Origin of the sequence: Methylobacterium phyllostachyos (assembly GCF_900103445.1) — a bacterium.
In the GTDB taxonomy this organism is placed as follows: domain Bacteria; phylum Pseudomonadota; class Alphaproteobacteria; order Rhizobiales; family Beijerinckiaceae; genus Methylobacterium; species Methylobacterium phyllostachyos.
Window position 1 is genome coordinate 169,643 of record NZ_FNHS01000001.1, and the last position, 113,603, is coordinate 283,245.

Below are 113,603 nucleotides of genomic sequence, written 5' to 3' on the forward strand. Positions count from 1 at the left end.
CTCAAGGGGCATTCCGAACAAGATGCAAACTGGCAAGCCCATAACTTTGCCCTCGGCGACGTACGCAGAACCTCGTCCATCAATGTAAGTGAAAACAGCGTCTTCACGTCTCTCCTCGCCCAAACGCCGGAGGCCCAGCGCTACGACACCGCAGCAATAGTTGCACATAAAGAAACCATCAACATCGAACGTCTCGATGATATTTACGAACCTTATTCCGACAGCCGGGTATTTCTTAAAATTGTGACGCAAGGTTATGAACGGCGGGTCCTAGCCGGCGCCCAACGATCGCTCCAGAAAATTGTTGGCGTCGAACTCATACTTCCTTTGGTGCAAATCTACGAAGACAACTGGTCGATTGCCGAAGCATTCTCCCATATGGAGGATCTAGGCTTCACATTGGCGCAAATCGACAGCGAGATCTATGGAAAGTCGGACCCGACTTGTCTTCTTGAAGCTTACTGTATCTTTCGACGGATCGATCAGTGATTGCTGCAGTCATTCGACTGCACATCGATGACGCCGACACTATGAAACTGCCCTGTGGCGAGATGCTTTGCCCCACGGCGATCGCCTGAACCCCAAGGGTCGTCAGATCAAGCACGGAGCAAGGGTTATGACGCGTACCGGCTGGCGGGAGATGCATGCCCTGGCCCGGGTTATTCAGAGCGGTCACCTGATGCGGTACAGCAACGATGCCGGGGGCTTCGCGGCGCGTTTCGAAGCCGCACTTGGTTCTAAAATCGGCGTCAAGCACGTTCTGGCCGTCAACAGCGGGACAAGTGCCCTGATCACCGCACTCGTCGCAGCCGGGATCGGACCGGGCGATGAGGTTCTGATCCCGGCCTACACGTGGGTTGCCACAGCGGCTGCGGTTGTCGCGGTCGGTGCGATCCCGATCTTGGTCAACATCGACGAAAGCATGACAATCGACGCCCGGGAAGCAGAGGCGAAAATTACCAGTCGAACGCGCGCCATCGTAGGCGTGCATATGCTCAATCTCGTTTGCGATCTCGATAGCATCGGCGAGATGGCCCGCAAGAACGGGATCCTTGTCATTGAAGACGCGGCTCAGGCCGTCGGAGTTGAGTACAAGCACGGACGCGTCGGAGCGTTCGGCCATGTGGGTATCTTCAGTTTCAATCAATTCAAGAACATCAGCGCAGGCGAAGGCGGTGCGATTCTAACGAATAACCGCACCGTCTTCACGCGTGCCCGCATCTACCATGATGTGGGCAGTTATACCCGCAACACCGAGCTTGATGTTCAAGAACCGTTCTTCGCAGGAGTGAACTACCGGGTGTCCGAGCTGACCGGCGCTGTGCTTTACGCACAATTGTCTCGACTAGACCGGATTATTCGGCGGCTTAAGGAGCGCCGGAAAATTATGGTACGGCAGCTGCAATCATGTAAAAGTATCCGGATCGCACCGCACCACGACACGGAAAACGCCGCCGGCTTGGTTGTCTCTTTCGAAGATCGGCGCCAAGCAGTCAAATTTTCCGAGCAGCGCGGCGTTGAGCACCTCGCCGCGTCCGGCCGGCACATTTTCTCCAATTGGATCCCGATCATGGAGCAACGGACGCACGATGTGCGGTCCAACCCATACCGATCTGACAGGCGAAACATCGTCTACGATCCTGAGGATTTCAGGATTACCTCCGATATCCTCGACCGAAGCTGTCGAATCTTCCTCGGCGTCAATCATCCGAGAGCCATCGTGTATGCGCAGGCGAAGTGGCTCACGAGAGCCGCGAGTGCCTTGTAACGCTTTGTCGCCAGCGGATACCGCCAGCCTGGTCCGAAAGAGCAGGTTCAAACCCGAGTTAGCGATTTGCCGGTGTTAGGAGAGCCACGTGGCAATGGCTGGGACCTCAGTACGCGTCGCGCCAAAACCATCTCATGAAGTCGCGCCCTGATGCTGAGCTCATAGGAGTTCAACCGGAGCCTCGCGCATGACCCGACGGGCATCGAACTGGCGGACGTCGAGCTACCCTGGATGATGGACATGGGCGGCCGAGGAATAGCGGGTTCCCGTGTCCAGCCGTCGTCAATTACGAGCCGGCTCCTGCTCCGGCGTCCTCGATCCATCGGCCGCGAGCAAACGCGACACCGCCGAACACAAGCCAAGCGTCAGACCACGCGTCCGGACCAAATACCCAACCGCTATCAGGGAACCGTTGGCCAATCCCCTGTACCAGCTGTCCGACACCACGGACTAGGTACTTCGATCCGGGGTAAAACACTAGCGCCGCGCAACAACAGCTTGATTGATCCAGTGCTTCGAATTACTGCGGTATAAATTATCCCGCATAAATCGCCGTGAACGCTGGAGAGTGCCTGCATGACAAGGTCGAGCGGCAACAGTCACTTGATCGACCGTTGGGCCGGCCGCATCTTCGCCCAGCGGTTTCGCTACGCAGTCAAAAAAGACCAACTGCCACTCAGTCCCCGGAGGGTTGGAATCATACAACCCACCGCGATCGGAGATACCCTGATCAGCTCCGCCGCGATCCGGCAAATCGTAGAATTTTATCAAGACGCAGAAATTACGATTCTTCACGGCAGCAACAATTTGGCCGCATTAAAGTTGTTGAATTTTCCAGTAACCCTGGTCGCCTGCAATTTTCGCAACCCGCTTAAGGCAAGACGGCAAATCATTGCGCAGGCGTTCGATCTGATCGTAGATCTGACACCTTGGCCTTACGTTACGGCTATCTGCGCGCGCGCGGCGCCGTTCGCCATTGGTTTCGCACCACCCGATTCATCGAGGCATTATTTATTTGATATCGCAATCAGACACGATGCCAACGATCATGAGCTCGCCAATCTGGAGCGCCTCCGAAGTTTGTTTCCTCGATGCGACAAGCAACCGGTTCACCCAGTATCGCCAAATGCGGTAAGACCCGATTTGTCGAGAAGCAATACCGTTTATCTGCACCCATTCGCTGGCGGCAGGCGTGCGCATGAGAAGTCTTGGCCAGTTGGCCACTGGGTCGAACTAGCATCTATGTTAGCTAGTGAAGGATTCGATCTATGCATCACTGGCGGCAAGGCGGACGTCAATGCCGTGAGCGAAATCATCGACGCCATGACGAATGCCGGGGTCATGGTGACCTCATTGTGCGGGAAGACCTCGCTTGCGGAACTGGCGTCCCTTCTGACGAGCGCGAAACTGCTGGTATCGGTCGACACTGGCGTGGTTCATCTCGGTAGCGCCTGCAATGCTCGTGTGTTGAGCTTGCACGGGCCCACCTCGTCAAAGCGATGGGGCGCCTGGGGAAGCCAAGGCCATAGCGTCGATTCACCACACCCTGACGCGGGGTATATCATTTATGGATTTGAAGATCTTGGCCGCCCGGATGTAACAATGCAGGCAATTACCGCGTCTGAAGTTTTTCAGACGGCGATGACAATCGTGAGCAACGACGGTAAAGATCCGATCGCATTGGCCAATGACTCAACCGAAAAAGGTAAGTAATTCATAAATCACTGCGTTGATAACATCTGTTTTTGTGTATCGATCATTAATCGTCGCACAGGTATCGGCTCATCATGCGCTAGTCCTCGGCGGTGAGGGGGAAGAGAGGGGAGATGCGCGAATGAAGTATAATTTGCAGGCCCTTCGCGCATATGCAGCAGTCTCCGTCGTGATGCACCATATCCTGTTTTCAGTCCAAAACTACCTTGCTGTCGGTTTGATAGCCCGAGATTATATGGTCGGCTCGACAGGTGTACATGTCTTCTTCGTCATCAGTGGATATGTCATTACGCTGACCACCCGAAAAATGGAGTCTATCAGCAGCTTCATTCATCTTCGTTTTTCTCGGGTGGTGCCGGTATACTGGCTCCTGACCGCCCTCACAGCGTTGATGGTATTATGCGGGTTCAAACTCTTCGGGCTTCACGATATCAAGCCCAGCAGTATAGCAGCATCCTTTTTCTTCTTGCCTGACTTTGTGAATGGGCAACTAATAAAACCCATACTTTTTGTAGGCTGGACACTTGAATATGAAATCTTTTTCTATTTTCTTTTTGGTCTTTGCATGGTTTTCAAGCGTAATTTGGACGCCCTGATCGTATCGTCCTTAATCCTAATGCTTTGGATAAGCGCCCACTTTATTCAAAATGAGTACATCGATTTTTACGGCGATGATTTGATCTTATGTTTTGTTTTGGGGATCGCAATATTTTTTGCTGAAAAGCATGTTACATTGCCTGCAACTGCATGTTACTTTGGATTATGCGCTGGTTTCGTAGGGCTGTTTACCATTGATGTTGATCATTTGGCGTTCAAGAACCTGATTGTTGTGGGCGCCTCGGCCTTGTTGGTTTTCTCTGCCCTTCAGCTGGAAACTAATCGCAAGACGGTCGGCCGCGGTTTCATAAGTCGACAAGGCGACGCAAGCTATTCCCTTTATTTGATACACCCGTTCGTCCTTCAATTTATCGGAAAATTGTCAATCGTCTTCGGCCTGAACACCACAGCGTCGGGTTTACTCATTACCGCAATAGCCATGCTCGTGTTTAGTATCGCAGTCGGCTACATTTTCCACCGTACCATCGAACGTAGACTAATCCGTGCTTTCCGACAGCGGACTCCGATCGCTCTGGCAGAAAACCGCGGCTAAGCTGACTCAGCCCCGGGATCGTTAAAGGCTCGCATCAGGAATGAGTCATAACGATTGGTTGCATCTAAATAGCCCACACGATTTTCTGAGTTGCACAACTCTCCTGCTGTCGAATTTATAAACGCACGCCCTTCTTTAATCAAAGTCGACCTAACCACGGAGGTATTGATGCGCCTAAATAATCAGCCCGAAACTAAACAGATTGCGCCGATAGAACCCTTTCGATCCAAGTTTTCAAACCCGTGGCCGTCTCTATCTAATGTGCGCCTGACATAAAATACACAAAACCCGCGTATTCATGCCCTACTATGCGAAAGGACCATTCCATCAAACGAGATCGAGCCGTCGTAAGGCAAGCTTTATTTTTTTTAGCTAGGATCAAGGATATGGACGGAGCGGTAGCTTGTGCCCTGCCGACGAAGCTGTTGATAAAAGGTTCAATAGATGGTTTTTCTGCGGAACTGATTTCACTGGGCAAATCTATGATCTAATTGCGACGGGCATGCGAGAGGTATTGGGGCCGTTTTAAATCAATCATCGCTGAATTCCGGACTTATCTTTCGAAACTACGTTGTCGAGCTACCTGCGAATTAACGTGACTTTGGCTAAATAACACTCTAAGCAGGGGTGCTTGAGGATTTTTCATTGATTCAGAACCGAAATTTCGTCGCCCTTTTGGTTGTCTTCTCGCGAGCATGGGGCCAGCTCTGCGGCGGTGCGCTGCTTTTTGTCGCCGGGAGACTTCTCACACTCGATGAGTTCGGCGCCTTTGCTGTCGCCTCGGCATTGTCGATGATGTTTAGCCAATGGGTGGGTGTTGGTGCTTACGAGAGGATCATCAGCTCACATAACGATGATCGGGCTGTGCAGACCTCATTTATCGTCAGCAGCGCTGGCTCGATCGCGTTGGTGATAATCACAATTATCATCTCACAGCTCGCACGCTTGTCTTTTTCCGAAAGTAATATTCCAACTCTGGTACTGTTACTAGCGTTCTTAGGCTTGCCGAGTTCCTGGAGAAGCACCGGTGAAGCAATTCTCATCGGAGGTCATCGACTTGGCGTTTTGGCTCTCTGCTCCGTCATACTGGATACAACGGCCTTAGTTGTGAGCTGCGTGTTATTGTTGCTGGACAAAGGCGTATATTCCCTGATCATCGGAAGGTATTTCCAATTCGGGTTCGGAGGAATACTGCTTCTAGCAGCCAGCGGCTTTCGCTATAACCAACGCCTAGTCGTTCGAGATGAGATTGCCACCATATACAAGCTCTGGAGATCCATGATTGCGGATCGGATCTTAATCTATTTTCAAAATTATTCCGCCGATCTTCTCCTTGGTTTTATGCTCGGCCCTGCTTCAGCAGGCATCTACCGAATTTCAGTCCGGATGGTTCAACTTCTCAGCTCACTGGTATCGGAGCCGCTGAGACCTTTATGCTGGAAGATGCTATCGCGTAAATTTGAAAAGAAGGAGGATCTCGCCACTTCCTCGGAGGAAATTATTGGTGCCTACTTCATGATCTTAACAGGGCCGCTGTGCGTCCTTGCTTTTTTTGGCGGCGATGTAGCCCAAATCATTTTGGGTCCTGCGTGGTCAGAAGTTGGGACCGTCGTTTTCTTCCTTTCATTAGCATCCGTGGTTACGATCCCAGTTTTGGTCTCGGAGCCGATCCTTGGGGTGACTGGGGCGATATCGAGTTTGCCAGTTATCCGTGGCAAAATCGTCCTCTTAAGTGTTGGCGCGATGGTGGCGTCCGCCTATTACGGTCCCATAGCCGTGGCAGTATCCCAACTTGTCGTAGCTATCATTTCAGTCATAATTTTTCAAAAGGCTCTTTATAAATATGCGCATGTTCGTTTAGGCGCTTACCTATCAAACATCGAATGGGCAGCAGCTTCCGCGGTTTTCGCAGTCGTGCTTGGGCTGGCTATCAATAAGCAATCCCTGGTAGTGAATCGCTATGTTGTTTGTCTCCTCGAGACTGGCCTTTCGGTGATGGCTTATTTTCTGATCCTTTTACTCAAGAAAAACTGTCGCTCAAAGATTTTTAAACTGGCGCAGCTTGCTACCTAGGTTTTGAACCGATCAGCATCAGAAAGCGATGATGGTCGCCGAGGTGACGACTAAGGCGTCGTTGCGAGCAAGCTTGTCGTACTGGATGGCGGTGCGGCGGAGGTCCTCAAGGCGGCTAAACGGCACCGCGATGCGCTAGCGCTCCCGGTAGCGCCGCTTGTCCTAGAGGATCCTACTCTCATGCGGCCGTGCTTGCCCGGGATGATCGGCTTGATGCCGCTTCTGCGTAGGTCAGCGCGGGGTCAATCGGCGTCGTAGCCGTTGTCGGCGCTCAGACGGCGGATACCGCCAGGCGCTTCGGCGAGGACGGCCGGAGCGCCAATGACATCGCTGGCGCTGCCAAGCGTCAGCAGGAGCAGTCGGGCCGGCCGAGGACGTCAGTGAGTGCATGGATCTTGTTAGTCTGGCAGCCGCGCGACGGGCCGATGGCCTGGGCCCCCTTTCCCGCTGCGCGCCAAGCGATGTGCTCGCACCTAGGGGCTATCGATGGCAACCGCCTGGCCCGACCAGCCGGCCTTGGCCAGGACGGCCAACATCGCCCTTCAGAAGCGACGCCGGGGCCAGGCGGTTGAAGCGGTTGTAGACGGTCGTGCGAGGCCCATACGCGGCTGGGGCAGGCACGCTAGCGGCAGCCCGAGGTGAGCTCGCAAGGGCACCGGAGATGATCTGCCGGTCGTACTTCCTCCCCGGTCCGGGCTGATGCTTCAGCCATGAATTGGGCCTTCACCGCCCAATGCTCATCTGAGAGCCAGAACAGTTACGCCACCGCCGCTTCCACGCTATAAGCGGTGGTGCTGTATTGCTCATCCACTGCCTCTGCAACGCGTTGGTTCGGCTCATACCCTGATGAGTTGACGAAACTCTCGTGCGGACATCTACGAAACAATCAACTGGAGACCTGAGTCCAAAAATATACTACCGTCGTCACCGTTATAGGCGGCAGAGAGTGTGTCCTGATCCTCGATACGGATCGTGTTCTGCAGGAAAGCGGGTTTATTTACGCAGTATCAAATCATAATTCGTTCCGATGTCATGTCTTTCTGCGCCGAATCGTTCTTTTAAAGCAGAGATCGTATCCTCAATTGAAAGATCGGATTTTCTATTCAACCCGTCGCCATTGTGAATTTCGCAGCGCGAAAAATTGTTTGCTATAAAATCTAGCACGGCGGTGTAGTCGCCCCCGAGCCTGCTCAATAGGTATGGAGACCATTCTAATATGATCAGCTCAGCTTTCGACAAGACGGAGTGCCCCCCCAGAAAAACAAAGGGCTCAGCGCCTTGGACGTCGATCTTAACAGCTATAGGACCGGCAATCTTTTTCTCGAAAGAATCTAGCGGAACTGCCCGAACAGTAATCTGTGGCCTGAGTTGCTCCTCCTCCTTACCTGGCTTGCTTCCATCAAGCCTTATTCTATGATCTCCCAAGTTCATATTGTTTAACTCAAACTTCAATTCCGACTCTTCGCTGAACAGCGCAAGTTGAAGCAACTCGTTGTTACCCTGAACGCAATTGAGCAAAATATTCCTTGTAAGGTTCGCGAAATTGATCGGTTCAGGTTCAAATGATATGCTCTTAACGTTAGGAAACCTGTTTACAATAGGTATAGTGGTTAAACCGATATTTGCGCCGATGTCGAGAAAAGTTCCACGTCCGTTATTTTCAGTAAAGAAGTCGACAAAAATATCTACAGTCGACTTAGCCCATTGCCCAGTCTCCGCATAGGTTTTGTGTACAATAAAATCATTTGGGGCGCTGATTATAACCCCGCTCTCCCCATTGGCGATAACCCCGGTTATGCCGGAAAATGGCGCGAACGCAGCAACTGCCTTCCGTCCATACTCCTTGGCGAATAACTCATCTTGAGCGACCGCGACAATCAGGCCCTTCCTCAGTTTTTTTGGGACAAGCTTCAGCGCTGCTGCAAATGAGGATATGACAATCTCTTGCATCTGTTTCTTCCAGTCGCACGCGGGGAATAACCGAAGACACTCATCGTAGGTTCTATATTGGTTTACAGTCTAGCGTTTTACTACATGCCACACACGTCTTCCGGCACTTTATACAAAAATTTAATTCAGGTGGTCAATATGGCAGAGGCTACTTAAGTTTCTTCGCCGACCGGCGCGCGTTACATCCATAGTGCGCCTTTTTATTACGCCAATAAAGGGTCACCATCTGGCCGCCAGTGGAAGATATATTATAATAAATTCTGAAAACGGCCAAGACGACTCAGCGTTGCGGCGAAACAAGTCCTCGCATTAGCGCTGATGATTAGCGCTTGTTACCCAAAAAGGACGCTTGCAAGTCCTCGAATGTTGTCAGCGATACTCACGAAAGCTACATTTACTCGACTTCGGCTGTCGTGAGCAACCGTGACGATGTTGGCATGCACGCCGTGCTTCGTCCGGAGGTACACAAGTTATACACGAGAACGCAGGCCAGCCGTCGGAAGTCGTAACAGGGAGTCGAGCTGTGCCTCATTGCGGCAGCGCATGTGATCCTCGCAGCAACTCAGCTACTGGCTGCCGACTCTCAGAGGCGCACCATTGGTCCTGACCCAACGTCCGAGCTGGTCCAGTATGAACGCGACTTGCATCACCGTCAGAGCGCTTGTGCCGTTGTAGTGAGCGGAAGCCCTTTCGCTCCTTGCCGAAGCCGCATTGCTCCGTGGGCTTTCTGGGTCGTTGTGTTGCCTTCGTTGAGAACCTGTTCCACGACGCGCCGGCCCATATGGCAAAAGTCGTACCTCCGCATAGCGGAACCGAAGATCAGCAGAGCCCTGCTCAGCAAACGCTACGAAGCCCCGACGATCAGGTGCGGTCACGCTGCAGTCACGGCTTCCCATCCGCAACCTTCATCGGGTGGAGCATTCTTAATGCCTCAGCAACGCGTCCCATCCATGCAGCGCGTCCGCTCTGCAGGGGCAACCGTCCGGCATCCACGCCCGCCACGAAAGGCCCCATTCATGTTGGAGGCGCATCCGGCGGCCGCATCGCAGCGACCACCTGCATCATTTTTGGTTCCCTCTCGTAGAATTTAGGCAACAATCCGATCTGAAAATCAGAATCGCTGTCACCAACTCACGGATCCGATTCGAGAACGCTTATCCGCGAAAGATTTCGAATTTTTCCGGAACAAAATTTTGATTGATGTTTAAAAACTTTTCCCGAAACACATCGTTCCTTATGAAACACGCATCCGCCTGCCAAAAGGCGCTGTCGTAATAGCAAGGCTCAAAAAAATCGAAGAGTGTGTACCCCATTTCCGCGACTGCCGACATCCTCGGCACCAGTTCAAACCTTGGAACTTCCACAACAATGACCGGGATATCTTGAACATGTCGCCGCGCTCCTGCAAGAACCTGAAGCTCAAAACCGTCGACATCTATCTTAAGTAAATAAGGCCCGGTTTCATCATTCCGGTCGAGAAAATCATCGATCGAGGTCATATCGACTTGACGCTGTGCGCCATGGGAGCCGCTCCCGATGCTGCTATGCGTAATAGAATCCCCACCAACAATCGACGTTGTCTCTAACGCGGTACTTCCTGAAGATTCGGACACCGCCGCGCGAACAAGCCTGTAATTAACGTTCGCGTAATTACGCGCAATCTCGGCCTCAAACTCAGCAACCGGCTCAAAAAGAATATGTCTCTTATCCGGGAAGGCTTCTATGAGTTCCGGTGTTCCGACAAAGACGCCAACATCGAGTATGCTGCTGAAATTGATCTGACGTTCTTTCAGAACTTCCAGACCGTTCGATTTCGTGGGAGCCCGCATTTATCCGTCCTGGCGTTTTGGCAAGCGATTTTGCAGTATGCACCTTATCCGGGGCGGATCGCAAATCCAAGGCCTCGACGGATGGCCGCTGCTCAGCCTTGCTGCTCTGCTTCGCACGGCCGGTTGAGAGAATCGGCTAACCGCTGCAACGATGTCGGTGATGGGTTTGATCGAGACGCGTCGTCGTGCCCTTCGGTTGCGCTTGGTGATCTCGCGTTCGATCGCCGCCGGCAGCGCGTTGAGTGTATCTAGCCGGACGGGAGCGTTTCCAGCCAGTCGCAGTCAAACGTTCTACCTCCGTGGCATTGAGGAGCCGGCAGATTGCCTGTCCCGTTCTACCGCCACACACGCCTCACCATGCGCCAGAAGCCCCAACCAAAGGATTGCCCATAGGAGCGGTATGGTAACCCCCGACATCCACTTCGGGCGAGCTGTCGAGGTTGTTGTTACCAGTCAAAAACGGATCGAGCCCTCACTTGGCAAGAAGGAGCCCATCGCAGCGACCTTGATACGGGCCTGCGCCGGATCAAATAGGGGCTCAGCATTGATAGGTTGATGAGCGGAGCGGCAACGATGCCGCCACGCTTGACAGCCGCCAAGATGCTTCACCGTCCTGAGGCGATAAACCAATACCGTCCACTGAAACATTCAATACGTTGAGTTACGCGCGCAACATATTGACATTCCGCCGCGCTCATGGTGGTTGTTTTCCCGGTTAGCTTAACGATATGTTAGTAAAACGCAGCATGGTTATGACAGTTGTTCGGGCGAGAAGTAGGGCGAATAATCGATGACCCCCGACCCAAAGACTTGGAATGTTGATTTCACGCTCGCGCTCCACAACCGAACCGGAAAATATTTTTACGGTCGAGATATTATAGATGACAATACAAATCTTATAGAACAGGTTTATGCATGGCGGGTTCCATTAAGCGGTGCTTCCAGCTATCTAGCGTCCCGAATAGTCGACCGGCTTTGGTCGATGGAAGTAAAAGCGCAAACGTGGCTCGGGATAGAATTCAGCGCCTTTGGACGGCATAGGCATACGATCCATATGGATCCGCTGACTGTTGTTGCCGCTAAATTGACCGGTGACGATCTGGTTATCTGTCATGATCTTGGGGTGCTGACGCATCCAGATCTTTTCGAGCCAAGGGTCACGGCCCTTTATCGACTGGCCTACGCAAAAATTGGCGAACGTCGCCCTCGGATGGTGTTCGTCAGCAGGGCATCAGAACAGGCTTTCATCAAGACGATAGGAAAGCCTATGCGGTCATCTGTGATATACCCTCCCCTGAGGTCCGACGTTACAGCTGGCCCGGAAAGCCCCGTAGAAGGCATCAATACGCCTTACCTTCTCACTGTGGGCAGTCTTGGACATCGCAAGAACCAAAAGGCTCTCATTGATGCTTTTGCGCAGTCAGGGCTGCACCAGCAGGGTGTTGCCTATGTGCTGTGTGGCGCACATGAGCCAGGCGCGGGTGACGTGCTGAAAGCCGCCGAGGCCACGCCGGGCGTCCATGTCTTGGCCTACGTATCCGATGCTCAGCTGCGCTGGCTTTATCGAAAAGCCACGGCTTTCGTTTTAGTCAGTCGGCTTGAAGGCTTCGGAATTCCGGTCGCGGAAGCGATCAACCACGGTCTCATCCCATTGGTGACGCGAGAAAGTGTACTCGAAGAGGTGGCCGGAGAAGCTGCGTTGACCGCAGATTCTTCGTCGATCGACGAAATGGCTGCCCAAATGCGCAACCTTGTTTCGATGCCCGAAAGCGAGAAACGGCAACGTCAGGCGCTTCTTGGCAAAGCCGTGGAGCGGTTTTCGCGCGCAGAGTTCAAAACGAACTGGCGAAACGAGCTGAGCAGTTAAGTTGTCGATCGGGCCGTGGAGTGGTGCGGCTGATGATCCTGCCGGTGGCGGACGATGGGCTTAAACCGCTGCAAACCAAGAATCCGCCGTCCATACGGCTCGTGGCTAGACCGTTGCGTTGAACGGCACGCGTCGGTTCGGTGCACCGAGACAGCATGGCTAGCAGATGGCTGGTGCTGCAGTTCGCGGGATGACGGGCCCAGCGACGCCCGGTGGCCGTGCGCAGCTCGACCCGGCGAACCAAGTGAGCCGAGCCGTGCCCGGAGACGCGGTCGATCATCGGAATGCTGGTGTTCGGATTGATCGGTCTGCAACACGTCCCGCCGTCGAACGCAAAAAGCCCCCGGGGCAATCCCCGGGGGCCTTCTTGTCACCGTCTCATCAGCTATACGGTCAGTGCGCCACGAAGGTAGCACCATCCTCCTCGGTTCGGGCGGGCTTGGCCACGGGCAGCGGCTCTTCCCACTCGATCGCGACCGGCTGGCGGACCAGCGCCTTCTCTAGCACCTGATCCATCCGCGAGACCGGGATGATCTCCAGCCCGTTCTTCACGCTGTCGGGCACCTCGGCGATATCCTTGGCGTTCTCCTCGGGGATCAGCACCGTCTTGATGCCACCGCGAAGTGCCGCGAGCAGCTTCTCCTTCAGGCCACCGATCGGCAGGACCCGGCCGCGGAGCGTCACCTCGCCGGTCATCGCGACCTCGCGGCGGATCGGGATCCCGGTCAGCGTCGAGATGATCGCGGTGGCCATGGCGATGCCGGCCGATGGCCCGTCCTTTGGGGTTGCGCCCTCCGGAACGTGGACGTGGATGTCGCGCCGGTCGAACAGCGGCGGCTCGATCCCAAAATCGATCGCCCGGGAGCGGACATAGCTCGCTGCCGCCGAGATCGACTCCTTCATCACGTCCTTCAGGTTGCCGGTAACCGTCATCTTGCCCTTGCCGGGCATCATGACGCCTTCGATCGTCAGCAACTCGCCGCCGACCTCGGTCCAGGCCAGCCCCGTGACCACACCAACCTGATCGTCCGCGTCGATCTCGCCGTAGCGGAATTTCGGCGGGCCGAGGAAGACGGGGAGGTTCTCCGGCGTCACCGCGATCGACTTGGTCTTGGTGATGAGGATCTCCTTCACCGCCTTGCGGATCAGGTTGGACAGCTCACGCTCCAGGTTGCGAACGCCGGCCTCCCGCGTGTAGCGGCGGACCAGCATCATCAAGCCATCATCGTCGATCGACCACTCGTGTGTCCCCAAGCCGTGCTTCTTCAGGGCGTTCGGGATCAGGTGCTTGCGCGCGATCTCGACCTTTTCCTCTTCGGTGTAGCCGGCGATGCGGATCACCTCCATCCGGTCCATCAGCGGGCCCGGGATGTTGAGGGTGTTGGCCGTGGTCACGAACATCACGTTCGAGAGGTCGTAATCCACCTCCAGGTAGTGGTCGTTGAAGGTGCTGTTCTGCTCAGGGTCCAGAACCTCCAGGAGCGCCGCCGACGGATCGCCGCGGAAATCCATGCCCATCTTGTCGATCTCGTCGAGCAGGATGAGCGGGTTCGAGGTTTTGGCCTTGCGCATCGACTGCACGATCTTGCCGGGCATCGAGCCGATATAGGTCCGGCGGTGACCGCGGATCTCGGCCTCGTCACGCACGCCGCCGAGCGACATCCGGACGAATTCGCGACCCGTCGCCTTGGCGATGGACTTACCGAGCGAGGTCTTGCCGACGCCGGGGGGACCGACGAGGCACAGGATCGGACCGGTGAGCTTGTTCGCGCGCTGCTGCACCGCGAGGTACTCGACGATCCGCTCCTTGACCTTTTCGAGGCCGAAATGGTCCTCGTCCAGCAGTGCCTGGGCGCCGAGCAGGTCCTTCTTGATCTTCGAGCGCTTGCCCCACGGGATGCCGAGCATCCAGTCAAGGTAGTTGCGCACGACGGTCGCCTCGGCCGACATCGGTGACATCTGGCGCAGCTTCTTCAGCTCGGCCGTCGCCTTGTCGCGGGCTTCCTTGGTGAACTTGGTCTTCTCGATCTTCTCCTCGAGTTCGGCCAGTTCGTCACGGCCATCCTCGGAGTCGCCCAGCTCCTTCTGGATCGCCTTCATCTGCTCGTTCAGGTAGTACTCGCGCTGGGTCTTCTCCATCTGCCGCTTGACGCGGGTCCGGATGCGCTTTTCCACCTGAAGCACGGAGATCTCGCTCTCCATCAGCGACAGCACGCGCTCCAGGCGCTGCGCCACCGTGGGCGTCTCCAGGATGCCCTGCTTGTCGGAGATCTTGACGAGCAGATGCGAGCCGATCGTATCAGCGAGCTTGGACGGCTCGTCGATCTGAGTCACGGCGGAGACGACCTCGGGCGAGATCTTCTTGTTCAGCTTGACGTAGTTCTCGAACTCCGAGAGCACGGAACGCGCGAGCGCCTCGGCCTCCACGCGGTCACCGAGCTCGTCGTGCAGCGCCTCCGCAGTCGCCTCATAGTACTCGTCCGAGCGGGTGAAGCTCGTGACCTTGGCGCGGCCGACACCTTCCACCAGCACCTTCACGGTGCCGTCGGGCAGCTTCAGAAGCTGGAGCACGGAGGCAAGGGTGCCGATCTTATAGATCGCATCGGTCGCCGGATCGTCGTCGCCCGCGTTGATCTGGGTGGCGAGCAGGATGTGGCGGTCCGTACGGACGGCCTCCTCAAGGGCGCGGATCGACTTCTCGCGGCCCACGAACAAGGGCACGATCATGTGCGGGAAAACGACGATGTCGCGCAGGGGGAGGACGGCGTAGGTGCCTGTCGAGCCCGGGACCACCGGCTGGCGCGATTTCGACTGTGACATGCTGACTTCCTCTCAGGGACGCCCGGGTTCGGCGCCCATGCATGGGGCGCGCCTACAGCCAGGGGCCGACCGGGCCGCGAGGGTCGGGGCTTTCTGGGACTTTGCGGCTGGTAACGCGGACCGCGCCTCGAAGGAGCGTGCGGCCACCGCGCTGAGCCTGAGGTGGCTGCGGCGGACATCGTTTTCAAGATGTTCCGCGCAGCGCGCCCGGCCGAAGCCGGGCGCTTAATGCAACCCTACCAAGCGCTTACGCGCTGACGCTGGCGGGTGCGTCCTTGTTGCGGTCGCCGTGGATGTAGAGCGGGCGCGACTTGCCCTCGACCACTTCCGGACCGATCACGACCTGCTCGACGGATTCGAGGCCCGGCAGATCGTACATCGTGTCGAGCAGGATCGTCTCCAGGATGGAGCGCAGGCCGCGGGCGCCGGTCTTCCGCTCGATCGCCTTGCGGGCGACGAGCGACAGGGCATCGTCCTGGAAGGTCAGGTCGACATTCTCCATCTCGAACAGCCGCTGGTACTGCTTGACCAGGGCGTTCTTCGGCTCCTGCAGGATCTTCTTCAGCGCGGCCTCGTCGAGATCCTCCAGCGTCGCCAGGACCGGCAGACGGCCGACGAACTCGGGGATGAGACCGAACTTCAGCAGATCCTCCGGCTCGACCGAGCGGAAGATCTCGCCGGTACGGCGGTCGTCCGGGGCCTGCACGGTCGCGCCGAAGCCGATCGAGGTGCCCTTGCCGCGCTGGGAGATGATCCGCTCCAGCCCCGCGAAGGCGCCGCCGCAGATGAACAGAATGTTGGTGGTGTCGACCTGCAGGAATTCCTGCTGCGGGTGCTTCCGGCCGCCCTGGGGCGGGACGGAAGCGACCGTGCCCTCCATGATCTTCAGGAGCGCCTGCTGCACGCCCTCGCCCGACACGTCGCGGGTGATCGACGGGTTGTCGGACTTGCGCGAGATCTTGTCGATCTCGTCGATGTAGACGATGCCGCGCTGGGCCCGCTCGACGTTGTAGTCCGAGGCCTGGAGCAGCTTGAGGATGATGTTCTCGACGTCCTCACCGACATAGCCGGCCTCGGTGAGGGTCGTGGCGTCCGCCATGGTGAACGGCACGTCGAGGATCCGGGCGAGCGTCTGCGCGAGCAGCGTCTTGCCGGAGCCGGTCGGCCCGATCAGCATGATGTTGGACTTAGCCAGCTCGACGTCGTTGTGCTTCGTCGCGTGCGCCAGCCGCTTGTAGTGGTTGTGCACCGCGACCGAGAGGACCTTCTTGGCGAAATCCTGGCCGATGACGTAATCGTCGAGGACGCGACGGATTTCCTTCGGGGTCGGCACGCCGTCGCGGCTCTTCACCAGCGAGGATTTCGACTCCTCGCGGATGATGTCCATGCACAGCTCGACGCACTCGTCGCAGATGAACACCGTCGGGCCGGCGATCAGCTTGCGGACCTCGTGCTGGCTCTTGCCGCAGAACGAGCAATACAGCGTGCTCTTGGAGTCGTTGCCGCCAGTCTTGCTCATATCGGTCTCCGATTCCTCGCATCCGCGGCCGGCTAGGGGCGAATGCGCATCCTGTCAAAATAAGGGGGCCTGCCTAAAGAAACAGTGTGCTGCGCGTCTTTGACCGTAGGCCCGGTCTCGGATGCAAACACGCTGCCGCGGCGGGATCAAGGCCACGCCGCGGCTGTCCGGGGTCAGGGTCCGATCAGGCGGCCGCCGGCTCCGGACGCTTCTCGATCACCTCGTCGATGAGGCCGAACTCCTTGGCCGCGTCGGCGGTCATGAAGTTGTCGCGCTCGAGCGCCGTGTGGATCGCGTCGTAGTCGCGGCCCGTGTGCTTCACGTAGATCTCGTTGAGGCGCCGCTTCAGCGCCTCGATCTCGCGGGCGTGGATCAGGATGTCGGTCGCCTGCCCCTGGAAGCCACCCGAGGGCTGGTGGACCATGATCCGGGCGTTCGGCAGGGCGAAGCGGTGGCCGGGCTCACCGGCGGTGAGCAGGAGCGAGCCCATCGAGGCGGCCTGGCCGACGCAGAGCGTCGTCACCGGGCAGCGGATGAACTGCATCGTGTCGTAGATCGACAGGCCGGAGGTGACCACGCCGCCGGGGGAGTTGATGTAGAAGGAAATTTCCTTCTTCGGGTTCTCCGCCTCGAGGAACAGCAGCTGCGCCACGATCAGCGATGCGCCGTAATCCTCCACAGGCCCGGTGAGGAAGATGATCCGCTCGCGGAGCAGGCGGGAGTAGATGTCGAAGGCGCGCTCGCCGCGGCTCGACTGCTCGACGACCATCGGCACGAGCGCGTTGTTGTAGACGTCGATCGGATCTCTCATCTCGTCCTGCCCAGAGTGAGGTCCGGGGCTGCCGCGAATCAGGGCAGCCCCGGACATGTCAGCGAACACCGGCGATGCTTAACCATCGCCTAATCCTTGCCCGCCGTCCTCGGGGACAGGGCGGGACTCAGTCGGCCTTGGCGTCTGTCTCGGACTCGCCCTTGGCCTTGTCTGCCGGCTTGTCGCCGGTCGTGTCGTCGTCATCATCGTCTGCGAAAAGCGCCTCTTTCGAGACGGGCTCCTCGACGAGTTTGACCTGCCCGAGGACGTGGTCAACCACCTTTTCCTCGAACAGGGGCGCGCGGAGTTCCGCGAGCGCCTGCGCATTCTTCCGGTAGAAGTCCCAGACCTGCTGCTCCTGGCCCGGGAACTGCCGGACCCGGGCGATGAGGGCCTGGTTCACCTCGTCATCCGAGACCTTGATATCGGCGCTCTCGCCGACCTGTGCAAGCACGAGACCGAGCCGGACCCGGCGCTCGGCGATCTTGCGGTACTCGGCCTGGGCCTTCTCCTCCGTGGTGTCCTCGTCCGCGAAGGTCTTGCCCCGGGCCTTGAGGTCCTGCTCGACCTGGGCCCACACGGCCGCGAATTCCTGCGCCACCAGGGAGGGGGGCAGCTCGAACGCGTACTTGGTGTCGAGGGCGTCGAGGAGGTCCTTCTTGAGGCGGCGGCGCGAGGCCGCCTCGAAGTCCCGGCCGATCGCCTCGGACACGGCCTCGCGGAGCTTTTCCAGCGATTCCATGCCCATGGACTTGGCGAATTCGTCGTCGACCTTGGCCTCGCCCGGAGCCTGGATCTTCGTGACCGTCACGTCGAACTCGGCATCCTTGCCGGCGAGCTGCTCGGCGCCGTACTCGGCCGGGAAGGTCACCTTCACGAGGCGCTTGTCGCCGACCTTGGCGCCGACGAGCTGGTCCTCGAAGCCCGGGATGAACGAGCCGGAGCCGATCTCCAGGTCGATGCCCTCACCCTTGCCGCCCTGGAACTCCTCGCCGTCGATCCGGCCGACGAAGTCGATGGTGACGCGGTCGCCGCTCTGGGCCTCGGCGCCCTCCTCCCGCTCGGCGAACGGACGGCCCTGGCCGGCCATGCGCTCCAGCGCCTCGTCGACCTCCGTGTCGGAGGGCTTGGCGACCTGCTTGGTCAGGCTGACGTCCGAGAGGTCGGCGAGCTCGAAGCTCGGCATCACCTCCAGGGCCACCTTGAAGGCGAGGTCGCCCTTGGCGTCGAGCGCCTTCTCGACCTCGGCCTGATCGGTCGGGAACTCGACCTGCGGCTCCAGGGCCAGCTTGAGGCCGTTATCGGTCACGATCTTGCGGTTGGCCTCGTTGACGGCATTCTGCACCACCTCGGCCATCACGGAGCGGCCGTAGACCTTGCGCAGGTGCGCGACCGGCACCTTGCCGGGGCGGAAGCCCTTCAGCTGCACCTTGTCCTTCATGCCGGACAGCTCGGAGGTCAGGCGCTCCTCGAGTTCCTGGGCGGCCAGAAGAACCTGAAACTCGCGCTTCAGGCCCTGGGCGTTGATCTCGGTCACCTGCATCGTCGTCGTCGCTCTTCAAAAAACCTGTGGTCGCCGGCCAGGCCGGCGTCGTGCTCGTGCAGACCGGGATGCCGAGACGTCGGGAACGGAGCCGGGGCGGTCCGCCTGGGACCGCACCCTCAGAGACGTCCTGGTGCGGGCGGAGGGGCTCGAACCCCCACGTCTTGCGACACTGGAACCTAAATCCAGCGCGTCTACCAGTTCCGCCACGCCCGCGCGCGCCGACATCCGGCGCATCGCCGGCCGCCGGAAGCGGGCCCTATAGCATGGGCCGGCGAGCCCGCAGCAAAAAACTTGTCCTGTGGCGCCGGGGCCGCCACCCCGCTATGGAGCGGGCCCGTCGCGAGAAGCCGCCGAGATCTCATGCCGCCACCCCGCCCCGTGCCGCCGACCGATTCGCAGGCCGGCGCGCCGTCGCGCAGGACCCTGCTGGCGGCAGCCACCGCCTTCGGTCTCGTGCCGCAGATGGGCCGGGCGCAGACACCGCCCCCCGCCGCGCCCGCCCCCGCGCAGGCGGAACCCGCTGCCCTGCCGGCGGCCCCCGGCAAGGCGCGGTTCCGGCCGGCGCCAGCCTCGGAGACGCCGGTCTGGTGCTTCGACGGCAAGGCCCTGCCCCCCACGATCCGGGTGAAGCTCGGGCAGCCGGTGCGGCTGAAGGTCGAGAACCGGACCGACAAGCCCCTGTCGCTGCACTGGCACGGGGTGCGGATCATCAACGCCATGGACGGCGTCGGCGGCGTGACCCAGGCGCCGATCCCCCCGGGTGGCGATTTCCTCTACGCATTCACGCCGCCGGATGCCGGCTCCTACCTCATCCGCCCCCTGGTGGTCGGCGGCGCCAGCGAGCCCTCGGGCCGCGGCCTCGCCGGAATGCTGGTCGTCGAGGAGACGAACCCGCCGGCCGTCGACGCGGATGTCAGCGTAATCCTTCAGGATTGGCGGCTGGACGACGACGGCACGCTCATGCCGTTCGGGCAGGTGCCGCTCGCCGCGGCCCATGGGCGCCTCGGCAATCTCGTCACCGTGAACGGCAAGCCGGTGCCCGATACCTTCGAGGCCCGCCCCGGCTCCCGGGTCCGCCTGCGGCTGGGCAATGCCTGCAACGCCCGGGCGACGCGCATCAAGTTCGAGGGCGTGAAGGTCTACGTGGCGGCGGTGGACGGGCAGCCGACCGACACGTTCGAGCCGCTGCGGGCCACCCTGCCCTTCCCACCCGGCACCCGCTACGACCTGATGGTCGACCTGCCGGAGGAGGAAGGCGCCACCTGCGGGATCCACGCGCTGATCGGCAAGGGCCTGATCCTGGCCAGCGTCACCACCAAGGGTCCCAAGATCACCGAGAAGCGGCCGCCGATCAGCCCGATCGGCGAGAACAAGCGCCTGCCGGCCGAGATCAAGCTTCAGAACGCGATGCGCCGCGACATCGTGATCACCGGCGGGGCGTTCGTACCGAAAGACAAGAAGGACGGCGCCAGCTCCGATCCGGTCTATACCGGCGACCCGAAAAAGATCTGGTCGGTGAACGGCGTCAGCGGCACCACCAGCCTTCAGCCAATCTTCGCCGTGAAGCGGGGCCAAGTGGTGGTACTCGCCCTGCGCAACGAGACCGCCTTTCCGCAGGCGCTCCACCTGCACGGGCACTGCTTCCGCCTGCTCCACCCCCTGGATGACGGTTGGGAGCCCTACTGGCTCGACACGTTCCAGTTGCTCGAAGGCCGGACCGCTCGAATCGGCTTCCTGGCCGACAATCCCGGGCGCTGGCTGATCAGCGCCACGGTTCTGGATCGGTTCGATACCGGCCTCTGGACGATGTTCGAGGTTACCTGAGGGCCGCTTCCGTCAGACCGCCGAGGACCGCAGGCATCAATTCCGGAATGTCCTCGGCGATCAGGCCCGGCCCGTGGCGCAGGCCGGCATCGCCATGGAGCCAGACCCCGGCGGCGGCGGCCTCGAAGGGCGGCATGCCCTGGGCCAGGAGGCCGGCAATCAGGCCGCCCAGGACGTCGCCCGACCCGGCGGTGCCGAGATAGGGGCTGCCGTGGTCATTGATCGCCACCCGCCCGTCCGGTTCGGCGATCACGGTGTCCGACCCCTTATAGACCACGACGGCGCCGGTCAGGGCCGCCGCTGCGCGCGCGCGGGCAACCTTGTCGGCCCCCTCGGCCACGGCCTCCGTGCCGTCGAACAGCCGCGCGAACTCGCCGGCATGCGGCGTCAGTACGGCCCGCGCATCCCCATCCGCCAGATGCGCGGCGAGGAGTCGCGCCTGCCCGGAAAAGCTCGTCAGCGCGTCGGCATCGACGACGAGGCCGCGCCCGGCCGCCGCCGCAACCGCGACGCGTTCCCGAGTCGGCTCGCCGGTGCCGAGACCGGGGCCAGCCAGAACCACGTTGAGGCGTTCGTCGGTGAGCAGATCGTCGAGGTCGTCACCGGTCTCGCAGGGACGCAGCATGATCGCCGTGAGGTGGGCAGCATTCTCAGCTAGGGCGCTTGCCGGCGAGGCGACCGTCACGAGGCCGGCTCCGACCCTGAGGGCACCGCGGGCTGCCAGCCGCGCCGCTCCGGTCTTGGTGGCGGGGCCCGACAGCACCAGAGTGTGGCCGCGGGTATATTTATGACTGGCCCCGGTGAGCCGGGGAAACATCGTCGCCCAGAGGTCCGGCCCGTTCCGGTAGAGCGGCGCACCGCAGGCGGTCAGGCCCTCCTCCAGAGCTGCGGCCCCCGTGCCGATATCCGCCACGCTCAGCTGGCCGCACAGGCTTCGCCCCGGCTCCAGAAGATGGCCGGGCTTCAGCGTGACGAAAGTGACGGTCGCGGTCGCCCGGATCGCCGCGCCCCGGACGGCGCCGGTATCGCCGTCGATGCCGCTCGGGACGTCGACCGCGAGGACGGGACATCTGCTCGCGTTCACGGCCTCCACCAGTGCGCGGGCCTCACCGTCGAGATCACGCGACAGACCCGCCCCGAACAGCGCGTCGATCACGAGATCGCAGGATGGCAGTGCCGTGGACGCGGCGTGTTCAATCGGGCCGGTCCAGGCTTCGGCCGCCCGGGCAGCATCGCCCGTGAGCGCCGCGCGATCGCCGAGCAGCCGTAGATCCACCGCATAGCCGCCCTCTGCCAGGAGGCGCGCGGCCACGAAGCCGTCGCCACCGTTATTGCCGGGTCCGCAGAGCACGAGGGCGCGCCCGCCGGTCGGCAACCGCGCCCGTGCCCGAGCCGCAACCGCGGCCCCAGACGCCTCCATAAGGGTGATGCCCGAAATCCCGCCGGCGATCGCCGCGGCATCGACCGCCCGCATGGCCGCCACCGTCAGCAACCGCATGTTCCCCTCCACCCTTGCTCGCGCGTCGACCAGGTCCGATGAAAAATTCGGCATCTGATCGAAAATTGCCTACAGAATGCGCATCCCTCGCGCTGACATAAGGCATTCTTGCCGGGTAAGCCGAGAAATCGGCATGGCGAACCCGTCACGGGGATGTTAGAAATACGCCACATTTCAGCGCGGGCCCGGGCGGCATGAAGAAGATCGAAGCGATCATCAAGCCTTTCAAGCTCGACGAGGTGAAGGAGGCGCTTCAGGAGGTCGGCCTCCAGGGCATCACCGTCATCGAGGCGAAGGGCTTTGGCCGCCAGAAGGGCCATACGGAGCTCTATCGGGGCGCCGAGTACGTGGTCGACTTCCTGCCGAAGGTGAAGCTCGAGATCGTGCTGTCGGACGCGCTGGTCGAAGGTGCCGTCGAGGCGATCCGCAAGTCGGCCCAGACCGGCCGCATCGGCGACGGCAAGATCTTCGTGTCGACGATCGAAGAAGCGATCCGCATCCGCACCGGCGAGACCGGGACCGACGCGATCTGATCCTTGGGTCTCGGCGGATGGTCGCATCCGCGGTCTCTGCCTAAGTTTTCGCTCTGCACGAATGTCCGGCAACGGCGCTTTCCCCCATGGAGCGCTGCATTCCGCATCCCACATGCTCTGGAACAGTCGATGTAATCGACTGCCTGCACCCGATCATGAGGATATGCGATGGCCGTCATGGACCCGCGCGAAACAGCTAAGATCTATGATCTTTCCGCGTTCCGGCGAACGCGTGCCATGCCCCGGGTGACCGCGGAGCCGAAGCCCGAGTCGGTTTCGAGTTTCGGCGGCGGCGCTTGGTACCACGAGGCCGCCATCCGCGAGGAGGAGCGTCCGCGCCGGTCCTGAACGGCGGGACAGCGCGTTGGAAACTCCCTTCCAACGATCCGGGCGCCGAGTAGAGCGCTTGACCCCCGAAAACGGTGAAACCGGACCCGAGGGCCCGGCTTCGTTGTTTCCGGTTGATCCGCGTCTTACGCGGCTGCAGCGGCCTCGGTCGGCACGGAAGAGATCGTCTTCAGCACCTGCGAGGCGATCTGGTAGGGGTCGCCCTGCGAGTTCGGGCGGCGGTCCTCAAGGTAGCCCTTGTAGCCGTTGTTGACGAAGGAATGCGGTACGCGGATCGAGGCACCGCGGTCGGCCACGCCGTACGAGAACTCGTGGATCGAGGCGGTCTCGTGCTTGCCGGTCAGGCGCATGTGGTTGTCCGGACCGTAGACGGCGATGTGGTCCTCGCGGGCGTTCTTGAACGCCTCCATGAGCTTCTCGAAGTAAGCCTTCCCGCCATGCTCGCGCATGAAGGCGGTCGAGAAGTTGCAGTGCATGCCCGACCCGTTCCAGTCGGTGTCGCCGAGCGGCTTGCAATGGTACTCGACGTCGATGCCGTACTTCTCGCAGAGGCGCTGCAGGAGGTAGCGGGCCATCCACATCTCGTCGGCGGCCTTCTTGGAGCCCTTGCCGAAGATCTGGAATTCCCACTGGCCCTTGGCCACTTCGGCGTTGATGCCCTCGTGGTTGATGCCGGCGTCGAGGCAGAGGTCGAGGTGCTCCTCAACGATCTGGCGCGCGACGTCGCCGACGTTCGAGTAGCCGACGCCGGTGTAGTACGGGCCCTGCGGCGCCGGGTAGCCGGAGGCCGGGAAGCCGAGCGGACGGCCATCCTTGTACAGGAAGTACTCCTGCTCGAAGCCGAACCACGCGCCCGGATCGTCCAGGATGGTCGCGCGCTTGTTGGACTCGTGCGGGGTCACGCCGTCCGGCATCATCACTTCACACATCACCAGCACGCCGTTCTTGCGAGCCGGATCGGGGAAGTGGCGCACGGGCTTCAGCATGCAGTCGGAGCTGCCGCCTTCGGCCTGCTTCGTGGACGAGCCGTCGAAGCCCCACATCGGGAGCTGCTCGAGGGTCGGGAAGCTGTCGAATTCCTTGATCTGCGTCTTACCGCGGAGATTCGGGGTCGGCGTGTACCCGTCGAGCCATATGTACTCGAGCTTATATTTGGTCATTCCGGTTCTCTCGTCCGTATCGATGCGCGACCGGGGTACCCCTGGGCAACGCGAACGGCTCGCCGCCTCTCAGACGGCCGCTGCCGCCTTTGCATGGAGTGTGCCAAGGACGCCGCCAATGCCCCGCTCACGCCCATCCAGCGCCGATTTTGGCGATCACGGATGCGAGAGCCGGCACCATCGGCCGCCAATCGTCCCACCGCCGCACCGATTCCCGCGCTCTGCGGGTGGCAACGCGCGCCCGCGACGGATATCAAGCCCCGCTCGCCGGTGCGGCCCGCCTGAGAGTGGGCGCGCCGCGAGCGCGTTTCCGAGCGATCCCTGGAGGATGCCCACGATGACGACTGCGGCCGAGGTGCTGAAGACGATCCGGGACAACGACGTGCGCTACGTGGACTTCCGGTTCACCGATCCGCGCGGCAAGTGGCAGCATGTCACGTTCGACGTGTCGCTCATCGACGAGGAGATCTTCGACGAGGGCACGATGTTCGACGGCTCCTCGATCGCCGGCTGGAAGGCGATCAACGAGTCCGACATGCTGCTGATGCCGGATCCGGCGACCGCCACCCTGGATCCGTTCTTCTCGGCCGCGACCATGTCGATCGTCTGCGACGTGCTGGAGCCGGCCACCGGCGAGCCCTACGGCCGTGACCCCCGCGGGACCGCCAAGCGCGCCGAGGCCTACCTGCAGCAGACCGGCATCGGCGACACGATCTATGTCGGCCCCGAGGCCGAGTTCTTCGTGTTCGACGACGTGAAGTTCGGCGCCGACCCCTACCGCACCGGCTTCGAGCTCGACTCGACCGAGCTGCCGACCAACGGCTTCACCGATTACGAGGGCGGCAACCTCGGCCACCGGGTGCAGACCAAGGGCGGCTACTTCCCGGTGCCGCCGCAGGATTCGGCGCAGGACATGCGCGGCGAGATGCTCGCGGCCATGCAATCCATGGGCGTGAAGGTCGAGAAGCACCACCACGAGGTGGCCTCGGCCCAGCACGAGCTCGGCATGAAGTTCGACACGCTGACCCTGCTCGCCGACCACATGCAGATCTACAAGTACTGCATCCACAACGTCGCGCAGAGCTACGGCAAGTCGGCGACCTTCATGCCCAAGCCCGTCTACGGCGACAACGGCTCGGGGATGCACGTCCACCAGTCGATCTGGAAGGACGGCCAGCCGGTCTTCGCCGGCGACAAGTACGCCGGCCTCTCTCAGGAATGCCTCTGGTACATCGGCGGCATCATCCGCCACGCCAAGGCGCTGAACGCCTTCACAAACCCGTCGACCAACTCGTACAAGCGTCTGGTGCCGGGCTACGAGGCGCCGGTGCTGCTCGCCTACTCGGCCCGCAACCGCTCGGCCTCCTGCCGCATCCCGTGGACCAAGAGCCCGAAGGCCAAGCGCGTCGAGGTTCGGTTCCCCGACCCGATGGCGAACCCCTACCTCGCCTTCTCGGCCCTGCTGATGGCCGGCCTCGATGGCATCCGGAACAAGATCGATCCCGGCCCGGCCATGGACAAGGACCTCTACGAGCTGCCCCCGCGGGAGCTGAAGAAGATCCCGACCGTGTGTGGCTCCCTGCGCGAGGCGCTGACCAGCCTCGACAAAGACCGGGCCTTCCTCAAGGAGGGCGGCGTGTTCTCGGACGACCAGATCGACTCGTTCATCGAGCTGAAGATGGCCGAGGTGCTGCGCTACGAGATGACCCCGCACCCGATCGAGTTCGTGCAGTACTACTCGCTGTGAGGTGAGAGGGGCCGGGGGCGATGCCCGGCCCCTTCGAACGCGGCACCAACGAACTCCGCAACAGAGCTTCGCCATAGAAACGTAACTGTCTCCACGATTTCAGATTTTCTGGACGATCAGCACGTCCTGATAATTGCCGAAGCTAATTTCTTTGTATCCCAAAATCCGACAGTCGGTTCGAGCCTCAATTCTATTGATGGTCCAAGACGGCGCGGTGTAAGATCCCCCATAGCTTTGGCCGTACATTCTCGACCACAGAGGGCAGGCGAAATACCCGAAGCCGTCGCACATAAAGTTTTTGTTGATCGCTGATTTTTCGTCAAATGTAGTCCTATATTTAAGTCTGAGGAGCGCATTCCTGAGTCGACGCCGCTTTAGATATTCGGCGCGCAGTCTCTGCGCCTGTTCGTACTGCAAGGAAGCTCGACTCGCGCAATTGCGCCCGTGCAGCGTCACGATAGCAGTCCCAGAGGGACTCAATGCTTCTATGAAGTAGTTTAAAGCCCGATCGAACATTGGCTGGTCAAAGTGTGTCAACAGAGACCCGGAGAAGATCAAGTCGAATGCTCGATTAGGGTGCCCGTTGTAATCGTTATGAAAATTAAATTTCTTTGCATCAAATCTATCGATAACAAATTGTTCCTTCTTTTCATCTATATCAGCAACAAATAGCTCACTTTCGGGCAAGAACTTGACTAGATGCCGCGTGACGCGGCCTCCGCCGCAGGGGAGATCGAGCACCGATCCGAATTCGCACCGGCCTGCCAACAGCATAGCCTCGGCAATAATTCTCACTGCAGAGTGGCCAACCCTCAGGTATTCCTCAAAATTCTCGTCTGATGCGAAGTGCATGTCGTCATGCGGTGTCACCACCTCATCGATTGAAGATGAGGAATAACGCTGCCATCGTTCATTGAGGCAACGAAAAGTGTTTCCAATCTCCGGGACGGACACATCAGGAGGATTTTTCCATCTTTTTAATGGTATACGCTTAGCACTTCTGGTAAATGACGCCAGCATTTGACTGCATTCCAAGCACAAGACTCGAATTTAAGCACTTTTCACAGCCCCAGAGATGCTGTTCCGAAATCGTACGCGAGCACTTCGCTTCAGTCGAGACCTCGATCCTTCCTTGGAAGATGCCTTCCGATCAGCTATTTCGAACAGATGCGGACGCTCTTGATTAAATTGAGAGTAACATACAGATTGATTTGCACGAATTCGAGATTTTAGCTGTTTCCGGTACTTGATATACGCATGCTGACCCTCGATCACCTTGTTGTCGTTGCGCCGGATCTTGCCGAAGGCGTGGCGCATGTCCACGACTGCCTCGGCCTCGCCATGCCGGAGGGTGGGCATCACAGGCAGATGGGCACCCGCAACCATCTGCTGCGCCTCGGCGACGCGATCTTCCTGGAAGTGATCGCCGTCGATCCGGAAGCCCCTGCCTCACCCCACGCCCGCTGGTTCGGCTTGAGCGACCCGACGAAGGTGCGGGCGGACTGGGATTCGGGCCGGCGGCTGCGCGGCTTCGTCGTCCGCACGGACGATCTTGACGGCGTGCTCGCCGCTCATCCGGACCTGCTCGGACAGGCCGCCACGATGACCCGCGGCGCCCTGTCGTGGCGCTTCGGCCTACGCCCGGACGGGGCCTGGCTCGCGGACGGCGCCGCGCCCTGCGTGATGGCGTGGGGACAGAGTGGCAATCCCGCCCGGACGATGCCGGATCTCGGGGCTCAGCTCGACGCGCTCGTCCTGACGCATCCGGATCCGGACGCCGCGCGGCAGCTTCACACTGCGCTCGGGCTGGCAGAGCCTCCGGAGATAATACAGGGCGACGGCCCGCGCTGGACCGCTCGGATCACGACGCCGTCCGGGTCCCGGACGCTGACCTGACGGGCCGGCGACCCGCCGTCGGCCCCTCAGCTATGCGCAAAGATGTCCACCTCGGGCCACCCGTCGAGGTCGAGACGGGCGCGGGTCGGCAGGAAGCCGAAGCAGGCGTCCGCGAGGTCGGTGCGTCCCTCGCGGGCCAGCATCGCGTCGAGCCGGTCGCGGGCGGCGTGGAGGTGGAGCACGTCCGAGGCCGCGTAATCGAGCTGCGCCTGCGACAGGCTCTCGGCGCCCCAATCGGAGGATTGCTGCTGCTTCGACAGGTCGACGCCCACGAGTTCGCGGACTACGTCCTTGAGCCCGTGGCGATCCGTGTAGGTGCGGGCGAGCTTCGAGGCGATCTTGGTGCAGTAGACCGGCTGCGGCATCACCCCAAGGGCCTTGTAGAGCACCGCCACATCGAAGCGCGCGAAGTGGAAAATCTTCAGCACGCCCGGGTCCGCCAGGACGCGCTTGAGCACCACCGGCTCCGGGCCCTTCTGCGGGATCTGCACCACGTCGGCCGTGCCGTCGCCGGTCGAGATCTGCACCACGCAGAGCCGGTCACGATGCGGGTTGAGGCCGAGCGTCTCGGTGTCGATGGCCACCGCCCGGCCGGCATCGTAATCGGCGGGCAGGTCGCCGCGGTGGAGGCGTACGGTCGGGCTCGGCATTTTTCTCGGACCTTGCGGGTTTTCGGCCGGTAGCATCGGTGCCAAGTGGCGGCAAGCCGCGGGGTGTCCGCGGTCGCGGGAGATGGACATGACGGCGACCGAGGTGATCGCGACGCTGGGGCTCAAGCCCCATCCCGAGGGCGGGCACTACCGCGAGACCTTTCGCGATCCACGAACCGTGGACGGGCGCTCGGTCGGCACTGCGATCTACTTCCTGCTCGACCTCGGCGAGGTCTCGGCGTGGCACCGGGTCGACGCCACCGAGATCTGGCACTGGCACGCGGGCGCGCCGCTGGTGATCACCACGAGCCCGAACGGGCACGACGCCGAAGCCCGGCATCTCGGGCCGGACCTCGCCGCCGGCCAGCGGCCGCAATGCGTGGTGCCGGCGGGTCACTGGCAGACCGCGACCAGCCTCGGCGCCTGGACGCTCGTCGGCTGCACGGTCTCGCCGGGCTTCGACTTCTCGGGTTTCGAGATGGCACCGCCGGATTGGCGGCCGACGCCGCGCGGTTAACCCCCCTTCGGCGCGGTCCGCGAAGCCCGCACCGCCGTCAGGGCGCCGGCCACAATCAGCAGGCAGGCGAACGCCAAAGCCGGCCCGGGTCTGGCATAGCCCGTCGCCACCAGGATCAGCGTCGATAGGACCGGCGCCGCGTAGGCGGTGACGCCGAGCAATCGGACATCGCCGCGCTTGCAGCCGATGTCCCAGAGGTAGAACGCGGCCCCGACCGGTCCGAGCCCGAGCAGCAGCACCGCGCTCCACTGTGTCGCGTCCGCCGGCCAGACCGTCGTTTCGAAAGCCAGATGACAGAGGAGGCTGAGCGCGGCGGTGGCGAGGCAGAAGCCGGCGACCGCATCGGTCGGCACCTGCCCGACCCGGGCCGAGAGCACCGAATAGCCGGCCCACACGAAGGCCGCGGCGAAGGAGGCCGCGTAGCCCGGCAGCGCCCCCGCCGGAAAGCCGAGATCGCCCCGCCCGACGAACAGGGTCGCGACGCCGGCAAGCCCCAGCAGCGCGCCGACGAGATGGCCCGGGCGCAAGCCCCCCGATCCCGGCAGGCGCGCCGAGAACAGCACGATCAGCAGCGGCCAGAGATAATTGATCAACCCGGCCTCAGCCGGTGGGGCGAGGCGGAGCGCACTGAAGTAGAGCGCGTGGTAGCCGAACAGACCCCCGACCCCGAGCAGCCAGACCGGCCAGGGTTGAATCAGCGCGCGGGCGCGGGCCGGACGGGCGATCCAGACGGTGCAGCCGCACAGGCCACCGATCAGGAATGTCATGGCGGCGAGCTGGAAGGGCGGCACGGATCCGGACGCCGCCGTGAACAGGGCCAGCAGCGACCAGAGCGCGATCGCACCGAAGCCCGCCAGAGTCGCGGCGGAGCGGCTTATCGGACGGGACGACATCGGCGCGGATCCACTCATGACGGGCCGCTACCATGCACGCATCTGAGTCGGCGAGATGCCGGGTCATGTGCCTGTCACCGTCCCACTCTACCGGCGGCGACACAGGGGGGGGGGTCTGCGATGCGCGCAATCATGGCCGGGCTGATGCTGATTCTGGCCGGAGGCCCAGCCCTGGCGGGCGAGGCCGCCCAGCTCGGGCCACGGCCCTTCTACCTCGTCGATCAGCTCAAGCCCGGCCCCCTCAAGGACAAGCTCGCCGCGTGCGGGGTCGACCGGACCTATACGCCAAAGACCTTCTCGATCTCGCACCGGGGGGCGCCGCTGATGTTCCCTGAGCACACCCGCGAGGGGCTGATCGCCGCCGAGCGGATGGGTGCCGGCATCATCGAGTGCGATGTCGCCTTCACCAAGGATCGCCAGCTCGTCTGTCGGCACAGCCAGTGCGACCTGCACACCACCACTGACATCCTAGCCCGGCCCGCGCTCGCGGCGAAGTGCAGCCAGGGATTCGAGCCGGCCGATCCGGCCACGGGCCGCAAGGCCTCGGCCAAGTGCTGCACCAGCGACCTGACGCTGGAAGAGTTCAAGTCGCTGAACGGCAAGATGGACGCGGCCGATCCGGACGCCACCCATGTCGCCGCCTACATGAACGTCACGCCGCGCTGGCGCACCGATCTCTACGCTGGCACCGGCACGCTGCTATCCCACAAGGAGTACATCGCGCTGGTGAAGGGGATGGGACGGAAATTTACCCCCGAGCTCAAGGCGCCGCAGATGCCGATGCCGTTCGAGGGCACCTACACACAGGATATGTACACCCAGCAGCTCATCGACGAGTACAAGCAGGCGGGCATCCCGGCCTCCGACGTCTATCCGCAGAGCTTCCAGCTGCGGGACATTCTGTACTGGCTGGAGAAGGAGCCGGATTTCGGCCGGCAGGCGATCTTCCTCGACAACCGCGACGAGACCGCCAAGGGGTTCGATCCGGAGAACCCCGCCACATGGCAGCCCAGCATGGCCGATCTGGCGCAGAAGGGCGTGAGAATCCTGGCGCCGCCCCTGTGGATGCTGGTCCGGCCGGGGCCTGACGGCACGATCGAGCCCTCGACCTATGCCCGCGCGGCCAAGCGCGCGGGACTCGGGCTGATCGCGTGGTCGCTGGAGCGCTCCGGCCCGCTGAAGGAGGGCGGCGGCTACTATTACCAGTCGATCAAGCCGGTGGTGACCGGCGACGGCGACATCCTCCGGTTGCTTGACGTGCTGCACGGGCAGGTCGGCGTCATGGGCGTGTTCTCCGACTGGCCCGCGACGACGACCTTTTATGCCAACTGCGTCGGGGCGCCGTAAGCGCGGGTCAGTCCGCCCACAGGGCCACGAGGGAGAAGAGGCCGGCCATCAGGAAGTTGACGAGGAGGATGCCGGCAATGATGAGGGCGAGTGTCATGGTGACCTCCCTGCGCTGAAAGGTTTTGGGATGGGGGTCGAGGTTTGCGGCCGCTGATCCGGCAGTCCGCGGCGGGAGGGTGCGCCCGCCGGGCGGTTCAGGTGGGTGACAGCAGGCGAAGGAGCTCGAACAGGTAATCGAAGCTCAGAGGCTTCCAGCCGAGCCAGCGCCGGATCACCGCATAGCCGGTGCAGAGCAGAACGGTGCAGGCGGCGACAGTCAGGAAGAACAGGCGAATATCGCCGGTGCCGATCCCGATGACGGTCGCGATGACGGCGATGGATACGAAGATGAGCCGGCTGGGATGCTCCGGGCCGCGCGCGAGGATGTCGGACATCGTTTGTCTCCCTGATCCGGGTCAGCGGGCGCGGCAGTTGGGGCCGAACCAAGTCATGGTCCGGTGATCCATGCCGCCTTCATAAGATGCGCCGCAGACGGGGAAGCGCGGATCGCCGCTCCGCTGCAGACTCATCACCTTGTAGAGGTCCTGCTGCGCCTCGCGGCGCCGGTTCTGCTCGGCGAGCTGGGCCTGCCAGTACCGGTTGCTGGCAGCCTGTGCGGCGGCACGATCCTGGTGGAGCCCCATCATGCACTGCGCGAAGGCATCGGTGCCGGGCTCGAACCCGAAGGTGTAGCACTGGTTCTGATCCATCGCGTGCCGCTCCTGGGGGGTGACACAGGCCGCGAGGCCCAGGGTGCAGGCCGCTGCCAGGGCAATCTTCGCGGCGACCGGGAGCCGCCGGGCCTGCCGGCCGCCAGCCTTAACGCGGCCCTGCGCAGAAGAGGCACCGTTGTCGCAAACACGCTGAAGGGGGAATTTACCGTAAAATTGGTGGATCATGGTGCTCGCGCTCCCGTTCTACTGTCGGCGCGAACATCCGCGGCGCGACGGAACGAGACCTATACGGGCACGCCCGACTTGTTCGTGCCCCAGAGCACGTGAACAATCGGTTCTCGCTCCACCCGCGATACACACCCGATCGATGAGCGCCTAAAGCGCGGATCGGAGGGCAGAAGGTCTGATTTTATTTGGTTATTGACCAGCTGATACAAACTCGTCAGCGCAACACGTGGCGGCAATAAAATAAATACCAAACACTTCGCGCCGCAATACAATGGTTAACAAGAACCGCTGAGATCCCGCGCAGCCTCATCGATTGACGGGAAGTAGCGCCCGTTGCGCGGACGCCTGCCGACGACAGCGATTGGTCGTCCCGGCGCGCTGCGGCTGCGGAGGGCAAGGCAGTCCGAAGGTCGGGATCGAGCGGGCTCCCAGCCTCGCGGAGGCGCCGGCCTGAGGCCTTTGCAGATCGGGCGCGCCCGCCTGAAGCCGGCGCGCCCTTTAGGGATCAGACGAAGTGCTGGCCGCCGTTGATGGTGAGCGTCGAGCCGTTCACGAAGCCGGCCTCGTCGCTCGCGAGATACTCGACCGCATGGGCGATCTCGTCGGCCTCGCCGAGGCGCCCGGTCGGGATCGTGGAGATGATCTTGTTGCGGATGTCCTCCGGCACCGCCATCACCATCTCGGTGGCGATATAGCCCGGCGCGATCACGTTCACCGTGATGCCCTTCGAGGCGCTTTCCTGCGCGAGCGCCTTGGCGAAGCCGATCACGCCGGCCTTGGCGGCCGAGTAGTTGGTCTGGCCGGCCTGGCCCTTCTGGCCGTTGATCGACGAGATGATGATGATGCGGCCGAAGTTGCGGCTGCGCATGCCCTCGATCAGCGGCCGCGTGCAGGTGAACATCGAGTCGAGGTTGGTCTTGATGACCGCCTGCCACTTCTCGAAGGTCATCTTGTGGAAGGCGCCGTCCCGGGTGATGCCGGCATTGTTGACGAGGATGTCGATCGGCCCGACTTCGGACTCGATCGCCTTGATGCCGGCCTCGCAGCTCGCGAGATCACCCACGTCGAACTTGAAGACCGGGATACCGGTCTCGGCCTTGAAGGCGTTGGCGGCCTCGTCGTTGCCGGCATAATTGGCGGCGACCGTGTAGCCCTTGTCCTTCAGCCGCTTCGAGATCGCCGCGCCGATTCCGCGGCTGCCGCCCGTGACGAGGGCGACGCGTCCTTGAGCCATTGTTTCCTCCTGTTGGCAGCCCGTGATGACGCGTGCGGATGGCGTCCGCACGCGAATTTTTGTGATCTCGGCCTTAAGTCTAAGTTGTCGAGAACCGGGCGTTACAGATCGATCAGGTCCGCTCGATGCACATCGCGACGCCCATGCCGCCGCCGATACACAGGGTCGCGAGGCCTTTCTTGGCGTCGCGCCGCTTCATCTCGTGCAGCAGCGTGACGAGAACGCGGGCGCCCGAGGCGCCGATCGGGTGGCCGATGGCGATGGCGCCGCCATTGACGTTCACCTTCGCGTCGTCCCAACCCATGTCCTTGTTCACCGCGAGCGCCTGGGCCGCGAAGGCCTCGTTGGCCTCGATCAGGTCGAGGTCGGCGGGCTTCCAGCCGGCCTTCTCCAGGGCCTTGCGGGACGCCGGGATCGGGCCCGTTCCCATCACCTTCGGATCGACGCCCGCGGTCGCCCAGGACTTGATCTTGGCGAGCGGGGTGAGGCCGCGGCGCTCGGCCTCGGAGGCCGACATCAGCACCAGCGCGGCGGCGCCGTCGTTGAGGCCCGAGGCGTTGGCAGCGGTGACGGTGCCCTCCTTGGAGAAGGCGGGCTTCAGCTTGGCCATCGCCTCCATGGTCGCGCCGTCGCGGATGTACTCGTCGGTGTCGACGACGGTGTCACCCTTCTTGCCCGGCACGGTGACGGGCACGATCTCGTCCTTGAACCGGCCCTCCTTGCGGGCGGCCTCGGCCTTGTTCTGCGAGCGGGTCGCGAACTGGTCCTGCTGCTCGCGGGTCAGCTGGAAGGCCTGGGCGACGTTCTCGGCGGTCTGGCCCATGTGGTAGCCGTTGAAGGCGTCCCACAGCCCGTCCTTGATCATGGTGTCGACGAGCTTCACGTCGCCCATCTTCTGGCCGCCGCGCAGGTACTGGGCGTGGGGCGAGAGCGACATCGATTCCTGGCCGCCGGCCACGATGATCTTGGCGTCGCCGTTGGCGATCTGCTGCATGCCGATGGCGACCGTGCGCAGGCCCGAGCCGCAGACTTGGTTGAGGCCCCAGGCGGTGGCCTTCTCAGGGATGCCGGCCTTGATGGCGGCCTGACGGGCCGGGTTCTGGCCCGCACCGGCGGTGAGCACCTGGCCGAAGATCACCTCGTCGACCTCGTCGGGCGAGACCTTGGCGCGCTCCAGGGCGGCCTTGATGGCCGTCGCGCCGAGCTCGTGAGCCGGCACCGCCCCGAAGGCGCCGCCGAACGAGCCGACCGGCGTGCGCGCGGCCCCGACGATGACGATCTCTTCGCTGGCTGCCATGTTGCGTTCTCCTCTCGCGAGCCGGCGCGCCTTCCGGGGCGCGCTCTGTGCTGGCCCTGCGATGAAGGGCGTGGCATCGGCGAAGTCAAGATTGCGCATCGAACCCGCAAATGATGCCGATGACGCGCCCGCGACACTGAAATGGTGCCCGATCGCGGCAAGGCCTGCATTATTCTGCGTTGAAGAGATGCAGTTTGCTGTTTTCTGCGCTTGGCGAAGGCTTTAAGGATCGTGCTGCGGGCGCGAAGACGATCCCGCAGGGCCGCATGATGCGGCTCCGCATGTCCCGAGGTTTTGAGTCGAGAAAGGCCGTTCCCGATGGCGGATACCGTGAAGGCCACACAGACCGTCATCAAGAAGTACGCCAACCGGCGCCTCTATCACACCGGTACCTCGACCTACGTGACGCTCGAGGATCTCGCCACGATGGTCCAGAACGGTGAGGACTTCGTGGTGTACGACGCGCGCACGGGCGATGACATCACCCGCTCGGTACTCACGCAGATCATCTTCGAGCAGGAGAACAAGGCCGGTGCCGAGAACCTGCTGCCGGTGGCGTTCCTGCGCCAGCTGATCCGCTTTTACGGCGACAGCATGCGCACCATGGTGCCGAGCTTCCTGGAATTCTCCATGGCGAATTTCGCCAAGGATCAGGACGGCCTGCGCGAAAAGTTCGCCCAGAGCTTCGGTCCAGCCGCATTCCAGAACGCGATCGAGCAGCAGGTGCGCACCAACATGAACTTCTTCGGCGACGCCATGAAGATGTTCACGGGTTTTGCACCGCCCGCCGGGACCCAGCCGACACCGCAGCCCGCCCCCACGGCCTACGGCGGCGGCGAGCTGGACGACCTGAAGCGGCAGATGCTGGAGATGCAGCAGCGCCTGGAAGCGCTGGCCAAGAAATAATCACCCGCCCGCTGCGACCGAATAGAAGTTGACGAACTCTTAATATCGGTATCACCCTTGCGACACCGGCACGGAAATGTGCGGAGCGTGTCGCGATGGTGCGGGTCGAAGCAGGCAATCGTCTCGGCCCGGCACACGTCAGGCCTGTGCGGGCAGCGCCCGACGCCATGGAGGGCGCAGGCCCAGAGGCCGCGCGTCCCGCGGGGCGCTCGCTTGTCGTGATCGATGGGGGACGCCCCGAGGGGCATGAAAGGGCCGTGCCGGCGGAGCGCGCGGCCCCGGGACAATCCCGCGCCGGCTTCATCGCACAGTTGCTGACGGCCGATGACCCGACGTTGCTGCCGTCGCGTCTGGAACGGACCCAAATGGCCGCCGCGTGCTACGCGGAGACCGCGCGGCGCCTCGCCTGAGGCGCCGCGAAAAGCCTTACGCCTCGGCGGACTTCACCTTAAGAACCTGACGGCCGCGGTACATGCCGGTCTTCAGGTCGATGTGGTGCGGGCGGCGCAGCTCGCCGGAATCCTTGTCCTCGACATAGGTCGGCGCCTTGAGCGCATCGGCCGAGCGGCGCATGCCGCGGCGGGAGGGGGAGGTCTTTCGCTTCGGGACGGCCATGGTGTGATCCTTCGTGACGCCGCGGACAAAGCGGCGCCCGGGCGGCTCCCCAATCGAGGATCGCCACGCGCACCGCGGGATACGGATGAGGGCGCGCTTATAGCCGCGGCGCCCGCCCGTGGCTAGAGGCACCGGGCACAACCGTTAAGCGTGGGTTCAAGCGGCGCGGCCCAGAGCTTGGCCGACGGTGCCGCGCGGCGGACCGTGCCTTTCGGGAGAACGCCATGGCTTCCTCCACCAAGACCCTCGCTCTGCTCGCCCTCCTCTCCAGCCTCGTGGGTGCGCCCGCCCTGGCCCAGGCTCCCGCGCCACAGACGCCCGGCACGGCGGCGCCGACTGCTCCCACCCGACCGACCGCGCCGAGCGCCCCGGTCGCCGGCTCGCCAAACGCCGCCAAGACGGCACTGATCGACCTCAACAGCGCCAGCAGCGCGGAACTCGACGCCCTGCCCGGCATCGGCGCAGCCCGCGCGGCCGCGATCATCAAGGGCCGCCCCTACCGCGGCAAGGATGATCTGGTCTCGAAGAAGATCATCCCGAAGAACGTCTACGACGGCATCAAGGACAAGGTCATCGCCAAGCAGAAGTGATTGCTACTCGGCGATCGCCCCTTGAGGCATGGAGAAGCCCGGGGGCGTCTTTTCGGCCGCTGCCTTGGGAGGTGCCCGCCGGGCGGGCACCTTCTTTCGGGCCTCCGTTTTCGTACGGGGAGCCCTCACGGCGGGCGGCGTCTCGCAGGTGCGGAACGCGAGCTGCGCCAGGGGGGCGCCCTCCTCGCTGACGATCGTCATCGAATCGGGCAGGGTCGGCAGGCTCGGCTGCCACTTGATCGGGCCGCCCAGCATGGCTTCGATCGCCGCCGGAGCGCTCCCGCGCCGCAACGCCGTGAAATCCGGGCCATAGGCGGTGGCGACCTTTCCGCCGATCACCACCAGCAGCACCTCGTTCACCTCGGGCGTCAGGGGCCTCAGCGGGTTGGTGGTCTGAACCTGCCCAGCCCGGGTGACCACCATCGTGAAGCTCTTGCCGCTCTCGAAACGCGCCGCGCTGGTACCGCAGGGCTGCTCGGGCGGCGGACCAGCCGACGGTGTCGGTTCGTTCGGTGTTGGGGCAGAGGCGGCCGGGGATTGCTGCGCCTCCGGTGCCGCCGCAGCCACGTGTCCGGTCGATAGGGGGAGCGACACAGCGAGCAGCAGAACGATGCCCCCGTGGGCCAGCGACCTCATCGGCCGGCCTCCGGCGGATCGCGCCGGGCCGGCTCATCGCGCCCCGTCCGGGTCAGGGCTCTGATCGGTTCCAATTCGGACGCCTCCAAGTCGAGCACGTGCGGACCGGGCGGCCTCTGCTCGAGAACCTGCGCCGACCGATCGATCGGACTGCTACGCGGGCCGACCGCGCCGAGGAACAGGTCTTCGTCCTCCGAATCAAGCTCGGATCCCATGCGCAGGGGCTCGCGCCGGCCCCGGGCCGCCATGGTGGCGACGGCTACGAGGGCGATGACGAAGATCAATATCGCCAGGATGATGAGCAGGCGCTCCATGAGGTGTGCAGCTGTAGACCGATGGTCAAACCGTTGCCACCCCGACGCATGCGGAACGCTCCTTGCGTGGGCCGGCGAACCGGCTAGATGCGGGCCGATCGGAGCCGGGACCAATCGATGCAGCACGAGCCGAGCCGCGCGCCCGAGGAGCTGGAACATCACCTCCTCAGCCTGATCGAGGCCGCACGGGATCAGGCGCGGGAGGACCCGTTCCGCAATCCCGTCCTGGCCGTGACCCTGGCGATCACCCGGCGGTTCGACCGGGACGAGATCGCGGCCGACGACCTCGATCCGCTGTTCGCCCGGCTGCGCGCGGAATCCCTGGCGGCGCGGGCGGCACGGCTGCGCAGCTATGTCGGTCTGGCGAGCGAGCCGGTCGACGCCGAGGCTTCGATCCCAGCCCGCCTCGTGGCGGCGGCGGCCAATGGGCCCGACGGCTTCGAGCGCTTCGCGGCCTTCATCCACCGTACGGCCTTCGCGGTGGTGTTCACGGCGCACCCGACCTTCGGCATGCCGCGGGCCGTAGCGAACCTCCTGGCGGAGGCAGCGAGCCTGCCCGACGCGCAGGCCCGCGCCGACCTGATCGGGCGCGCCGCCGCGCAGTCGACACGGCCCGATGCGCCGATCACCCTGGATGTCGAGTTCGAGCAGGCCTGCGCGGCGGCCAATAACGGGCGTCTGGCGCTCGACGCCTTCAACGGCGCGCTGCTCGATGCTGCCCGAGCCCGCTGGCCGGAGCGCTGGACTACGCTGACGCCCCGGCCCTTCGCCATCGCGAGCTGGGTCGGCTGCGACACCGACGGGCGGACCGATATCGGTTGGTGGGACACCCTGCGCTACCGGCTGATCTCGAAGCGCATGCAGTTCGACCGGGTGATGCGCGAGTTGCCCGAGATCGCCGGCTGCCGCCCGGTCCGGGCGCTCGCCGAGGGGGCGCTGGCCGCGGTCAACCGCCAGCTCGCGGTGGCGCCGCGGCTCGGCGATAAGCCCTCCCTCGAGGCGGTGCATCGGTTTGCCCTGGCGCTGATCATCGAGCGCGAGCGCGCCCAAACCGATGCGGGTGCCCTGGTGGCGGGCCTCACCGCGGCGCTGGAAGCCGCCGACGACGCGGCCGACAAGCGCCGGATCGCGATCCTGCGGGCTGGCGTCGCCACGCACGGGCTCTCGAACGCCCTGCCGCACTTCCGGCTCAACGCCAGCCAGATCCACAACGCGGTGCGCCGGGTGATCGACCTCGAGGGCGAACCCACCGATGCGGCCCGCCGCCGCTCGCACCTCGCGACGATCCACGCGCTCCTGAACGACGTGCGGCCGGTGGCGGTGGATTTCGGGGCGCTCGCCGCCGAGCGGGCCTCGGCCGCCCGGCTGATGATGACGATCGCCCAGATCCTCAAGCACGTGGATGGCACCCATCCGGTGCGCTTCCTGATCGCCGAGACCGAGACCGGCTACACCCTGCTCGCCGCCCTCTGGCTCGCGCGCCATTACGGCATTGCCGACAAGCTGGAGATCACGCCGCTGTTCGAGACGGCGAGCGCCCTGGAGCAGGGCATCCGGGTGCTCGACGACGCGCTGCGCAACCCGCACTGGCGCCAGTACCTCAAGCGCATCGGCCGGCTGACCGTGCAGTTCGGCTACTCGGATTCCGGCCGCTATGTCGGCCAGCTCGCCGCCACCTTCTGGATCGAGCGCCTGCGCCTGCGCATCACCGAGATGCTGGTCCAGAACGGGCTGGCCGATATCGAGCTCGCGATCTTCGACACGCATGGCGAATCGATCGGACGCGGCGCCCACCCGACCTCCCTGCGCGACCGCCTCGCCTATCTCGCGCCGGAGGATGCCCGCGACCGCGCCCGCAAGGCCGGCATCAAGGTCCGGCTCGAATCAAGCTTCCAGGGCACCGACGGCTACCTGCTGTTCGGCACCGAAGCCCTGGCCGAGGCCAGCGTCGCGCGCATCAGTGAGCACGTCTACGCCCTCGACATCGTGGAGGACGATACCTTCGCGGATTACGCCCTCAGCGACGCGAATGCGGGTGCTGACCCCAAGGACGACCCGATCTATTCCGAGCCCGACTTCGCCCTCGAATTCTTCACCGCGGCCCGCCAGGACATGGAGGCGCTGGTGGACGATGAGGGCTACGCGGCGCTGCTGGGCACCTTCGGCCCGAGCCTGATCGACCGCACCGGCTCGCGCCCCGTGGCCCGCCAGAGCGACAATGGCGGCCCGGCCCGGATCACCCATCCGCGCCAGATGCGGGCGATCCCCAACAACGCGATCCTGCACCAGCTCGGCTTCCTGGCGAACTCCCTTCACGGGATCGGCCGCGCGGCCCAACGCGGGCCCGACCTGTTCCGCGACATGCGGCGCGATTCGGTGCGCTTCTCCCGGGCCTTCCGGCTGGTGCAACACGCGGCCTCGGTCGGCGACCTCGACGTGCTGCGCGCCTATATCGACACCCTCGACCCGGCCGTGTGGCTGGAGCGGGCGCGGCGCACGCAGAAGGATTTCCGCCGGGACGAACTGGTGGTGATCGCGGGCGCCCTGGAACGGCTCGACCTTGCCTCGGCGCTGCGCAGCCTGTTCGGGCGTCTGACCCGGGACTGGCTGGCCCTGACGGCGGCCGCTCCCGACCTGCCAACCATGTCGACGCGGCTGACGCTGCTGCACGCCCTGCGGCTGGCGCTGATCCACCGGATCTGGTTCCTGGCGGTGCATATCCCCGGCTTCCGGCCACAGGCGGGCGTCTCCCGCGAGCAGTTGCTGGAGCGCTTCCTGCGCCTCGATATCGACGGCTGCCTGAAGCTGCTCGACGAGATCTTTCCGGTCACCCCGGATCCGACGCTGGGCCTGAACTTCGGCGAGCCGGCCGGCCCGCGGGACGTCGGCACCTACGAGGCCGAGCACGCCAACCTGTTCCAGCCGATCCGCCGGATGTTCGAGCAGGTGCGCGAGATCTCCGGGATGATCCAGCACGAGGTCGGGGCGTTCGGGTAAGGTGCGGCGGAGCATTCCGGGGCGCCGGCTGCCCGCATACCGTTTCCGTTTGACGGGATCCGTCCCGTCGTCTTCGCGGGCGGGGCGAAGCAGACCAGAGCGCATCACGCTTGGCGACGGCGCACGATCCTGGATCCGTCGCAGCGCTCGTTGTTCTGAAGGGAACACCGCGACCGAAGCGTCCGATCAAACCGCATGAGGCTGGCCTCCTCGACACGCGTGATCGTCCCCACCCGCCTATGGCGCCGGGGGCATGGCCCAAGAAACACGAGGGACGCGGGACGCCGCGGGAACCCAGGTGTTGTTAGACGCGCGGGATCCGGTCCCCGCGGCGCCCCGCGGCATCGACCGGGCGTGGTCCCCGATCAACGCCGTCTTTCTCGTCGCGGTGTCTGCTCGACGCTCCCGATCCTGCGACGCCCCTGCAGCCGGTCTCGGACGCGGTGACACGCACCGCCGGAACCCGCGAGGATGTCTGTGGCCTTCCAGCCGTTTGCCCGCCTCGTCGTGGACGGGTCCGCAGGTCCCTTGGGGTCGGCCCAGACGGAGGGTCGGCGCGGAGGGCATTTCCTCCCCCCGCCGGGCTCACCCGTTGTCCGCCCGTGATCCGAGACACGCCCCGTATCGGTCACGCCGCCCGGGGCGATGGCGGCTGAGAGCCACCGACGCGGGCACCGCCCTGTCCGGCACGCCCGACCGGTCAGCCACCAGGCGGACCCCCGAAGAGCGCCGCCGGATCACCCCGAAGGATCACCGAGCAGCACCGCGGACAGGTGGCGGCTAATGAGCACAAAATAGGAACATTGTCAAGGGCGGCATCCGCCGACGACCCCTCCCTCCCCCCTCTGCCGGGGAGGGAGAGCCGCGGAGCCAGTTTTCGATCTGCCAAGATCGTAGCCCGCACGGGAGAGGACGCGCGTCGCACTCCGTCATCAGCCGCGTGCCTCAGATCAGGCGACCTCCACCGTTAGCACCGTGCCGTTCATCCCGGCGACACGCACCCGCGCTCCGACCGGAAGGTCCGGCCCCTCGACCCGCCACAGCGTGTCGTCGAATCGGATGCGACCCGTACCCTGCACGATCGGCTCGTCCAGGACACCCACGCGTCCGATCAGCCCGCGGTCTGGCCGGTTCAGATTCTCTCCGCTTCGTCCGGCGCCGCGCCGATGTAGACGCGTCGCACCCGTGACCAGAATGACGGCGAGCCCGGCAAACAGCAGCGTCTGCCCCTGCCACGGCAGCGGAAACGCCGACGCCGCGAGACCGGTGCCAATGGCCGCCAGCCCGAGCCAGATCAGGAACACGCCCGGCACCAGGATCTCGGCCCCCGCCAGCACAAGCCCAGCGATCACCCAGCTCCAGGCAGGCCCGAGAGCTTCGACAAAGGCCGCGAGTGTGGTCACGATCGTCAGGCCCGCGGCGGTGTGACGTTCGGCGGCGTGCCGGCCCGCCGCGGCGGCGTCCCGTCGCCGAACACCGAGCGGGTGAGCTCACCGATGCCCCCGAGGGTGCCGGCGAGCGCCGCCGCCTCGATCGGCACCACCACGACCCGCTGGTTCGGCGCGGTGGCGAGCGCCCGCACGGCGTCGACGTACTTCTCGGCCACCAGGAAGTTCGCCGCCGCGATGTCACCCTCGGCGATCGCCCGGCTGACCAGGCCGGTCGCCTGCGCCTCGGCCTCCGCGGAGCGCTCGCGCGCCTCGGCATCGCGGAACGCGGCCTCCTTGCGGCCCTCCGATTCGAGGATCGCCGATTGCTTGCGCCCCTCCGCCCGCAGGATCTCGGCGGCGCGCTGGCCCTCCGCCTCGAGGATGGAGGCGCGCTTCTCGCGCTCGGCCTTCATCTGGCGAGCCATCGCCCCCGCGAGGTCGGGCGGGAGCAGGATGTCCTTGATCTCGATGCGGTTGATCTTCACGCCCCAGGGCGAGGCGGCCGCATCCATCACCCGCAGCAGGCGCTCGTTGATCTCGTCGCGGTGGGCGAGGAGCTGATCGAGATCCATCCCGCCGACCACCGTACGGATGTTGGTCATGGTCAGGGTCGTGGCCGCGAGGTCGAGATTCGAAACCTCGTAGGAGGCGCGCGCCGCATCGAGCACCTGATAGAAAACCACCGCGTCGATCGTCACCCCGGCATTGTCGCGCGTGAAGGCCTGCTGGCTCGGCACGTCGATCACCTGCTCCATCACGTTGACCCGGCGGCCCACCCGCTCGACGAAGGGGACGATCAGGGCGAGGCCGGCGCCGAGGCTGCGGGCGTAACGCCCGAATCGCTCCACCGTGTAGACGTAGCCCTGCGGCACGATCTTCACCCCGGCCGCGAGCGTCAGGATCACCAGTGCCGCGGCACCGACCGCGAACACGCTCAAGCCGAACGGAAGATTCATCGCCCCCTCCCCGCCCCCTGGAGACCCGACCGCTGTCGGCGCCGCCATTCCGGCTCATGTCCGTAACCGCGGACTGATCCAAATGAACCGGTATCACACCAGCTTGATCATCTTTGGTTCAGGCCGCGGCGCTTAGGAAGTCCGGCAGCGTCGTGCTCGTCGTCGCTCCGGCCCGTCGATGCAACGCTTGGTGAAGAAACCTGCGAGATGATAAACGCCGCCGCGCTACGGAATTAAGTCCTTTCGTATCGTTGCGCGCGGTCGATATCCCTACCCTACGAGAGTTGGTGCGCGCGTGAAGATTGCTGTCCTCGCACATCTCAAATACCCGATCGGCCAGCCCTATGCCGGTGGTCTGGAGATGCACACGCACCTGCTCACCGTCGCCTTGAAACGACGCGGGCACGACGTGACGCTGTTCGCCAGCCGCGGCTCGGATCCGGCGCTCGACCCGGTGATGCTCTGCGATCCGACCGGCGACGCGCTGATGGATCCCGAGCGCGAGGAGGCGATCGACCGCGCCGAGCACGATGCCTACCGGCGGATGATGGACATGGTCGCGGCCGGCGGCTTCGACCTCGTGCACAACAACGCCCTGCATGCCCTGCCTTTGCAGGAGAGCGCCCGGCTCGGCCTGCCCTGGGTGACGGTGCTGCACACGCCGCCCTTCGAGGCTTTGGTGCGCGGCATCGTGAAGGCCGACCCCGACATGGCCTTCCTGGCGGTCTCGCCGTCCCTCGCGCAGGAATGGGCCACGCTCGTGCCCGACGCGCAAGTGGTCGATAACGGCGTCGATCTCTCGAATTTCGCTTACAACGCGGCGGCCGACGCGCCGTCCTACGCCTTCTGGTCCGGCCGGATCGTCCCCGAAAAGGGCCTGCATCTCGCCATCGACGCCGCGCGGGCGGCCGGCCTGCCGCTGGTCTTCGCCGGGCCGAAGCTCAATCCGGCCTATTGGGCGGCCGAGATCGCGCCGCGGCTCGGGCCGGACCTCACGCATCTCGGCCATCTCTCGCACCGGGATCTCGCCCATCATCTCGGCCGCGCCCGGGTGGCGATCGTGTCGCCGCGCTGGGAGGAGCCGTTCGGCCTCGTGGTGGCGGAGGCGTTGGCCTGCGGCACGCCGGTCGCCGCCTTCCGTCGCGGCGCCATGCCCGACATCCTCGACGCGCAATGCGGCCGGCTGGCTGATCCCGACGACGCGCAGGATCTGTCCGTGGCGATCCGGGAGGCCGCTGGCCTGTCGCGCCGCGCCTGCCGCGACCGGGCCGAGGCGCTCTACGACGCCTCCGCGATGACCGCGCGCTATCTCGAAGCCTACGAGGCCGTCATGGCGCGCTGCGCCGAGCGGGCCCGGCCGACCCTGCGGGTCGCGGGCGGGCGCGGCTGACATGAGCGGCCGGCCCGATCTCGCACGCGGCGTCGTCTGCATCCCGGCGCGGAACGAGGCGGAGCGCCTGCCGCTCCTGCTCGCCTCGCTCGCCGGACAGACCGGAGTCCCAACGCCGGTGCGCATCGTCGTGCTGGCCAACAACTGCACGGACGGGACGGTGGCCGCCGTCCGGGCCGGGCAGGAATCGGGGGCCTGGGCGGCGCTGGAGATCCGGCTGATCGAGGCGACGCTTTCCGGTGTGGAAGCCCATGTCGGCACCGCACGGCGCATGGCGCTGGAGGCGGGCGCGGACTGGCTCGCGGTGGACGGCGTTCCGGATGGAGTTCTGCTCACCACCGACGCGGATGCCCGCCTGCCGGCCGATTGGATCGCGGCGAACCTGCGGGCCCTCGAACTGGCCGATGTCGTCGGCGGCCGCCTCGTGATCGACGATGACGGGGATGCCGATCCGCGGCTCGCCGATCTCCATGCTCGGATCGAGCGCTACTGGGCTGGGGTCCGGCGCCTGGAGGATCTCCTCGACCCGCCGCCCTACGATCCGGCCCCGCGCCACGGTGACCATACCGGCGCGAGCCTCGCCGTCCCTGTGTCGCTCTACCGCGCGGTCGGCGGCCTGCCGCCACTGCCCTGCGGCGAGGACAACGCCCTCGTCGGCCTGCTGCGCGCCCACGGTGCCCGCCTGCGCCATTGCCCCGATGTGCGGGTGATGGTCTCGGCCCGTCACCAGGGCCGGGTCTCGGGCGGCATGGCCACCGAGATGGCGCGCCGCGCCCGCGTGCTCGAAGGCGAGGCTTACCTGCTGCCGGAGGCCGGCCATTGGCAAGCGCTGATCCTGCGCCGGGCGGCTCTGCGCCGCGCCTTCCACCTCCAGCCCTCGGACCGCGTCACCGCCTGCGCACGGCTCGGCCTCGGGACCGAAGATCTCGCGGTTCTCGGTCCATGCCCCAACGACATCGCCTTCGTGGAGCGGGCCGACCGGATCCTGGAATCGCGCAGCCTGCCCGCCCGGGAATGCCCCCTCGACCGGGCGCTCGCCGACCTCGACGCTTTAGCCCTGTCGTTGAAGGACGCCGCGTGACCCGCGGCATCGGCTGGTACGTCCACCACCAGGGCGCCGGCCATCTCCAGCGGGCGCGGGCAGTGGCCACCGCCCTGCCACGGCCCTGCACGATCATCGGCACGCTCGCGGGCTTCGACACCGCCGGGCTCGACATCCTCGACCTGCCCGACGACCGTCCCCTCGGCGACGCGGCCTTTGATGGCCGGGACGGCGCGACCGAGCGACCGGAAGCGCTCCACTACGCCCCCCTGAACCATCCCGGCCTCCGCGCCCGCATGGCACGCATCGCCGAATGGGTGGCGCGGACCGATCCGGCGCTGCTCGTGGTCGATGTCTCGGTGGAGGTGGCGCTGTTCGCGCGCCTGCTCTCGGTCCCGACCCTGGTGGTGCGGCTCGCCGGCACCCGGACCGATCAGCCGCATTGCGAAGCTTTTCGGAGTGCGAGCCGCGTGCTCGCGCCGTTTCCCGAAGCGCTGGACGGCGCGGGCGTACCCGAATGGGTTCGGGCCAAGACGGTCTACGCGGGCTTCCTCACCGGACCGGCCTTGACCGCGACCGAGGCGAGCCACGACATCGTGGTGGTGTTCGGCCAGGGCGGCGCGGGCGGCGACAGGCCCGCGCTGGCTGCGGCGGCGCGGGCCGTGCCCGACCGGACATGGCATGTGCTGGGCCCGGTCTCGGGTTCGGGCGCGATCCCCGACAACCTGCACCTGCACGGCTGGGTCCCGGACGTCGCGGCATACGTGGCGCGAGCCGCCCTGTTGGTCGGCGGCGGGGGCGATGGGGTCGTGGCCCTTGCGGCGGCGCAGGCCAAGCGTTTCCTCTGCCTGCCGGAGCCACGGGCCTACGGCGAGCAGACCGAGAAAGCGGCAGCCCTGGCCCGGCTCGGCGCCGCCATCGTGCACGTGGGGTGGCCCGAAGCCTCCGCATGGCCGGGCTTGATCCAGGCGGGGCTCGCCCTCGATCCGGCGGTGATCGGCGGGTTGCACAGCCCGACCGCGGTGATCGACTGCGCCGCGGCGATCGATGCGCTCGCGGGCTCGTTCGAACAAAAATGAAAACGGCGTCTGCCTCATCGGCAGACGCCTGTTCAACGCGGTGCGACGGAACGAAGAGGCTTACGAGATCAGGTTGAGCTCGGCGGCCTCGATCCCGTCGGCCCGGATCGCGTCCGGAATCGCGGAGAAATCCCGGTATCCGGCCTCGCGCGCCATAGCGTCGAGGGCCGTCTGTTCGTCGTTGGCAGCGCCGGTCCAGAGCACCGCGCCGCTCTTCGTCTGCTTGATCTGATAGATGCTCATCGAACCTTCTCCGGTCGTGAGAAGACCATTGCCCAGTTAACGCCGCGGTTCGCAGCCGGTTGCAGGACAAAGCGTGGAAAAGCAGGCCATCTCGCCGACGCGAAGCATGCGGCGCGCGGTCCGGCGACGGCATCCACCGCAGGCGTTATACTCGGTCTCCTTAAGCACCCTGCGCCATGAAATCGCCGACCTACTCGGCAAGGGAGCGGCGTAACCAATCGAGCGCCGACTGCGAGGCCCTGTCGTGAAATTCTTCCGTTGGCGCGCGTCCCGCCTCGGTCTCCTGTGCGGGCTCGCGGTTCTCGCCACGGCGCCGGCTTCGACGCCGCTCTTGGCCGTCGAGAGCGCCGCCGTCCCCGATGCCGCCGCCATCGCCCCCGCCGTGACCGTCGTCCCGGCCGAGAGCCGGGAGATCGTCGAGCGGGCCGTTGTCACCGGCACCCTCGTGCCCCGGGACGAGATCCTGGTCTCCCCGGAGGTCGAGGGGCTGCGCATCACCGAATTGCTCGTCGAGGAGGGCGACCGCGTCACCAAGGGGCAGGTGCTCGCCCGGCTGTCGCTGGAGATGATCGCGACCCAGGAGGCCTCGAACGCGGCGGCGATCGCCCGGGCGCAGGCATCCATCGTCCAGGCGCAGAGCCAGATCGTCCAGGCGGAGGCCGCCAACGTCGAGGCCAAGCAGGCGCTGGAACGCGCGCAGGCGCTCGCCAAGACCGGCAACGCCACGGCGGCCGTGCTGGAACAGCGCGTCTCGGCGGCGCAGGGCGCGGAAGGCCGCCTCGCCGCCGCGAAGGGCGGGCTGCAATCGGCCCAGGCCGACCTCGCCACAGCCAGGGCCGCCGGGGCCGAGATTGCCCTACGGCGCGCCCGCACTGACATCCGGGCGCCCGAGGCCGGGATCGTCAACCGCCGCACCGCCCGGATCGGCGCCACAGCCACCGCAGTCGGGGAGCCCCTGTTCCGGCTGATCGCTCGCGGCGAGATCGAGCTGGAGGGCGAGGTGCCCGAAACCTCGCTGGCGCGGATCCAGGTCGGCAACCCGGCGAGCCTCGATCTCGATGACGGCCGGCACATCAAGGGCAAGGTCCGCCGGGTCTATCCCGAGGTCGACCGAGCGACCCGCCTCGGCAAGGTCCGCATCCGCCTGGGCGACGACCCGGCCCTGCGCATCGGCGCCTTCGCCCGCGGCAATGTGGAGGTGGCCCGCCGGACAGGCGTCGCGGTCCCGGTCTCCAGCCTGCTCTACGCCGCGGACGGCCGCGCCAGCGTGCTCGTCGTGAAGGACGGTCGCGTCGAATCGCGCACCGTCGACACCGGTCTGTCGGCGGACGGCTACACCGAATTGCGCTCCGGCGTCGCCGCCGGCGAGAGCGTCGTAGCCCGAGCCGGTAGCTTCCTGCGCGACGGCGACCGGGTGCGGGCCGTGGCTTCCCCCGGCAGTACCCCCATGGCCGCCCCGATGGCCGACGCGGACCCGCGGTAGGACCGAGCCATGCGCCTCAACGTCTCCGCCTGGGCGATCCGCAAGCCGCTCCCATCGGTGGTGCTGTTCCTCGTCCTGATGATCCTCGGGCTGGTGAGCTTCCGCTCGCTGCCGATTACCCGATTCCCGAACATCGATATTCCGATCGTCTCGGTGACGATCACGCAATCGGGTGCCGCGCCCGCGGAGCTTCAGACCCAGGTCACCAAGTGGGTCGAGGACTCGATCGCCGGTGTGAAAGGCGTCAAGCACATCCTGTCGACGATCACGGAGGGCATCTCCACCACCACGATCGAGTTCCGGCTGGAGGTGAACCAGGATCGGGCGACCAACGACGTCAAGGACGCCATCGCCAAGATCCGCCAGAACCTGCCGCGCACGATCGACGAGCCGATCGTCTCCCGCGTCGAGATCGCCGGCCTGCCCATCATGGTCTACGGCGCCTCCGCGCCCGCCATGACGCCTGAGGACCTGTCATGGTTCGTGGACGACGTGGTCGCCCGCGGCCTCCAGAGCGTGAAGGGCGTGGGCGGCGTCGAGCGCCTGGGCGGCGTCGCCCGCGAGATCCGCGTGACCCTGAAGCCCGACCGGCTGCTGGCGCTCGGGATCACCGCCGCGGACGTGAACCGGCAATTGCGCCTGACCTCCGCCGACATGGCCGGCGGCCGGGCCGAGATCGGCGGCCAAGAGCAGTCGATCCGGGCGCTCGCCGCCTCGGCGAGCCTGGAGACGCTGGCCAAGACCTCGATCGTCGTGCCGGGCAACCGCAAGGTCCGCCTCGACGAGTTGGCGACCCTCTCCGACACCGCCGAGGAGCCCCGCACCTTCGCGCGCTTCAACGGCGAGCCGGTGGTCGCCTTCGCGATTTCCCGGGCCAGCGGCGCCAGCGACGCCGACGTGTCGGTGGGTGTCGCCAAGAAGATCGCGGCGCTTCATGCGGCGAACCCGAACGTCCGGTTCGACCTGATCGACACCAGCGTCGACAACACGATCGGCAACTATCACTCGGCCATGATGGGCCTGATCGAGGGCGCCGCCCTCGCGGTCATCGTCGTGCTGCTGTTCCTGCGCGACTGGCGGGCGACGCTGATCGCCGCGGTGGCGCTGCCGCTCTCGGTGCTGCCGACCTTCTGGGTGATGAGCGCGCTGGGCTTCTCGCTCAACGCCGTGAGCCTCCTGGCGATCACGCTGGTCACCGGCATCCTGGTGGACGACGCGATCGTGGAGATCGAGAACATCGTCCGGCATATGCGGATGGGGAAGTCACCCTACCGCGCCGCCCTGGAGGCCGCCGACGAGATCGGGCTCGCGGTCATCGCCATCACGGCGACCATCATGGCGATCTTCTCGCCCGTGTCGTTCATGGGCGGCATCGCCGGCCAGTACTTCAAGCAATTCGGACTGACGATCGCGGCGGCAGTGTTCATGTCGCTGCTCGTGGCGCGGCTGATCACGCCGCTGCTCGCCGCCTACTTCCTGCGGGACCACGGTCCGGACCATACGCGCGACGGCTTCATCATGCGCGGCTACACCCGCCTCGTGGCGTGGTCGGTGCGCCACAAGTTCATCACGCTGGTGCTCGGCATCGCGTGCTTTGCCGGCTCCATCGCCTCGACGGGGCTGCTGCCCGCGGGCTTCCTGCCGGCGGAGGATCAGGCACGCACCCTGTTCGTCCTCGAACTGCCGCCGGGCGCCCGACTTCAGGACACGGTCCGGGTGAGCGATCGGATTGAGGCGAAGATCCGCGAACTGCCTGAAGTGAAGAGCGTGTTCGTCGATGGCGGCCGGCAATTGCCGGGCAAGAAGGAGGTCCGGCTCGCGAGCCTGACCATCAACCTCACACCGAAGAACACCCGACACCGCACACAGAAGCAGGTCGATGCCGAGGTCGCCGCGATCCTGCGCGAGGAGCCGGATCTCCGCTTCTGGGCGCTGCGTGAGAACGGGCAGCGTGATCTCGCGCTGATCATCGCCGGCCCCGACAAGGCGGTGGTGGCGGACGTCGCCGCCAAATTGCAACGCGAGGCGGCTCAGATCCCGCACCTCGTCAACGTGATGTCGACGGCGCCGCTGGACCGGACCGAGGTTCGGATCCGGCCGAAACCCGCGGTGGCGGCCGATCTCGGCGTCTCCACCGACACGATCGCCGAGACCGTGCGGGTCGGGACGATCGGCGACATCGGCATGAACCTCGCCAAGTTCAACGCCACGGACCGGCAGATCCCGATCCGGGTGCAGCTCCCCGAGAGTCTGCGCGGCCGGCTTTCCGAGTTCGAGACCCTGAAGGTGCCGGTGAAGGGCGGGGCCGCGGTGCCGCTCGCGACCGTCGCCGATATCAGCCTGGGCCAGGGGCCGACCGGCATCGACCGCTACGACCGCGCGGTGCGGGTGGCGCTGGAGGGCGACATGCAGGGCTCGGACGCCCTGGCCGAGCTGATCAGCCAGGTGATGAACCTGCCGACCGCGAAGAACCTGCCGCCTGGGGTGACGATCAGCCAGACCGGCGATGCCGAGGTGATGGGCGAGGTCTTCGAAGGATTCGCGCTCGCCATGGGCGCCGGCCTGATGATGGTGTTCGGCGTGCTGATCCTGCTGTTTGGCAACTTCCTGCAGCCGCTGACCATCCTGTTCTCGCTGCCGCTCTCGATCGGCGGCGCGATCCTGGCCCTGCTGATCTGCCATATGCCGATCTCGATGCCGGTGGTGATCGGTATCCTGATGCTGATGGGCGTGGTCACCAAGAACGCCATCATGCTGGTCGACTTCGCCGTGGAGCAGATCCGCGCGGGGGTCGATCGCAACGAGGCGATCGTCGATGCCGGCCGCAAGCGCGCCCGGCCCATCGTGATGACCACGATCGCCATGGCGGCCGGCATGGTGCCCTCCGCGCTGGCCTACGGGATCGGCGGCGAGTTCCGCTCGCCGATGGCGGTGGCGGTGATCGGCGGCCTGCTCGTCTCCACGGTGCTGTCGCTGGTTTTCGTGCCGGCGATCTTCGTGCTGATGGACGACCTGTCGCGCCTGTTGAAGCGGCTGTTCGGCCGCTTCGTGGGCGAGCGGGACGACCCGGAGGATGAGCCCGCGTTCGACCCGGCGCATCCGGCCAATGACGGGCGCCCGGCGCCACCGCGGATCGCCGCCGAATAGGCGATCCGCATTGCGTACGGCGCCTCGATGCGCTGTGACTCCCGCCGACGAATCGAACGGAGAACGGGCAAGCGATGTCGGGTGGTCATGGGGCGGTCGAGGGTTCGAACAAGCGCGTGGCGCTGCTGATCTCGGTCCTGGCTTTGTTCCTCGCCTTCAGCGAGACCCTGGGCAAGGCGTCGCAGACGGATTCGATCGGCGCCAATGTCGAGGCCGCCAACCAGTGGGCCTACTTCCAGGCCCGTACGATCCGCTCGACCGTGCTCAAGACCGCCGACGAGGCGCTGGCGCTGGTGCCGCCCGGCCCGAACCAGGACGCGATCGCGGCTAAGCGCGCCGAATGGGCCAAGACCCTGGCGCGCTGGGATTCGGAGCCCGCGACCGGCGAAGGCCGCAAGGAGCTGTCCGAGAAGGCCCGCGCCTCGGAGGGCCGGCGCGACCTCGCGCTTCTGCGCTACCACCATTACGAGCTGGCCTCGGCGGCCTTCCAGATCGGCATCGTGCTGGCCTCCGCGGAGGTGATCACCGGGATCGCGCTGCTGGTCTTCGCCGGTGGCTTCCTGGGGCTCGCCGGGGCGGCGCTCCTCGGCTTCGGCTACCTCGCGCCGCACGCCCTGCCGTTCTTCCACTGAAGACCACGTTCCGCCGGACTGGACGTGCGGCACGGACACTTATCTTCACGGCATACTTCCGGGGGGTACGATGCCGAACGAGACCAAGACCCAGGGACGCCTGACGCGGATCGCCAGCGCGATCTTCCTGCAAACCGAGCACACGATCTATGCGGCGCTCGGGCTCCTGCTGGCGCTCACTGCGCTGGTTGCGCTGATTGACGCGGCCGGATTGACCCTGGATGCGTTCAAGGCCCTCGGAAACGCCCAGCAGATCCTGGAGGTGGTCGACCGGCTGCTGTTCCTACTGATGCTGATCGAGATCCTGCACACGGTGCGGGTCTCGATGCGGTCGGGCACGCTGACCTGCGAGCCGTTCCTGATCGTCGGGCTGATCGCCTCGATCCGGCGGGTTCTGGTCATCACCCTGCAATCCTCGGAGATCATGCACGCCAAGGACTGGTCGCCCGAGAAGCAGGCGCTGTTCCAGGCCTCGATGATCGAGCTCGGCGTGCTGGCAGGGCTGATCATCACCATGGTCTTCGCGATCTTCCTGCTCCACCGCGCCCGGGACGACGGGAAGCCGGCGGGCGATGAATCGGCGAGCAACGAGCACTGAAGACCCACAGTGCAGCACCTGCCAAGCAAGGCCGGGGGTGCTATGCTCGATTCCGTAAAACCGTTTCGCTCGATACTTAGCAATTGCTCGGAAGCTGCAGGCCGTCGGGTTTTCCGATGTCCAGGCCGACGCGGTCACGGGTGTGATCCGCGATACGCGCGAGGGCGATCTGACGACCTTGGTGACGACGTCAGATCTCAGTTCGGAATTTGCACTGGTCCGTTCCGACCTCAAGGCGGAGACTGCCCCCTCGTCCGGTCCGATCTTAGCGCCGAGATTGGTCTCGTCAGAACCGAGATCGCCGACACGCGGTACGAGATCCTGAAATGGGTGCTCTCGGCGATCGGCTTCCCGGCAATCGTGGTCGTTGGCGCCATCGTTGCAGTGGCCAAAGGGCTGAACTGATCACGCGTTCAGGCATCGCTCAGTTCATCCGCAAAATCGCGGCGTTGAGCAGCGTCGCGAAGGCCACCCAGGCGGCGTAGGGCACGAGCAGCCAAGCCGCGAGCCGGTCGAACCGCCAAGTCAGCCGGATCGTCCAGAGCACCATCACCAGCAGCATCGCCACTACGACCAGCCCGGTGCCGATCGCGTGAGCGGTGAAGAAGACCGGCGTCCAGGCCGCGTTGAGCGCGATCTGCACCAGGAACGCCGCGAGGGCCAGCCACCAGCCTTCCCGGCTCGGACCGGTGCGCGGCCTCGCCCCGAGCAGCCGCCAGAGGGAGAGCGCGATCATCGTGTAGAGGATCGTCCAAGCCACCGGAAACACCCAGTTCGGCGGGTTGAAGACCGGCTTGTTCAGGCCCGCGTACCAGCCTGGAATCTCGGCCTGCGTCGCCACGGACCCGATCATTGCGGTGGCGGCCACCGGCAGGGTCGCGGCCGCGAGCCGAAGCCAGCGCGGCAGGGTGGAGGCTACGGGGACATGGGTGGCGGCGGTCATCTCGTCCAACTCCGAGGGCGCGGCTTGCCGGACGCCATGGCCCATGGCACGCGCCCGTTTTCATCCGCCGGGAATCGCCAGATGTCACAGCCTAACGCGCCGGAGAGGCCGGCGGATACACAGACAGACGGAACGCCGGCTTTCGCGCGGAAAAGCCTCGCCGCGCAGGCGATGGGCCGGATCGAGCCCGAGACCCGCGCGGTGGTGATGCCGTTGCATGTCGCCACGACCTTCATCCGCGACCCCGATAACGGCTACAGCTCGGGCTACTGCTACGCCCGGCCCGACAACGCCACGGTGCGCGAGGCCGAATCGGTCCTGGCGATGCTGGAGGGCGCAGCAGCCGGCGCCCTGCTGTTCGGTTCCGGGATGGCGGCGGCGACGGCCGTATTCGGCGCGCTGGAGCCGGGCGATCACGTGGTCGCAGGCACCGTCATGTATTGGGCGCTGAAGCGCTGGCTGCGGGAGGAGGCCCCCCGGCGCGGGCTCACTCTGTCCTTCGTCGACACGGACGATCTGGTCGCCCTGCGCACCGCAATCGAGCCGGGCCGGACCAAGCTCGTCTGGATCGAGACCCCCGGCAATCCGCTCTGGACCGTCACCGATATCGCGGCCGCGACGGAGATCGCCCATGCGGCCGGGGCCCGACTGGCGGTCGATTCCACCGCCGCCTCTCCGGTACATACGCGCCCCCTGGAACTGGGTGCCGACCTCGTGATGCACTCGGCCACCAAGATCCTCAACGGCCATTCCGACGTGGTGGCGGGGGTGCTGGCCGGCGCGCGGGACGACGCGTTCTGGAAACGGATCGGGGGGATCCGCGCCGGCAGCGGCGGCATTCTCGGCCCCTTCGAGGCCTATCTGCTCATGCGTTCGCTGCGAACCCTGCATCTGCGGGCAGCGGCACAATCGGCGAGCGCCCTGCGCCTCGCCCAACGCCTGAGCGTGCATCCGCATGTAAGCCGCGTCCTCTATCCGGGCCTAGCCGATGATCCCGGACATGCGGTCGCCCTGCGGCAGATGCGGGACGGGTTCGGCTTCATGCTGTCGATCCGGGTGGCGGGCGGCGAGGCCGACGCCATCGCCACAGCGGCCCGGGTGCGGCTGTGGAAGCGCGCCACCTCGCTCGGCGGCGTCGAGAGCCTCATCGAGCACCGCGCCTCGGTCGAGGGTGCGGGGAGCCCCTGCCCACCCGATCTCCTGCGCCTCTCCACGGGCATCGAGGACACGGACGATCTCTTCGCCGACCTCGACCAGGCGCTGCGCGGCGCGCAGGCAGGCTGATCGGTGAGAGCGCGTGGTGCCGAACGGACGTCTGGCGCGTTGTCCGGCAAATCCGCCGGCGCCGAGCGGCTTACACGCCGGGCGCCCCTTATCGCGAGCCCTCCGTCATGACGACCCGTTTCCACGCGATGGTGCCGAGCACCCTCGCCCTCCTCACACTGGCGCTCGCGCCGGCGCCCGCCCGCGCCGACACGGTCCCGTCCCTGGATGTCGAGCAGACCTGCCGATCCGCCCAGGTCGCCAACACGTCGATCAGCGATCAGGCCAATTACGATGGCTGCCTCCGCTCCGAGCGGGAGGCCAAGAAGGAGGCCGAGCGCCATTGGGGCAACTACACCCCGGCGGCCAAGCGGCAGTGTCAGAATCAGTTCAAGGCTGGTGGCTACCCGTCCTACGTCGAGATGGTGACCTGCCTCGAACTCGCCTCCGGCACCGTTCCGACACAGAGCACCGAAGGCGGCCAAGCCGTCGGCGGTCCCGGATCGCCGCGGGACGTGAAGGCGCAGCGGGAAGGCGGCGCCAACCTCACCAAGGAACCGCCCGCAAGCCAACGCACGAATCCCATGAAGGTGCTGGACAACAACTAGGTCAGAGGGGGGACTGCTTCCGCGCGACGGGAGCCGGTCATCCATTCGCCCCGCGCCGGGGTACGACGGCGGCGGCATGCTATGAGCGGCGCTTCCGCCCATTGGTAGGCCGCCTGCCCCCGTGAACGCCCTCGCCATCATCGCCCCGATCTTCGGGATCGTCCTGATCGGCTGGGGGGCGGCGCTCACGGGGCTGCTCTCCGACAAGGTGAGCGACGGCCTGTCCGAATACGTCTTCGCGGTCGCCGTGCCGGCACTGATCATCGCGACGCTGACGAAGCCGGGGATGAGCGGGACCGTGGCGTGGTCCTACTGGGTCTCGTATTTCGGCGGTGCCGGCATCTCCTGGTTCGTCGGCACGTTGATTGCCCGGCGTCGTGCCGGGATCGAGCGGCGGGGGGCGATCCTGCACGGCTTCGCGGCGAGCCAGTCGAACACCGTGTTCGTCGGCGTGCCGATGATCCTGCAGGCCTACGGCGAGGACGGCGCCTTCCCGCTGTTCATGCTGCTCGCCGTCCACCTGCCGCTGATGATGGGCTGTGCCACCTTCCTGATCGAATCCGATTCCGGGTTGCCGGTCCTGGCGCGGATACGGGGGCTCGCCCTGGTGCTCCTGAAGAACCCGATCTTCGTGGCGCTCCTCGTCGGCATGGCGATGAAGGGCCTCGGCCTCACCCCCGCCGGGATGGTCCGGTCCCTGATCGATGCCTTCGCGGGGACGGCCTCGACCTGCGCGCTGGTGGCGCTGGGGGCTGGGCTGAAGCGTTACCGGGTGCTGTTCGACCTCAAGGGCGCGCTGGTGATCGCAGCGCTGAAGAACCTCCTGCACCCGCTGGCGGTCTGGGTGCTGGCCTTCCACGTCTTCACCATGCCCCCCGCCTACGCGGGCGTCGCAACCCTGTTCGCCGCCATGCCGGTAGGCATCAACGCCTACCTGCTGGCGGCGCGCTACCGGACCGAGACCGGGATGGTCGCGGCTTCGGTGCTCGTCTCCACCCTCATGGCGCCGCTCACCACCGTGGCGTGGCTGATGCTCCTCGGCCGGGCGTGACGGCAGCGCCTCGGCGTCACCCGGCCCGTTGGACGATCGCCGGGCCGGGTCTAGTGTGACGCCAAGCGCGAGCCTGTGAGGCTCCGCGCAACCTCTGCAGGCGAGGATCCCCCATGAACGCTCCGATGCGCCCCCCGGGCAGCGCCTCCCCGTCCGCCCCGGCCTCGCCGCGCTTCGTCTGGGACGACCCCTTCCTCTTGGAGGACCAGCTGACCGAGGACGAGCGGGCGATCCGCGACGTGGCCCAGAGCTTCGCGCAGGAGCAGCTCCTGCCCGGGATCGTCGAGGCCTACGCCAACGAGAAGACCGATCCAGACCTGTTCCGGAAAATGGGCGAACTCGGGCTGCTCGGCGTCACCCTGCCCGAGGAGTACGGCTGCGCGGGCGCCTCCTACGTCGCCTACGGGCTGGTGGCGCGGGCGGTCGAGGCGGTGGATTCCGGCTACCGCTCGATGATGAGCGTGCAATCCTCCCTCGTCATGTACCCGATCCACGCCTACGGCTCGGAGGAACAGCGCCAGAAGTTCCTGCCGAAGCTCGCTTCGGGCGAGTGGATCGGCTGCTTCGGCCTCACCGAGCCCGATGCCGGCTCGGACCCGGCCGGCATGAAGACCAAGGCCGAGACAATCGACGGCGGCTACCGGATCTCGGGCGCCAAGATGTGGATCTCGAACGCACCCTTCGCGGACGTGTTCGTGGTCTGGGCGAAGTCCGAGGCGCATGAGGGTGCGATCCGAGGCTTCATCCTGGAGAAGGGCATGAAGGGCCTCTCCGCCCCGACGTTGAAGGGCAAGCTCAGCCTACGCGCCTCCACCACCGGCGAGATCGTCATGGACGGCGTGGAGGTCGGCGAGGACGCGCTGCTGCCGAACGTCTCCGGCCTCAAAGGGCCGTTCGGCTGCCTCAACCGGGCGCGCTACGGCATCTCCTGGGGCGCGATGGGCGCCGCCGAGGATTGCTGGCATCGGGCGCGGAATTACACGCTGGAGCGCAAGCAGTTCGGGCGCCCCCTCGCGCAGACACAATTGGTTCAGAAGAAGCTGGCCGACATGCAGACCGAGATCGCCCTCGGGCTCCAGGCATCGCTCCGGGTCGGGCGGCTGATGGACGAGGGCAAGATGGCGCCCGAGATGATCAGCCTCGTCAAGCGCAACAATTGCGGCAAGGCCCTCGACATCGCCCGGACCGCCCGGGACATGCACGGCGGCAACGGCATCATGGGCGAGTACCATGTGATGCGCCACGCCCAGAACCTCGAGACGGTCAACACCTACGAGGGCACGCACGACGTCCACGCCCTGATCCTGGGCCGGGCCCAGACGGGGCTGCAGGCGTTCTTCTGAGATCCGCCGGTTATTTCGGGCGTCTCACCCGGGATAACCGGCCCGCTGCCGCCGCCGACACTGGTCGCGTCCCCGCCACGGCCTATGACACGGTCTAGATTGGGCGCCGCGGCTTCGGCGCGGCATCGGCGGGGAACAAATCGGACATGACGGCAGCCCTGCGGGTGGCGGTGGCCTGGGCGACGGTTCTCGCCTTCGCATGGTTCGGCAAGGGCTGGCTCGCCGACCTGTCGCAGCCGCTCGTCGCCGGGGGGCTGTTCGCGTGGCTGCTGGCGGTGATCGTGTGGTCTGCCTTCGGCGTCGTGCACGAGGCCGAGGAGATCGCCCACCGGCTCGGCGAGCCGCTCGGCACGCTGGTGCTGACCCTCTCCATCGTGATCATCGAGGTGGCGCTGATCTCGGCCGTGATGCTCTCGGCCAAGGACGCGCCGACGCTCGGCCGCGACACGATGTTCGCGGTGCTGATGATCGTGCTGAACGGCGTGGTCGGGCTCGGCCTGCTGGTCGGCGGCCTGCGTCACCACCAGCAGCGCTATAACCTGCAGGGGGCCTCCGCCTTCCTGTCGGTGATCATCCCGCTGACCACCATCGCGCTGATCATCCCGAACTTCACCAGCTCGACCAGCGACGGCACGCTGACGACCCTGCAAGCCGTGGCCTTCTCGGTGTTCACCCTGGCGCTCTACGGCGTGTTCCTGCTGATCCAGACCGGCCGGCACAGCGAATTCTTCATCGACGCGGAGGCCCGCGAGGCCGAGCATCCGGCCGAGACCCCCACCGTCTCGGGCGGCAGCATCGTCAAGCATCTCGGCCTGCTGCTGGCCAACGTCGTGCCGATCGTGATTCTGGCCAAGAGCCTGGCGGTGATCCTCGATCACGGCATCGCGGCGCTGGGCGCCCCCACGGCGCTCGGCGGCGTGCTGATCGCCGCCATCGTGTTCACGCCCGAGGGGATCTCCGCCCTGAAGGCGGTGGCGCGCAACGAATTGCAGCGGGCGATCAACCTGTGCCTGGGCGCGGCGACCTCGACGGTCGGCCTGACCGTGCCGGCCGTTTTGGCGATCGGGCTGCTCACCGGGCAGACCGTCGTGCTCGGCCTCAAGCCCACCGAGATGACCCTGCTCGCCGTGACGCTGATCCTCAGCGCCCAGACGTTTTCCGGCACCCGCACCACGGTGCTGGAGGGGGCGGTCCACCTCGTGCTGTTCTTCGTCTACCTCGTGCTGATCTTCAGCCCGTAACACGATCGTTGTTCGGGCCCTTCGCCTGACGCATCCCAACCGTCTTTGCGAGCGGAGCGAAGCAACCCAGCGGCGCCACGATCACCGATGTCGTGCGGCCCTGGATTGCGTCGCTCCGCTCGCAAAGATGGAAGCGCCGACACAATCACCCGGAAACGCGAAATCCAGTCTCACGCCCCGAACCGCTCCGTGCGGATCACCCCCGGCGCCACGCCGGCCGCCATGATCAGGTCGGAGGCCGCCGCCACGAAGCGGTTCGAGCCGCAGAGGAAGACCTTGCCGGGGGGCCCGGTCCGGCGCAGCGCCTCGGCGACGAGGCCGGCATCGATCCGCTTCCCGCCCGGGTCCCGCGTCGTCGCGAGGTGGAGCGAGAAGCCGGGATCCTCCGCCGCCAGCCGTTCCAGCTCGGGGAGCGCGATCGCCTCGGCCCGGGTGCGGACGGAGTAGATCAAAGCCGCCGGAATCTCCCGCCAGCCCTGCGCCCGCCGCCGCAGCATGGCCAGCAACGGCACCACACCGGAGCCGCCGCCGCCGAGGAGCAGCGGGCCCCCGTCCGGCCCGTCCCACGAGAAGGAGCCGCCGATCGGCCCGCGCAGCTCCACCTGATCACCGACCGCGGCGACGCCCGTGAACCAGCCCGAGACCTCGCCATCCGGCAGGCCCTCGATCAGCAATTCCAGGGTGCCGCTGCCATCCTGAGCCGAGGCAACCGAGTAGCTGCGCTGGGCCTGATAGCCGTCCTCGGCGGTGAGCCGGACATCGACGTGCTGGCCCGCCCGGTAGCTTTCCGCCAGCGGGCAGCGCAGCCGGACGCTCGTCACGTGCGGCGTCACCGGCGCGATGGCGGTGATTGCGGCCCGGTGCCAATGGAAGACGATCGGCTCAGTCACCGGTGTAGCGCTGCTCACGCCAGGGATCCCCGTACATGTGATAGCCGCGCAACTCCCAGAAGCCGGCGGTGTCGGTCGTGGTGAAGCGCAGGCCCTTCACCCATTTGGCGCTCTTCCAGAAGTAGAGGTGTGGCACGAACAGCCGCGCCGGGCCGCCATGGTCCGGGTGGATCGGCTGGCCGGCATAGCGCGTCGCCACAAGGGCTCGGCCGCCGACGAGATCAGCCACCGGCACGTTGGTGGTGTAGTCGTCATAGGATTCCGCCAGCAGATACGGCGTCGGCGCCGCGATCCCGGCATCGGCCAGCAGATCGTCGAAGCTCACGCCCTCCCAGGCGGTGTCGAACTTCGACCACTTGGTGACGCAGTGGATGTCCCCATGCCATGTGGTCCGGGGCAGCGCCTCGAACGCCTCCCAGCTCCACGTCTTGATCGGGCGGGAGCCCTGGCGCAGCGTGAACTGCCACGTGGCGAGATCGACCGTCGGGTTCGGGCCGATCTGGAGGATCGGGAAATCGTCGGTCAGGTACTGGCCGGGCGGCAGGCGCGCGCCGGTCTCGGGCGGCTGCCTGCGCCCGACGAAACCCCGTGTCACCATGCCGGCCTCCACTGCGCGCCCGATCGATCAGGTTTGGTGCGGCACAACACCCCACGTCAAGCCGCCGAACTCCGTCATGTGCGGCCGAACAAACGCCCCAAAGCTCAGGCGTGCTAGCAGGACTGTGCCGATGTCCGGCACGAATCGCCTGCTTCCAGGGGGATGTCATGAAGTACCTACTCGCGACGAGCCTTGTCGTCGGGAGCCTCGCCACGCTGGCGCCCGCCGCCCAGGCCCGCGACGGCATCGGCGCCGGCGGCGCGGCGGCCCTCGGCGTGCTCGGCGGCCTCGCGGTCGGCGGCGCCATCGCGTCGGCCAACAACGGCTATTACCCGGGCCGCCCGGTCTACCGCGCTCCGCCGCCGGTCTACGTCGAAGAGGATTACGGCCCGGTCTGCCACTTCGAGCGCCGTCGGACGATCGATCCCTACGGCGACGTCTACATCCGCCGCGTCCGCGTCTGCGAGTAGGAGCCTCTCACAGAACTCCCGCTGCGCTGTCGCGGCCAGGGGGAGACCTCCCGGTGAACGGGAGTTTTGTGAGGCGCTCTAAGCGGTCTCCGGCGCGGGCTCGACGGCCCGCCCCGGCTTCAATCGCTCGGCACAGGCGATGCCGCCGAGCACCAGCGCCAGGGCGATCCCTTCCGTCGCCCCGAACGGCTCGCCGACCAGCAGGACGGCGAGGATCGCGCCGAAGATCGGCACGAGATTGACGAACAGGCCGGCCCGGTTCGGGCCGATCAGTTCCACCCCGCGCATGAAGAAGAGCTGCGACAGCAGCGAGGGCCCGAGGCCGACGAACAGCACCATGGCCCAGCCCTCCGGGCCCGGCCAGACGGCGTGGCCGGCGGCCCACTCGACGGCGAGCGGTGGCAGCGAGGTCACGAAGGCGGCGACCGCCATGGCGGCGAAGAACGCCAGCCCCGAGACTTTGGGCCGAGTCGGCAGGAAGATCGTGTAGCCCGCGTAGAGCAGGCACGCCCCAAACACCAAGACATCGCCACGGTTGAAGGCGAGGTGCGTGAGCACCGCAAGGTCGCCGTGGGTGGCGGCGAGCCCCGCGCCGATCAGCGTCAGGACCACGCCCGCCATCTGCCCGGCGGTCACCGGAATCCGGTAGGCCACGCGGTTCAGGACGATTACGAGGACCGGGATCGCCCCCTGGAACAGCGCGAGGTTGATCGCCCCGGTATAGGCGCCGGCAGCGTAGAACAGGCAGTTGAAGGCCGTATAGCCCAAGCCGCCCATCAGAAGGATGCGCAGCCAGTGCGGGCGCAGCAGCGGCCACGCCGCGGCGAGCTTGCGCCCGGCGAAGGGCATGAGCGCCGCGCAGGCCACCGCCCAGCGCAATGTCGTGATGACCTGAGGCGAGATGTGCCCCGGCGCCCAGCGGCTGGTGACCGCATTCCCGGCCCAGAGCAGCGCCGTGAGCGTGAGCAGACCGTAAGCGGGTGCGGCCGAAGGTGGGCGGGCCGCCCGCTCCGAACTCAACGGCGGCGGAACTGGCCGCCCCGGACGGGCGGACGCGGGCCGGAGGAGCGCTCGTCCTTGTGGCGGAACACGAGGCGGCCCTTCTCGAGGTCGTAGGGCGACATCTCGACCGTGACCCGGTCACCCGCCAGCGTCTTGATGCGGTTCTTCTTCATCTTGCCGGCCGTGTAGGCCACGATCTCGTGGCCCTGGTCGAGCTGCACGCGGTAGCGCGCATCCGGCAGGATCTCGATGACGAGACCATCGAACTGCATCAATTCTTCTTTTGCCATGCACCTTCTCCAGTCGGACCGTCCGGCAGCAGGCGTTCCGGCAACACGTCTCGGGCTATCAATCGAGCTCGGGAAACGCCGCAGGGCGCGGATCCGATCCGACGGATCGACCGCGCCAGCTCAGCAGCACGCTTGCATTTAGTCGCCGCAGGAACCCGCCGCAAGTCACGGACAGCGGACTCGGTTCGTTATCGACCGCTGACGTCGACCAAGACCTCCGTTCGACCTCTTCTTTGGCCACCATGACGCCGAAGAACGCACGGCTCGCCCCGATCGCCGGCCGGTCCTTCGCGATTGGGCTTCGGGTCGGCCGGTCATCTCGGCGATCAATGGTACGGCGGCCTACGGAAGACCGGGGGCCACGCGCCGCCAGAAACATCCCGTGCCGCGGCGCGGTCCTAATCGCCCGACGTTGGCATTTTGAATTAAGTGTAGTGAGTCAAACGGCCAAACTTGAAGATGAAGATCAGCCTCATGCTACATCGTCTGATAAAAATTGCCCAGAAATTTCTCAAGATCTTCGGTTCACAGTTGACCTTCGATCGCATGCATGATCTGTTTAGCAACATACATTGACAGCTCAATGGAGCACTTAAGACATTTGCTTAGAATGTAGCTCTATGTATTTATTTTAACTAGCAATCACGTCCGATGATAAATTTACAGATCAAGTCAGAATCAACAATATTCAAAATTTATGAAATGAACCGGTTCAGTAAATCAGCAGATCGGCAGCGAAGGCAAGAAACAAAGATCAATCTTTTGGTCGCGATAAGGCAACAAAGATCGCTTGATCCGGCAGGAGAGTAACATGGTATCCGCAGTCACTTCTTCCTCGTCGGCGTTGAAGGTCCTGCAGACGCAGGCGCCGGAGCAAGCGGCATCCGGGCGGGACGAGCCGGGCCCGGTCCAGCGCTTCCTCGATCCCAGGTCTACCTTGGTCCTCCCTCTCCGATCGCTGGATGCCTTGTTGCAGATGCGAGCCGAACTCCGGCGAGACAGAGATCTAGAACCGCAGGTTCAGCAGGAAGCGCCTCCGGCGTCGAGCGCAAGCCGACCAGAACAGCCGAACACGCCGGCGGTCTGGGTGGAGGCAACAATGCCTTACCGTTCGTGTTTGGACGAATGGAAGTCCAGCATGATGTGGTTACAGGATCATCCGAATATCTTTCCCGATCGCACTGTTCCGTTAGACAGCCCCCTGAGCCCGTGGAACTCGCGTGAAGTCATTCAACAGCTGATATATGAAGACGCACAGCGCATGATCTCGACAACACGCCGACATGCCCTGATCGACAGGGGTCTGGGGGGCCACCAATCAATGGACAGAACATGGCCGGATGATGGGGCACAGATCAGAAATACGGCTCACGGGCAGTGGTATGACGACAATCAGTTCCCCGATCAGAAAAGCGACGAGGACTTTTTTCGGGAAATCAGGGTCTATACTTTGTATGGGCCAAATCTAACTCTTTCGATTGATCCTTATAACCCGGTGTCTAAAGCGCTCCTACAGGGTACGGCGCAGATCATCCGCGCCACCGATGTACCTGGATTTCGTAATTTCCAGGGCAGACACACCACCTATACGTACGACTCGACGGCCAACCGATACGAATGGGCTGGGACGATGGTGGAAAGCTATAACAATGGCCCCCGGATCCTAGAAGATGTTAAGAAGAAAAATCCCACCATGGAGGTGGTTTTGGTCTACGGCGACGACTTCACCCATGACGACGCTGCATTCATCCTGTATCCTAAGACTAGCTCAGCCGCCCAGTAACTGTGTCGGATCCGGGCCGACAAATCGGCAACGCGACCCCATCAGCGCAAGCTGAAGAAAGGGATCGTGGAAAGGCACCGCACCTACCCGTGAGGCTGACGCCGTCTGAGCGAACCGCCGCCACACGCGTCCCAAAGCCGGAAAAGTCATGTTTGCGGCCGTCGGTGTGATGACAACGATACACTTTCCGTCATCGACACGCTGGGCTGGCTTTCACGGCTCGGCAGGTTCGTGGCCGGCATAGTCGAGGCGGCCGTCCGGCGTCCGGCGCCAAACCCGCACCACGACCGGACCATTGGCACGATCCCTGGTCCGATCGCCGCGCGCGTCGAAGCCGACCGGCCCGAGCACGGTGCTGGCCGGCTGACCGCCACGCAGCGCCTCAGCCACCTTGCGGCCATCGGCGATCCGGCCGGTCTTCGGATCGGCCGCGCGGGCCCGCTCGGCCGCCCGGTACAGCAGTTCCACCGCCGCGTAGGCCTCGGCCGCCACGCTCTCCGCCTCCGGGCTGCGCGCGACCGGCTTGCCACCCCGGGGATCGGGCAGGCGCGGCGGATCGGGGGCGAGCGTCATGACGGTGCCCTCCCCGGCCGGGCCGGCCGCCGTCGCGAAGCCGGGATCCAGAATCCCGTCGCTCGCCACCAGGGTGGCGCCGAGCCCGGCCTGCCGCATCGCATGGAGCAGGGTCGCGGCCTCAGGCGCGAGCCCACCGAAATACACCGCCTCGACCCGCGCTGCCTTCAACTTGGAAACGAGATCCGAGAGGTCGCGCGTGCCGCGGGGAAAGCCGTCGAACAGCACCTCGGGCGCACCGGCCTCCTTCAGCTGTGCCGCCACCGCGTCGGCGAGGCCGCGGCCGAACGTCGAACGGTCGTTGAGGATAGCGACGCGGCGGCCCGCAAAAGCCTTGGCGAGGTAGGCTCCCGCCGCCCGGCCCTGCTGCGCATCGCTGGGGGTCAGCCGGAAGAGGTTCCAGAGGCCGCGGCTGGTGAGCGGCGTGTAGGTCGCGCCCGGCGTCACCACGACGGCGCCGGCATCCTCGTAGACGGACGCCGCCGCGGCGACGGCGCCGGATTCGAACGGCCCGACCACGAGGCGCACGCCATCCGCCGTCAGCTTCCGGGCGACCGCGGCGGCCTGCTTGGCCTCCCCGCCATCGTCGGCCGGCACCAGGACCAGCCGGGGGCGCCCACCGGCCGCCCGGTTGAGATCGGCCACCGCCTGCTCGGCCCCCTGCCGGAGGCCCTGGCCGAAGGCGGCGTCCGGGCCCGTCAGCGGGGCCGAGAGGCCGATCCGTATCGGCGCCTGCGCTGCGGCCGGAACCGCGGCCAGGGCGAGGAGGCCCGCGAGGGCCAAGGTGAGACGTCGGATCATGGCGGCACTCTATGACCCGCCGGGTGGCTTCCGGAAGACCCGGCTCCGGCATCGGCCGATGCTGCCCGGCGGAAAACCAGCCCTACACCGTGTGAGCGAATCGGGATGCTGATACGCGCGGAAGCGCTGGCGGGCGGGCGCGATGTGCGGAATAAGGGCGTCGCCCCGGCCCGTCGCCGGACCTGCCGGCGCGCCGACGCGTCGCCGACCAAGACCCTCTGGGACGATTGACGATCATGACCTCGCTGTTCGCCGGCATCCAGGACGCGCCGCTCGATCCGATCATGCGCCTGTTCGAGGCCTTCAACGCCGACCCGAGCCCCAAGAAGCTCAACCTCGTGGTCGGCGTGTACACGGATGCGGACGGCAAGGTGCCGCGCCTGCGCGCCGTGCAGACTGCCGAGAAGCGCTGGATCGAGAAGGGCCTGCCGAAGACCTACCGGCCGATCGAGGGGACCAAGCCGTTCCGCGACGCGGTCCAGGAGCTGCTATTCGGCAAGGGTGCGCCGATCCTGTCGCAGAACCGCACCGCGACGCTCCAGAGCATCGGCGGCACCGGTGCCTTGAAGACCGGCGCGGACGTGCTGGCCAAGCTCTATCCGAACGCCAAGGTGGCGGTGAGCAACCCGAGCTGGGAGAACCACAAGGCGCTGTTCACCCAGGCCGGCTTCACCGTGGTCGATTACCCCTATTTCTCAGCCGAGACCGGCGGCGCCGACTATCCGGCCATGAAGGCCTATCTCCAGGATCTGCCGAAGGGCTCGATCGTGGTGCTGCACGCCTGCTGCCACAACCCGACCGGCGCCGATCTCAGCCTCGACGAGTGGCGCGACCTCGTGCCCCTGATGGCCGAAAACGGCCTGATCCCGTTCCTCGACATCGCCTACCAGGGCTTTGGCAACGGCCTGGACGCCGATGCCGAGCCGGTGCGCCTGTTCGCCGAGTCGGGCCAGGAATTCCTGGTCGCCTCCTCGTTCTCGAAGTCGTTCTCGCTCTACGGCGAGCGCGTCGGGGCGCTGACCATCGTGGCCGAGAACCCGGCCGCGAAGACGAAGGTCGAGGCCTTCGCCAAGCGCCTCGTCCGGGCGAGCTACTCGAACCCGCACACCCACGGCGCCGCGATCGTCGAGATCGTGCTCACCGATCCGGAGCTGCGGGCCGATTGGGAGCGGGAACTCGCCGAGATGCGCGACCGGATCCGCGCCATGCGCGAGCGGATGGCCGACAGCCTGCAGCAGCGCCACCCCGAGCGCGGCTTCGACGCCATCAAGACGCAGAAGGGCATGTTCTCCTACACGGGCCTCAGCCCCGCCGAGGCCACCCGCCTGCGCGAGGAGCACGAGGTCTACGCGCTGGAGACCGGCCGGATCTGCGTGGCGGCGGTCAACAGCCACAACATCGATCACGTCATCGACGCGATCGACGCGGTGGTGAAGGGCTGACCCGGTGGCGGCCCTCAAGCGCGTCTGCCGGTTCAACGTCTGGATCAACCCGGTCTTCGACGAACGGCTGAGGGCCGAGCCTGATATCGACCTGCAGGTCGGCGATCTGCAGGGTCCGGAGGACGTACTCCAAGCGCTGTTGCGGGAGGCGCACGTCTTCCACGTCTCGCCCGCGCGGGACGAGCTGCCGCGCCGCTGGCACGTCACCGACGCGCTGCTGGCGGAGTGCCCGAACTTGCTCGCCGTCTCGTCGGGCGGTGCGGGCTTCGACACGGTCGATGCCGCCGCCTGTACGCGGGCCGGCGTCGCGGTGGTCAATCAAGTCGGCGGCAACGCCCAGTCGGTCGCCGAGCTGGCGATCGGTTTGATGCTCGCCGTCTCGCGAAAAATCTGCGTGTCGGACCGGCTGCTCCGGACGGCGCGCGGCTTCTCGCGGGAATCGCTGATGGGACACGAGATCGGCGGCGCGACGCTGGGGCTCGTCGGGATCGGGCATACCGGCCGCGCCGTCGCCAAGCTCGCGCGCGGCTTCGATATGCGGGTCCTGGCCTATGATCCGCTGCTGTCAGCCGAGGAAATCCGGGCGCGCGGCGCCGAGCCTGTGGACCGGGCGCGACTGCTCGCAGAATCCGACATCGTGTCCCTGCACTGCCCGCTGGACGACACGACCCGCGGCAGCTTCGACGCCAAAGCCTACGCGGCGATGAAGCCGGGGGGGCTGTTCATCACCACGGCCCGCGGCGGCGTACATGACGAGGCCGCCCTCGCCGAGGCGCTGACCTCCGGGCATCTGGCGGGGGCGGGTCTAGACGTCTGGGCACCGGAACCGCCGCCGCTGGATTCAGGGCTGCTCAAGCTCGACACTGTCGTGGCGACCTATCACACGGCCGGCGTCACCCACGAGGCGCGCCGCAACGTCGCCGCCTGGGGCGCAGAGCAGATCATTGGGTTGCTCAAAGGCGAGACCCCGCCGCGACTGGTCAACCCGGAGGTCTGGCCGGCCGTGCTGGAGCGGCGGGCGCGATTGCTGGGCTGAGCGCATCGTCTCTGCGAGCGCAGCGAAGCAACCCAGGGCAGCGGAACATCAGGAAGCGTGGCGCTGCTGGATTGCTTCGCTCCGCTCCCAAAGACGGCGGTGATGTTGAAGTGAACTCGCTAAACCGCCGCGCTCATCCAGCCTAAGCCAGCCTCGGTGCCCCCCGCGGGATGGTACTCGCAGCCGACGAAGCCGGCATAGCCGACCTCTTCCAGCGCCGCGAAGATCGGGTCGAACGCGATCGTGCCGCTCCCCGGCTCGTGCCGGCCGGGATCGTCAGCGATCTGGACATGGGCGATGAGGGCAGCGTGGTCGCGGATCAGCGCCGCCGGATCGTGGCCGAGGCACACGCAGTGATAGGCATCGAACAGCAGCTTGACGTTGTCGCGGCCGATGGTCCGGATCGCATCCACCGCGACCAGCGGATCGTCGATCACGTAGTTGGCGATCGAGCCCGGGCCGATCGGCTCGACGATCACCGTCATGCCCCTCGCCTTGGCGGCATCGGCCGCGAAGGCGAGGTTTTCCAGGTAGGTATCCCAGAGCCGCCCCTGCTCGACTCCGGCTGGCCGCACGCCCGCCATCGGGTGGACCATCCGGCAGCCGAGCTGTTCGACATAATCGAGCGTCGGCGCAATCGTGGAACGGTAATACTCCACCTTGTCGGGCAAAGCCGCAAAACCCTTCTCGCCCTTTGCGGCGTCGCCGGCCGGGAATCCGGTCTGGACCAGCGGCACGCCCGCCCGCTCCAGCCAGGCCGCCACCTCCCGGGCCGGCGTGGCGAACAGATTCGGATGCTCCACCGCCCGGAAGCCGGCCCTGGCGGCGGCCGCGAAGCGCTCGGCGAGGGGCAGCTCCGTGAACAGGAAGCCGCAATGGCCGCTGAGGCGATCCTTGTAGGCACCGAGCTTCATGGTCAGGCGCTCCGGCCGGTTTCGATCATCGCGCGCATCCGGTCCACCGCCGCATGGGGGGCGGTCAGGACCGGGACGGAGACCGCCTTCCGCACCGCTTCGGAGGCCCGGGAGGTGGAGAAATGCGCCAGCATGATCGCGTCACACTCGGCGAGGTCCGGCGCGCGCTCGGCGATCAGCCGGTTGTGGGTCTCGGCATCGCCGGCGCGGAGCCGCGCCATGGCGTCGTCGACCAGGATCGTCCGCAGGGTTGCCGGGCGTCCGGCTTGGCCCACGAACTCCTCGAACTCGTCGGTCATCGTCCCGATGGACGGCCCGAAGGTCGCCAGCATGCCGATGCGCTGCCCTTTCGCGATCGCGGCGCGGAACATCGCCTCGTTGGGCTTGAGCACCGGCACCGGCACCGTCTCGATCAGCCGGTCGATCGCCGGCCCGAAAGCCGAGCAGGTGATCAGGATGCCGTCCGCGCCCATGTCGTGGCCGTAGCGGCCGAACCGCACGAAGCGCTCGATCATGCCCTCGGAGATGTCCCCGGGCTCCTTGGCCCGGTCCGCCGACAGGCCGTCATCGAGGAGGTTCACCGTCTCGGCCTCGGGCCACTTTTCCGCAAAGGCGGCCTGGATCGGCGCCATGGCGACCGGCGTCGCGTGCAGGAGGACGATGCGGGGCGCCATGGGATTGTCCGGGTTGCGTACGAGGGCGTTTCACGCGTTGTAAGCGATTTCAAAAGGGTGGCACAATAGCGCCAATCATCCGGCGTCGAGGCGGGGCGGCGCCGTGCTAGCACGCAGGATCAGCTCGGCGTCGATCTCGGTCAGCCGCACCATCGGACGCCCCTGGATCCGGGCGATCAGGTGGTCCCCGGCGGCGTGGCCGATCTCGGCCGAATGGATGCGGATCGTGGTCAGCGGCGGGTCGAGAAAGGGTGCGAAATCGGAATCGTTGTGGCCGATCACCGACAGGTCGCCCGGCACCGAGAGCCCGCGGGCCCGCGCCTCGATCATCGCCCCGAAGGCGATCTGGTCGGTGCCGCAGATGATCGCGGTGGGCGGCCTACCCCCGGCTAGCATCTGGCGGAAGCCGTCGCGGCCGCCGCCGATGCCGTAGGAGATCTCGATGTCGTGCTCGGGTGCGAGGCGCAACCCGCGGGCCGCCAGCGCCTGCGCGATGCCGGTCACCCGGGCGCCGCCGCGGTCGTTGTCCTTGCGCAGGCCGGAGATCACCCCGATCCGGCGATGGCCGAGATCCATCAGGTAGTTGGCCGCGCGGGCCGCCGAGGCGGCGTTGTCGAAGCCGACGCAGGGGTGCTCGCGCGAGAGGCTGAAGGTCTGCACCATCGGGATGCCCGAGCGGGTGATCCGCGCGTAAAGATCAGGGTGGTGGATGTCACCGACCAGCATCAGCCCGTCGACCCCCCGTTCGAGCAGGAAGGTCGCCTCGCGCAATTCGTCCTCGAGGTCGTAGCCGGCATTGGCGGCGATGAGCGTGTAGCCCGCCTGCCGCAGCCGGTCCTGCACGCACGACAGGACGCGGACGAAGGCCTCGTTCTCGATGTTGGGCACGACCGCGCCCACCGCCATGAACCGGCGCGTCGAGAGCGCCCGGGCGGCGCCGTTGGCCACGAAGCCGAGATCCTGCGCGGCGCGCATCACGGCCTCGCGCTTGTCGGCCCGGACGCCGGCGGAGCCGTTGAGCACCCGGGATACCGTTGCAGTGGAGACGCCGGCGCGGCGGGCCACGTCCAGGGCCACCGGGCTGCGCCCCGGCGGTTCGAGGATGTCGTCCGACAGGTTCAGCACCGATCTCGTTCTCCCTGCGCCCTTGTGGGTCCGGCAGTATATTGACACTCCTCCGCGGGGCTGGCTATCTGAAAGCGCTTTCAGAAACCGTCCTTCGTGACGGAGCGCAGGGAGGCCCTGATGGCGACACTCGACCACCCGGCCTCCGGATCGGGAACGCCCGAGCGCGACTCGCCGACCGTGGGCGGGGCCGATGCGACCGCGGCGGGGATCGCCGCGCCGCAGGCGATCGTCACCAGCCTCAAGCGCAGCGACGCGGTCACGCCCTACCGGTTCCGCGACCTGCTGGCGCTCGACGATTTCGAGCGGCACGCCAAGCGGCTCCTGCCGCCGATGATCTTTCAGTACGTCTCGGGCGGGGTCGAGACAGGCTCCGCCCTGGCGCACAGCCGCGGCGCCTATGCCGACTACGCCCTCATTCCCCGGCTGATGCGGGACACCTCGGCGCGCGATACCGCCACCACGCTGTTCGGCCACACCTATGCGGCCCCCTTCGGGATCGGCCCGCTCGGCGGGGCCGCCTTCATCGCCTATCGGGGCGACCTCGCGCTCGCCGAGGCGGCGCGGCGGATGAACCTGCCGATGTGTCTCAGCGCCTCCTCGCTGATCAAGCTGGAGGATGTCTACGCCCAGAACCCGCAGGCGTGGTTCCAGGGCTACCTGCCCGGCGACCAAACCCGGATCGACCGCCTGCTCGATCGGGTGGCGGCGACCGGCTACCGGACCTTCGTGGTCACCGCCGACACGCCGACGCTGGGCAACCGCGAGCACAACACCCGCAGCGGCTTCTCCATGCCGATCAAGGTCACGCCGAAGGTGGCGTGGCAGAGCGCGACCCACCCACGCTGGCTGCTGGGCACCGTCGCCCGCACCTTCCTCAAGCACGGCGCGCCGCATTTCGAGAACACCGAGGCCGAGCGTGGGCCGCCGATGATGTCGCAGGGGGCGGTGCGCAACACCATCGCGCGCGATCAGCTCTCGTGGAAGAACCTGGAGGCGATCCGCAAGCGCTGGACCGGCAACCTCCTCGTGAAGGGCCTGCTCGCCCCCGAGGATGTCGAGATCGCCCGCGAATGCGGCGCCGACGGCGTGATCCTCTCGACCCATGGCGGCCGCCAGCTCGACTACGCCGTCGCGCCGCTCGACGTGCTGCCGGAAATCGCCGCGCGGAAGAGCGGCCTGAAGATCATCGTCGACAGCGGCATCCGCCGGGGCACCGACGTGATGAAGGCCCTGGCGCTCGGCGCCGATTTCGTCCTGCTCGGCCGGCCCTTCATCTTCGGCGCGGCGCTCGGCGGGGCGGCGGGCGTCGAGCACGCCATGCGGATCCTCAAGGAGGAGCTCAACCGCGACATGGCGCTGATCGGGATCAACCGCCTGTCCGAGCTGAACCCCGATTTCCTGCGCCGCGTCCCCCGTCGGACCTGAACCGGAGCGCCGCATGAGTGACCCCGCGCCCCTCGGACTCGCCTTCGTCGGCTGTTTCACCACCGAGCGGCGCCGGGCGCGCGGCCGGGGCATCGATGTCTACCGGACCGGGGGCGGGCTGGAAGGCTGGACGCATCTCGGCCGGGTCGAGGGCCTGACCAATCCGTCCTTCCTCGTCGCGGATCCGGCGCGCGCGGGACTCTACACGGTGCAGGGCGACGGCGAGCAGGCCAGCGCCTTCGCAGTGTCGCCAGATGGCACCGTGCACGCCCGCGGCAGCGCCGCCACGGGCGGCACCAACAGCGTGCATCAGGCCCTCGACCCGACCGGGCGCTTCCTGATCGTGGCCAACTACGCCAGCGGCTCGGTCGCGTTGATGCCGGTGCGTTCCGATGGTGGCCTGGAACCGGCCTGCCATGTCCTGCCGCTGCCGGGCGATCCGGGTCCGCACCGGACCGAGCAGGCCTGCGCCCACCCGCATCATGTGGTCCTGTCGCCCGACGGGCGGCACGTGCTCGTGCCCGACAAGGGGCTCGACCGGGTCTTCGTGTTGGCGGTCGACGGCGAGCGCCTGGCGATCGTGTCGGAGGCCGCGATGCGGCCCGGGGCGGGACCGCGCCACATCGCGTTCCACCCGCGGGGCCCCCTCGCCTTCCTGGTCAACGAGTTGGACTCGAGCGTCGCGACCTGCCGCTGGGACGGGGAGGCCGGGACGCTGACGCCGCTCCACCTCGCCCCGACCCTGCCGCCCGACTTCTTCGGCGCCAGCACGGCCGCCGCCATCGTGGTCACGCCGGACGGGCGGTTCGTCTACGTGTCGAATCGGGGGCAGGACGGGATCGCGCGCTTCCGGGTGGACGAGACGGGTCGGCTCGACCCCGCCGGCTGGACGCCCTCGGGCGGGCGCGATCCGCGCTTCATGGTGCTGGCGCCGGACGGGCGGCACCTCCTCGTCGCCAACGAACAGGGCGACAGCCTCGTCGAATTCGCCATCGAGGCCGAGAGCGGGAATCTGACCCGCACGGGATCACGGCCGAGCCTCAGCCCCTGCACGATCGCGTTTCTGTGACTGAGGCGCCCGAACGCACGACCGTCTTTGCGAGCGGAGCGAAGCAATCCAGCAGGGCCACACTCACAGGCGTCGCGCTGCCCTGGGTCGCTTCGCTGCGCGCGCGATGACGGAAGGATCGACCCGGTCTAACCTTAGAAAAAAACAATAAAACTTATGTTCAGTCTGGAGGAAACCCCATGCTCGCCAAGCGCTACAGGTTCTTGATCGCCTTCCTGCTGTTCATAGCCGGGATCATCAACTACATGGACCGCGCCGCGCTCGGCGTGGCGGCGCCCTTCGTCAAGCAGGACCTCAACCTGTCGCCCTCGGAACTCGGGGTAATCTTCTCGACCTTCTTCTTCGGCTACGCCCTGTTCGCCTTCGTGGGCGGCCAGCTCGCCGACCTCTACGGCCCGCGCAGCGTCTACAGCTGGGCCGCCGCGTCCTGGTCGGTCCTGTGCATGCTCACCGGGGCGGTCACCGGCTTCGCCCAGATGTTCGTGGTCCGCTCCCTGTTCGGCTTCGCCGAGGGGCCGATGAACTCCACCACGAACCGCACCCTCACCACGTGGTTCCCCCGCGAGGAGACCGCCCGGACCATCGGCTTCACCTTCTCGGGCCAGACGGTCGGCAGCGCCATCGCGGCCCCCGTGGTCGGCCTGCTGGCGATCCAGTACGGTTGGCGGGTCGCCTTCGTGGCGATCGGCGCCGTCGGCCTGCTCTGGGTGGTGGCGTGGCGCCTGCTGATGACCGACCGGCCCCAGGACAATCCCCGCGTCAGCCCGGAGGAGATCGCCCTGATCGAGCGCAGCCGGGCGGTCACGCATCTCCCGCCGTCCGACCATGCCCGCTCGCTCAAGGAATACCTGTTCCTCCCGAGCACCCTGTCGCTGGGCCTCGGCATGTTCGCGGTGAACTACACCGTCTACATCTTCCTCTCGTGGCTCCCGAGCTATCTCACCGACGGCCTGCACATGCCGGTCAAGGAGATGGCGCTCGTCGCCTCGATCCCCTGGGCCTGCGGCTTCGTCGGCTATGTCGGCGGCGGAATTCTCGCCGACGCCCTCTACAAGCGCATGGGCGACAAGCTCACGGCGCGGAAGATCACCACCATCGTCCCGCTCGCCATCGCGGGGGTGGCGCTGATCGCCGTCAACGCCGCGCCGAATGCCACCGTCGCCGTCGGATTGATCGCGCTGTCCGTCCTGATGCTGACGAGTTCCGTGCAATCCTGCTGGGCGACGATCCACGAACTGGTGCCCGAGACCCGCGTCGGCGGGGTGAGCGGCTTCATCCACCTCCTGAGCAACATCTCGGGCATCATCGGGCCGACCGCCACGGGCTTCGCCGTGCAGTATCTCGGCGGCTACGCCAGCGCCTTCGTGATCGCGGCCCTGATCGCGGCGGCGGGCGTCATCGCCATGACGATCTTCGTCCGGCGGCCCCGCCTGCCCGCGTCGGCCGCCCCCCTCGATGCGGCCAAGGTCGCCTGAATCCGGAGCATCCATGAGCACCGAGACCGTCCCGCAAAGACCCGTCCTGCTGACCGGCGCCTCGGGCGCCCTCGGGCGCGTGCTGACCCGCGCGCTCGGCGAGGCCGGCTGGACGCTGCGGCTCACCGACCGGGTCCCCTTCCCCGATCCGTTGCCGGAGGGGGCCCGCTTCCAGCGCGCCGATCTGGAGGACGGCCCCGCGATCCTGCGGCTGGCGGAGGGCTGCGGGACGATCCTGCATTTCGGCGGGATCTCGGTGGAGCATCCGTTCGAGACGGTGATCGGCCCGAACATCCGCGGCCTCTATCACGCCTACGAGGCGGCCCGCCGGGAGGGGGCGCGGATGGTGTTCGCATCCTCGAACCACACCATCGGCTTCCACGAACGGTCCGCGGTGCTGGACGACGACTGCGCCCTGAAGCCGGACGGCTATTACGGCCTGTCCAAGGCCTATGGTGAGCTGATGGGCGGCCTGTACCGCGACAAGCACGGGGTCGAGAGCGCCTTCCTGCGGATCGGCTCCTGCTTCCCGGAGCCCACCGACGCGCGGATGCTGGCGACGTGGCTGTCCTACGCCGACCTCACCCGCCTCGTGATGCGCGCGACCCTGGCACCGAACCTCGGCCCCGACGGGACGGTCGTGATCTGGGGCGCCTCGAAGAACAGCCGCATGACGTGGTGGGGCCGGGACGGGCGCGACACGATCGGCTGGGCGCCGCAGGACAGCGCCGATTCCTACGCTCAGGCGCTTGAGGGCAAGACGAGCGGCAACCCGGTGGTGGAACGCTACCAGGGTGGCGGATTCACGGGGATCGACTTTTCCCGGGGGGATTCAGGGAATTCGTAATCCGCCGACGGCGCGCCTGCCCCCCTCTGCGGGGGAGGGAGATGCGCGGACGGGCCTTCGAGTCCGACTGGGCGGATCGTCAGATCGACCAGCGCAAAAAAGAGATTGATGGACCCCGACATGACCGACGCTCCACCCCCGACCCAGCTGAAATGCGCCCTCGTGGTGCGCGGCGCCTTCGACGCGCATGTCATCCCGGCCTTCGAGGCGGCGGGTGGGCGGACGGCGATCCACTGGGCACCGACGACCGTCATCATGAAGGCGCTCGAAGCCGGCGAGACCGCCGACGCGGTGCTGGTCCTGTCGGACGCCATGGAGCGCCTGATCGCCGAGAACCGGGTCGAACCGGAGACGCGGGTGAACGCGGTGCGCTCGCGCTACGGCCTCGCCGTGAAGGCGGGGGCGCCACACCCGGACATCTCGACCGTCGAGGCGCTGAAGCAGACGCTCTTGGCGGCACGCTCGGTCGCCTATTCGCGCACGGGCGCCAGCGGGATCTACTTCGCAGGCCTGCTGCCGCGGCTTGGCCTCGCCGAGGCGGTCAACGCCAAGGCCACCATCATCCCGCAGGGTTTCACGGCGGAGAAGCTGGTCTCCGGTGAGGCCGACATCGCGGTCCAGCAGATCAGCGAATTGATGGTGGTGCCGGGGATCGAGGTGGTCGGGCCCTTCCCCGAGCCGGTGCAGGAGGTGACGACCTTCGCGGCCGCGATCCTGCGGAATGCGACCGATCGGGCGGGCGCCGCGCGCTTCCTCGCCGGGCTGACGACACCGGAGGCCGCGGACGCCTACCGGGCGAGCGGGCTGGAGCCAGCCTTCTGACCGGCTCGGGTATCCCCGCGCACCGATCAGCCACCTCCAAGAAACAAATATCCCGCGAGGAAACCATGGCCCCGAGCGAACAGGACCGGATCGTCCGACAGGTGTTCTTCCGGCTAATGCCGCTGCTCTTCATCGGCTACGTCATGGCCTATGTCGACCGGATCAATGTCGGCTTTGCGGCCCTGCGGATGAACGCTGATCTCGGCATCGGCCCGGCCGTGTTCGGGCTCGGCGCCGGGATCTTCTTCATCGGCTATTTCCTGTTCGAGGTGCCGAGCAACCTGATCCTGGAGAAGGTCGGCGCCCGGCGCTGGATCGCCCGGATCATGATCACCTGGGGCCTGCTCTCGGCCGCGATGATGTTCGTTCAGGGCGCGACGAGCTTCCTCGTCCTGCGCTTCCTGCTCGGGGCCGCGGAGGCCGGGTTCTACCCAGGCGTGATCCTCTACCTGACCTACTGGTTCCCCAAGGCCTATCGCGCCCGGATCTTCGGCGCCTTCGCGGTGGGAATCCCGGTTTCGCTGGCGATCGGCGCACCGCTCTCGACCGCGATCCTGCAGCTCGACGGGATGCTGGGTCTCAAGGGCTGGCAATGGCTGTTCCTGCTGGAGGGCATCCCGACCACGCTGTTCGGCTTCGTCTTCCTGGCGCTGATCCCGGACCGTCCCAAGGATGCGCACTGGCTCGCGCCCACCGACCGGACGGCCCTCCAGGCGGTGATCGACGCGGAGCAGCGCATGGTGGCGGCGACCCACGGCACCAGCCTGCGCCGGGCCTTCGCGGATCCGCGGCTGATCGCCCTGTCGTTCATTTACTTCGCCAACACGGGCGCCAATCTCGGCCTCGCGTTCTTCCTGCCGCAGATCCTCAAGAGCACCGGCCTCTCGGACATGCAGACCGGCCTGATGACTGCGGTGCCGTACGTGTTCGGGGTGGTGGGCGGCCTGACGATCGGCTGGATCTCGGATCGGACCAACGACCGGCGGCTGACGCTGGCGGGCGCACTCCTGCTCACGGCGACGGGCCTCGCGCTCGCGGGCTTCGCGACCGGCTCGCTCTGGGCCGTCGCCTTCATGGCGGTGGCGGCGGCCGGCCTCTACGGCGGCAAGGCGCCGTTCTGGGCGCTGCCCTCGGTGTTCCTCTCCGGCAGCGCGGCGGCGGGCGGCATCGCGCTGATCAACTGCGTGGGCAATCTCGGCGGCTTCGTCGCGCCCTCGATCGTGGGCTGGATCCGCGAGACCAGCGGCAGCTTCGAGGCCGGCCTGTACTTCCTGGCGGCGCTGGCCTTCTCGGCGGTCATCGTGACCTTGCTGGTCGTCAACGCACGGTTCGGTGACGCGCGACCCGCCAAGGGCCCCGCGGCCGTTCCGGCGGGCGCATCGCGCCGCTGAGGCAATCCGGCGCGGGATCGGCCCGGCCCCGCGCCGATAACGACGCGGGTGGCCCCATCCGGCGGTTCGCGACCGCAAAAAAGTCCTTATGCTCGTGCTGTCCGGGCACCCAATCCCGTCCGACCGGATCGCGCCCTCCATGCTGAAGACCGCCTTCGTTGCTGCCCGCGATCGTCAGCGGCTGTCGGAGATCGCGACGATCCTGATCGGCTTCGGCGTCACCCGCGTCGTGGACCGCCTCGGCCTGCGCTACCTGCCCCTGCTGCCGCGGCGCCGGCCACGGGTCGACGTCACCCGCCTGTCGGAGCCGGAACGGCTGCGCCGGGCGATCGAGGCGCTGGGGCCCACCTTCATCAAGTTCGGGCAGGTTTTGGCGAGCCGGCCGGACCTCCTGTCGCCGGCCTGGACCGAGGAGTTGCAGAAGCTCCACAGCCAGGTCGTACCCGTTTCCTGGGAGCAGATCGGACCGCAGCTCGAACAGGATCTCGGCGCCCCGCCCCAGGAGGTGTTCGCCGAGTTCAATACCGACCCGATCGCCTCGGCCTCGATCGCGCAGGTCTATCGCGCGCGGTTGCACTCGGGCGAGGACGTGATCGTCAAGGTGCTGCGGCCGAACCTGCGCAAGATCATCGAGGCGGATCTGCGCCTGATGGCGCACGGCGCCCGCATCGTCGAGAACGAGTGGCCCGACATGGCCCGCTACCAGCCGCGGGAGCAGATGCGCCACCTCGCCGAGGGGCTGAACGGCGAGCTCGACCTGCTCAACGAGGCGCGCAACTGCGAGCTTCTGGCCCAGATCTTCGACGACCGCGACGACATCGTCTTCCCGAAGATCCATTGGGAATACTGCTCCGAGCGCGTGCTGGTGCAGGACTTCATTCACGGCATCCCGCCGAACGACGACGCGGCCCTCCGGGCGGCCGGGGTGGACAAGAAGCTGCTCGCGCAGAAGGGTACGGACGCCTTCCTGCAGATGGCGCTGATCGAGGGCGTGTTCCACGCCGATCCGCATCCCGGCAACATGCTGGCGCTGCCGGGCAACAAGATCGGCTTCATCGATTTCGGCATCATCGGCCGGCTGTCGCAGCGCCGCCGCTCACAGCTCCTCGTGCTCATCGGCGCGATGCTCAAGCAGGATGCGGACGGCCTGATGGCCGTACTCCTCGACTGGACGGGCACGAGCAACCCAGATCTCACACGCCTCCAAGTCTCGGCCCAGTCCTTCGTGGAGAGCCATTCCTCGATCCCGCTGAATCTCGGGCTGGTGCTCACCGACTTCATGAACATGGCCCGCGAGAACGACCTCGCGATGCCCACCGACCTCGCCATCCTGTTCAAGGGGCTGGTCACCGCCGATGGCGTGATGCGCCACCTCGACCCGAATTTCGACCTGTTCGCTGCGGCCGGCCCCACCGTCAAGGCCAGCATGCAGACGCAGTTCTCGCTCGGCGCGCTCAAGCAGAAGGCCGAGGCGCTCGGCGTCGGCCTCTATGGGGCGGCCTCGGAACTCCCGACCCTGATCCACCTGATGCTGGTGCGCCTGAAGCAGGGCCGCGTCACGGTCGAGATCGAGGTGAAGGGTCTCGACAAGGTCACCCGCGGCATCGAGCGCGCCGCCGCGCGGGTGGCGGTGGCCCTGGTGGTGGCGGCCTTCGCGACCCAGCTCGCGCCGCGCCTCATCGATCTCGGCACGCCGGTCTTCGTCTCGATCGGCTTGATTATCTTCGTGCTCGGGATCGGCTGGCTCGTCCTGCTGATGCGCAACAAGTAGCTGATTTCGTCACGGAACAGGATTGCAGCATAAGTTTTCGCCTGACGGTGAATACACGCACCGATTGATTATCCCGACCGTCATGCTAGCGTGAGCCATCCAACGATTCGCATGGCTGCGAGCCGGGATCCGGCGCCAGAAGCGGCTCAAGCCGCCGGCGCTCACCCGCTTGCGACAGCGCGTACCTGCGCCTCGCTGGACCTGCTGCGCCGCGCACAAGCGCGCCGCCGGTGGCGAGAAGGGGGCGCGCGATGGAGAGGATCGTCGTATTGCCGCGGGCGGACGGGGCGGAGTACCGCCTCGGTATCCTCGAAGCGGAGAATGCGCGCCTGCGTGATCTGCTGGCGCAGGCAACCGCGCAGGCGGACCGCGAGCGGCAGCGAAGCCGGCGCCTCGGCCGCATCATCGAGGCCGCGAGCCGCGTCGAGGCCGGGAGATTGGCTGGCGAGCGGTTACAGCCCATCACCCTCCCGAAGCGGGATCGGGCGCGCGACCGTCCGGATATCCGGACGCCGCTCGCGGGATTGCGGCCGGCTGCATCGCCGCCAGCGGCCAACGATTATCTGGAGCTGCTCGATCGTGATGGTTGCGTGATCACCGCGTCGGAGGGCGGCCCGGCGCTGTCCGGCGCATGCGACGAGGCGGAGGTCATTGGCCACCCCTGGATCCAGGTTTGGACCCGGCCGGAGGATCGGGACGCCGTCGCCGTCGCCCTGGACCGGGCGCGCCAGGGGCGGCCGAGCCGGTTCCAGGCGCAGCTCGCGGTTGGCGCCGGGATCCGATGGTGGGACGTGGCCGTGACGCCGATCGGCGCGACGCCGGGGAGCCCTGAGCGCATCCTCACGGTCTCGCGCGACATCACCGAGTTGAAGCTCGCCGAGGCGCACCAGACGCTGCTGATGCAGGAACTCGCGCACCGGATGAAGAACACCATCGCCATGGTCCAGGCCGTGGCGGCGCAGACCATGCGCAACGCCGTGTCGCTGGAATCGGCCGGCGAGGCCCTGTCGGCGCGCCTGCTGGCCCTGGCCAAGGCCCACGACGTTCTCCTCCAGGGCTCCTTTGCCCGAGCCTCGCTGGTCGGGTTGGTCGCGGGGGCGGTCTCACTCCACGACGACGGCATGACGGGGCGCTTCCGGATCAGCGGCCCCGACGTGACCCTGGGATCGCGGCACGGCCTGACCCTGGCTTTGATGCTGCACGAACTCGGGACCAACGCAGCCAAATACGGTGCGCTCTCGGTGGCCGACGGACGGGTCGGCATCACCTGGGCGGTGATCGAGGCCGAGAGCGGCCCGCAGCTGCGCTTCCGCTGGGAGGAGACCTGTGGTCCGCCCGTGACCCCGCCCACCCGCAGCGGCTTCGGGACACGCCTCATCGCGCGCAGCCTCGTGCACGGATTCGGCGGCACGGCGCAGCTCAGCTATCCCCCGGAGGGCGCTGTCCTGATCTTCGAGGCGCCGCTCGAAGCGGTCACCGTAGACTGACGGCGGTTCCGTCGTTCCGGGGGCATGCGTTCCGGGGGAAGCCAGCCGGATCCGCTCGGGCACCCTTCCTACGGCGAAACGCGCTTCACCCCCCGGCCCCGGCTTCCGCCTGAAGGTTCTGAAGGGCCGCCAGCGTCCGGTCGCGCAGGCGTTCTGCCTCCGCCAACAGGTCCGTCAGATCGTCTCCCGCCTGGGCGGCCTCCTCAAGGGTGCGGCAGGCCCGGGAAAGAGCGTCGCAACCGAGCATGCCCGCCATCGACACGAGCGTGTGCGCCTCGCGCCCGTAATCGGCCGCCGCGCGATCCTGGCCTGCGAAGGCTTCGGCGAGGAACAGCAGGAACCGGTCGACGATGCGGGCAAGCTTCTCCGGTCCGATCACCGCACGGAGTTCGTCGAGCGCCTCCCGGTTTACGAGCGCGTGGGACACGGTCCAACTCCGTGTAGGGACCTGCAGGGCGATCGGAGGATGGCGCAGGCGCGACACAGTCCAGAGACCGGGGTTGACGGATTCGTGACTGCCGCCTGTGTCAACTTTTCGACGCAAGCCTCATCCGCTGCCGACAGTTCCAAGACACCGGCGCCAATCCAGCTCCGAAGGCGAGTTTTCAGTGGATGGACCGACGCTTTCCGCTTCCAACCTCCCGGTAGAGTTGTGGATAGTCGATCCTGAACTTCAAACGTGTATCTTGTTTCGATGCCGAGTGCGTAGCCAGGCGCACCGACAATGCTTAGGGACCGGTCCCGGGCGGGCCGGACGCCGCCGGAGGAGCCCGCGCCGTGACCGATCAAGCGCCGCCGTGACAGCCTACAGCCTGCGGGCCCGGCTCGTCACCCTGTGGATCCTGCTGCTGACCTCCGCCATCGCGACCGCCTATCTGATGTTCGGCGTCTACGCCCAGTCGACCGGCGTGCAGGTGGCCCAGGCGGATGTGACGGTGGGACGGGCCTGCCGCGAGATCCTGGACCGGTACGCGGCCCTGGTCGGCCTGCGCGCGGGCGTCGCCGAAGCCGACCTCGCCGGAGTGGTCGAGGCGGCGCTTGCCGGTTTTTCGGGGATCGAGGGCGGCATCTGGAGCGCGGCGGACGGGTCTGTCGTCTACGCCTATCCCACCTACGAAGGCACCGGCCCGAAGACCGATCTCCCGGCCGCGGAGCGCGACACGATCGCGGCGGTGAACGCCCAGGCCCTGCGCGCCAACCATGCCGTCTCGGTGAACCGGCCCAGCCGAACGCAGGTGCTCCTGCTCCAGGCCTGCCCGCTGCGCGCATCCGAGGCGGGGCTGACGGCCTGGACCATGGGGCGCGCCCACGTCAACGACGGCCCGACCTACACGCGCTTCCTGGCCGGGCTCGGTTTCCTGACCGTCACGGTCCTCGGCTCGGCGGCGTTCCTCGGGTGGTTCCTCTACGGGTTCTCCGGCCGGATCGCCCGGTTGGAGGCCGCCCTTGCGGCACCGCGTCCCGATGGCGGGGACTTGCCGCGCCTCGACCGGACCGGCGAGCGTGAGCTCGACCGTCTGGTCGATGCCCTCAACGCGGCGGGCGGTCGGCTGCGGGAGGCCCAGGCCCGGGTGGTGGCAGCCGAACGCCTTGCCGCGGTCGGCCGCCTCGCGGCGAGCATCGCCCACGAGATCCGCAACCCGATCGCGGCGATGCGGCTGAAGGCGGAGAACGCCCTGGTCAGCGGCGATCCGAACCGCGCCGCCACCGCCCTCGGGACCGTGCTCGGCCAGATCGCCCGGGTCGACACGCTGCTGCGCGACCTGCTCAACCTGACCCAGGCGCGCGCCCTCAACCGGGCGCCGACCGCGGTCGCGCCGCTGCTGGCGGACTGCGCGAGCCTGCACGAGGACTTCGCGGGCGCCCGGGGGGTCCGGATCGAGATCGCGACCGACGGGCTGCCCGAAGCGGATCAGCCCCATATCGACCGGTGTCAGGTCGGCCGCGCCCTCGACAACCTCTTGCTGAACGCGCTCCAGAACACGCCACCCGGCGGCCGGGTGCACCTCGGCGCCCAGCGGGTCACGATCGACGGCACCCTCCGCCTGCGGCTCTGCGTGAGTGACACGGGCGCCGGCATCGACCCCGCGATCCGGTCCAGCCTGTTCGAGCCCTTCGTCACCGGCCGCCCGGACGGGACCGGGCTCGGCCTCGCGATCGTGCGCGAGATCGCCGTGGCGCATCGTGGCGCGGTCGGGTTGGTTGCGGACGCGCCGGAAACCACCTTCGTGCTGGACCTGCCATGGCGACCATCCTGATCGTCGACGACGACCCGGCCCTGCGCGACGGGCTCGCCGAGACCGTGACCGATCTCGGACACACGCCTCTGCCGGCGGCCTCCGGCACCGAGGCGCTCGCGCGGCTTCAGGACAGCCCGGTTGCGGCGGTGCTCCTCGACCTGCGCATGCCCGGTGACCTCGACGGCCTCTCGACGCTGGAGCGGATCTGTGGGCTGCCGGACAGGCCACCTGTGACCGTGCTGACCGCCTTCGCGAGCCCGGCCAACACCATCGAGGCGATGCGTCTGGGTGCGCACGACCACCTCACCAAGCCGGTCGGGCGTGCTGACCTCGCCGCCGCCATCGAGGCGATGCTGCGAACTGTCCGCACGGAGGAAGCCGCGCCGCCAGCACAATCCGGGCACCCGGTCCTCGTCGGGTCCAGCGAGGGGATGCGGCGCGTTCAGAAGACGATCGGTCTTGTCGCCGACACCGACTCCACGGTGCTGGTCCAGGGCGAGACCGGCACCGGCAAGGAGGAGGTGGCACGGGCGCTCCACGCCTATTCGCGCCGACGCGCGCGTCCCTTCGTGCCGGTGAACTGCGCGGCGGTCCCGGGGGATCTGCTGGAGAGCGAGCTGTTCGGCCATGTCCGGGGGGCGTTCGGCGGGGCAGCGGCGGACCGCGCCGGTGCCTTCCATCTCGCGGAGGGCGGCACGCTGTTCCTGGACGAGATCGGCGACATGCCGGCCGCCATGCAGGCCAAGATCCTGCGCGTCATCCAGGATTGCGTGGTGACGCCGCTCGGCGGCCGCCCGGGCCGGGTCGATGTCCGCCTCGTCGCCGCGACCCACCGCGACCTCCCGGCGTTGGTCGCCGAGGGCCGGTTCCGCGCCGACCTGTATTATCGTCTCAACGTCGTGCCGATCGCACTGCCGCCGTTGCGCGAGCGCTTGGCCGACATCGTTCCCCTGGCCGAACACTTTCTGCTCCGGTCGGGCAAGCGCCTCAGCCGGGGCGCCGCATCCCGCCTGCTGGCACATGACTGGCCCGGCAACGTCCGCGAGTTGCGCAACGTCGTCGAGCGCGCCGGGGTGCTGGTACGCGGCGGCATGATCGCAGCCGACGATCTCGGCCTCCCATCGGACAGGCCCGACCGGCGGCCCGGGGAGGCTCCGCCCCCCGATTGGCTCTCCGGCGACCTGCCCGGCGCCGTCGCCCGTCTGGAGCGGACCATGATCGCCGCCGCGCTCCGCGAAGCCGATGGCAACAGGGCCCGGGCCGCCCGCCGCCTGGGCATTCAACGGCAGCTTCTCTACGCCAAGATCGAGCGCTACGGCCTCGGTGCACCGGGTGTCGGCCTGTCGGCGGACACGACAGCCGATGTCGGGAATCCCGACGCTTCCGAGGCCCCCGACGCGGGTTGAACCCTTCGGGCCCTGAAGAACCGCGCGGGGCCGGGCCGCCGGTGCCGCTGCGAAGGAACCGATTGAACGGCGGGGCGTCGAGCACCGCGAGCGACGGGCCGCCTGACGTGGGGCGGCGGCGTTCGTCTGATTGGGGCGGGTCGGGATGAGCAGCATCGAGACGGGCGGGACGCTTGCGGGCGCCGGCAAGCGTAGCCCTTCGACCAAAGCCCTGGGCGGCCTCGACGCCCTCAACTTCTTCCTGGCTGACGTACGCGACGGGCTCGGCCCCTACCTCGCCATCTACCTCATCGCCGTGCGCGGCCCGAGCCAGGGCTGGAACGAGGCCACGACCGGTCTCGTCATGACGATCGCGGGCATCCTCGGCCTCGTGGCGCAGACACCCGCGGGCGCCTTCATCGACGCCACCAACCACAAGCGCGCCGTGGTGATCGGCGGCGCCATCGCGGTGACGGCGAGCTGCCTCGTCCTGCCGTTCATCTCGAACTTCTACCTCGTGACAGCAACCCAATCGATCGCGCATGTCGCCGGCACGATCTTCCCGCCGGCGCTGGCCGCCATCACCCTCGGCCTCGTCGGCCCGAAGATGTTCGCCAAGCGGATCGGCCGGAACGAGGGCTTCAACCACGCCGGCAACGCGGTGTCTGCCGCGATGGCCGGGGGGCTCGCCTACTTCTTCGGGCCGATCGTGGTGTTCTGGCTCATGGGCATCCTGGCGGCCTGCTCGATCGGCGCCATGCTGATGGTACCGGCCGACGCCATCGACGACGACCTCGCCCGGGGCATGACCGAGGAGGAGGAAGCGCAGCAGGAGAAGCCCTCCGGCCTCGCCACCCTGCTGCAGAACAAGGCCTTGCTCCTCTTCGCGGTGCTCTGCGCGATCTTCCACCTCGCCAACGCCGCCATGCTCACCTCGGTCGGCCAGCTCCTCACCCACCTGTCGGGCAAGGACCACGCGACCTCGCTGATCGCGGTCTGCATCGTGGCGGCGCAGTGCGTGATGGTGCCCGTGGCGATCTTCGTGGGCGCCAAGGCCGACGTGATCGGCCGCAAGCCAATCTTCCTGGCGGCCTTCGGGGTTCTGGCGGTGCGCGGGGTTCTGTACACGCTGTCCGACAACCCGTTCTGGCTGGTCGGCGTGCAGCTGCTCGATGGGGTCGGCGCGGGCATCTATGGCGCGTTGTTCCCGATCGTCGTGTCCGACCTGACCCGCGGCGGCGGGCGCTTCAACGCCGCCCAGGGTGCGGTGGCCACCGCCCAGGGCATCGGCGCATCGCTCAGCGCGACGCTCGCGGGCGTGATCATCGTGTCGGCCGGCTATTCCACGGCCTTCCTGGCGCTGGCCGCCATCGCGGCCCTCGGCTTCGCGCTGTACCTCACACTGATGCCCGAGACCCGCGGGGGCGCCGCCGCCGGCAGCGAGCCCGAGAGTGGCGGCACGCTTCCGCCAGCCGTTCCTGCGAGCGCGTGAAGAGGGACAGGAACGACCACTCCGTTCGCGGGAGCGTCGCCACGGCGGCCGGCTAGACGGGCCTTACGAGGCGGCAGCGAACTCGGAGACGGCTTCCATCGCCTGTGTCGCCTCCGGCGGTGCCTTGCGCGACACGTAGTAGATGTCGACAGCGCGCCAGAAGGCGCCTTGCTCCTCGGGAGAACGGCGGGCGAGCGAACCTTCGAGGATCGCCATGGCGGCCTGGGCGGGCTCGCTCCGCTCCAGCTCTTCGAGCAGACCGGCGAGATGCGGCATGGGGCTTACCTCCGAACGGACAGCAACCCAGTGTAACGCCCGAGCTTGCGTAACGATCCAGCTCTGCCTGCTGCACGGCGGCCCGCACGATCCTTGCCTGACGATTCCGCGCGGCTACCATCGCCGCGGCGAGTCCGACTCGCCATCGTCCAACGCTAGAGGATCACCGCATGTTTTCCTGCCGAAGCGGCGCGGCCCATTCCCTGCGCGGAGCAGCCTTCGCGCTGACCCTGGCCAGCCTCTGCGGATCGAGCCCGCTGCTCGCCCGCGAGATGCCCGAGTCCGGGACGGCCGCCGCGACCCGGAAGCCGAACGTGGTGATCCTCGCCACCGGCGGCACCATCGCGGGCGCGGGCGCGGATGCCGCTAACAGCGCGACCTACACCGCCGCCAAGGTGCCGGTGGACAAGCTGATCGCCGCCGTGCCGCAGATCAGCACCATCGCCAATGTCCGCGGCGAGCAGGTCTTCCAGATCGCCTCCGAGAGCTTCACCGATACCCAGCTCGTCCAGCTCGGCAAGCGCGTCTCGCAGCTCCTGAAGCAGGACGACGTCGACGGCGTGGTCGTCACCCACGGCACCGACACCCTGGAGGAGACCGCCTTCTTCCTCGACCTGGTGGTGAAGAGCGACAAGCCGATCGTGGTGGTCGGCTCGATGCGGCCGGGCACCGCGATCTCGGCCGATGGCGCCCTCAACCTCCTCGATGCCGTGACGGTGGCGGGCAGCAAGGAGGCGATCGGCAAGGGCGTCACCGTGACGATGAACGACACCATCCAGTGCGGCCGCGATGTGAACAAGCGGACCAACGTCGTCCCGAGCGCCTTCTACAGCCAATGGGGGCCGCTCGGCATGGTGGTCGAGGGCAAGACCTACTTCTTCCGCTCCCTCGCGAAGCGGCACAACACGAGTTCCGAGTTCGACATCGACCAGATCGACAGCCTGCCGCTGGTCGGCATCGTGTACGGCTCGGGCAACATGATCCCGGGCGTGTACGACGCTGAGGTCCAGGCGGGCGCCAAGGCGATCGTCAACGCCGGCACCGGCAACGGCTCGGTGGCGGGCTACCTCGTCGACAAGCTCAAGGACATCCGCTCCAAGGGCACGATCGTGATCCGCTCCTCGCGTGTGCCGGACGGAATCGTCCTGCGCAATGCCGAGCAGCCGGACGACAAATACGATTGGGTGGTGGCGAACGATCTCAATCCCGCCAAAGCCAAGATCCTGGCCGCCGTGGCGCTCACCAAGACGAACGACACGAAGGAGCTGCAGCGGATCTTCTGGGAGTATTGAGGCGGTTCGTGGCGGAGAGCTTCCCCTCCCCCTTGCGGGGAGGGGCCAGGGGTGGGGGTGGTTCAGGATCGAGCGTGACGGTGCCTCCTGCACCACCTCCACCTCCTCCCCACAAGGGGGAGGAGAGAACGCCTCGGCCAACGATGGGCGAGTCTGCGAGCCCAACTAAGAGGGGAGGCGCACCCCGCATCGCCCAGCCGGGTTACATCCCGCAGCACACAGCTTAAGTACCGGCAACCGACATGGCCCTGGCGCCGAGCCGAATCGCGGCGTCAGTCCCGCCCGTCGGCACCGAGCCTGGAGGAATCAGCATGACCGAGCTTCATCCCGAGGTCGCGGCGGTCACCGAGCGCGTCGTTTCGCGCTCCCGCGAGACCCGGCGCGCCTATCTCGATCTGATTGCGCGTGAGCGCGAGGCGGGGGTCCGGCGCGGCAAGCTCGCCTGCGGCAACCTCGCCCACGGCTTCGCGGCCGCCGGCGAGGACAAGGCGGCGATCCGCGACGAGCGGACCACGATGAACATCGGCATCGTGACCGCCTACAACGACATGCTCTCGGCCCATCAGCCCTACGGACGCTACCCGGAGCAGATCAAGCTGTTCGCCCGGGAGCGCGGCGCCACCGCGCAGGTCGCGGGCGGCACGCCGGCCATGTGCGACGGGGTCACGCAGGGCCAGAGCGGCATGGAGCTGTCGCTGTTCTCCCGGGACACGATCGCCCTCTCGACCGCGGTGGGCTTGAGCCACGGGATGTTCGACGGCGCGGCTTTGCTCGGCATCTGCGACAAGATCGTGCCCGGCCTGCTGATCGGGGCGCTCCGCTTCGGCCATCTGCCGACGATCCTGATCCCCGCCGGGCCCATGCCCTCGGGCCTCGCCAACAAGGAGAAGCAGCGGATCCGCCAACTCTACGCCGAGGGCAAGGTCGGCCGCGCCGAACTCCTCGAATCCGAGTCCGCCTCCTACCACTCCGCCGGCACCTGCACGTTCTACGGCACCGCCAACTCCAATCAGATGATGATGGACATGATGGGCCTGCACATGCCGGGCGCCTCGTTCATCAATCCCGGCACCAAGCTGCGGCAGGCCGTGACCCGCGCGGCGATCCACCGGCTCACCGAGATCGGCGGCGCCGGCAACGATTACCGGCCGCTCGGCCTCTGCGTCGACGAGAAGGCGATCGTGAACGCGGCCGTCGGCCTGCTCGCCACGGGCGGCTCGACCAACCACGCGATCCACCTGCCGGCCATTGCCCGCGCCGCCGGCATCGTGATCGACTGGGAGGATATCGACCGCCTCTCCAGCGCCGTGCCGCTGATTGCCCGGGTCTACCCGAACGGCGCCGGCGACGTGAACCACTTCCACGCCGCGGGCGGGATGAGCTTCGTGATGCGCGCACTGCTCGACGCCGGCCTGCTGCACGACGACATCCTCACCGTGGCCGGCCAGTCGCTGCGCGATCATGCCCGCGACCCGAAGCTCGACGGCGAGGAGCTGGTCTTCGAGGATGCCGTGCCGGAGAGCCTCGACGACGCGATGCTGCGCCGGCCCGACAACCCGTTCCAGCCGGATGGTGGCATGCGGCTCGTGAAGGGCAATCTCGGCCGAGCGACGTTCAAGACCAGCGCCGTCGAGGAGCAGCGCCGCACCATCGAGGCCCCGGCCCGGGTGTTTTCCGATCAGGACGAGGTGCTGAAGGCGTTCAAGGCCGGCGAGCTGGAGCGCGATGTCGTGGTGGTGGTCCGGTTCCAGGGCCCGAAGGCCAACGGCATGCCGGAGCTGCACAAGCTCACCCCGCCGCTCGGCGTGCTGCAGGACCGCGGGCATAAGGTCGCCCTGGTGACGGACGGGCGGATGTCGGGCGCCTCCGGAAAGGTCCCGGCCGCCATCCACCTGAGCCCCGAGGCTTTGGGCGGCGGGCCGATCGGGCGGATCCGCGACGGCGACATTGTCCGCCTCAGCGCCGCCGAGGGTCTGCTGGAGGTGCTGGTGGACGACGCGGAATTCGCTGCCCGTCCCGAGGCCGAGGCCCCGCCGCCCAGCCAGGGCACCGGACGCGAATTGTTCGCGTTCATGCGCCATGGGGCCGACACGGCCGAGCGCGGCGCCTCCGCGATGCTCGCCGCCGCCGGTCTCTGAAACCTGTATAGGAGTTGCCGACCATGAACGATCTGACCAGCATCGACGCGCTGATGCGCTCCGTGCCCGTCATTCCGGTCCTGGTGATCGACGACGTGGCCCAGGCGCGGCCCATCGCCGAGGCCCTGGTGAAGGGCGGGCTGACCGCCCTGGAGGTCACCCTGCGCACGCCCGCCGCCCTCGATGTGATCCGGGAGATGACCCGGGTCGAGGGCGCGGTCGTCGGCGCCGGGACGGTGCTCAACCCGCGCGATCTCGAGAACGCCCTGGCGGCTGGCGCCGAGTTCATCGTCTCGCCCGGCCTCACGGAGCCGCTGACCGACGCAGCCAAGGCCAACGGTGTGCCCTACCTGCCGGGCGTCGCCACCGCGGCCGACATCATGCGCGGGCTGGATTACGGGCTCGACCGGTTCAAGTTCTTCCCGGCCGAGGCGGCGGGCGGCATCAAGGCGCTGAAGGCGCACGCGGCCGTGTTCGGCGCGGTGCGGTTCTGCCCGACGGGCGGGATCACCGAGGCGACCGCCCCAGACTGGCTGGCGATCCCATCCGTGCTCTGCGTCGGCGGAAGCTGGGTGGTGAAGCCTGGTACACCGGATTCGGCGGCGATCGAGCTGGCGGCGCGGGCGGCCGCGAAGCTGCGGACGGGGGCATAAGGCAGCATCGGCCGTGCGGGCTCCCTCCCCCTCTGCGGGGGAGGGAGCAGCGGATCAGGCCCGCTACTCCGCCGGCAGCGGCTGCCGCTGCTGCTCGCGCGGGGTGAACACCCCGCCCTCCGGCTCCAGCGTGATGCGCCGGTCGTGGAACGCCTCCAGCGTCGAGCGGTGGCCGATCGACACGATGGTCGTGCCGGGCAGGCGCTCGCGCAAGGTCCGGTAGAGCGCCGCCTCGGAGGGCTCGTCGAGGGAGGCGGTCGCCTCGTCGAGGAACAGCCATGCGGGCTTGGCCAGCAGCACGCGCGCGATGGCGAGCCGCTGCTGCTCGCCCCCCGACAGGCGCCGCTCCCAGGTATCAACCTCGTCCAGGCGGTCGGCGAGGTGCGGAAGCTGGGCGGCGATTAGGGCGTCGCGGATCTCCGCGTCTGAGAACTGGTCGGTGGTGTTCGGATAGACCACGGCGCCGCGCAGGGTGCCGAGCGGGATGTAGGGCCGCTGCGGCAGCAGCAGCGCCGATTGTCCGGCCGGCACGTCGACCCGGCCCTTACCGAACGGCCAGATCCCGGCGATCGCCCGGAACAGCGTCGACTTGCCCGAGCCGGACGGGCCGGTCACCAGGGTCGCGCCGCCCCGCGGCAGCGTCAGCGCGTCGGCGGTCACGATCGGGCGCCCGTCCGGCAGGGCGAGTACAAGGCCGCGCGCGGTCACGTCGCCGCTGCTGTCGTTGCCCTGGACGAGCCCGTAGCCCGCCGCCGCCAGCGCCTCGGCCTTGGTCATGGCCCGGCGGAAGGAGCCGAGACGGTTGGTGTTGGCCTTGTAGGCCGCGAGCGTCGTGTAGGAATCCACGAAGAACGACAGCGAACTCTGCACCTGCCCGAAGGCCTGCGAGGTCTGCTGGAGCGCGCCCAAAGTGATCTTCTTGGCGAAGAACGAGGGTGCAGCCAGCACCATCGGGAAGATCACGCTCGCCTGCCGGTAGCTGAACGTGAAGGCGATCAGCTTGATGCGGCGGAAGATGATGCCGACGTAATTGTCGATCACGCTGTGGAACAGCGTCGAGAGCCGGGAGGCCTCGGCGCGCTCGCCGCGCAGCAGCGCGATCTGCTCGGAATAGATGCGGTTGCGGGCCAGCGCGAAGCGGAAATTCGCCTCGACCTGCTCCTGGCGGAAATCGAGCCCGATGAGCGGCCGGCCGATCAGATGGGTCAGCCACGTGCCCACCACCGCGTAGCCGATCACCAGCCACACCAGGAAGCCCGGGATCACCGTATCGGTGAACGGCACGACGAAGTCGCGCGACAGGGTCCAGAGGATGACCATGAACGAGACGAGCTGCGCCGCCTGGCTGAGCAGCCGGATCGACAGGGTGGTGGTCTGCACGATGAAGCTGTTGACGTCGGCCTGGATGCGCTGATCCGGGTTGTCGGCCTCCTCGTCGGTGAACGGGATCCGGTAATGGGTGCCGTTGCCGAGCCAGCGCTCGTACAGGCTATGGGTCAGCCACGTGCGCCAGCGGATCAGCAGCGAGGAATCCACGAACAGGTCGAACATGCCGATGGCGATGTTCAGCGTGGCCAGCGGCACGAATACCCAGAGCAGCTGATACCAGAAGGCGTTCGCGTCATACTCCTGCAGGGAGTTGTAGATGTCGCGATAGAAGAAGTTGAACCGCAGGGTCAGCGCCACGTCGGCGAAGTTCACGAAGATCGACAGCGCCACGAGGTTGCGACCGATCCGCCCCTCGGTGGTCCCGAACCAGCGGAACAGGCCGATCTCCTTGGTGGGCCTGTCGCGGTTGGCGAAGTAGGGGTCGGCGATGTTGGTGATCGCCTGGATCGGCTCGAGATACGAGATGCCGAGCACGATGGCGGCGAACACCACCGCGCCGGTGGCCGCGAAAGCCGGGGGCAGAAGCGCGGCGATCACCGGCGGCAGCAGGCCCATGGCAGCGGCGGTCTTCGTACCGGCGAGCAGCAGGTAGCCGACGCCGTAGACCGAGACGAACACCTTCAGGTAGGCCGAGATTCCATTCGACGCGACCAGGATGCCGGCCAGCACGAAGCCGGCGAGCGAGACGTAGAGCGGCGGGCTCGGAATGCCCGGCATGGCCAGCAGGATCAGCGCGGCCACGGCCGTGAGCACGGCCTGAATCCCGAGCCCGGTCCTGAGTGCAGCCACGCGTCTCTCCCGTCCCAGCGCGCCAGAAACGGGCGCAACCCGGCGGCCTTGGCCCCGGTCGATGGCGAGATAGTGGCCTTTGCCCCACGCTGTCGCGTGAAATTGTCGTCACGTTTGCGGGATGCGGCGATTTACGCCGATCACGCGTTTACCAGTTCCACTCCTCGAAGCCCGGTTCGCGGCAGTGATAGCCGATCGGACATTGTGGGTTGTCGCGCGTGGGCGCGAAGCGGAGCTCGGCGATCTCCGAGCCGCTGCACTGGCCGGGGCCGCTGACGAAGCGCTCCGGCGCCGCGCCAGCCGCGATCACGATGTCCTTCTCACCCTTGACCAGCGCCATCGCCTCCGCGCAGGTCATGCGGGCCGTCATCGAGCCGCGCGGCGCCCGGCCCTGGGCAAGCGCCCCCGCCCCTGTCGCGACTGCGACGAGGTTTACGCACAGCAAGGCAAAGGCCAGCGGCCTCATCAGACACGGGTCCAGCATGCGCCCAGGAGAATAGTCCGCGGGCATTACGCCATCCTGCACGGGCCGGTGGCTCGAGACTGTCACCGGAATGCGCCACTGAGCGGCTTTCGCCGTCGGACTGCCGCAATCGGCGAATTATGAGATCCCAAGACAGCCGCCGCGTGCGGGCTCGGATCCGTTGAGGCGGGCGCGGTCCGGTGGCCGTTCACGTTGGAGCCGGTCTGTCACCCCGGAGCCCAGGGATCCACCGATGTCTGCCCTCTCGACCCTCGATATCGCAGCGGTCCGCGCCGCGCCCGTATCCCGCGAGCCCTACGCCTATACGCTGGGCACCAATGTCCTGAAGCCCGACGCCATTGAAGAGATTCGCCGCGATTTCCCGGATATCGCCAAGCCCGGCTATCTCACGGTCGACGAGGTCGCCCTCAAGGGACGGTTCAAGGCGCTGATCGACGAGTTGGAGAGCGACGCCTTCTCGGAGATCCTCGGCGAGAAGTTCGGCATCGATCTCGTCTCCTGCCCGCGGCTCACCACCATCATGCGGCGCAGCCAACCGAAATACGGCTCGATCCACACCGACGGCCCATCGAAGGTGCTGACGCTCCTCGTCTACATGAACGACGCGTGGGACGCCCCCGCGGCCGGTCGTCTGCGGGTGCTCTACGACGGGAAGAATTACGAGCCTTTCGCAGTGGAGGTGCCGCCGACCATGGGAACGATGTTCGCGTTCCTGCGGGCCGACAATTCCTGGCACGGCCACGAGCCGTTCGAGGGCGAGCGGCGCGTCGTCCAGGTGGCGTGGCTCAAGGATGCCTCCGAGTTGGAGCGCAAGCGCAAGCGCAACCGGACGGCACAGTTCCTGAAGGGGATTTTCGGCCGCTGAAGGCGCAACGAAGGGGGGTACGATGGGGGCGGTGGTACTGGCGGATCCGGGCGGCGGGGCGCGGCCCGAGCCCAGGCGTCGCTACGTCCTGCCGGCTTTGCTGATCGTCGGCTGGGCGGGGCTGTTCGCCTACAGCGCGGCCTACCTGACCGAAGACCTGCCGTTCCGCCCCCAGCGGGCCGAGGCGCCTGCCCCAGAGACCGCCGCCGGGCCGCGGGCCCTGTCGCGCCACCTCGTGATGCTCGACCGAGCCGATCCCGCTCCTCGAAGCAGCGCCCCCGAGACGGCGGCCGCTCCGGTCGGGCAGCCGGCCGTTCGTCCGGCACCGCCGAGCCCCCTCCCCCGGACGGTTCCGGCTCCGGCCCCGATGGGTGCTGATTATGTCGGCGTCTGGGGTCCTACCCCGGCTGCCTGCGGGCATCGCTCGCTGCGGCGGGGCTACATCCCGGCGACGATCACGCAGGATCAGGCGCGCGCCGGCCGCACAGTGTGCACCTTCCACGATACGCGCCGGTCCGGGGCCACTTGGGTGACCTCGGCCGAGTGTCGCGACCGCGGACGGCACTGGTTATCGCAGGTCCGGCTGACGGTGGACGATGACCACATGACATGGTCGAGCAACCGCGGAACCGTGTCGTATACCCGCTGCAGCCGGCGCGGCGGATAGCGCTCGCCGCCCGGCGGATCATGGCCTCTGCGCAGCTTGCAGCACGATCCGCGCTGCGGCCCGGCTCGGCGTCTCCGCATCGGCAAGCTGCATCCGGTCGGCGATCCGGGCCAAGGCCGCGCATTGCGCCGCGCGGGCGGCGCCCCCCGCCAGCAGGGGCGCCAGCGACTCGGCGAGACGTTCGGGCGTGCAATCGGCTTGGACGAATTCCGGCATGGCGTTCTCGGCCAGGATCAGGTTCGGCAACACGATGGTCGGCACCTGAATGAGCCGGCGGGCGATGATTTCCTCGGCCCGCGAGACCTTGTAGGCGACCACCATGGGAACGCCTGCCAGCGCGAGTTCCAGCGTGACCGTCCCCGAGGCCGCGAGCGCCGCCCGGGCGCCCCGGAAGGCGGCATATTTCGGTGCCTCACCGGTGACGATCTGGGCCGGGACAGGCCAAGCCGTTGCGAGGCGCTCGATCAAGGCGCGGTGGCGCGTCACCGCCGGCAGCACCGCTTCGAGCGGATGAGCGCTCGCCAGGAGCGCCAAGGCTTGCCCGAAGACCGGCATCAGGCGTTCAATCTCGGAGCGTCGCGAGCCGGGCAGGACGACGAGACGGTAGGGCACCGCATCACGGCGCAGACGCTCGGGACCGGACGGGCACAGCTCCGGCAGGCGCTCGATCAGCGGATGCCCGACATAGGTGCAGGGCGGTCCGCCGAGCCGGAGATGGGCATCGGGCTCGAAGGGAAGCAGCGCCATCACGTGGTCGATGAAGGCACGCATGCCCTTCGCGCGCCACGGGCGCCACGCCCAGACGCTCGGCGAGACGTAATCGACGATCGGGATGCCGGGGGCAGCCCTGCGCACGCGCTTGGCCACCGCATGGGTGAAGCCGGGGCTGTCGATGATGACCAGAACGTCCGGCCGGGCGCGCACGACCGCATCGGCTGTCTCGCGGATGCGCCGCAGGAGCGTGCGGGCGCGGGCGAGCACCGGCAGGTAGCCCATCACGGCCACATCATCGAGGGGGAACAGGGACATGAACCCCGCCTCCGCCATCGCCTCGCCGCCGACACCGCCGAACGCCACGTCAGGCGACGCCTCGCTGAGCGCCCGCATCAGCTTGGCGCCGAGCTGATCGCCGGAATCCTCGCCGGCCACGAGCCAGATGGTGCGCGGCCGCGTCATCGCGGTAGGCTCCCGTATCCGACGACGAACAGGCCGAGGCGGTCGGCCTCCGCGGCGGTCGCGACGCGGTCGATCACCAGGGTCCCCCCCGGTTCGAGCACGAGGCCGACGCAGCCGGCCCGGGCGGCGTTGCGCACCGTGCGCGGGCCGATCGCCGGCAAGTCGATGCGCCGATCCTGTCCGACCTTGGGCGCCTTGACCAGCACGGTGCCGGGGAGCGCCCGACCCCAACCGAACGGCCGACGCCCGAGGGCGCGCGCCCGGGCGAGCATCCGGTCGGTCCCCTCGGGGCCCTCGACGGCGAGCACCCGGTCGCCGGACGCGACGACCGCCTGCCCGAGATCGTACGGCGACAGGGCATCCAGCACACCCCGCCCGGTGGCTATCGAGGCCGCCGCCTCCGGACCTGGCCGCCGACGCCCGATCGGACCTTCCGGACAGAGCAGGTCCGGCGCGGCCTCGTGGACGCCGACGACCCGGTGGCCCTCCTCCTCGACGAGGGCCAGTGCCGCCCGCAGAAGGCGGTCATCGCCGCCGCCGGCGATGGCCCTCAGTGCGTCGCGGTTGCGCAGGGCCGCGCCGGCATTGAGGATCGCGGCCGGACTCGGCCGAGAGACGCCTCCGGCTGGAACCACGATGGCCGGGCCCCAGCGGCGCAGCAGCTTCAGTGTGGCGGCAAGGTCCAGGAGGTCGACCGTGGCGTCGGCGCTTTTGCGCAGGGCTGGTCCCGTGAAGCCCCGAAGGGCGATCACCCGGAACGGCCTGTGCGTCCGGCGCAGGGACTCGGCTACGAGTTCCGGCAGCCGCCCCGCCCCGGCGATCAGGACGAGGGCGCCCTCAGGGACAGTCTCGGCCTTCACCATAGCCAGGGCCGGTCAGGCGGCGCTGATCGGCGTCGGGACTTCGCGCGGTGTGCAGATCGAGCGTTTGCCGCCGAGGCGGATGAAATCGAGGATCTCGCGCACCGCGTCATGGGAGTCGAAGGTCGCCGCCACGTCCTCCACCCGCTCCATGAGCGTGCCCTCCGGAGCGAAGAGCAGGCGATAGGCGCGGCGCAGGGCGTGGATGTCCTCGCGGGCGAAGCCGCGCCGCTGCAACCCGATGATGTTGAGGCCCGACAGGGTGGCGCGGTTGCCGAGCACCATCCCGTAGGGGATGCAGTCGTTCTCCAAGCCGGAAAGGCCGCCCACGAAGGCATGCGCACCGACCCGGGCGAACTGGATCACGGCGGCGCCGCCCCCGAGGATCGCGTAGTCGCCGACCGAACAATGGCCGGCCAGCATCACGTTGTTGGAGAAGATCACGTGCGCGCCCACCCGGCAATCGTGGCCGACATGGGAGTTCGCCAGGAAGGTGCAGTGATCGCCTACCACCGTCTCCAGCCCGCCGCCGCTGGTGCCGGGATTCATGGTGACGCCCTCGCGGATCAGGCAATCCGCGCCGATGGTAAGGGTCGAGGCCTCGCCCCGGTACTTCAGATCCTGCGGTTGGTGGCCGATCGATGCGAACGGAAAGATCCGGGTGCGGGGGCCGATCGTGGTGCGGCCCGCCAGGACCACATGGCTGACAAGTTCGGAGTCTGGTCCGAGCACGACCTCCGGTCCGACGTGGCAGAAGGGGCCGATCCGCGCCCCGTCGCCGATCTCGGCGCCGGACTCGATCACGGCGCTCGCGTGGATGAACGGCGCGCTCACTCCGTCACCAGCATGGCGCCGATCTCGGCCTCCGCAACCAGCGTTCCATCGACCCGGGCCTCGCCACGGAACCACCACATGGTCCGGCGATGATTGATCTTCTTCATATGGAACCGCACTTGGTCGCCCGGCGTGACTGGCTTGCGGAATTTGCACTTGTCGATGGTCATGAAGAACACCTGCTTGGTGCGCAGCTCGTCCGTCCGGATGTGACGGCAGCAGATCGCGCCGGCGGTCTGGGCCATCCCCTCGATCAGGAGCACGCCCGGGAAGACCGGCAAGCCCGGGAAATGCCCCATGAATTGCGGCTCGTTGGCGGTGACGTTCTTGATGCCGATACAGGATTCATCCCGGTCGATCTCGACGATCCGGTCCACCATGAGGAACGGATAGCGGTGGGGCAGCAGCTCCAGCAGCATCTGGATATCGGCTGTACCCAGCTCGCCGCCGGTCTCGCGTGCCGCCTCACTCATCGGATCCCGCACCTCGACTTGCCGCATTCAATGGTCTGAACTCCGCCCGCCGATGGGCGCACGGAGCGCCCTCTTCGGAAGAAATCGCCGGAAGCGCAAGGCCTTCCGGGCCGTGGGGATGATCCGAACAGCGGGAAAGGCCAGTTCGGCGGCCGGCTTGCCTCAGCCCTCGTCGTCCGCCGGAGCCTTGCCCGAGCGCTCGGCGAGGCGGGCCAGGGTGGTCAACTCGCGAAACCACGCCCGCACCGGCTTGGCGGGTGTGCCGCCCCAACGGCTGCCCGGCGGCACGTCGCGGTTGACGTTGGACGAGCCGGCGATCTGCGCTCCACGGCCGATGCGCAGGTGGCCGACGACGCCGACCTGACCGCCGAGGACGACGTAATCCTCCAGCGTTGTCGATCCCGAGATACCGACACCCGACACGATCACGCAGTGGCGCCCGATGACGACGTTATGGGCGATCTGCACGAGGTTATCGATCTTGGTCCCCTCGCCGATCACCGTGTCACGCGAGGCGCCGCGGTCGATCGTGGTGTTTGCGCCGATCTCGACATCGTCCTGAACGATGACGCGGCCGATCTGCGGTACCTTGAGATGGGTGGCCCCCATGGCGAAACCGAACCCGTCCTGCCCGAGCCGGGCGCCGGGATGGAGGATCACCCGGTTTCCCAGGAGCGCATGGCTGAGGGTGGTGCCGGGCCCGATGGCGCAGTCGCGCCCGATGCGCACGCCCGGGCCGATCACCGCGTTGGGGCCGATCACCGTGCCGGCGCCGATCTCGGCGCCGGGGCCGATCACCGCGCCGGGATCGACCGTGACGCCGTCCTCAAGGTGTGCTTCCGGATGGATATGGGCGCCCGGGGCGATCCCACGGGCGCCGAATTGCGAGCCCGGGCGCAGGGCATCGGGATGCAGGCGGCCGAGCAGGGTCGCGTAGGCGCGGTAAGGCTCGCGGCTGACGAGGGCGACGGTGCCCGACGGGCAGCGGGCCGCGAAGCGCGGCGAGACGAGGCAGGCCCCCGCCCGCGTCACCGCGAAGGCGTCGCCGTAGCGGGCATTGTCCATATAGGCGAGGTGCTCGGGCCCGGCGCCCTCCAAGGACGCCGCACCGGCAAGCCGAGCCTGCGGATCAGCGCCGTCGGGAAGGCTGGCCCCGGCGACCACCGCGATCTCCGCGAGGGTCAGGTCCGTCGCGGCGGCGAAGAAGATGGGGTCTGACATGCTCGACAACGCGCTGGTCGGGGAAACCGACCAGCGCGCCAGGGATTTTGATCAGAAGCGCGAGCCGCCGGAGAAGCGGAACGCCTGGGTCTGATCCTTGCCGATATGGCCGTACTTGCCGAGGATCGGCACGTAGACCGCGATGCCCTCATCCTTGGTCAGGGCGTAGGCGTAGTCGAAGCGGATCGGGCCGAGCGGCGAGTTCCACAGGATGGAGGCGCCGACCGAGGAGCGGATCGTGGCACTGTCGCGGACGTTCACGCATTCCGGCTCGACGCCGATCTTGTAGGCGTTGAAGTTGCATCGACCGGTGGCCGGATCGGTACCGTTGATGAAGCTGTCGCCATTCACGTCGAAGGAGCGTCGGCTGTTGTAGCCGAACAGCGTACCGGCATCGGCGAAGAGCGCGCCCTTCAGGCCGAGATCGCGCGGGACGCCGGGCAGCGGGAACTGCACCTCGAGCGTGCCGCCGATGTAGGTCGAACCGCCGATCGCGTTCGAGCGGGCATCGGCGATGCCGACGTCGCGCGGACCGATGCCGTTCGGCGCGAAGCCGCGGACCAGCGACGGGCCGAGGAAGAACTCGTCGGTCACCCGAAGCGGCTTGTCGTTGATCGACTGGATATGGCCGCCCTGGAACCGGACGAAGCCGATCACGTCCTCGTACAGCTCCTTGTAGTACCGCGCATCGGCGGTCACCCGGAAGAACTTCGAGTCACCGCCCAGGCCCGCCACGTCAGGCTTCAGCTCGGCGTAGAGGCCGTTATGCGGCGCGCCGATCACGTCCAGGGTCGAGTAGGCAAGCGTCAGGCCGGCGAGCGAAGTCAGCGTGTTGCCCTGCGAACCCTTGATGGCGATGGAGGCTTCGCCGTCATAGGCACAGTTCGGGTAGATCGCCTGACCGCCGATGTTGCGGCCCGTGTTCGGGTCGATCGTGCCCGCCGCGTAGGTCGCAGTGTAGCCCGGGATCGGGATCGAGCAGTCGTTGTACGGCCGCTTGAGGGTGTTCGGCACCTTCAGCTCGGTGTTGTACAGCGAGTAGCGCAGGGTGATGCCGAATTCCTCGGTGATCGGCAGGCCCAGGCGCAGCTGGCCACCGTAGACCGTGGTCTCGTAGCGCGAGTACCGGGTCAGATCGGAGTACTTGTAGAAGGCGTCGAAGCCGGCCGCGAGGCGGTAGCCGAGGAAGTACGGCTCGGTGAACGAGAAATCGACACCGCGCGAGTACTGGCCGCCCGTACCGGCGAGGCGGACATACTGGCCGCGGCCGAGGAAGTTCGACTCGGAGACCGAAACCTCGCCGATGATTCCATCCTGGGTGGAGTAGCCGCCCGCCACCGAGAACGAACCCGTGGGCTGATCCTCAACGTCGATGTTGATCACCACGCGGTCGGGCGCCGAGCCCGGCTCGTTGGAGAAGCGGACCTTCTTGAAGAAGCCCAGGCCGTTCAGGCGCCGCTCGGCGCGGTCGGTCAGCACGCGGTTGTAGGCGTCGCCCTCGGCGATATCGAGCTCGCGGCGGATGACGTAATCGCGGGTGCGGGTGTTGCCGCGGATGTTGATGCGCTCGACGTAGACGTGCGGGCCGTCCTCGACCACGAAGCCGAGGGAGACCTGATGGCTTGCCGGGTCACGCTGGCCGGTTGGGCGGACCTGCGCGAACGGATAACCCGCGCGGTTCACCTCGCGGGTGACGTTGTTCAGCGTCTTCTCGACATCGTCGGCGTTGTAGACGTCACCCACGGCCGTCGCGACGCCATCGGTCAGCTCGGCGGTGTTCAGGCCCGGCAGGCGCGAATCCACCTGCACCGCGCCGACCTTGTACTGCTCGCCCTCGCTCACCGTGATGGTGATGACGTAGCCGGAGGTCTCGCCCTCGACGTAGCGCGCGTCGGCGCTGACCACCTGGAAGTCGGCATAGCCGTTCTTGAGGTAGTAGCGGCGGACCTGATCGAGGTCGTTGGTGATCCGGTCCGGATCGTAGACGTCGGAGGTCTTGATGAACGACAGGAAGTTCATCTCCGAGGAGCTCATCAGCCCCTTGAGCGTCCGCTCCGAATAGGCGTTGTTGCCGACGAAGTTGATCGAGACGATACCGGTCTTGTCGCCCTCATCGATCTGATAGATCACGTCGACCCGGCCGTTGGGCAGGTCCACGGTGCGGTAGGTCACCTTGGCGGTGCCGCGGCCGAACCGCTTGTAGACGTCGCGGATGCGGGCGAGGTCGGCGTTGATGATCGCCTCACTGTAGGGGCCGCGGGCCTTCGCCTCGACCACCCCTTCCAGGGTCGCCTTCTCGATCTTCTTGTTGCCCTCGAACACAACCCGGTTGATCAGGTTGTTCTCGCGGACGGTGACCACCGTGCGCCCGCCCGACTGGGCGACCTTCACGTCCGAGAACATGCCGCTGGCCAGCAGGTTGCGGCGCGCCTCCTCGGCGGAGCCGGACGCCGTCCCGGTCACGTAGGACCGGATCGTGTCGGCATCGACGCGCTGGTTGCCCTGGACGACGATCTGCTGCGCCTGGGCGGCCCCGCTCAGGACGACGCTCAGACCCGCAGTGACTAGGACGATGGTTCTCCGCACCGACTTACGTCGGGGCTTCCCCGTCAACGACATCATGCAATCGCCCGTTTCTGTTCTGGTCGCGGGGGTTAGCCCGTCGCAGGCGACCGTTGACCGGTCGTCCCGTCACCTGGTCCAAGCGTGGCTTCGGTCCAAGCGTAGCTCTTAGCGGGATTCCCCTGCCAAGCAAACGCGCGGGCGGCCATCGTCAGGGGATTTTGGGGGGTCGTGGCCTTCGCGCCACTTAACGATCCGTCCGCCCCGCGCGCAAACCGCCAAACATCGTGAATAACGCGTAAACGCCTGTGCCGAACCGCGTTTTTCTGCCCGTCAGCTCGACCTTTGACGCGGCATTAACCCAATTTTGATCCCTCGGCGGGGCCCCGATCGGGCGACTTCGGGGCCGGATCGCGGCGGGAATCGGGCATCCTTTCCGGTGGAGATCGGACGGGATGCCCGAAGGGCCTGGGGACAGCCGGCAACCCCTCCGGATCAGGTGTTCCGCCAGGACGCGCCGAGGTTGAGGATGTCGTTCCAGGCGGCGAACAGCATCAGCATCAGAACCAGGGCGAGGCCGATCCGGAAACCGATCTCCTGCGCCTTCTCGCTGAGCGGGCGGCCGCGGACGACCTCGAAGGCGTAGAACAGGAGGTGGCCGCCATCGAGCAGCGGCACCGGGAACAGGTTCAAAAGGCCGATCGAGACCGAGAGCAGCGCGATCAGACCGACGAGACCGCCGACGCCGCCCGTCTTGGCGACCTCGCCGGAGACGCGGGCGATGCCGATCGGGCCCGAGAGCTGGTCGGCCGATTCCCGGCCGGTCATCAGCTTGCCGAGATACGAGAAGGTGCGCTCGACGACGAAGTAGGTTTCCTTCACGCCGAGATTGAGGGAATCGACGGCCCCGTAGCGCACGAGGCGCGCCTCGGACCCCGCGGGGGAGCGAATGCCCAACCGGCCGATCCGGTGTCGGCCGAACGGGGTCTTCTCCTCGAAGGTGGCCGGCGTCGCCTGGATGGTGATCGGCTTGTCGTCGCGCTCCACGGTGAAGGTCAGGGGCGTGCCGGCACTGCCCGTCACGGTGCGGTACATGGCGTTGAAGTCGCCGATCTTCTCGCCGTCGATGGCGGTGATGACGTCGCCCGGCTGGAAGCCGGCCTGGGCCGCGACACTGTTCGGCTCCACGGAGGAGACGCGGGCGGGCAATTCGTAGCGGCCGCCGAGCCAGATCGCTCCGGCGAACAGCAGGATCGCCAGGATGAAGTTCGCCACCGGGCCGGCGGCGACGATCGCGGCGCGCTTGGCCACGGGCTGCGTCGGGAAGCTGATCGCCCGCTCCTGCGGGGTCATGCGGGCGACGGCCTCCGGATCGGGCATGCTCGCCCCGTTCACGTCGCCGTGGAACTTCACGTAGCCGCCGAGGGGAATGGCGCAGAGCTTCCAGCGGGTGCCGCGCCGGTCGTTGAACCCGATGAGTTCCGGCCCGAATCCGAGCGAGAAGGCGTGGACGCCGACGCCGCACCAGCGCCCGACCAGGAAGTGGCCCATCTCGTGCACGAACACCACGACGGTGAGCACGAACAGGAACGGGATCAGGGCACCGAAGAAACCACCGGCGGTGCCGCCCATCGCGTTGAGGAAGTCCATAAGCCGATCCCTGGCCGTCGCCGCACCGGCCCCCCGGGATCGGCGCATCCCGACATCCTAGCAGATCGGTGGGGTGCACCGCCAACGCAATCCTGTGCCGGGTCGCGCATCGTCGCAGCGGAACCGGAGTTGTCCCGTCAGTGCCCTCCTCCGCCCCTCGCCATCGCACGCGGGCGACGGACCAGCGGCACCGCACAGGCCATCGCGAGGAACAGGACCGTCAGGGCGAGGAACACGTCCTCGAAGGCCATGACGAGCCCCTGGATCCGCACCGTGTTGGTCATGGCCTTCAGCGCCATGCCGGGGGCGGCACTGCCGAAGGACTCGAAGCTGTGCTGAAGGCTGTCGAGGCGCTCCAGCGCGGCGTTGTTCGACCAGCTGAACCGCTCGTGTAACCGGGCGAGGTGCAGGTCCCAGCGATCGTTCAGCACCGTGTTGATCAGCGCGAGGCCGACCGCGCCGCCGAGGTTGCGGGTGAGATTGAACAGGCCGGAGGCGTTCTTCATTCGGGCCGGCGGCAGGGTGCCGAGCGCGATGTTGTTGATCGGGATCATGCACAGCATCAGCGAGCAGCCGCGCAGGATCTGCGGCAGCAGCAGCTCGTAGAAATCCCAGTCCTTGGTGAGCCCGGTGACGATCCAGGTGCCGCAGGCGAAGCCCGCGAAGCCGATCCCCATCATGAAGCGCGGATCGACCTTGCCCGAGAGGCGGCCGGCGATCGGCGCGGTGATGAACATGAACAGGCCGGAGACGAACATCGTCTCGCCGATCATCAGCGCCGAGTAGCCCCGGACCCGGGCGAGATAGACCGGGTAGATGTAGGTCAGCCCGTAGAGGCCGATGCCGAGTACGAAGCTCGCCACACAGCCGCTGGCGAAGTTGCGGTCCGAGAAGGCGCGCAGATCGACGATCGGCTGCTTGGCCGTAAACACCCGCCAGAAGAACAGAAGCGCCGAGACCGCGCAGACTACAGCGGCGGCGAACACCGTCTCGTCCTGCAACCAGTCGTGGTTCGGCCCCTCCTCCAGCACGTATTCGAGGCAGCCTAGGAAGCCCGCCATGAAGGCGAGGCCGGCCCAGTCGAAGGCTTGCAGCAGACTGTAGTTCGGCTCGTCGAAATCGACCAGCATCCAGGTCGAGATCGTCACGAAGAGGCCCGGCACGACATTGATCAGGAACAGCCAGTGCCAGGACATCAGGTCGGTGAGGTAGCCACCAACCGTGGGGCCGATGGTCGGCGCGAGCGTCGCCACGAGGCCGATCATCGGCGAGACGATGGTCCGCTTCGAGGGCGGGAAGATCGTGAAGGCCGCCGCGAAGACGGTCGGGATCATGCCACCGCCGATGAAGCCCTGCGCCGCGCGCCAGACGATCATCTCGCCGATCGACGAGGAGGTCGCGCACATCAGGCTCATCAGGGTGAAGCCACCCGCCGAGATGGCGAACATCCACCGCGTCGAGAGAACCCGCGACAGGGTGCCCGACAGCGGGATCGAGATGACCTCGGCGATGAGATAGCTGGTCTGGACCCACGGGATCTCGTCGCCGGACGCCGAGAGGCCGGCCTGGATCTCGTTGAGGGAGGCCGAGACGATCTGGATGTCCAGGATCGCCATGAACATCCCGAACACCATGCAGACGAACGCCACCATGCGGCGGCGGTCGAGCGGCGGCTCGGCAGCGCGGGCCGGCGCACCCGGCGCCAGAGTAGCGGTGGCGGCCATGACCCGGCTCAGCGGCTCGCGGTGCTGACCGGCGGCTCACGCGCGGCCCGGTCGAGCACCGAGCGGTCGGCGCCGGTACGGGTATCGACCCGCACCACGGCCGACAGGCCCGGCCGCAGCAGGCCCTCGCGGGCGACCTCCTCCGGAACCCGCACCCGCACCGGCAGGCGCTGGACGATCTTGGTGAAGTTGCCGGTCGCGTTGTCGGGGGGCAGCAGGCTGAACACCGAACCGGAGGCCGGCGAGAACGATTCCACCACGCCCTGGATCTCGCGATCCGGATACGCGTCGACCGTCACGGTCACCGGTTGGCCGGGGCGCATGCGCTGAACCTGCGTCTCCTTGAAGTTCGCGTCGATGTGCACGCTCTGGAGCGGCACCAGGGCAGCGATCCGGGTACCCGGCGCGACGTAGGCGCCGGCCTCGACCGCCTTGTTGCCGACCACGCCGTCAAAGGGTGCGCGGATCACCGCGAAGTCGAGGTCGCGCCGGGCGCGGTCGACGGCGGTTCGCAGTTCGACCGCGACACTCTCGGCCTCGCGCTTTTGCGCCTGGAGCACATCGACATTGGCGCGGGCAGCCAAGAGCCCGGCCTCCATGGCTTTGACCGAGGCCTCGGTCCGGTCGCGATCGGCACGGGTCTGATCGATGCGCGACTTGGCGACGTAATCGGCCTGCATCTGCATCGACCGGGCGAAATCGGCCTGGGCGCGGACCGCATCGGCGCGGGCGGCTTCGAGCTGCGCGGCGGCTTGGGCGACCTGCGCCTGCGCCGCCTCGGCCTGCCGAGCGATCCGCGTGATGGTGCTCTCCTGCGTGGCGAGCTTGTCCTGCGCGGCCTGGAGCGCGAGACGATAATCGCCATCATCGATCTTGGCGATCACGTCGCCCTTCTTCACGGAGAGGCCGTTCACCACTGGGACAGCCTCGAGATAGCCCGAGACCTTTGCGGCCAGCACCGAGATGTCGGCCTGGACATAGGCGTCGTCGGTGGCGACGAAGAACCGTCCGACGGTCCACCATTGCCATCCGGCATAGGCGCCGCCGCCGAGCGCGACGGCCAGGACGGCGAGCAGGATGGCCCGGCGGAGCGGACGCTTGCGCGCCGGCGCACCGCCCTCCGGCGTCGCGGTCTGTTTGACCGCCGCGGCCGATGCCGGCGTCGCGACCGGACGGGCTGGGCCCTCGGCCCGCTCCTCGTCGCCGCGTTCGACGACCGGATCGGGGCGATCAGCGTCCTCACGCAGGGACATCGCAGAGCCTCACATCCAACCACAACCGCATTGACCGAACCGTTCGGTCAAAACATCGGCGCGCCTTGACGCGATTCCGAATTGGCCCCAGGGTATGTTGACCGAACGGTTCGGTCAAGCGGAGCGGCGCTGGCAGCGCCGGGCGGAACGATGGCACAGGGTGCAGCGCTGGATCGGGGCGTGACGGCGCACGAGGGCGACAAGCGCCGCCAGATCCTGGACGGTGCCCGGACGGTCTTCCTCTCGGCGGGCTACGATGGCGCGAGCATGGGTGAGATCGCGCGGGCGGCCGGCGTCTCGAAGGGCACGCTCTACGTATATTTCGACAGCAAGGAGGCGCTGTTCGAGGCTTTGATCCTTGAGGAGAAGGCCAGCCTCGCCGAGACGCTCTTCACCTTCGATCCGAACGATACCGATATCCCGGCCGTCCTGACGCGCCTGGGGATGAGTTTTCTCGCCGAGATGTCCCAGCCGCGGCACATCTCAATGCACCGCATGGTGATCGGCGTCTGCGAGAAATTCCCACAATTCGGGCAGGTCTATTACGACGCCGGGCCGGCCCGCGGCGTGGCGCGGCTCGCGGCCTATCTCGATGTGCAGGTAAATGCCGGCCGCCTGCGCATCGCCGACACCACCCTGGCGGCTCAGCACTTTTTGCACCTTTGCCTCGCCGGACTGCTGACGCGGATGCTGTTTGCCGCGGCCGGCAAGGCGGACGAAGAGCGTATGCGGTTCCAGACCGACGAGGCGGTGCGGGTGTTTCTGGCCGGATACGGGCCGGAGCGCTGACGCGCTGCCCGTGCCGCCGGCTACCCGGCGGCACGCAGCTCCGGCAGCGCCTCAGCGCTCCAAACCCGGACATGGGCGTCGATGGCGAGCGCCTCGTCGACATCGGCCGGCGCGGTCCGGTACTGGCCGGCGAAGTGCGTGCAGGCGCGCTCGACCAGATCGCTAATCCCGTAGAAGCCGATCCGGCCGGCGATGAAGGCCGCCACCGCGATCTCATTGGCCGCATTCATCACGGTCGGCGCCGCGCCGCCCGCGGCGAGCGCCGCCCGGGCGATCCGCAGGCACGGGAAGCGCTCCTCGTCCGCGGCCTCGAAGGTGAGGGAGCCGAGCTTCACGAGGTCCAGAGGCCGCCCGCGCGCGATGGTCAGCCGGTCGCCGAGGCCGAGGCAGTGCGAGATCGGCACGCGCATGTCGGGCAGTGCCAGCTCGGCGGTCACGGCGCCGTCGAGCCAGTAGACCATCCCGTGGATCACCGATTGCGGATGCACCACGACGTCGAGGCGCTTCGGCTCGATGCCGAACAGATGGTGCGCCTCGATCAGTTCGAGGCCCTTGTTCATCAGGCTCGCCGAATCGATGTTGATCTTCATGCCCATCGACCAGGTCGGGTGGGCGGCGGCCTCCGTGGCGGAGGCGGCGGCGATGCGCTCGCGGGTCCAGGTGCGAAACGGGCCGCCGGAGGCCGTGATCATCATGGTGCGCACGTCGGCAAGCGGCCGGCCGGCCAGCGCCTGGCTCAGGGCGTCGTGCTCGGAATCCATCGGCAGGATCGTGGCGCCGTAACGCGCGGCGTCGCGCATGAAGGCGTCGCCGGCGCAGACGAGACTTTCCTTGTTGGCCAAGGCCACCGTCCGGCCGAGGCGCAAAGCCGCGTGGGTCGATTTGAGGCCCGCCGCCCCGCTCACTGCCGCCACGACGATGTCGGCATCGCGGGCGACCGCCTCCATGACGGCCCCCTCCCCTGCCCCGTTGGGGATGCCGGAGCCCGACAGGGCCTCGGCGAGCGCCGGGCCGGCGGCTTCATCGGCGAGCGCCGCGAAGGACGCGTTCAGCTCCCGGGCCATCTTGGCGAGCGCAACCGGGTCCTTGCCGCCGACGAGGGCGCCGACGCGGAACCGGTCGGTGTGCTGGGCCAGCAGGTCGGCCGTCGATTTGCCGATCGAGCCGGTGGCGCCGAAGACGGTGACGATCTGGGTCACGGGTTCAACTCCCTCATCGTCACGTGATCAGGCCAGCCCCGCGCAGGGCGAGATAGATGGCAGCCAGCACGGCCACCGCGAAGAATCCGTCGAGCCGGTCCATGACGCCGCCATGGCCCGGGATGATCTTTCCGGAATCCTTCACGCCGTAGCGGCGCTTGAGGCCGGATTCGATCAGGTCGCCCGCCTGGCTGAGCACCGAGGCGAGCGCGCTCACACCCGCCACCACCGGCAGGGAAGCGGCGCTCGGCAGGGTCATTCCGGCGAGATCCGCCACCACCGGCACCAGCGTCCCGGCCGCGACCGCGCCAATCAGGCCACCGATCGCGCCGGACCACGTCTTGTTGGGCGAGACCCGGGGCATCAGCTTCGGGCCGCCGATCTTCCGGCCGGCGAAGTAGGCGGCGATGTCGGTGGACCACACCACCGCGAACATCCAGGCCGGCCCGACGAGGCCGATGGCGGGATCGTCGCGTAGCGCCACGGGGACCGCCGCGATCGCCCCAGCGCCGAGCACGCCGACAAAGGCGCGCCAACGGCCCCAGCCAGTCCGCGCCACCGTGGCGCAGGCGGCGGCCCCGAGGATCAGCACGGCAAGACAGGCGGACGTCGGCGCGCCGCCGCGCTGGCACAGCAGGAGAGCGCCCAGCGTCGCCGCGCCGAGCGCGATCAGCACCTCGCGCGGCTCGGTGCGGCTCATCACCATCCACTCGGCAAAGCCGATGATGCCGGCAGCCAACCAGATGCCCGCGAAGGGCCAGCCGCCATAGACCAGCCCGGCCAGCACGCCGGCCCCGAGCACGAGGCCCGAGGCGACGCGCAGCCACAGCTCGCGCTGGCTCTTGCGGGGAGCCTTGGATGGCGCAGCCGGTGCGGCGGCGGTCACGGGCGGACCGTCCCTCGCCTCAAACCTGCATGATCTCCTTCTCCTTGGAGGCCAGCACGCCGTCGATCTCGGCGATGTACTGGTCGGTCGCCTTCTGCACGTCGGCGGCCTGGCGCTTCTCGTCATCCTCCGAGATGGCGCTGTCCTTCAGGAGCTTCTTGAGATGGTCGAGGCCGTCCCGGCGGACGTGGCGCACGGCGACGCGCGCCTCCTCGGTGTACTTGTGGGCGACCTTGACCATCTCCTTGCGGCGCTGCTCGTTCATCTCGGGGATGCGGAGCCGGATGGTCTGGCCTTCCGTCTGCGGGTTGAGGCCGAGATCGGATTCGCGGATCGCCTTCTCGACGGCGGTCACCATGCTGCGGTCCCAGACCGAGATCGACAGGAGCCGCGGCTCCGGCACGCTCACGGTGGCGACCTGCGCCATCGGCATCGCCGAGCCATAGGCATCGACCTGGATCGGGTCGAGGAGCGAGGGCGTAGCGCGCCCGGTGCGCAGGGATCCGAGGTCCTTGGAGAGCGAAGCGACGGCGCCCTGCATCCGGCGCTTGATGTCGTTGAGGTCGAATTCCGGTGTGGCCATGAGAATCGTCCCGAGACGTCTGACGTGATCTTCTCGCCCGGCGCGGGCAGTCGCGGCCTCAATGGACGAATTTTTTCAGGGCCGCAAACGGTTGCGGCGGCCTATCCGCGGCGGCGTCAGGGCGCCACGAGGGTCGAGGGCGCTTCACCCGACAGGATCGCGGCAATCGAGCTCGGCGGGTGGAGCGAGCCGACCACGATCGACAGGCGGCTCTCCCGGGCCAGCGCGAAGGCGGCCGTATCCATCACCTTCAGGTCCCGGGCGATGGCCTCGTCATGGGTGATGCGGTCGTAGCGGGTCGCGCTCGGATCCGTCTTCGGATCGGCCGTGTAGACGCCGTCGACCTGCGTGGCCTTCAGCACCGCATCGCAGCGCAATTCGGCCGCACGCAGGACCGCCGCGGTGTCGGTGGTGAAGTACGGGTTGCCGGTGCCTCCGGCGAGAACCACCACCTGACCCTTGTCGAGGTGATGCAAAGCCGGCTGGCGGGCATAGGTCTCGCAGATCGTCGGCATCGACACCGCCGACATGGTGCGGGCCTGGACCCCCGCGGCATTGAGCGCCGTCTCGATGGCGAGCGAGTTCATGACGGTCGCCATCATGCCGAGCGAATCCCCGGTGGCCCGGTCGATCCAGCCGGCCGCCGAGATGCGCGCCCCACGGATCATGTTGCCGCCGCCCACCACGATGGCGACCTCGGCCCCGGTCTCGATGGTGCGGGCGATATCCTCGGCGAGCCCCGCCAGCGTCGGCGGATGCAGCCAGTAGCCATCCGGTGCGGCGAGCGCCTCGCCCGAAAGCTTTACGAGGATACGGCGAAACGGCGTCGTCTCCGGCATCTCGATCCCCGTCCGACCCGCCCTGTGCGAGCCGGGAGGCTTCTACGTCAACCGTGTGAGCGCCGTCGAGGGGCGGCCCGCGATCGGACGGGGATCATCCGCCCAAACGCCACCGACACGCGACCGACGTGCAGCCCTGGCAAAGCTTTGCGGAGACCGCCCTCGGCCCGGGACATCCATGCGCGTCGCCCTGGTGATCAACACGGAATCCGGCAGCGTCAGCGGCGGTGCGACACCGGAGATCATCCGTGAGCGGATCGCCGCGGTCGGGATCGAAGCCCTGGGTGAGGCGGACCGGGGAGCCACCCTCCCGGCGCGCATCGCGGCGGCGGTGGCCGAGCCAGGGATTGATGCGATGGTGGTGGCCGGCGGCGATGGCACGGTCGCCTGCGCGGCCGCCGCCCTGGTCGGGCGCGGGACGCCGCTCGGCATCCTCCCGCTCGGCACCATGAACCTTCTGGCGCGGGATCTCGGCCTTCCCCTCGATCTCGACGGGGCCATCGCCAATCTCGCACAGGGTGTGCCGCGCCGGATCGATGTCGGCGACGTGAACGGCCGGATCTTCGTGATCAATTCCGTGCTCGGCATGGCGGCGCGGGTGGCCCGCCACAGGGAGGCGCATCGCGCCCGCCGGGCCGTGCGCACGATGCTGCGCTGGGCGCTCGGGATGCTCCGCCATCTCGGCCGCTATCCGCGGCTCACGGTGACCGGCCTGATCGATGGGACGGCGCGGCGCCTGCGGGGCCGGCTGATGGCGGTGGTCGTGGGCGACTACGTTGAACGGCCAGGGCACGTGCTGCTGCGGGCGCCGGTCGATGCCGGCCAACTTACGCTCTATGTGCTGGCCAACCTGTCGGTGTGGCGCAGCCTGCGCCTCGCCCTCGGTTTCGCCCTCGGCGATTGGCGCCGGCTGCCTGACGTGGAGCGGCTGCCGGTCGGCGACCTCAGCATCGCGTCGCGCCGGCGGGCACTCCTGGTGATGAATGACGGCGAGGTGCTGCTGATCCCCACGCCCCTGCACTACCGGATCCGGCGACACGCGCTGACCGTGATCGTGCCGCGCGCCGAGACGGGCCAGCGCTTCGCGGTGGGGACGCCGGACGCATGAGGCGGATCAGCCACATTTCCGACCTCCATTTCGGCCGCACTGACCCGGCCGTCGTCGAGGCCCTGGTGGACGAACTAAACGGAGACGCGCCGGACCTGATCGTCGCCTCGGGCGACTTCACCATGGCGGCCCGCCCGTCCGAGTTCGCGCAGGCCCGCGCCTTCCTGAACCGCCTGTCGTCGCCCTGGATCGGCGTGCCGGGCAACCACGACATCTCGCCCTACGACCTGGTGCAGCGGTTCGCGCGCCCCTTCGCGCGCTACCGGCATGCCATCGCGCAAGACACGGAGCCGTGCTTCGCGGATGGCGAGATCGGCGTGGTCTGCCTGAACACGGTGCGGCGCTGGGCGCCGGAGCCGGACTGGTCGCACGGTGTCATCCGGCGCAGCCAGATCGCCCGGACCGAGGCGCGCCTCGCCGCCATGCCGGAGTATCTGTTCAAGATCGTGGTGGGCCATCACCCGTTCAGGCCGCCGCGCTGGGACGAGGAGGCCCGACTGGTCGGCCGGGCGGATCTTGCGCTGGCGGCCTTCCGCCGCTGCGGCGTCGGCCTGACGCTCGCAGGCCATCTGCACCGGCACTACGCCCGCTTTGCCCTCGAAGACGATTCCGGGGCCGAGGCGGTCGATCAGGGTGTGATGCGCGGTTGCCGGGGGCGGCTGCTGACCGTTCAGGCCGGCTCGGCGACCTCGACCCGCCTGCGCGGGAACGAGCCCAACGCCTACAACCGCATCACCATCGCGGAGGGCTGCGCCTCCGTCTCGGTGCGGGTCTGGGATGGCGGAGGCTGGGTCGATGCGGCGCCGGCATGACGGAGATCCGCCACACCAGCGCCTGTTCTCAGCTGCCCGTCAGGACGCCGACGGCGCCGACGACGGTCATCACAAGACCGGACACGAAGGCGCCGATCATCAGGTAGGAGAGGGGCTTTAAGGTCATGCCGCGAAGGTAGCGTGCATCCGCGAGATGGGGTGTGCGCCGCAACACGCAACCAAAGAGACGCTTTCCAAGCACAGAAAACAAGAAGCCCCGCCCGGCTGATGCCGAACGGGGCTCGATCACGCGGCGGTCAAGAAAACCTGACCGATTTGCTTGAATCGATCAGGCGCGACCAGCCTGCTGGGCGACCTCGGTGGCGAAGTCCGGCCCCTCTTCCTTCTCGATGCCCTCGCCGAGGGCGTAGCGAACGAAGGCCGTCAGGGTCACCGGGCCGCCGAACTTGGAGCCGGCTTCCTTGAGGACTTGGCTCACCGTCTTCGAGCCGTCATGCACGAAGGGCTGCTCCAAGAGGGTGACCTCCTTGTAGTAGCTCTTCAGGCCGCTCTCGATGATCTTGGCCATCACGTGATCCGGCTTGCCGGCGTTCTTCTCGCGCAGGATGTTCGACTCGCGCTCCACCGTGACGGTGTCGACGCCCGAAGCATCGAGCGCCACCGGGTTGGTCGCCGCG

The 113,603-nt window shown here is 66.8% G+C and carries 100 protein-coding genes, 1 tRNA gene and 1 pseudogene (2 of these 102 running past the window's edge); 51 read left to right on the top strand and 51 right to left on the bottom strand.

The window, feature by feature from the left end:
• From BLQ49_RS00765 to BLQ49_RS00785, 5 genes are all read left to right on the top strand, one after another.
• Positions 1-489: the 3' portion of an FkbM family methyltransferase gene (locus tag BLQ49_RS00765; protein WP_091712503.1), read on the top strand. Its footprint begins 231 nt before the window's first position; 489 of the gene's 720 nt are visible here — the last part of the coding sequence; its start codon lies beyond the left edge, outside the window; its stop codon occupies positions 487-489.
• A 127-nt stretch (positions 490-616) separates the two neighbouring features.
• Entirely contained in the window at positions 617-1,768 is a 1,152-nt protein-coding gene (locus BLQ49_RS00770) for a DegT/DnrJ/EryC1/StrS family aminotransferase (RefSeq protein WP_091712505.1), read from the top strand.
• A gap of 576 nt (positions 1,769-2,344) precedes the next feature.
• The gene (locus tag BLQ49_RS00775) at positions 2,345-3,481 is read left to right on the top strand and encodes a glycosyltransferase family 9 protein (protein WP_091712507.1); all 1,137 of its coding nucleotides are present in this window, start codon (positions 2,345-2,347) and stop codon (positions 3,479-3,481) included.
• A 121-nt stretch (positions 3,482-3,602) separates the two neighbouring features.
• Positions 3,603-4,631 carry an acyltransferase family protein gene (locus tag BLQ49_RS00780; RefSeq protein ID WP_091712508.1) on the top strand — a complete coding sequence of 343 codons (1,029 nt, stop codon included), beginning with the start codon at positions 3,603-3,605 and terminating at the stop codon, positions 4,629-4,631.
• A gap of 627 nt (positions 4,632-5,258) precedes the next feature.
• Positions 5,259-6,704: an oligosaccharide flippase family protein gene (locus tag BLQ49_RS00785; protein WP_091712510.1), complete on the top strand. Its 1,446-nt coding sequence runs from the start codon at positions 5,259-5,261 to the stop codon at positions 6,702-6,704.
• Positions 6,705-6,722: 18 nt separating this feature from the next.
• Here BLQ49_RS00785 and BLQ49_RS00790 read toward each other — a convergent pair.
• The 3 genes and pseudogenes from BLQ49_RS00790 to BLQ49_RS00800 all read right to left on the bottom strand — a co-directional run bounded on the left by BLQ49_RS00790 (position 6,723) and on the right by BLQ49_RS00800 (position 10,483).
• A pseudogene (locus BLQ49_RS00790) lies at positions 6,723-7,416 on the bottom strand (IS5 family transposase).
• Between the two features lie 281 nt (positions 7,417-7,697).
• The gene (locus BLQ49_RS00795; protein ID WP_091712511.1) at positions 7,698-8,654 is read right to left on the bottom strand and encodes an FkbM family methyltransferase; all 957 of its coding nucleotides are present in this window, start codon (positions 8,652-8,654) and stop codon (positions 7,698-7,700) included.
• Between the two features lie 1,154 nt (positions 8,655-9,808).
• Positions 9,809-10,483: an FkbM family methyltransferase gene (locus tag BLQ49_RS00800; RefSeq protein ID WP_091712513.1), complete on the bottom strand. Its 675-nt coding sequence runs from the start codon at positions 10,481-10,483 to the stop codon at positions 9,809-9,811.
• Positions 10,484-11,273: 790 nt separating this feature from the next.
• Between BLQ49_RS00800 and BLQ49_RS00805 the strand changes: the two genes are divergently transcribed.
• A complete protein-coding gene (locus BLQ49_RS00805) occupies positions 11,274-12,350 on the top strand; it encodes a glycosyltransferase family 4 protein (protein WP_091712515.1) in 1,077 nt (358 codons plus the stop codon).
• Positions 12,351-12,743: 393 nt separating this feature from the next.
• On the opposite strand, the gene lon is transcribed toward BLQ49_RS00805, so the two are convergent.
• From lon to BLQ49_RS00830, 5 genes are all read right to left on the bottom strand, one after another.
• A complete protein-coding gene (gene lon / locus BLQ49_RS00810; protein WP_091712516.1) occupies positions 12,744-15,170 on the bottom strand; it encodes an endopeptidase La in 2,427 nt (808 codons plus the stop codon).
• Between the two features lie 247 nt (positions 15,171-15,417).
• Entirely contained in the window at positions 15,418-16,689 is a 1,272-nt protein-coding gene (gene clpX / locus BLQ49_RS00815) for an ATP-dependent Clp protease ATP-binding subunit ClpX (RefSeq protein ID WP_091712519.1), read from the bottom strand.
• 184 nt (positions 16,690-16,873) lie between these two features.
• Positions 16,874-17,500, bottom strand: a complete 627-nt coding sequence (locus BLQ49_RS00820; protein WP_091712521.1) for an ATP-dependent Clp protease proteolytic subunit — start codon at positions 17,498-17,500, stop codon at positions 16,874-16,876.
• Between the two features lie 127 nt (positions 17,501-17,627).
• Positions 17,628-19,043 (bottom strand): trigger factor, encoded by a 1,416-nt coding sequence (gene tig, locus BLQ49_RS00825; RefSeq protein ID WP_091712523.1) that lies wholly within the window; start codon positions 19,041-19,043, stop codon positions 17,628-17,630.
• Between the two features lie 131 nt (positions 19,044-19,174).
• Positions 19,175-19,259, bottom strand: a tRNA-Leu gene (locus BLQ49_RS00830).
• A gap of 147 nt (positions 19,260-19,406) precedes the next feature.
• On the opposite strand from BLQ49_RS00830, the gene BLQ49_RS00835 reads away from it, so the two are divergent.
• Positions 19,407-20,870, top strand: a complete 1,464-nt coding sequence (locus BLQ49_RS00835) for a multicopper oxidase family protein (protein WP_091712525.1) — start codon at positions 19,407-19,409, stop codon at positions 20,868-20,870.
• Here the strand turns inward: BLQ49_RS00835 and BLQ49_RS00840 are convergent.
• Positions 20,863-22,368 carry an NAD(P)H-hydrate dehydratase gene (locus BLQ49_RS00840; protein ID WP_091712527.1) on the bottom strand — a complete coding sequence of 502 codons (1,506 nt, stop codon included), beginning with the start codon at positions 22,366-22,368 and terminating at the stop codon, positions 20,863-20,865. The two genes, BLQ49_RS00835 and BLQ49_RS00840, sit on opposite strands and share 8 nt — an antisense overlap.
• Before the next feature lie 194 nt (positions 22,369-22,562).
• Between BLQ49_RS00840 and BLQ49_RS00845 the strand changes: the two genes are divergently transcribed.
• On the top strand, positions 22,563-22,901 hold the full coding sequence (locus BLQ49_RS00845; protein WP_003600526.1) for a P-II family nitrogen regulator: 339 nt from the start codon (positions 22,563-22,565) through the stop codon (positions 22,899-22,901).
• Positions 22,902-23,138: 237 nt separating this feature from the next.
• Entirely contained in the window at positions 23,139-23,249 is a 111-nt protein-coding gene (locus BLQ49_RS30690) for a DUF2735 domain-containing protein (protein ID WP_244507379.1), read from the top strand.
• Between the two features lie 125 nt (positions 23,250-23,374).
• Here BLQ49_RS30690 and BLQ49_RS00855 read toward each other — a convergent pair whose 3' ends face one another.
• Positions 23,375-24,409 (bottom strand): glutamine synthetase beta-grasp domain-containing protein, encoded by a 1,035-nt coding sequence (locus BLQ49_RS00855; RefSeq protein WP_091712531.1) that lies wholly within the window; start codon positions 24,407-24,409, stop codon positions 23,375-23,377.
• A gap of 337 nt (positions 24,410-24,746) precedes the next feature.
• Between BLQ49_RS00855 and glnA the strand changes: the two genes are divergently transcribed.
• Entirely contained in the window at positions 24,747-26,156 is a 1,410-nt protein-coding gene (glnA, locus tag BLQ49_RS00860; protein ID WP_091712533.1) for a type I glutamate--ammonia ligase, read from the top strand.
• A 99-nt stretch (positions 26,157-26,255) separates the two neighbouring features.
• Here the strand turns inward: glnA and BLQ49_RS00865 are convergent, their stop codons facing one another.
• Entirely contained in the window at positions 26,256-27,176 is a 921-nt protein-coding gene (locus BLQ49_RS00865) for a class I SAM-dependent methyltransferase (protein WP_091712534.1), read from the bottom strand.
• Positions 27,177-27,413: 237 nt separating this feature from the next.
• On the opposite strand from BLQ49_RS00865, the gene BLQ49_RS00870 reads away from it, so the two are divergent.
• Positions 27,414-28,052: a VOC family protein gene (locus BLQ49_RS00870; protein ID WP_091712536.1), complete on the top strand. Its 639-nt coding sequence runs from the start codon at positions 27,414-27,416 to the stop codon at positions 28,050-28,052.
• A gap of 26 nt (positions 28,053-28,078) precedes the next feature.
• On the opposite strand, the gene BLQ49_RS00875 is transcribed toward BLQ49_RS00870, so the two are convergent.
• Complete coding sequence (locus tag BLQ49_RS00875; protein WP_091712538.1) at positions 28,079-28,702, bottom strand: ribonuclease D; 624 nt, start codon at positions 28,700-28,702, stop codon at positions 28,079-28,081.
• Between the two features lie 88 nt (positions 28,703-28,790).
• Here BLQ49_RS00875 and BLQ49_RS00880 point away from each other — a divergent pair, with 88 nt between their 5' ends.
• Positions 28,791-29,219, top strand: a complete 429-nt coding sequence (locus tag BLQ49_RS00880; protein ID WP_091712539.1) for a cupin domain-containing protein — start codon at positions 28,791-28,793, stop codon at positions 29,217-29,219.
• Here the strand turns inward: BLQ49_RS00880 and yddG are convergent.
• On the bottom strand, positions 29,216-30,112 hold the full coding sequence (yddG, locus tag BLQ49_RS00885; RefSeq protein ID WP_244507380.1) for an aromatic amino acid exporter YddG: 897 nt from the start codon (positions 30,110-30,112) through the stop codon (positions 29,216-29,218). The two genes, BLQ49_RS00880 and yddG, sit on opposite strands and share 4 nt — an antisense overlap.
• Positions 30,113-30,232: 120 nt before the next feature.
• On the opposite strand from yddG, the gene BLQ49_RS00890 reads away from it, so the two are divergent.
• Positions 30,233-31,459 carry a glycerophosphodiester phosphodiesterase family protein gene (locus BLQ49_RS00890; RefSeq protein ID WP_091712542.1) on the top strand — a complete coding sequence of 409 codons (1,227 nt, stop codon included), beginning with the start codon at positions 30,233-30,235 and terminating at the stop codon, positions 31,457-31,459.
• Positions 31,460-31,653: 194 nt separating this feature from the next.
• On the opposite strand, the gene BLQ49_RS00895 is transcribed toward BLQ49_RS00890, so the two are convergent.
• From BLQ49_RS00895 to BLQ49_RS00910, 4 genes are all read right to left on the bottom strand, one after another.
• The gene (locus BLQ49_RS00895; RefSeq protein WP_091712544.1) at positions 31,654-31,893 is read right to left on the bottom strand and encodes a hypothetical protein; all 240 of its coding nucleotides are present in this window, start codon (positions 31,891-31,893) and stop codon (positions 31,654-31,656) included.
• Between the two features lie 21 nt (positions 31,894-31,914).
• Positions 31,915-32,397, bottom strand: coding sequence for a hypothetical protein (locus BLQ49_RS00900; RefSeq protein WP_167627596.1), 483 nt, complete (start codon positions 32,395-32,397; stop codon positions 31,915-31,917).
• 508 nt (positions 32,398-32,905) lie between these two features.
• The gene (gene phbB / locus BLQ49_RS00905; RefSeq protein ID WP_091712545.1) at positions 32,906-33,634 is read right to left on the bottom strand and encodes an acetoacetyl-CoA reductase; all 729 of its coding nucleotides are present in this window, start codon (positions 33,632-33,634) and stop codon (positions 32,906-32,908) included.
• 112 nt (positions 33,635-33,746) lie between these two features.
• Positions 33,747-34,931 carry an acetyl-CoA C-acetyltransferase gene (locus BLQ49_RS00910; protein WP_091712547.1) on the bottom strand — a complete coding sequence of 395 codons (1,185 nt, stop codon included), beginning with the start codon at positions 34,929-34,931 and terminating at the stop codon, positions 33,747-33,749.
• 318 nt (positions 34,932-35,249) lie between these two features.
• Here BLQ49_RS00910 and phaR point away from each other — a divergent pair, with 318 nt between their 5' ends.
• On the top strand, positions 35,250-35,837 hold the full coding sequence (phaR, locus tag BLQ49_RS00915; protein WP_091712549.1) for a polyhydroxyalkanoate synthesis repressor PhaR: 588 nt from the start codon (positions 35,250-35,252) through the stop codon (positions 35,835-35,837).
• A 426-nt stretch (positions 35,838-36,263) separates the two neighbouring features.
• Here the strand turns inward: phaR and rpmF are convergent, their stop codons facing one another.
• Positions 36,264-36,452 carry a 50S ribosomal protein L32 gene (rpmF, locus tag BLQ49_RS00925; protein WP_003601373.1) on the bottom strand — a complete coding sequence of 63 codons (189 nt, stop codon included), beginning with the start codon at positions 36,450-36,452 and terminating at the stop codon, positions 36,264-36,266.
• A gap of 224 nt (positions 36,453-36,676) precedes the next feature.
• On the opposite strand from rpmF, the gene BLQ49_RS00930 reads away from it, so the two are divergent.
• Positions 36,677-37,042, top strand: coding sequence for a helix-hairpin-helix domain-containing protein (locus BLQ49_RS00930; protein WP_091712553.1), 366 nt, complete (start codon positions 36,677-36,679; stop codon positions 37,040-37,042).
• 3 nt (positions 37,043-37,045) lie between these two features.
• Here the strand turns inward: BLQ49_RS00930 and BLQ49_RS00935 are convergent, their stop codons facing one another.
• Both BLQ49_RS00935 and BLQ49_RS00940 read right to left on the bottom strand, forming a co-directional pair.
• Positions 37,046-37,678 (bottom strand): hypothetical protein, encoded by a 633-nt coding sequence (locus BLQ49_RS00935; protein ID WP_091712554.1) that lies wholly within the window; start codon positions 37,676-37,678, stop codon positions 37,046-37,048.
• Positions 37,675-37,992 (bottom strand): hypothetical protein, encoded by a 318-nt coding sequence (locus BLQ49_RS00940; protein ID WP_091712556.1) that lies wholly within the window; start codon positions 37,990-37,992, stop codon positions 37,675-37,677. Before BLQ49_RS00940 ends, BLQ49_RS00935 begins: the two co-directional genes overlap by 4 nt.
• 117 nt (positions 37,993-38,109) lie before the next feature.
• Here BLQ49_RS00940 and BLQ49_RS00945 point away from each other — a divergent pair, with 117 nt between their 5' ends.
• Positions 38,110-40,989, top strand: a complete 2,880-nt coding sequence (locus BLQ49_RS00945; protein ID WP_091713076.1) for a phosphoenolpyruvate carboxylase — start codon at positions 38,110-38,112, stop codon at positions 40,987-40,989.
• 950 nt (positions 40,990-41,939) lie between these two features.
• On the opposite strand, the gene BLQ49_RS00950 is transcribed toward BLQ49_RS00945, so the two are convergent.
• Entirely contained in the window at positions 41,940-42,341 is a 402-nt protein-coding gene (locus tag BLQ49_RS00950) for an NfeD family protein (protein WP_244507381.1), read from the bottom strand.
• 56 nt (positions 42,342-42,397) lie between these two features.
• Positions 42,398-43,375 (bottom strand): SPFH domain-containing protein, encoded by a 978-nt coding sequence (locus tag BLQ49_RS00955; RefSeq protein ID WP_091712559.1) that lies wholly within the window; start codon positions 43,373-43,375, stop codon positions 42,398-42,400.
• Positions 43,376-43,670: 295 nt separating this feature from the next.
• Here BLQ49_RS00955 and BLQ49_RS00960 point away from each other — a divergent pair, with 295 nt between their 5' ends.
• From BLQ49_RS00960 to BLQ49_RS00970, 3 genes are read left to right on the top strand one after another with little or no spacing between them, the layout of a single operon-like run.
• Complete coding sequence (locus tag BLQ49_RS00960) at positions 43,671-44,765, top strand: glycosyltransferase family 4 protein (RefSeq protein ID WP_091712561.1); 1,095 nt, start codon at positions 43,671-43,673, stop codon at positions 44,763-44,765.
• Position 44,766: 1 nt separating this feature from the next.
• Entirely contained in the window at positions 44,767-45,846 is a 1,080-nt protein-coding gene (locus BLQ49_RS00965) for a glycosyltransferase family 2 protein (protein WP_091712562.1), read from the top strand.
• Positions 45,843-46,886 (top strand): glycosyltransferase, encoded by a 1,044-nt coding sequence (locus tag BLQ49_RS00970; protein ID WP_091712564.1) that lies wholly within the window; start codon positions 45,843-45,845, stop codon positions 46,884-46,886. Before BLQ49_RS00965 ends, BLQ49_RS00970 begins: the two co-directional genes overlap by 4 nt.
• Before the next feature lie 60 nt (positions 46,887-46,946).
• On the opposite strand, the gene BLQ49_RS00975 is transcribed toward BLQ49_RS00970, so the two are convergent.
• Entirely contained in the window at positions 46,947-47,129 is a 183-nt protein-coding gene (locus BLQ49_RS00975) for a hypothetical protein (protein ID WP_091712566.1), read from the bottom strand.
• Between the two features lie 283 nt (positions 47,130-47,412).
• Between BLQ49_RS00975 and BLQ49_RS00980 the strand changes: the two genes are divergently transcribed.
• The 4 genes from BLQ49_RS00980 to BLQ49_RS00995 all read left to right on the top strand — a co-directional run bounded on the left by BLQ49_RS00980 (position 47,413) and on the right by BLQ49_RS00995 (position 52,989).
• Positions 47,413-48,612, top strand: a complete 1,200-nt coding sequence (locus tag BLQ49_RS00980; protein WP_425283964.1) for an efflux RND transporter periplasmic adaptor subunit — start codon at positions 47,413-47,415, stop codon at positions 48,610-48,612.
• A 9-nt stretch (positions 48,613-48,621) separates the two neighbouring features.
• Entirely contained in the window at positions 48,622-51,759 is a 3,138-nt protein-coding gene (locus BLQ49_RS00985) for an efflux RND transporter permease subunit (RefSeq protein ID WP_091712569.1), read from the top strand.
• Positions 51,760-51,833: 74 nt separating this feature from the next.
• Positions 51,834-52,391 (top strand): DUF4337 domain-containing protein, encoded by a 558-nt coding sequence (locus BLQ49_RS00990; protein ID WP_091712571.1) that lies wholly within the window; start codon positions 51,834-51,836, stop codon positions 52,389-52,391.
• Positions 52,392-52,461: 70 nt separating this feature from the next.
• On the top strand, positions 52,462-52,989 hold the full coding sequence (locus tag BLQ49_RS00995) for a phosphate-starvation-inducible PsiE family protein (RefSeq protein ID WP_091712572.1): 528 nt from the start codon (positions 52,462-52,464) through the stop codon (positions 52,987-52,989).
• 424 nt (positions 52,990-53,413) lie between these two features.
• Here BLQ49_RS00995 and BLQ49_RS01005 read toward each other — a convergent pair whose 3' ends face one another.
• Positions 53,414-53,932, bottom strand: a complete 519-nt coding sequence (locus BLQ49_RS01005) for a TspO/MBR family protein (protein WP_091713077.1) — start codon at positions 53,930-53,932, stop codon at positions 53,414-53,416.
• 81 nt (positions 53,933-54,013) lie between these two features.
• On the opposite strand from BLQ49_RS01005, the gene BLQ49_RS01010 reads away from it, so the two are divergent.
• The 5 genes from BLQ49_RS01010 to BLQ49_RS01030 all read left to right on the top strand — a co-directional run bounded on the left by BLQ49_RS01010 (position 54,014) and on the right by BLQ49_RS01030 (position 59,438).
• The gene (locus BLQ49_RS01010) at positions 54,014-55,216 is read left to right on the top strand and encodes a trans-sulfuration enzyme family protein (RefSeq protein ID WP_091712574.1); all 1,203 of its coding nucleotides are present in this window, start codon (positions 54,014-54,016) and stop codon (positions 55,214-55,216) included.
• 107 nt (positions 55,217-55,323) lie between these two features.
• Positions 55,324-55,803 (top strand): hypothetical protein, encoded by a 480-nt coding sequence (locus BLQ49_RS01015; RefSeq protein ID WP_091712576.1) that lies wholly within the window; start codon positions 55,324-55,326, stop codon positions 55,801-55,803.
• A 121-nt stretch (positions 55,804-55,924) separates the two neighbouring features.
• On the top strand, positions 55,925-56,854 hold the full coding sequence (locus BLQ49_RS01020; RefSeq protein WP_091712577.1) for an AEC family transporter: 930 nt from the start codon (positions 55,925-55,927) through the stop codon (positions 56,852-56,854).
• A gap of 113 nt (positions 56,855-56,967) precedes the next feature.
• Positions 56,968-58,197, top strand: a complete 1,230-nt coding sequence (locus BLQ49_RS01025; protein ID WP_091712579.1) for an acyl-CoA dehydrogenase — start codon at positions 56,968-56,970, stop codon at positions 58,195-58,197.
• 146 nt (positions 58,198-58,343) lie between these two features.
• Complete coding sequence (locus BLQ49_RS01030; RefSeq protein ID WP_091712581.1) at positions 58,344-59,438, top strand: calcium:cation antiporter; 1,095 nt, start codon at positions 58,344-58,346, stop codon at positions 59,436-59,438.
• Positions 59,439-59,608: 170 nt separating this feature from the next.
• On the opposite strand, the gene BLQ49_RS01035 is transcribed toward BLQ49_RS01030, so the two are convergent.
• Together BLQ49_RS01035 and BLQ49_RS01040 are read right to left on the bottom strand one after the other, a co-directional pair.
• Entirely contained in the window at positions 59,609-60,346 is a 738-nt protein-coding gene (locus BLQ49_RS01035; RefSeq protein ID WP_091712584.1) for an FAD-binding oxidoreductase, read from the bottom strand.
• Entirely contained in the window at positions 60,321-60,926 is a 606-nt protein-coding gene (locus tag BLQ49_RS01040; protein WP_091713079.1) for a sulfite oxidase-like oxidoreductase, read from the bottom strand. The genes BLQ49_RS01035 and BLQ49_RS01040 overlap by 26 nt, the downstream gene beginning before the upstream one ends.
• 167 nt (positions 60,927-61,093) lie before the next feature.
• Here BLQ49_RS01040 and BLQ49_RS01045 point away from each other — a divergent pair, with 167 nt between their 5' ends.
• The gene (locus BLQ49_RS01045) at positions 61,094-61,396 is read left to right on the top strand and encodes a hypothetical protein (RefSeq protein ID WP_043382873.1); all 303 of its coding nucleotides are present in this window, start codon (positions 61,094-61,096) and stop codon (positions 61,394-61,396) included.
• Positions 61,397-61,474: 78 nt separating this feature from the next.
• Here the strand turns inward: BLQ49_RS01045 and BLQ49_RS01050 are convergent, their stop codons facing one another.
• A complete protein-coding gene (locus BLQ49_RS01050; protein ID WP_091712586.1) occupies positions 61,475-62,416 on the bottom strand; it encodes a DMT family transporter in 942 nt (313 codons plus the stop codon).
• Positions 62,413-62,688 (bottom strand): translation initiation factor IF-1, encoded by a 276-nt coding sequence (gene infA, locus BLQ49_RS01055; RefSeq protein WP_012320343.1) that lies wholly within the window; start codon positions 62,686-62,688, stop codon positions 62,413-62,415. Before infA ends, BLQ49_RS01050 begins: the two co-directional genes overlap by 4 nt.
• Positions 62,689-63,499: 811 nt before the next feature.
• On the opposite strand from infA, the gene BLQ49_RS28795 reads away from it, so the two are divergent.
• Positions 63,500-64,471 carry a hypothetical protein gene (locus tag BLQ49_RS28795; protein WP_143012185.1) on the top strand — a complete coding sequence of 324 codons (972 nt, stop codon included), beginning with the start codon at positions 63,500-63,502 and terminating at the stop codon, positions 64,469-64,471.
• A 213-nt stretch (positions 64,472-64,684) separates the two neighbouring features.
• Here BLQ49_RS28795 and BLQ49_RS01060 read toward each other — a convergent pair whose 3' ends face one another.
• Positions 64,685-65,845 carry a branched-chain amino acid ABC transporter substrate-binding protein gene (locus tag BLQ49_RS01060; protein WP_091712588.1) on the bottom strand — a complete coding sequence of 387 codons (1,161 nt, stop codon included), beginning with the start codon at positions 65,843-65,845 and terminating at the stop codon, positions 64,685-64,687.
• Between the two features lie 236 nt (positions 65,846-66,081).
• Here BLQ49_RS01060 and BLQ49_RS01065 point away from each other — a divergent pair, with 236 nt between their 5' ends.
• Positions 66,082-67,287: an amino acid aminotransferase gene (locus tag BLQ49_RS01065; protein WP_091712590.1), complete on the top strand. Its 1,206-nt coding sequence runs from the start codon at positions 66,082-66,084 to the stop codon at positions 67,285-67,287.
• Positions 67,288-67,291: 4 nt separating this feature from the next.
• Entirely contained in the window at positions 67,292-68,323 is a 1,032-nt protein-coding gene (locus BLQ49_RS01070; RefSeq protein WP_091712592.1) for a hydroxyacid dehydrogenase, read from the top strand.
• Between the two features lie 119 nt (positions 68,324-68,442).
• Here BLQ49_RS01070 and BLQ49_RS01075 read toward each other — a convergent pair whose 3' ends face one another.
• The 3 genes from BLQ49_RS01075 to BLQ49_RS01085 form a co-directional block, all read right to left on the bottom strand.
• Complete coding sequence (locus BLQ49_RS01075; protein ID WP_091712594.1) at positions 68,443-69,237, bottom strand: hydroxypyruvate isomerase family protein; 795 nt, start codon at positions 69,235-69,237, stop codon at positions 68,443-68,445.
• Positions 69,238-69,239: 2 nt separating this feature from the next.
• Entirely contained in the window at positions 69,240-69,911 is a 672-nt protein-coding gene (locus tag BLQ49_RS01080; RefSeq protein ID WP_091712596.1) for an aspartate/glutamate racemase family protein, read from the bottom strand.
• A gap of 75 nt (positions 69,912-69,986) precedes the next feature.
• Positions 69,987-71,036 (bottom strand): LacI family DNA-binding transcriptional regulator, encoded by a 1,050-nt coding sequence (locus BLQ49_RS01085; RefSeq protein ID WP_091712598.1) that lies wholly within the window; start codon positions 71,034-71,036, stop codon positions 69,987-69,989.
• A 120-nt stretch (positions 71,037-71,156) separates the two neighbouring features.
• Between BLQ49_RS01085 and BLQ49_RS01090 the strand changes: the two genes are divergently transcribed.
• From BLQ49_RS01090 to BLQ49_RS01125, 8 genes are all read left to right on the top strand, one after another.
• On the top strand, positions 71,157-72,464 hold the full coding sequence (locus tag BLQ49_RS01090) for an alpha-hydroxy acid oxidase (RefSeq protein WP_091712600.1): 1,308 nt from the start codon (positions 71,157-71,159) through the stop codon (positions 72,462-72,464).
• Positions 72,465-72,477: 13 nt separating this feature from the next.
• On the top strand, positions 72,478-73,533 hold the full coding sequence (locus BLQ49_RS01095) for a lactonase family protein (protein WP_091712602.1): 1,056 nt from the start codon (positions 72,478-72,480) through the stop codon (positions 73,531-73,533).
• A 179-nt stretch (positions 73,534-73,712) separates the two neighbouring features.
• Positions 73,713-75,008, top strand: a complete 1,296-nt coding sequence (locus BLQ49_RS01100) for an MFS transporter (protein WP_091712604.1) — start codon at positions 73,713-73,715, stop codon at positions 75,006-75,008.
• 13 nt (positions 75,009-75,021) lie between these two features.
• Positions 75,022-75,855, top strand: coding sequence for an NAD-dependent epimerase/dehydratase family protein (locus tag BLQ49_RS01105; RefSeq protein ID WP_091712606.1), 834 nt, complete (start codon positions 75,022-75,024; stop codon positions 75,853-75,855).
• A 120-nt stretch (positions 75,856-75,975) separates the two neighbouring features.
• Positions 75,976-76,677 carry a molybdate ABC transporter substrate-binding protein gene (locus tag BLQ49_RS01110; RefSeq protein ID WP_091713081.1) on the top strand — a complete coding sequence of 234 codons (702 nt, stop codon included), beginning with the start codon at positions 75,976-75,978 and terminating at the stop codon, positions 76,675-76,677.
• Positions 76,678-76,742: 65 nt separating this feature from the next.
• The gene (locus tag BLQ49_RS01115; RefSeq protein WP_091712607.1) at positions 76,743-78,068 is read left to right on the top strand and encodes an MFS transporter; all 1,326 of its coding nucleotides are present in this window, start codon (positions 76,743-76,745) and stop codon (positions 78,066-78,068) included.
• 139 nt (positions 78,069-78,207) lie between these two features.
• Positions 78,208-79,839, top strand: a complete 1,632-nt coding sequence (locus BLQ49_RS01120) for an ABC1 kinase family protein (protein ID WP_091712609.1) — start codon at positions 78,208-78,210, stop codon at positions 79,837-79,839.
• 251 nt (positions 79,840-80,090) lie between these two features.
• The gene (locus tag BLQ49_RS01125; RefSeq protein WP_091712610.1) at positions 80,091-81,326 is read left to right on the top strand and encodes a sensor histidine kinase; all 1,236 of its coding nucleotides are present in this window, start codon (positions 80,091-80,093) and stop codon (positions 81,324-81,326) included.
• Positions 81,327-81,411: 85 nt separating this feature from the next.
• On the opposite strand, the gene BLQ49_RS01130 is transcribed toward BLQ49_RS01125, so the two are convergent.
• Positions 81,412-81,753, bottom strand: coding sequence for an Hpt domain-containing protein (locus tag BLQ49_RS01130; RefSeq protein ID WP_091712612.1), 342 nt, complete (start codon positions 81,751-81,753; stop codon positions 81,412-81,414).
• A gap of 370 nt (positions 81,754-82,123) precedes the next feature.
• On the opposite strand from BLQ49_RS01130, the gene BLQ49_RS01135 reads away from it, so the two are divergent.
• The 3 genes from BLQ49_RS01135 to BLQ49_RS01145 all read left to right on the top strand — a co-directional run bounded on the left by BLQ49_RS01135 (position 82,124) and on the right by BLQ49_RS01145 (position 86,443).
• Positions 82,124-83,584 carry a sensor histidine kinase gene (locus BLQ49_RS01135; protein WP_091712614.1) on the top strand — a complete coding sequence of 487 codons (1,461 nt, stop codon included), beginning with the start codon at positions 82,124-82,126 and terminating at the stop codon, positions 83,582-83,584.
• The gene (locus tag BLQ49_RS01140; protein WP_091712615.1) at positions 83,569-84,972 is read left to right on the top strand and encodes a sigma-54-dependent transcriptional regulator; all 1,404 of its coding nucleotides are present in this window, start codon (positions 83,569-83,571) and stop codon (positions 84,970-84,972) included. Before BLQ49_RS01135 ends, BLQ49_RS01140 begins: the two co-directional genes overlap by 16 nt.
• 145 nt (positions 84,973-85,117) lie before the next feature.
• A complete protein-coding gene (locus BLQ49_RS01145) occupies positions 85,118-86,443 on the top strand; it encodes an MFS transporter (RefSeq protein WP_091712617.1) in 1,326 nt (441 codons plus the stop codon).
• A gap of 63 nt (positions 86,444-86,506) precedes the next feature.
• Here the strand turns inward: BLQ49_RS01145 and BLQ49_RS01150 are convergent, their stop codons facing one another.
• Positions 86,507-86,719: a hypothetical protein gene (locus tag BLQ49_RS01150; RefSeq protein ID WP_091712619.1), complete on the bottom strand. Its 213-nt coding sequence runs from the start codon at positions 86,717-86,719 to the stop codon at positions 86,507-86,509.
• A gap of 170 nt (positions 86,720-86,889) precedes the next feature.
• Here BLQ49_RS01150 and BLQ49_RS01155 point away from each other — a divergent pair, with 170 nt between their 5' ends.
• The 3 genes from BLQ49_RS01155 (at position 86,890) to eda (ending at position 90,802) form a co-directional block, all read left to right on the top strand.
• Positions 86,890-88,011 carry an asparaginase gene (locus BLQ49_RS01155; RefSeq protein WP_091712621.1) on the top strand — a complete coding sequence of 374 codons (1,122 nt, stop codon included), beginning with the start codon at positions 86,890-86,892 and terminating at the stop codon, positions 88,009-88,011.
• 311 nt (positions 88,012-88,322) lie between these two features.
• On the top strand, positions 88,323-90,149 hold the full coding sequence (edd, locus tag BLQ49_RS01160; protein WP_091712622.1) for a phosphogluconate dehydratase: 1,827 nt from the start codon (positions 88,323-88,325) through the stop codon (positions 90,147-90,149).
• A 23-nt stretch (positions 90,150-90,172) separates the two neighbouring features.
• Complete coding sequence (eda, locus tag BLQ49_RS01165; protein WP_208858993.1) at positions 90,173-90,802, top strand: bifunctional 4-hydroxy-2-oxoglutarate aldolase/2-dehydro-3-deoxy-phosphogluconate aldolase; 630 nt, start codon at positions 90,173-90,175, stop codon at positions 90,800-90,802.
• Positions 90,803-90,865: 63 nt separating this feature from the next.
• Here eda and BLQ49_RS01170 read toward each other — a convergent pair whose 3' ends face one another.
• Both BLQ49_RS01170 and BLQ49_RS01175 read right to left on the bottom strand, forming a co-directional pair.
• The gene (locus BLQ49_RS01170; RefSeq protein ID WP_091712624.1) at positions 90,866-92,980 is read right to left on the bottom strand and encodes an ABC transporter ATP-binding protein/permease; all 2,115 of its coding nucleotides are present in this window, start codon (positions 92,978-92,980) and stop codon (positions 90,866-90,868) included.
• A gap of 148 nt (positions 92,981-93,128) precedes the next feature.
• Positions 93,129-93,446 (bottom strand): hypothetical protein, encoded by a 318-nt coding sequence (locus BLQ49_RS01175; RefSeq protein WP_091713085.1) that lies wholly within the window; start codon positions 93,444-93,446, stop codon positions 93,129-93,131.
• A 250-nt stretch (positions 93,447-93,696) separates the two neighbouring features.
• Here BLQ49_RS01175 and BLQ49_RS01180 point away from each other — a divergent pair, with 250 nt between their 5' ends.
• Together BLQ49_RS01180 and BLQ49_RS01185 are read left to right on the top strand one after the other, a co-directional pair.
• Entirely contained in the window at positions 93,697-94,329 is a 633-nt protein-coding gene (locus BLQ49_RS01180; RefSeq protein WP_091712625.1) for a 2OG-Fe(II) oxygenase, read from the top strand.
• A gap of 22 nt (positions 94,330-94,351) precedes the next feature.
• On the top strand, positions 94,352-94,996 hold the full coding sequence (locus BLQ49_RS01185) for a peptidase inhibitor family I36 protein (RefSeq protein WP_091712627.1): 645 nt from the start codon (positions 94,352-94,354) through the stop codon (positions 94,994-94,996).
• A gap of 18 nt (positions 94,997-95,014) precedes the next feature.
• Here BLQ49_RS01185 and lpxB read toward each other — a convergent pair whose 3' ends face one another.
• The 9 genes from lpxB to BLQ49_RS01230 all read right to left on the bottom strand — a co-directional run bounded on the left by lpxB (position 95,015) and on the right by BLQ49_RS01230 (position 106,749).
• Positions 95,015-96,172: a lipid-A-disaccharide synthase gene (gene lpxB / locus BLQ49_RS01190; protein ID WP_091712629.1), complete on the bottom strand. Its 1,158-nt coding sequence runs from the start codon at positions 96,170-96,172 to the stop codon at positions 95,015-95,017.
• Positions 96,169-97,035, bottom strand: coding sequence for an LpxI family protein (locus BLQ49_RS01195; protein WP_091712630.1), 867 nt, complete (start codon positions 97,033-97,035; stop codon positions 96,169-96,171). Before BLQ49_RS01195 ends, lpxB begins: the two co-directional genes overlap by 4 nt.
• Positions 97,036-97,047: 12 nt before the next feature.
• Positions 97,048-97,866 carry an acyl-ACP--UDP-N-acetylglucosamine O-acyltransferase gene (gene lpxA / locus BLQ49_RS01200; protein WP_091712632.1) on the bottom strand — a complete coding sequence of 273 codons (819 nt, stop codon included), beginning with the start codon at positions 97,864-97,866 and terminating at the stop codon, positions 97,048-97,050.
• Complete coding sequence (fabZ, locus tag BLQ49_RS01205; protein ID WP_091713087.1) at positions 97,863-98,339, bottom strand: 3-hydroxyacyl-ACP dehydratase FabZ; 477 nt, start codon at positions 98,337-98,339, stop codon at positions 97,863-97,865. Before fabZ ends, lpxA begins: the two co-directional genes overlap by 4 nt.
• A gap of 162 nt (positions 98,340-98,501) precedes the next feature.
• Positions 98,502-99,560, bottom strand: a complete 1,059-nt coding sequence (lpxD, locus tag BLQ49_RS01210; protein WP_091712634.1) for a UDP-3-O-(3-hydroxymyristoyl)glucosamine N-acyltransferase — start codon at positions 99,558-99,560, stop codon at positions 98,502-98,504.
• A 51-nt stretch (positions 99,561-99,611) separates the two neighbouring features.
• The gene (bamA, locus tag BLQ49_RS01215) at positions 99,612-102,182 is read right to left on the bottom strand and encodes an outer membrane protein assembly factor BamA (RefSeq protein ID WP_091712636.1); all 2,571 of its coding nucleotides are present in this window, start codon (positions 102,180-102,182) and stop codon (positions 99,612-99,614) included.
• A 435-nt stretch (positions 102,183-102,617) separates the two neighbouring features.
• Positions 102,618-103,772 carry an RIP metalloprotease RseP gene (gene rseP / locus BLQ49_RS01220; RefSeq protein WP_091712637.1) on the bottom strand — a complete coding sequence of 385 codons (1,155 nt, stop codon included), beginning with the start codon at positions 103,770-103,772 and terminating at the stop codon, positions 102,618-102,620.
• A 137-nt stretch (positions 103,773-103,909) separates the two neighbouring features.
• Positions 103,910-105,496: a DHA2 family efflux MFS transporter permease subunit gene (locus tag BLQ49_RS01225; RefSeq protein WP_091712639.1), complete on the bottom strand. Its 1,587-nt coding sequence runs from the start codon at positions 105,494-105,496 to the stop codon at positions 103,910-103,912.
• Positions 105,497-105,504: 8 nt separating this feature from the next.
• A complete protein-coding gene (locus tag BLQ49_RS01230) occupies positions 105,505-106,749 on the bottom strand; it encodes an HlyD family secretion protein (RefSeq protein ID WP_091712641.1) in 1,245 nt (414 codons plus the stop codon).
• A gap of 150 nt (positions 106,750-106,899) precedes the next feature.
• On the opposite strand from BLQ49_RS01230, the gene BLQ49_RS01235 reads away from it, so the two are divergent.
• Complete coding sequence (locus tag BLQ49_RS01235; RefSeq protein ID WP_091712642.1) at positions 106,900-107,538, top strand: TetR/AcrR family transcriptional regulator; 639 nt, start codon at positions 106,900-106,902, stop codon at positions 107,536-107,538.
• A gap of 20 nt (positions 107,539-107,558) precedes the next feature.
• On the opposite strand, the gene dxr is transcribed toward BLQ49_RS01235, so the two are convergent.
• From dxr to pyrH, 4 genes are all read right to left on the bottom strand, one after another.
• Positions 107,559-108,737: a 1-deoxy-D-xylulose-5-phosphate reductoisomerase gene (gene dxr, locus BLQ49_RS01240; protein ID WP_091712644.1), complete on the bottom strand. Its 1,179-nt coding sequence runs from the start codon at positions 108,735-108,737 to the stop codon at positions 107,559-107,561.
• A 19-nt stretch (positions 108,738-108,756) separates the two neighbouring features.
• The gene (locus BLQ49_RS01245; protein ID WP_091712645.1) at positions 108,757-109,623 is read right to left on the bottom strand and encodes a phosphatidate cytidylyltransferase; all 867 of its coding nucleotides are present in this window, start codon (positions 109,621-109,623) and stop codon (positions 108,757-108,759) included.
• Positions 109,624-109,642: 19 nt separating this feature from the next.
• The gene (gene frr / locus BLQ49_RS01250; RefSeq protein WP_091712647.1) at positions 109,643-110,206 is read right to left on the bottom strand and encodes a ribosome recycling factor; all 564 of its coding nucleotides are present in this window, start codon (positions 110,204-110,206) and stop codon (positions 109,643-109,645) included.
• A gap of 116 nt (positions 110,207-110,322) precedes the next feature.
• Entirely contained in the window at positions 110,323-111,045 is a 723-nt protein-coding gene (gene pyrH / locus BLQ49_RS01255) for a UMP kinase (RefSeq protein WP_091712648.1), read from the bottom strand.
• 178 nt (positions 111,046-111,223) lie between these two features.
• On the opposite strand from pyrH, the gene BLQ49_RS01260 reads away from it, so the two are divergent.
• Both BLQ49_RS01260 and BLQ49_RS01265 read left to right on the top strand, forming a co-directional pair.
• The gene (locus tag BLQ49_RS01260; RefSeq protein WP_091712650.1) at positions 111,224-112,153 is read left to right on the top strand and encodes a diacylglycerol/lipid kinase family protein; all 930 of its coding nucleotides are present in this window, start codon (positions 111,224-111,226) and stop codon (positions 112,151-112,153) included.
• Positions 112,150-112,965 carry a metallophosphoesterase family protein gene (locus tag BLQ49_RS01265; protein WP_091712652.1) on the top strand — a complete coding sequence of 272 codons (816 nt, stop codon included), beginning with the start codon at positions 112,150-112,152 and terminating at the stop codon, positions 112,963-112,965. The genes BLQ49_RS01260 and BLQ49_RS01265 overlap by 4 nt, the downstream gene beginning before the upstream one ends.
• Before the next feature lie 28 nt (positions 112,966-112,993).
• On the opposite strand, the gene BLQ49_RS28800 is transcribed toward BLQ49_RS01265, so the two are convergent.
• Both BLQ49_RS28800 and tsf read right to left on the bottom strand, forming a co-directional pair.
• On the bottom strand, positions 112,994-113,215 hold the full coding sequence (locus tag BLQ49_RS28800) for a hypothetical protein (protein ID WP_143012186.1): 222 nt from the start codon (positions 113,213-113,215) through the stop codon (positions 112,994-112,996).
• A gap of 39 nt (positions 113,216-113,254) precedes the next feature.
• On the bottom strand, positions 113,255-113,603 hold the 3' end of the coding sequence (gene tsf, locus BLQ49_RS01270) for a translation elongation factor Ts (RefSeq protein ID WP_091712654.1). It continues 578 nt past the right edge of the window; 349 of the gene's 927 nt are visible here — the last part of the coding sequence; the start codon falls outside the window, past its right edge; the stop codon is at positions 113,255-113,257.

Bases quoted from the DNA above. Each gene is read 5' to 3' on its own strand.
- BLQ49_RS00940 (WP_091712556.1), bottom strand. From the start codon at position 37,992: ATGGAGCGCCTGCTCATCATCCTGGCGATATTGATCTTCGTCATCGCC.
- BLQ49_RS01225 (WP_091712639.1), bottom strand. From the start codon at position 105,496: ATGGCCGCCACCGCTACTCTGGCGCCGGGTGCGCCGGCCCGCGCTGCC.
- BLQ49_RS01155 (WP_091712621.1), top strand. From the start codon at position 86,890: ATGTTTTCCTGCCGAAGCGGCGCGGCCCATTCCCTGCGCGGAGCAGCC.
- BLQ49_RS01145 (WP_091712617.1), top strand. From the start codon at position 85,118: ATGAGCAGCATCGAGACGGGCGGGACGCTTGCGGGCGCCGGCAAGCGT.
- BLQ49_RS01140 (WP_091712615.1), top strand. From the start codon at position 83,569: ATGGCGACCATCCTGATCGTCGACGACGACCCGGCCCTGCGCGACGGG.
- BLQ49_RS01010 (WP_091712574.1), top strand. From the start codon at position 54,014: ATGTCACAGCCTAACGCGCCGGAGAGGCCGGCGGATACACAGACAGAC.
- BLQ49_RS00840 (WP_091712527.1), bottom strand. From the start codon at position 22,368: ATGCGGTTGCTGACGGTGGCGGCCATGCGGGCGGTCGATGCCGCGGCG.
- BLQ49_RS00965 (WP_091712562.1), top strand. From the start codon at position 44,767: ATGAGCGGCCGGCCCGATCTCGCACGCGGCGTCGTCTGCATCCCGGCG.
- BLQ49_RS01040 (WP_091713079.1), bottom strand. From the start codon at position 60,926: ATGGTGACACGGGGTTTCGTCGGGCGCAGGCAGCCGCCCGAGACCGGC.
- BLQ49_RS00890 (WP_091712542.1), top strand. From the start codon at position 30,233: ATGCGCGCAATCATGGCCGGGCTGATGCTGATTCTGGCCGGAGGCCCA.
- BLQ49_RS28795 (WP_143012185.1), top strand. From the start codon at position 63,500: ATGGTATCCGCAGTCACTTCTTCCTCGTCGGCGTTGAAGGTCCTGCAG.
- fabZ (WP_091713087.1), bottom strand. From the start codon at position 98,339: ATGAGTGAGGCGGCACGCGAGACCGGCGGCGAGCTGGGTACAGCCGAT.
- BLQ49_RS01125 (WP_091712610.1), top strand. From the start codon at position 80,091: ATGGAGAGGATCGTCGTATTGCCGCGGGCGGACGGGGCGGAGTACCGC.
- BLQ49_RS00945 (WP_091713076.1), top strand. From the start codon at position 38,110: ATGCAGCACGAGCCGAGCCGCGCGCCCGAGGAGCTGGAACATCACCTC.
- BLQ49_RS01230 (WP_091712641.1), bottom strand. From the start codon at position 106,749: ATGTCCCTGCGTGAGGACGCTGATCGCCCCGATCCGGTCGTCGAACGC.
- BLQ49_RS00855 (WP_091712531.1), bottom strand. From the start codon at position 24,409: ATGACCAAATATAAGCTCGAGTACATATGGCTCGACGGGTACACGCCG.
- BLQ49_RS01110 (WP_091713081.1), top strand. From the start codon at position 75,976: ATGACCGACGCTCCACCCCCGACCCAGCTGAAATGCGCCCTCGTGGTG.
- BLQ49_RS00820 (WP_091712521.1), bottom strand. From the start codon at position 17,500: ATGAGAGATCCGATCGACGTCTACAACAACGCGCTCGTGCCGATGGTC.
- BLQ49_RS01120 (WP_091712609.1), top strand. From the start codon at position 78,208: ATGCTGAAGACCGCCTTCGTTGCTGCCCGCGATCGTCAGCGGCTGTCG.
- bamA (WP_091712636.1), bottom strand. From the start codon at position 102,182: ATGATGTCGTTGACGGGGAAGCCCCGACGTAAGTCGGTGCGGAGAACC.
- BLQ49_RS01180 (WP_091712625.1), top strand. From the start codon at position 93,697: ATGTCTGCCCTCTCGACCCTCGATATCGCAGCGGTCCGCGCCGCGCCC.
- BLQ49_RS01065 (WP_091712590.1), top strand. From the start codon at position 66,082: ATGACCTCGCTGTTCGCCGGCATCCAGGACGCGCCGCTCGATCCGATC.
- eda (WP_208858993.1), top strand. From the start codon at position 90,173: ATGAACGATCTGACCAGCATCGACGCGCTGATGCGCTCCGTGCCCGTC.
- rseP (WP_091712637.1), bottom strand. From the start codon at position 103,772: ATGGACTTCCTCAACGCGATGGGCGGCACCGCCGGTGGTTTCTTCGGT.
- BLQ49_RS00990 (WP_091712571.1), top strand. From the start codon at position 51,834: ATGTCGGGTGGTCATGGGGCGGTCGAGGGTTCGAACAAGCGCGTGGCG.
- BLQ49_RS01150 (WP_091712619.1), bottom strand. From the start codon at position 86,719: ATGCCGCATCTCGCCGGTCTGCTCGAAGAGCTGGAGCGGAGCGAGCCC.
- frr (WP_091712647.1), bottom strand. From the start codon at position 110,206: ATGGCCACACCGGAATTCGACCTCAACGACATCAAGCGCCGGATGCAG.
- BLQ49_RS01075 (WP_091712594.1), bottom strand. From the start codon at position 69,237: ATGAAGCTCGGTGCCTACAAGGATCGCCTCAGCGGCCATTGCGGCTTC.
- rpmF (WP_003601373.1), bottom strand. From the start codon at position 36,452: ATGGCCGTCCCGAAGCGAAAGACCTCCCCCTCCCGCCGCGGCATGCGC.
- BLQ49_RS00780 (WP_091712508.1), top strand. From the start codon at position 3,603: ATGAAGTATAATTTGCAGGCCCTTCGCGCATATGCAGCAGTCTCCGTC.
- BLQ49_RS00770 (WP_091712505.1), top strand. From the start codon at position 617: ATGACGCGTACCGGCTGGCGGGAGATGCATGCCCTGGCCCGGGTTATT.
- BLQ49_RS01005 (WP_091713077.1), bottom strand. From the start codon at position 53,932: ATGACCGCCGCCACCCATGTCCCCGTAGCCTCCACCCTGCCGCGCTGG.
- phaR (WP_091712549.1), top strand. From the start codon at position 35,250: ATGGCGGATACCGTGAAGGCCACACAGACCGTCATCAAGAAGTACGCC.
- BLQ49_RS01100 (WP_091712604.1), top strand. From the start codon at position 73,713: ATGCTCGCCAAGCGCTACAGGTTCTTGATCGCCTTCCTGCTGTTCATA.
- glnA (WP_091712533.1), top strand. From the start codon at position 24,747: ATGACGACTGCGGCCGAGGTGCTGAAGACGATCCGGGACAACGACGTG.
- infA (WP_012320343.1), bottom strand. From the start codon at position 62,688: ATGGCAAAAGAAGAATTGATGCAGTTCGATGGTCTCGTCATCGAGATC.
- edd (WP_091712622.1), top strand. From the start codon at position 88,323: ATGACCGAGCTTCATCCCGAGGTCGCGGCGGTCACCGAGCGCGTCGTT.
- BLQ49_RS01015 (WP_091712576.1), top strand. From the start codon at position 55,324: ATGACGACCCGTTTCCACGCGATGGTGCCGAGCACCCTCGCCCTCCTC.
- BLQ49_RS00880 (WP_091712539.1), top strand. From the start codon at position 28,791: ATGACGGCGACCGAGGTGATCGCGACGCTGGGGCTCAAGCCCCATCCC.
- BLQ49_RS00800 (WP_091712513.1), bottom strand. From the start codon at position 10,483: ATGCGGGCTCCCACGAAATCGAACGGTCTGGAAGTTCTGAAAGAACGT.
- BLQ49_RS00775 (WP_091712507.1), top strand. From the start codon at position 2,345: ATGACAAGGTCGAGCGGCAACAGTCACTTGATCGACCGTTGGGCCGGC.
- BLQ49_RS01195 (WP_091712630.1), bottom strand. From the start codon at position 97,035: ATGGTGAAGGCCGAGACTGTCCCTGAGGGCGCCCTCGTCCTGATCGCC.
- clpX (WP_091712519.1), bottom strand. From the start codon at position 16,689: ATGAGCAAGACTGGCGGCAACGACTCCAAGAGCACGCTGTATTGCTCG.
- BLQ49_RS01045 (WP_043382873.1), top strand. From the start codon at position 61,094: ATGAAGTACCTACTCGCGACGAGCCTTGTCGTCGGGAGCCTCGCCACG.
- BLQ49_RS00930 (WP_091712553.1), top strand. From the start codon at position 36,677: ATGGCTTCCTCCACCAAGACCCTCGCTCTGCTCGCCCTCCTCTCCAGC.
- BLQ49_RS00910 (WP_091712547.1), bottom strand. From the start codon at position 34,931: ATGGCAGCCAGCGAAGAGATCGTCATCGTCGGGGCCGCGCGCACGCCG.
- BLQ49_RS01080 (WP_091712596.1), bottom strand. From the start codon at position 69,911: ATGGCGCCCCGCATCGTCCTCCTGCACGCGACGCCGGTCGCCATGGCG.
- BLQ49_RS00865 (WP_091712534.1), bottom strand. From the start codon at position 27,176: ATGCTGGCGTCATTTACCAGAAGTGCTAAGCGTATACCATTAAAAAGA.
- BLQ49_RS00845 (WP_003600526.1), top strand. From the start codon at position 22,563: ATGAAGAAGATCGAAGCGATCATCAAGCCTTTCAAGCTCGACGAGGTG.
- pyrH (WP_091712648.1), bottom strand. From the start codon at position 111,045: ATGCCGGAGACGACGCCGTTTCGCCGTATCCTCGTAAAGCTTTCGGGC.
- BLQ49_RS00805 (WP_091712515.1), top strand. From the start codon at position 11,274: ATGACCCCCGACCCAAAGACTTGGAATGTTGATTTCACGCTCGCGCTC.
- BLQ49_RS00835 (WP_091712525.1), top strand. From the start codon at position 19,407: ATGCCGCCACCCCGCCCCGTGCCGCCGACCGATTCGCAGGCCGGCGCG.
- BLQ49_RS00975 (WP_091712566.1), bottom strand. From the start codon at position 47,129: ATGAGCATCTATCAGATCAAGCAGACGAAGAGCGGCGCGGTGCTCTGG.
- BLQ49_RS01235 (WP_091712642.1), top strand. From the start codon at position 106,900: ATGGCACAGGGTGCAGCGCTGGATCGGGGCGTGACGGCGCACGAGGGC.
- BLQ49_RS01090 (WP_091712600.1), top strand. From the start codon at position 71,157: ATGGCGACACTCGACCACCCGGCCTCCGGATCGGGAACGCCCGAGCGC.
- BLQ49_RS00985 (WP_091712569.1), top strand. From the start codon at position 48,622: ATGCGCCTCAACGTCTCCGCCTGGGCGATCCGCAAGCCGCTCCCATCG.
- BLQ49_RS01060 (WP_091712588.1), bottom strand. From the start codon at position 65,845: ATGATCCGACGTCTCACCTTGGCCCTCGCGGGCCTCCTCGCCCTGGCC.
- lpxD (WP_091712634.1), bottom strand. From the start codon at position 99,560: ATGTCAGACCCCATCTTCTTCGCCGCCGCGACGGACCTGACCCTCGCG.
- BLQ49_RS00935 (WP_091712554.1), bottom strand. From the start codon at position 37,678: ATGAGGTCGCTGGCCCACGGGGGCATCGTTCTGCTGCTCGCTGTGTCG.
- BLQ49_RS30690 (WP_244507379.1), top strand. From the start codon at position 23,139: ATGCCCCGGGTGACCGCGGAGCCGAAGCCCGAGTCGGTTTCGAGTTTC.
- yddG (WP_244507380.1), bottom strand. From the start codon at position 30,112: ATGTCGTCCCGTCCGATAAGCCGCTCCGCCGCGACTCTGGCGGGCTTC.
- BLQ49_RS01260 (WP_091712650.1), top strand. From the start codon at position 111,224: ATGCGCGTCGCCCTGGTGATCAACACGGAATCCGGCAGCGTCAGCGGC.
- lpxB (WP_091712629.1), bottom strand. From the start codon at position 96,172: ATGACGCGGCCGCGCACCATCTGGCTCGTGGCCGGCGAGGATTCCGGC.
- BLQ49_RS00875 (WP_091712538.1), bottom strand. From the start codon at position 28,702: ATGCCGAGCCCGACCGTACGCCTCCACCGCGGCGACCTGCCCGCCGAT.
- BLQ49_RS00995 (WP_091712572.1), top strand. From the start codon at position 52,462: ATGCCGAACGAGACCAAGACCCAGGGACGCCTGACGCGGATCGCCAGC.
- BLQ49_RS01115 (WP_091712607.1), top strand. From the start codon at position 76,743: ATGGCCCCGAGCGAACAGGACCGGATCGTCCGACAGGTGTTCTTCCGG.
- BLQ49_RS01175 (WP_091713085.1), bottom strand. From the start codon at position 93,446: ATGAGGCCGCTGGCCTTTGCCTTGCTGTGCGTAAACCTCGTCGCAGTC.
- BLQ49_RS00870 (WP_091712536.1), top strand. From the start codon at position 27,414: ATGCTGACCCTCGATCACCTTGTTGTCGTTGCGCCGGATCTTGCCGAA.
- phbB (WP_091712545.1), bottom strand. From the start codon at position 33,634: ATGGCTCAAGGACGCGTCGCCCTCGTCACGGGCGGCAGCCGCGGAATC.
- BLQ49_RS01265 (WP_091712652.1), top strand. From the start codon at position 112,150: ATGAGGCGGATCAGCCACATTTCCGACCTCCATTTCGGCCGCACTGAC.
- tig (WP_091712523.1), bottom strand. From the start codon at position 19,043: ATGCAGGTGACCGAGATCAACGCCCAGGGCCTGAAGCGCGAGTTTCAG.
- BLQ49_RS00795 (WP_091712511.1), bottom strand. From the start codon at position 8,654: ATGCAAGAGATTGTCATATCCTCATTTGCAGCAGCGCTGAAGCTTGTC.
- BLQ49_RS01185 (WP_091712627.1), top strand. From the start codon at position 94,352: ATGGGGGCGGTGGTACTGGCGGATCCGGGCGGCGGGGCGCGGCCCGAG.
- BLQ49_RS00955 (WP_091712559.1), bottom strand. From the start codon at position 43,375: ATGAATCTTCCGTTCGGCTTGAGCGTGTTCGCGGTCGGTGCCGCGGCA.
- BLQ49_RS00900 (WP_167627596.1), bottom strand. From the start codon at position 32,397: ATGATCCACCAATTTTACGGTAAATTCCCCCTTCAGCGTGTTTGCGAC.
- BLQ49_RS01030 (WP_091712581.1), top strand. From the start codon at position 58,344: ATGACGGCAGCCCTGCGGGTGGCGGTGGCCTGGGCGACGGTTCTCGCC.
- BLQ49_RS01105 (WP_091712606.1), top strand. From the start codon at position 75,022: ATGAGCACCGAGACCGTCCCGCAAAGACCCGTCCTGCTGACCGGCGCC.
- lon (WP_091712516.1), bottom strand. From the start codon at position 15,170: ATGTCACAGTCGAAATCGCGCCAGCCGGTGGTCCCGGGCTCGACAGGC.
- BLQ49_RS01025 (WP_091712579.1), top strand. From the start codon at position 56,968: ATGAACGCTCCGATGCGCCCCCCGGGCAGCGCCTCCCCGTCCGCCCCG.
- BLQ49_RS00895 (WP_091712544.1), bottom strand. From the start codon at position 31,893: ATGTCCGACATCCTCGCGCGCGGCCCGGAGCATCCCAGCCGGCTCATC.
- BLQ49_RS01095 (WP_091712602.1), top strand. From the start codon at position 72,478: ATGAGTGACCCCGCGCCCCTCGGACTCGCCTTCGTCGGCTGTTTCACC.